Consider the following 115,343-nt stretch of genomic DNA (forward strand, 5'->3'; position numbering starts at 1 on the left):
CTTAATATGTGCCCTTTTTGCCGCAAGGATCTTTTCTTTTATGCCGCCAACCGGCAGAACTTTACCACGCAAGGTAATTTCACCCGTCATTGCAATATTCTCTTTTACTTTTTTCTGGGTGTAAAGCGAAACAAGTGAGGTAAGCATTGTAATTCCGGCACTTGGGCCATCTTTTGGTGTAGCACCTTCGGGTACGTGAATATGCACATTGTATTTTTCGATCATATCGGGATCAATTCCCAAACTCTCAGCATTTCCTTTAATATATTCAAGAGCAATCGTCCCCGATTCTTTCATTACTTTTCCAAGGTTTCCGGTAATGTTTAAATTCCCTTTTCCTTTAGAAAGAATAGACTCTATGAAAAGAATATCACCGCCAACCTGTGTCCAGGCAAGACCAGTTACCACACCGGCAACTTCATTGTCTTCATATTTTTCTCTTTGAAGTTTTGGACTACCTAAAACCTCAAGAATATCGGCATCTTTAACCTTAATATTATATTCCTGCTCCATGGCGATGTTTTTGGCAGCGTATCTCACCATTTTCGCCAACTGTTTCTCCAGGCTTCTCACTCCAGATTCCCTCGTATAACCTTCCACGATCTTCTCAAGCTGTTTCTTGCCAATTTTCAGGTTTTCTTTGGTAAGTCCGTGCTCTTTTAACTGCTTTGGAAGCAAATGCTGCTTGGCTATTTCAACTTTTTCTTCAATGGTGTAACCAGTCACATTGATCATCTCCATACGGTCCCTTAACGGCGCCTGAATGGTAGAAAGATTATTTGCTGTTGCAATGAACATCACTTTAGAAAGATCAAATCCCATTTCAAGGAAATTGTCATGGAATTCACTGTTCTGCTCCGGGTCTAATACTTCTAAAAGTGCCGAAGAGGGATCTCCGCTGTGCCCAACGCTTAATTTATCGATCTCATCAAGCACAAATACCGGGTTACTTGTACCGGCCTTTTTAAGACTCTGAATAATTCTTCCCGGCATGGCTCCAATATAAGTTTTCCTATGCCCTCTTATTTCAGCTTCATCTCTTAAACCTCCCAGAGAGATACGTACATATTCGCGCCCCAATGCTTCGGCTACAGATTTACCTAAACTGGTTTTACCCACTCCCGGAGGCCCGTAAAGACATAGAATGGGCGACTTCATATCATTCCTGATCTTAAGTACCGCCAGATATTCGATGATGCGTTTCTTGACATCTTCCAGTCCATAATGATCCCGATCAAGAATGCGTTGTGCCCTTTTTAGGTCAAATTTATCTTTACTAAATTCATTCCACGGAAGATCAAGAAAAAGGTCAAGATAATTCCTTTGAATAGAATACTCAGAGACCTGCGGATTCATTCGCTGCAACTTTGAAAGTTCTTTGTCAAAATGCTTTTTGGTATCCTCATCCCATTTTTTCTTCCTCGCGCGGGCTTTCATTTCCTCTGCTTCGCCTTCATGCGAAACCCCGCCAAGTTCTTCCTGGATGGTTTTCATTTGCTGGTGTAAGTAATACTCCCGCTGCTGCTGGCTCATATCACTCTGCACCTTGGACTGGATATCATTCTTAAGCTCCAGTTTATGAAATTCCATATTCATGAATTTCAAAGTAGCCAGGGCTCGCTCTTTAAGATCATTGGTCTCCAGAAGTTTCTGCTTGTCTTCTACAGAAAGATTCATGTTGGAAGACACAAAATTGATAAGAAACGACGGACTTTCAATATTCTGAATTGCAAAAGAAGCTTCTGAAGGAATATTAGGACTGTTCTTGATGATATCAAGAGAAAGCTCCTTTATAGATTCTATAATGGCTGCAAATTCTTCATTATCCTTTGCAGGACGAGCTTCGGGTACTTCGGTGATGCTCGCTTTCAAATAAGGTTTTTCCGAAATTACTTCGGCAACCTTGAATCTTTTCTTTCCCTGAATAATAACAGTCGTATTTCCATCGGGCATTTTTAACACCCGAAGAATTCTCGCGACCACTCCCGTTTTGTTAATGTCGTTTACCCCGGGGTTCTCAACTTTTTCATCCTTTTGAGAAACTACACCTATAACTTTACTGTCATTATTAGCCTCGTTGATGAGCTTGATAGAGGCATCTCTTCCCGCAGTAATAGGAATTACCACTCCCGGGAACAGCACGGTGTTTCTCAATGGAAGTATTGGTAGTACATCCGGTAGGTTTTCCTTATTTATTTCCTCCTCATCTTCTGGAGTCATCAAAGGAATTAATTCTGCATCTTCATCTATTCCCTGTAATGACATACTGTCAAAACTTGTGAATTTTGTTTTAGCCATATCTTTATTTAAGTCAAACTGTCATTGCAGTTTATTGTAAATCATTTTCTGCCGACCTCTAAATCATCATATCTCTCACAAAATGCATGATTACAGTAGGCTTGCACAGCATTTCTTCAATTGTTATGCCAACACAAACCAAAAAAAGAAAAAGAAATTTCCTTAAAACTGTAACAATCTTGATTCTCATCTATCTTTATAGTAAAGCAGGGATAAATTGACACTAACCACCACAAATATCGACGAGCTTTTGGAACAGTGCCATTTGGGAGACCAAAGAGCGCAAATGAGGATGTATAACAAGTACTATAAAGCCATGTATAACACGGCTTTTCGAATAGTAAAAGATTCTGCGGAAGCAGAAGACATTATGCAGGAATCCTTTTTAAAAGCTTTTTCAAAGCTGGATTCTTTTAAAGGCACCTCTACCTTTGGCGCATGGCTCAAGAAAATAGTGATAAACCGAAGCATTAATGCCTTTAATAAAAAATCCAGGCACCAGGAGGTTTCGTATAATGATCAATTGAACAATGCTGCAGAAGAAGATTCTTATGGTTTTTCCGGTGAAGAAGAATCAAATCCAAAAGTGCAGCAGATTTTAAAAGCCATGGATTCATTAAAGGAAAATTACCGTCTCATTCTTACCCTTCATTTAATAGAAGGCTACGATTATGAGGAAATTTGTGAAATCATGCAACTTACAAATGCCAATTGCAGAACAACCATTTCAAGAGCTAAGGAAGCTCTTCGGAAAAAATTACTGAGCTATGAAAAATGACAATATAGAAGAACTTTTCAGTTCCCTGGACTTCGATGTTGCTGAGCCTTCTCAAGGTCATGAAAAGAGGTTTGAGGAAAAGCTTCAGCAGCGCTCCAGAAAGAAAATTAGAACTTCGGGAGTGATTTCTTTATGGGGTCCGGCACTCTCAATTGCAGCCAGCCTTCTAATAGCATTCCTTGTTTTTCAAAAACTATATAGCAATCAGCTGAACCGCGAAGATGGCCTCGCGAGTGTTTCAACTGAAATGAAGACAACTCAAGATTTTTATTCTTCGGTAATATCCAAAGAATTGTATAACCTTCAGCAGGAAAAAACACCAGAGACGGCTGCTGTTATAGAAGATGCGCTAAAACAGCTGCAAATACTTGAAAAAGACTATGAAAAATTAAAGACAGATCTTTCGAACAGTGGCCAGGATAAAAGAGTTATCTCTGCCATGATTACCAATTTCCAAAGAAGAATTGACCTGTTGAACAACGTTTTAGAAAAAGTGAATAATATAAACAAACTTAAAAACACACACCATGAGAACAATATACTTTAAGATGCTTTTTGTGCTCTTTCTTGTCCCCTTCGTAGGTTTGGCAGGAAATGATTTTAACGGAAGGTACACTAAGGAAAAGAAAATCACAAAGCAGTACAATGTTTCTCCCAATGCCCTGTTACGGGTAAGCAACAGCTATGGCAACGTAGATGTGACCACCTGGAACCAAAACCGTATTGAGATTGAGGTAGTGATCAAAACCAATGGCAATGATGAGGAAAAAGTGATTCAAAAGTTACGAGAGATTGATGTAGAATTCAATGCTTCTTCTTCCCAGGTGAGCGCTAAAACTCATTTTGAAAGACAGGACAGGTCCTGGTGGAGTGAACTTTTTGGAGGCAGCAGCAATGTAAGTATGGAAATTAATTATACCATTAAAGCTCCGGTTAAAAACAGCGTAGATCTCTCCAATGACTACGGAAATATAAGATTGGACAGGCTGGAAGGTAATGCTAGCATCAACTGTGACTATGGGAGAATCATTATTGGTGAGCTCATGGGAGAAAACAATTCTTTAAATTTTGATTATACCAGGAATAGCACCATCAATTACATGAAACGCGGAAAAATAAATGCCGATTATTCCGAATATACAATTGACGAGGCAGGCACTTTGGAACTTAGTGCAGATTACACGGACAGCCGGATAGGAAAAGTAGAAAATATCCGCTTTAACTGTGATTATGGTGGTGTGTATATTGAAAAACTTCGTAATTTAAAAGGACAGGGGGATTATGTAGGCATCAAGATAGGATCGGTCTATAATACACTCGGCCTTGAAATGGATTATGGGTCACTTACAATTGAACAGCTTATGAATGGAGTTCAACAAGTGGATATCGAAACAGATTATACTTCGGTAAAAATTGGCTATGACAGAAACACCGCTTTCAACTTCCAAATAAAAACTTCCTACGGCGGAGTAAAAGGAATTGAAGGAAATGAGAAATTCCAGGTGAATAAAAGAAGACAATCTGGCTCAGATAATTTTTATGAAGGCTATCATTTATCAGGCACTTCAGGAGGATCTGTCAAAATAAACTCCAGTTATGGAAGTGTAACTTTTACAAATTAAGACAATCATCAATTAAAAACGAAACCAATGAAAAAACTAATTTTTACAATAGCCATTCTCATGTTATCTTTTCAGGCTGCCAATGCACAATGGTGGAGGAACAGTAAAAAGGTGGAAGGAAACGGCAATATGACCACGCAAAATAGAAATGTGTCAAATTATGATGAAGTAGCCTTGCAGGGTTCAATGGACGTAAGACTAGTAGCAGGAAAAGAAGGGGAAATCGATGTAGAAGCCGAAAGTAATTTACTAGAGCACATCGTCACAGAAGTTACCGGAGACCGCCTAAAAATTTCGGTTGAAGAAGGAATTAGTTTAAGGCCCTCCAGAAATCATGATGTTACTATTACTGTTCCTTTTGAAACGCTCAACAAAGTATCCCTCACAGGTTCTGGAGACATTAACAGTACAGACAGGATAAAATCCCGTAATTTTGATGTTCGTGTAACAGGAAGCGGTGATATAAGTCTGGATCTTTTTTCGGAAACTGTGGAAGGCGGAATTACAGGATCTGGCGACATTACTCTCAAAGGAAAAACCACGAATTTTAAATGCTCCGTAACCGGTTCTGGTGATTTTATGGCTTATGGCTTGAATGCAGAAAACGTTCGGGCACAAGTATCAGGTTCTGGTGATATTGAACTGAGTGCCTCGAATGAACTAAAAGCAACAGTGACCGGCTCTGGAGACATTACTTATAATGGCAATCCCAAAAAGCAGGATTTCAAAACTTCCGGCTCCGGTTCAGTGTCAAAAAGGTAATTTTCAAAGCCTTTCTAAAAACCTCTGCCGCTCTTCGTTAGAGGTTTTTTGTTTTTATATTTCTGCCGGGTACCCGTAATAAAAGAATAAGACCAACAAGAAAAAACAAACCCAGGAACATGATCGAATACCTAACACTCCCCGTTGCCTGCCCAATCGATGCATACAAAGACATACCTATCACAATTCCAATTTTCTCTGCAACGTCATAAAAGCTAAAATAACTGGCGGTATCAATGGCATTTTCGGGCAACATTTTAGAGTAAGTAGATCTTGAAAGTGCCTGGATACCTCCCATAACCAGCCCTACAAAACCTGCAGTTATATAAAACTGAACAGGCGTGGTCACAAAATAAGCGAAAATACAAATGGCGATCCAAATGGCATTTATAAGCACCAGCGTATTTATATTTCCCAGTTTAGCTGAAATGCGGGAAGTCAAAATCGCCCCTGCAACCGCCACGAGCTGAATGAGAAGAATACTTATAATAAGGCCCATGGTCGCATCTTGCCCGCTCCAGTCAATTTCTTCAATTCCGAAATAGGTGGCGATCAGCATGACTGTCTGCACCGCCATACTGTATACGAAAAAGGCGCCTAAATATCTTTTTAACTGCAAATTGTGCTTGAGAGAAATCCATATTTTCTTAAGTTCCCTGAAACCGTTAAAAAGAACATCATTGGTTAGTCGTTGCTTCCTGTTCCCCTTCGGAAGATAATGGTAAGTGATCTGGCTGAAACCTATCCACCAGACTCCGGTAAGGACAAAAGAAAAACGAGTGGGAAAATCGGCATTTTCAAAGCCAAACCATTCGTGTTTTATGATCATTATTAAACAAATGAGCAGCAGGATCACGCTTCCAATATATCCAAGAGAAAAACCTTTCGCACTGACTTTATCCTGTTGCTCCGGAAAAGCGATATCCGGAAGATATGAATTATAAAAAACCAGACTCGCCCAAAAACCTATGAGCGCCAGGAAATAACAGAGCAGTCCGAACCAAAGGTTTTCGAGATTAAACCAATACAACCCAATGCAGGAGACAGCTCCAAGATAACAGAAAAACTTCAGGAAATTCTTTTTATTCCCTACATAATCTGCTATTCCCGAGAGAAAGGGAGAAATAATAGAAACCACTAAAAAAGCACCGGCAGTCACGTAACTTATGAGCGAGTCGTTATTGAAATCAAAGCCAAGAAACCGCACCGTATCATCAATTGTGTTGCCTGATTCATCTTTTAAGATCGTTAAGGCGCCGTAGAAAATGGGAAATACGGCTGAAGCGATCACAAGGCTGTAAACAGAATTTGCCCAATCATAAAAGGCCCAGGCATTCAGTATTTTTTTGCTTCCTTTCGGGAGTTGTTTCATATTTGGAAATTAAAAGAGCTGCCCAAGAGGGCAGCTCTAAAATATGACTTTTCGGTTAACTACAAATTAAACTAATCTCTTCTAAAGGAGGTCACTCCAAATTTTTGAGCTTCGGCTCTTGCCTGTGGCGCCCATTCTTCAATATTATCTATTCTTGTCTGGGGATTAGGGTGCGTACTTAAAAATTCTGGCGGAGCCTGTCCACCGGTTTCCTGTTGCATCCTTCTCCAAAGGTTAGCCGCTTCTTCGGGTTCATAACCGGCCATTGCCATAAGTGTGAGACCAATGCGATCTGCTTCAGATTCGTGACTTCGGCTAAATGGAAGCATCACTCCATATTGACTACCTAAACCATAGGCTTGTCCAATAATTTGCTGGGTACTCTCACTTCGTCCACCAACTGCTGCACCAAGCACCGCACCACCTACCTGCTGTAACTGTGCAGCACTCATACGTTGAGCACCATGATCTGCAAGGGCATGCGCCACCTCGTGAGCCATAATTGCTGCTACACCAGTTTCAGTTTGCGCAATAGGCATGATCCCTGTATAAAATGCTATTTTTCCTCCAGGCATAGCCCATGCGTTGACCTGGTCATCGTCTTTTATTAAAGAATATTCCCATGCGTATTCATTGAGGTAACCCTGGTAGCCGTTGGCATTAAGATATCGCTCGGCTGCTGTGGCTATTTTTTGCCCTACCCGGTCAATCATACGTGCTTCCGGAGTATTGGTAATTACCTGGTTTTGTGCCAGCACCTCTTCATACTGTTGAAAGGATGCAGGAAATATTTGAGAATTAGAAACAAAGTTCAAGTTCTTCTCCCCGGTAAATGGATTGGTTTTACAAGCCATTACGAGTACAAGAAAACTTAGTATAAGGGATACTCTTTTAAGCTTCATATCGATGTCTATTTTTTGTTAAAGTTACTAATTAGTCTTTGCTCCCCACGGAGGTTTAAAGTAGCTTTAACAAAAATGCAGCCAAATTTGTTAAAAGCCTATAGTCACTCTTCAATAACAGTCACTATTTACTTATCTTGGCACTTTATTCCATTTTTACTTCACATGACCAAAGAAAAGAAAGACAACACGCCCGTGCAACGGTTGCTTGTCCCCTCCTACATATTATATACGGGAAAAATTCTTACCGCTATTTCCCCATTTTTAGCCAGTCGTTTTGCGGCCAAACTTTTTTTAACGCCATTTCGTTACAAACTTCCGAAGCGAGAAAAAGAGATGGATGAAGAGAGCAGGCAGGAAAAAATGATGGTCCCCTCCATTAATCGGGAAATTGTAATATATCATTACGGGAACTCTCCTAAAAAAGTTTTACTTGTACATGGCTGGAGTGGCCGTGGCACACAACTGGCTATGATAGCTAAAGAACTGCTTAAAAACGGTTATAGCGTTGTAAGTTTTGATGCGCCTGCACATGGAAAAGCTTCTGGTAAGATGAGTATGATGCCTTTCTTTATAGAATCTATTCATTTTCTTGATAAAAAATATGGCCCATTTGAAGCTGCCATTGCCCATTCCCTCGGTGGCATGGCTTCCTTAAAAGCTGTAAAAGATGGCTTTGATATTAACAAACTGGTGATCATAGGTACAGCAAACAGCATCACTCACATAACGCACGAGTTCGCCCATAATATGAAACTGAATGATGAGGTGGCACGGCAAATGAAAAAATATTTTGACACGAAATTTGGAGAGGATATGGATAACTTATCCGGTGCCGTATCTGCTGAAGGTGTCCACATCCCCACTCTCGTTGTACACGATAAAAATGATGTGGACGTGAAAGTAAATTGCGCATACGAAATAAACGAACACCTGGAAAAAGGAGAACTTTTCATAACAGAAAAGTTGGGCCATCGCCGCATTTTAGGAGATTCTAAAGTTATTAACAAGATCATTGATTTTCTTATGGTATAGTATTTGCTCCACAATAGAAAAATTGGAGATGAAAAAGATTACCTTGATATTAGTGGCCATCATGACCTTTAGCTGCAATACGAATGCACAGCAGAAAAAAGCAGAAAAAGTAAAATTTCCCGTCCATAAATCTGAAGCAGAATGGAAAAAGGATTTAAGTAGTGCCGAATTCCAGGTGCTGCGAAAAAGTGGTACCGAAAGGGCATTTTCGAGTGAACTTAACTATGTGAGTGAACCTGGTACTTTTGTTTGTGCAGCCTGCGGAAACGAACTTTATAAAACAAAAAATAAGTTTGACAGCGGCACGGGATGGCCCAGTTTTGACCGCCCTGTAGCCGAAGAAAACGTAGCTTACCGCCCCGATCGAACCGGTGGTTTTCCCGCAACAGAAGTAATTTGCGCTGAATGCGGCGGACACCTGGGGCATGTTTTTAATGATGGTCCTCGTGAAACCACAGGTAAAAGACATTGTATTAATGGAGTGGCAATGAATTTTATTGCTGAGAATAAGGAGTAATCACCATTTTACAAATTGTTTAAGAGAAAATCTGTAGCCAATTTGCTACTTTAAAAACAAAAATTATCTATGCAAAAGAAATATCCCATAGAATATTCCGAAGCCGAGTGGCGGGAGAAATTAAGTGATGACCAGTACAGGATCCTGCGTAAAAAAGGAACTGAAGCTCCGCATACCGGAAAATACAATCTGCATTTTGAAGACGGGGAATATAAATGTGCAGCCTGTGGCAACAAATTGTTTGAAGACAATCAAAAATTTGAAAGTAATTGTGGCTGGCCAAGCTTTGACGACGCCATAGAAGGCAGCATTGAATACGTCCAGGATAAGAGTTTTGGAATGATTCGCACAGAAATTCTTTGCGCAAACTGCGGTAGCCATTTGGGCCACGTATTTGACGACGGGCCAACAGAAACCGGACAACGCTACTGCGTAAATTCGGCAAGTATAGATTTTGAACCTAAAAATGATAAATAATGAAAAAATTCTTACCACTTTTCGCAATAGCAATATTTACCTTCACCTCCTGTTCAAATGACGGGGAAAGAGGACCTCAGGGACCTGCAGGGCCTCCGGGTGATGACGGACTTATAGGAGTTGTCTTTGATGTTGCTGCAGATGATTTTACAGAAGGAAACGGCTATGGTTTTGAAGTAGAATATTCAGATTACACTTCCGAAGAGGTATTTGAAACCGACGTTGTCCTTGTCTATATGAAGACAGGCGAAGACGGACAGGTGGATGGTCAACCCGTAGAAATCTGGAGTTTGTTACCACAGGTATATTATGTTGATGGCGGCGGAAGTATGCAATATAACTATGATTATACATTTTTCAGCACCTATATTTATTTGGATGGAGATGTTGACCTGTCTACTTTGGACAGTTCTTATACAGATGATCAAGTTTTTCGAATTGCAATTATTCCTGCCGGTATTGCCAACGATGCGAGCGTTGATTTTTCCAGCTATGAAGAAGTAATGTCTGCCATGAAAGTAAAAGATATAAATATTCCGGCGGTAGAATAGACAAAAAGTTCCGGAAGAATCCGGTTATAAAACACCATTTTTGAAAGGGAAAATCGTATGATTTTCCCTTTTCTTTTTAAAGTCAGCTTCTAAGCCTCTTTCGGGCTTTCTGTTTATGGTTTAATTCCTTAAATTCGCTGTTCAATTCAGTTACAAATATTCAACTATGAGTAAATACGATATCATTGTTTTAGGAAGTGGCCCGGGAGGCTACGTGACAGCCATTAGAGCTTCACAACTGGGTTTCAAAACCGCAGTAATAGAAAAAGAAAATCTCGGCGGAGTATGCCTTAACTGGGGATGTATTCCTACAAAAGCACTTCTAAAAAGCGCCCAGGTTTTTGATTATCTTAATCATGCTGAAGATTATGGCCTGAAGCTGGAAAATGCAGATAAGGATTTTAGCGCGGTAATTAAACGTAGCCGTGGAGTGGCAGACGGAATGAGCAAAGGGGTTCAATTCCTTATGAAAAAGAACAAGATCGATGTGATTGAAGGTTTTGGAAAACTAAAATCCGGTAAAAAGATCGACGTTACAGATAAGAACGATAAAACAACCGAATACCAGGCAGATAATATCATTATTGCCACCGGAGCTCGCTCGCGTGAACTTGCCAATCTTCCGCAGGATGGTAAGAAAGTAATTGGTTACCGTGAAGCAATGAGCCTTAAAGAACAGCCTAAGAAGATGATCGTAGTAGGATCTGGAGCCATAGGCGTTGAATTTGCACACTTCTATAATGCAATGGGAACCGAAGTTACTATCGTTGAATTTTTGCCACACCTTGTACCCCTTGAAGATCAAGACATTTCAAAGCAATTTGAACGCAGCTTCAAAAAAGCGGGAATTAAGGTGATGACAAATTCTTCTGTTGAGAGTGTAGACACTGCGGGAAAAACAGTAAAAGCCAAGGTGAAAACCAAGAAAGGTGAAGAGACTCTGGAGGCAGATGTCGTTCTTTCTGCGGTTGGAATCAAATCGAACCTTGAAAATATAGGTCTTGAAGACTTAGGCATTAAGACAGACCGTGATAAAATTATCGTAAACGATTATTATCAAACAAATGTACCAGGCATATATGCTATTGGAGATGTAGTGCCTGGGCCTGCTTTAGCGCACGTTGCTTCTGCGGAAGGAATTACCTGTGTAGAAAAAATAGCCGGAATGAATGTTGAACCCATTGACTACGGAAACATCCCCGGTTGTACTTATGCGACTCCTGAAATTGCATCTGTTGGAATGACCGAAGCGCAGGCGAAAGAAGCCGGATATGAATTGAAAGTCGGGAAATTCCCATTTTCAGCTTCCGGAAAAGCCAAAGCCGCAGGAACTCCAGATGGATTTGTAAAAGTAATCTTTGATGCAAAATATGGAGAATGGCTGGGCTGCCACATGATTGGTGCGGGAGTGACAGATATGATCGCTGAAGCCGTTCTTGGAAGAAAATTAGAAACTACAGGGCACGAAGTATTAAAAGCAATCCATCCGCACCCAACTATGAGTGAAGCGGTGATGGAAGCTGTGGCTGATGCTTACGGCGAAGTAATTCACCTATAAAAAAGGTTGAACCTTTTATTAATTAGCACTGATTAAGGAAGCCCGGTAAAAAATTACCGGGCTTCTTTATATAATAAGGCTCCAAAAATAGGAGCTTAGAAATTATTCTACTCTATTCCAAATTTCGGAACTATTTTACAGCTAACAAATCACAATACCAGAACTTGTTGTCCCAGGCCTCCTGCTTATTGGAAAAGCAATTATTATCGCTGTCTTTTGACACAGGCTTATAAGATCTTTCCACCAAATCCCCTTTTTGGAACTTTACAGGTTCTTTAAAAATGGGACCATCGAAAACGAAGGTATGAAATTCCCCGTTTTCACCACATGGATCTACGCCGGCTGGTAAATTACTTAAAAAAGCTTCATCTACAACCCTTCCGCAAAAAGATTTATCAAGAACCTTCGCATTTACGCATACGGTAATCGCCTTAAAACCGGCTGTTAGGAAATCCTGCATTAATTTCGTCGTGTCCAGCTTCCAAAGTGGAAAAACCGGTTTAAGCCCAGTGTTCTTTAACTGGTTTTTCCTGTACTCCCGAAGGTCCTCAAGAAAAATGTCTCCAAAAATGCTATTTTTGAATCCCTCCTGTACAAGCTTTTCAGTTTCTCTTTTCATCACCTCATTATAGCGGCTCATGGAAACGTTCCCCGAAAGCGGAATAATATGTAACGATATTCCGATACTTTTTGCCTGTTGATACAGCAACTCCTTCCGAAGACCATGCATGGATATTCTATCCAGGTCTGAATTTACTGTGGTAACCAACTTTTCAACAGACAATTTCTTTTCCTGTTGCACCTGGAAAAGAGCAAAAGCAGCATCCTTTCCACTACTCCAGTTCAGGAAAGATTGAGTCATTTTAGAAAACTTTGTATTGCAAGGGAATATCCCTGGAGGCCAAAACCTACAATGATTCCTTTTGCATTTGGCGCAATAAAAGATTTATGTCTAAAATCCTCACGGGCGTGAATATTCGATATATGCACCTCTACTACCGGCGTTACAATTGCTTTTACGGCATCTCCTATTCCTACAGAAGTGTGCGTATAGGCAGCCGCATTTAGAATAATACCATCAAAGTCATTATCAGATTCCTGCAGTTTATTGATAATTTCGCCTTCAACATTAGATTGAAAGTAAGATAATTCCACATCTGAATATATTGCCTGAAGATTCTCAAAAAACTCTTCAAAATTACCTTTTCCGTAAATATCCGGCTCCCTGCTCCCAAGAAGGTTTAAATTGGGTCCGTTGATGATGATCAATTTCATAAAGTAAAAGTAGAACAAATATAACAAATTGAGAAAGTCTGCAGAATAGTTATCCCCAAAGCAACTAAGCTTTTTCCATTTCATCAAGTTTACGATTTAATAAGCGTGACAAAAGAATGAATGGATCACTCGCTTCATTACAAAATCTGAACAACGGAAATTAGAAATGTCTTTCAATTTCCTTCGTTTATCAACAAATTGCTTCACATTGGCTAGAACAGGAGCGAGCAGTCATAAAAAAAGCAGGACGAATCCTGCTATTATTTTAAAAGCTAAACTATTTTCATAAGCCAAACTCCACACCCAGGTTTACTGAGGATATTGATCCTCCATCTACACTAATTCCAGAGTAAGAAGCAAAAAGATCTAAAGGACCAAAACCAAAGCCCACTTTTGGACGATAATAAACTCCGCCATCCATACCATCTTCAAGAGCCATAGCATATCCAAGATCAAGGCCTACTACCAGGAGCGCTAAATTGATCCTTCCTGAAGCAGCAATTGGAACGAATTTGAGATCTTCAAGATCCTCTTCTCCAAAGAAATGAGAATAACCTACCATTGGCCCTACTTCAGCAACATCTACAATGTTAAAAAGATATGCAGCATCTACCCCCACCTGCAGATTGGAATAATCGGATATGTCTCCTGTAGGTAACCCCACATTAAATCCCAATTTTAAATCCCCCTGGGCATAAGTTGAACCAAATCCAAGAAAAACGAGCGTAAGAACAAGAAATAAATTTTTCATTTTATACGATTTTGATTGGTTAATATACTTAAAGATACGTAAATATTTGATACATGGCACATTACAGGAAACAACCCCATGAAGTAAGACAAAAAAAAGGGTGAAGTACATATTCACCCTTTCATTTCAAAATTGGTTTTATGTTAGAACATAATTCCTACACCTAATTGAAATCCATTGTTGTTCACAGCATCTTCATCCCAGTTGTCGCTATCAAAAGCATCGGTAAATCCTCTTGTATACCTGGCGCTGGCAAAGAATTGATCTGTAAAGTTGAAGGACACACCAACAGCGCCCCCAAATTCAAACGTACTACCAAAATCTGTGTCAGTAGAACTTTCCCCTAAGTCAGAATCAACGGAGATCTCTTCTTCCACCAAAAAGTTGAAAGATGGCCCAGCTTCAATAGAGAGTCCTTCAAATACATACAATTTTGTCAGGACCGGCACCTGGATGTAATCTAGGTTATACTCACCCGTATAATTGTCACCCATGAAATTACTTTCCGCTTCTGTTCCCTGTGTGGAGTATAAAACTTCAGGCTGAATGGCAAAACGTTCGCTCAAAGGCACTTCTGCCAGTAGACCCAGGTGAAAACCAGTACGGCTGTTATTCTCTTCAAATCCATCGGAAGTCATATTAGTGAAGTTCACTCCACCTTTCGCTCCAAATCTTACAAACTCCTGTGCTGATACAATGCTTGTACTAAATACTATCATTGCTAAAAATAAAATCGACTTTTTCATCTTTTTATGTTTTAAAGTTCAGGTACAAATGTAGAGGTCGAGTTGTTAAGAAAAACTAAGTTCTTACTAAAGTATTACTAATGTAATCTAGTATAAATTCTATCTTTACTCCATGAACTGGCAGAACGCGCTTAAAGATTATGGGCATTATTTAAGGCTGGAACGCGGACTTTCAGACAATTCCATTACCAGCTACAGCATGGATGTGAAAAAGTTAATGCTATTCCTGAAATCTCAAAAAATGAAAGTATCCCCTCTAAATATTTCTGCAGAAGAAATCCAGCAATTTATATATGAAACAGCAAAAGACATCAATGAACGATCTCAGTCAAGATTAATTTCCGGCCTACGAAGCTTCTTTAATTTTCTTGTTTTTGAAGATTACCGGAATACTAACCCGCTTGATTTGATTGAGTCTCCAAAAATAGGAAGAAAACTCCCGGATACTCTTTCCACAGAAGAGATCGACAGGCTTATTACCGCAATTGATTTATCCACACCCGAAGGAGAACGAAACCGGGCTATTCTTGAAACTCTTTATGGTTGCGGTCTTCGAGTTTCAGAACTTACCTCCCTTCGATTATCAGATCTTTTTTTTCAGGAAGGATTCATTAAGGTAACCGGTAAAGGCGACAAAGAAAGGTTTGTACCAATAGCACCGGCTACACAAAAATATATAGAGCTTTATTCCACTCATGTTAGACCCGTTATTCCCGTAAAGAAGGAATTTGAAGACACTTTATTTCTCAACAGGCGTGGCCGGCAGCTCACCCGCGCCATGATCTTTACCATTATTAAAACCCTTGCTTCCAAAGCCGGAATTACCAAAAAAGTAAGTCCGCATACTTTCAGGCATTCTTTTGCAACCCATCTCCTGGAGAATGGGGCAGATTTACGGGCAATTCAGCAAATGCTAGGACATGAAAGCATCACGACAACAGAGATTTATATGCATGTAGACCGCACCCATTTAAGGCAGGTGATGGAAAAGTATCATCCCCGGCGCAAAGAAACAAACAGGTATTAAAGTTGTGCTAAAGCATCCGTTTTGTTTTCGGCTCCGGCTATTCCTCAGTAAATTCACTCCTCGAACTAAAATGATAAATGATGACAATAAAATTTAGAAATGGAGACGAGATGCCGGCAATTGGCCTCGGAACCTGGAAATCTGAAAAAGGAAAAGTAGGAAATGCAATAGAAATCGCTCTCAACAATGGCTACAAACATATAGATTGCGCAGCCACTTATGGAAATGAGGATGAAATTGGAGAAGCATTTAATAAAGTTTTTTCCAAAGGACAAATTAAACGAGAAGATGTTTGGGTGACTTCAAAGCTGTGGAATGATTCTCACAAAAAGGAAGATGTTATTCCTGCTTTGAAAAAAACCTTAAGAGACCTACAACTGGATTACCTGGATCTTTACTTGATACATTGGCCGGTAGCTTTAAAAAAAGGTGTTGGCTTTCCCGAATCTGACGATGATTATCTTTCCCTGGAGGAAGTACCAATTATTGAGACCTGGAAAGAAATGATTAAAGCAAAAGAACAGGGACTGGTAAAGCATATAGGAGTATCCAATTTCAGTGAGAAAAAACTAAACAATCTCATGGCAGAGACTACAGATACCCCTGAAGTTAACCAGGTAGAGCTCCACCCTTTTCTACAACAACCTCAATTACTTGATTTTTGCCAAAGCAACGATATAAGACTTACCGCCTTTTCTCCTTTGGGAAGCGGCGATCGTTCACAGCAAATGAAAGCCGAAGATGAACCTTCTTTGCTTGAAAATAAAACAATTAGGGAAATAGCCGAGAAACATGATGTTTCCCCTGCGCAGGTGCTTATAAAATGGAATCTTAAACGTGGCACAGCCGTTATCCCAAAATCCACCAGTGAAAACCACCTCATCGATAATTTAAAAAGTGATGAACTTGATCTGGATGAAGAGGATATGCAGAAAATTACCAAGCTTGACCGGCATTTTCGCTATGTCAATGGTGAATTTTTTGTAACCAACGGGAATCCATACAGCAACATTTACGATGAGTAAAAAGCTGGCAGTAAAAGCAGGAAACCTGTTTTTGGGTTTCCTGCTACTTTTTCTATCTTCCTGCGGAGAAGACAGCCAGAGTCTGGAAAAGGGTGCGTTCCCAAAATGATTCTTTGACAAAAAAACTGGAACAACAAACCGCTATTATTGATTCTCTGCGAAATAATCTTGAAAATGATAAAGAGCAGCAACTTTTCATCATCTACTTCGGAAAAGAATTTGAAGAAATTGAAAATCCTGAAGAATTTATTGTTTCGGAATTAAGAAATCGTCCTGAGGTAATCCCTTTAGACCCCGTGCTTGGAGGCACGATGAAATTCAGAAGAGTCATGCTACTTTCCAACGAGTGGATCTATGCAGAGTATGATGATGGCCATGTTCAAGGTATGGCTTTGTACTCCTACAGCTTAAATCAAGAAGGTGACCTGGATTTTGAATTGGTCACTTCCCATCACGCGGGTCAATAATTCACCTCCGAAAAAAAGACCTGCAAACACCCTTTTTAGAACGTTATATTTATACTAAAACCAAGGCCAATTCGGCTCTTTTTGGTATATTTTGAGAAGTCAATAAAATTAAAAACAGCATACTATGAAGACACAAATTCAATTTGTAAATACCGATACTCAAGCCTCTGCAGAACAGCTTGTTCAGCGAAAATTAGACAAACTCGAAAATAAATACGACTTTGTTATAAGTGCAGACGTTCAATTCAAAGAAGAAAACGATAATACAGGTAAAGGAAAAGTTTGTGCTATAAGATTAAGTCTTCCGGGGCCATTAATTCATGCCTCTTCTAACGATGAAAGCTTTGAAGCAGCTGCTGCTCAAACTGTGAGCGATATTGATAAGCAATTAAAAAGAAGAAAAGAGGAAATGAAAAGCCATTAATTCATATCACCATTTAACCTAAACAAGAAAGGCTGCTAAAATTTAGCAGCCTTTTTTATATCTATCCAAAAATGGCATTTTATGCCACTCTTGTTATTTTTGCTCCCAATGCTTTCAATCTTCCATCGATGTCTTCATATCCACGGTCAATTTGTTCAATATTGTGAATTACAGACGTCCCTTTAGCCGAAAGCGCAGCGATTAACAAGGAAATTCCGGCTCTAATATCGGGCGATGTCATGGTGGTCGCTCTTAAATTTGATTTAAAATCATGTCCTATTACAGTGGCCCGGTGAGGATCGCAAAGAATAATCTTAGCACCCATATCTATAAGTTTATCCACGAAAAATAAACGGCTTTCAAACATCTTCTGATGAATTAAAACACTACCTCGCGCTTGGGTGGCAACTACCAGCATGATACTCAAAAGATCTGGTGTAAAGCCGGGCCATGGTGCATCACTAATGTTCATTATAGACCCATCAATGAAATTCTGCACTTCATAACCATCTTTATGTGCCGGGATGTAAATATCATCCCCTTTTCTTTCAATGGTGATTCCAAGTTTCCTGAAAGTTGCAGGAATAAGGCCCAAATGATTCCAGGATACATTTTTAATGGTGATCTCACTTTTAGTCATGGCCGCGAGACCAATCCATGAACCAATTTCCACCATATCTGGAAGGACGCGATGGGTACAACCACTAAGAGCGTCTACTCCTTCTATTTCAAGCAGGTTTGACCCCACCCCCTTTATAGACGCACCCATACTGTTTAACATGGTGCACAGCTGCTGTAAATAAGGTTCGCAAGCGGCGTTGTATATGGTAGTTTTACCCCGGGTCAGGACAGCTGCCATTACTATATTAGCCGTACCGGTTACAGATGCTTCTTCCAGCAACATGTAAGTTCCCTGTAAACCACCTTTTGGAGCCTCTACTCCGTAAAATCTTTCTTCGCGGTTATAGCGAAATTCGGCTCCCAGTTTTATAAAACCTTCAAAATGCGTATCCAGCCTTCTTCGGCCAATTTTGTCACCTCCCGGCCTTGGAATATATCCTTTGCCAAACCTTGCGAGTAACGGGCCAACCAGCATAATAGATCCTCTCAACCCACTACCTTCCTGCTTAAACTTCTCACTTTCCAGATAGTCAAGATCGAGTTCATCGCTTTGAAAGGTATAGCTTCCTTTTGCAATTTTTTCAATTTTCACCCCCAGACTTTCCAGGATATTAATAAGCTTATTAACATCCAGAATATCTGGAATATTATGAATAGTGACTTTTTCTGGAGTGAGTAAAACAGCGCAAACAATTTGTAATGCTTCGTTTTTTGCACCCTGCGGATTTATTTCACCGCGTAGGGCGTGACCTCCTTCAATTTGAAAAGTTCCCATGTAAGATATTAAATTTTAATAGCGTTTGCGACCTCTGGGGCGATGTGATTTCTTAGCCGGCTTTTTAGTATATTTCTTATTATTTCCACGCAGCAAATCCGAAGCCTCACTAAGATCTTCCTCGGTTGCTTTAACATCAATCCTACCGCCGCTTAATTCACGTAGATGGTCAAAAATAACTTTATCATCTACAGTATCCTTATTCCAGCTTAGGTAAGATTTTTTCATGTGATTTGCAATGGTGAAAATAAGCCCCTCCTTTTCGTCTCCATCTTCCCAACTATTTGCAACATCAATCATTCGCTTGATGTTATTCCCGTAGAACCTGTACTTTGGAAAATTCTGCGGATAGTCCATCCTGTCCGGCCTTTCCTCCAGCAATTCTTTTACTGGTTTTGGAAAAGGGCTCTCCACGTCCAGCTTAAAATCGCTGATGATAAATAACTGGTCCCATAGTTTGTGTTGAAAATCGGGTACATCTCTCAAATGAGGATTAAGATTTCCCATAACCGCAATGATAGCTTTGGCTACTCGGTTTCTCTCTTCATCGTCTTCCAGTTCAACGGCGTGTTCTACCATTTTTTGAATATGCCTACCATATTCAGGAATGATCAATTTACTCCTTTCAGAGTTATATTCTAATTCGTTTGTCAAAATTGAAAATTATAAGGTGATAATATACTGTAGAAGTTTATCGCCCGCAAAATACTAATAATTCTTCAGGAAACGATGACTGCGGTTATTATTTTCAGATTCTACTACTACAAAAGTTACTTTTTAAAGGGAAATAACCCCTTCCACTTTTTCAGCCACTTCTTTGTATTTATCTATCACCGCATCTGGATTCTTCATCTTTACATTTACAGAAACACTGGTGTAGTTACCTTTTCTGGATTTTTTGGTGGTGATCACCGCTCCCATGTTATCAAAAATCTGTTCAATATCCTTGATTTTCTCGTTACTGGAAGGCACAATAAATTTATAAAGATATTCTGAAGGCCACAACGAAGTATCGTATAACTGGCTTTTTAATTTAGCGTAAAATTCTTCCGGATCTTTTTTTTCACTCATAATATTCTTGCTTCATTTATCCTGCAAAGATACCAACTTAAGAACTATTTTTTAAATCAAATACAAATGACGAAATTTGCGGGGTGAAAACCAGGAAAATTGTTATTACCGGCGGCCCCGGTACCGGAAAAACCTCTCTCATTAAAGCGCTCGAAGAGCATGGATATCCCTGCCTTCATGAAATTTCAAGACAAATTACACTAGATGCTCAAAAAAGAGGAATTGATCAGTTATTTTTGACAGAGCCATTGTTGTTCAGCAATATGCTGCTGGAGGGAAGGATCAAGCAACACGAAGAAGCAGATGCTCTAAACCATAAGATCGTTTTTATTGACCGCGGCGTGCCCGATGTGGTAGCTTATATGGATTACTTCGGAAATGAATATCCGCCAATGTTTGGGGAGGCGTGCAAGGAATATCCTTATGATATGGTTTTTCTTCTCCCGCCATGGGAAGAGATCTATGTGAGCGATAATGAACGTTACGAATCATACGAACAGGCCGTTGTCATACACGATCATTTGGAGGAAAGCTACAAAAGGAGTGGATATAAGCCCGTGGAAGTACCTAAAGGAACGGTTGAAGAACGCTTTACTTTTATATTAAATCAGTTGTCCTGAAATAGATGCAGGAGCCGCAAAAAATACTTGAAAAATATTGGGGCCACTCCTCTTTTAGACCGCTTCAGGAAGACATCATCCAGGCGGCCGCAGAAAGACGTGACGTGGTTGCCCTGCTGCCCACCGGTGGAGGGAAGTCTATATGCTTCCAGGTACCTGCATTACTCAAAAAAGGCATTTGTATTGTAGTTTCTCCGTTGATCGCGTTGATGGAAGACCAGGTAAATGCGCTTAAGGAAAAAGGAATTAAGGCACTGGCAATAACCGGCGGAATTCCCTATGCCGAACTTGACACCCTGCTGGACAACTGCATCTACGGAAATTATAAGTTTCTCTACCTTTCTCCTGAAAGGCTGCAACAGGATCTTGTGCAGGAGCGTATGAAACAAATGGATGTGAACCTCATCGCCATAGATGAAGCACATTGTATTTCGCAATGGGGACATGATTTTAGACCGGCTTACAGAAATATTCTAAAACTTCGGGAAATTAAACCGCTTGTGAATATCATAGCCCTTACCGCTACCGCTACCAAACCGGTGGTGAAGGATATTATAGATCAATTGCAGCTTAAAAACGCTGCCCTTTTTCAGAAGTCTTTTGCACGAAAGAATATTTCATATACAGTTCAAAGTGCACAGGATAAAAATTATTATCTGGAAAAGCTTCTCGCAGAACACGATGAAGCGGTGATCATTTATGTACGCAGCCGAAAAGCTACGGTAGAAATTTCGGGATATCTCCAAAAAAAAGGCCACACTGCCGCTGCTTTTAACGGCGGACTTCCAAAAAAAGATAAATCCAAGCGCCTTTCACAATGGCTTAAAGGAGAAAAAAGGATCATGGTTGCCACCAGTGCTTTCGGAATGGGAATAGACAAAGCCAATGTGCGCACTGTCGTTCATATGAACCTGCCCGAAAGCCTTGAAAGCTACTTCCAAGAGGCAGGAAGGGCCGGTAGAGATGAAAAACCGGCAAAAGCGGTCATCCTGACTAATGAAAGTGACGTCCCACTGCTCAAAAATCAGTTTTTAAGCACCCTTCCCAATGTGGCTTTTGTAAAGATGGTTTACAGGAAACTTATGACCTATTTTAGAATTGCATATGGCGAAGGGGAAGGCTCCAAAAATGACTTTAATTTTTCCCATTTTTGCCACACCTATGAACTTAATCCTCTTAAAGCTTACAACACCTTACAGCTTTTGGACCGGGCAAGCGTGCTTCAATTAAGTGAACAATTTCAGAAAAAAACAAGACTTCAGTTTTTGATCACGCACCAGCAGCTTTCATATTTTATCGACCGGCATCCACATTTTGAAGCAGTGGTAAAAGCCATCCTTAGAACTTACGGCGGACTTTTCGAAAATAAGATTGACATCAATCTTCAAATCATATGTTCCAAAGCCGGGACCATTCCTTCGGAAGCTATTAAAATCCTCAACCACCTCCACAAGGAAAAAGTAGCCGATTTTGAACATGAGCAGCACGATGCTTCGGTAACTTTTTTGGTGCCACGTGAAGATGAAACCACTATTAATCCGCTGTCACCTTATATTAAACTCCAGGAGAAGACAAAGCAGGAAAAAATTAAAGCCGTACTTGATTATGTGCGGAACAAGGAAAAATGCAGAAGTGAACAGTTGCTTTATTACTTTGAGGAAACCAAGACATCGCCCTGCGGAATTTGTTCGGTATGTAAAGCCAGTATTGAACCTCTTGACAATAAAAAAATAAAAGAAATATATTATGCCATTATTGAATTGTTAGAAGGAGGCTCCTTTTCTTCTCGCGAGCTAGTGGCAAAACTTCCTTTTGAAGAACAACATGTTGTAAAGGTTTTGCAAATGCTTCTTGAAAGAGATGCGCTGGCATTAACACCTGCAAAATGTTATAAATTAAAACATTTATGAGAGATCTTAGAATAGTTTTCCTGGGTACACCAGATTTTGCCGTGGAAACTTTAAAAGCCATTGTTGAAGCAAAATATAACGTGGTGGGCGTCATCACCGCTCCTGACAGACCCGCGGGTCGCGGAAGAAAGCTACAGGAATCTGCAGTAAAGAAATACGCTCTAGAGAATGGCCTGAAGGTATTACAACCAACCAACCTCAAATCAGAAGACTTTCTTCAGGAGCTGAAGGCGCTTGATCCAAACCTACAGGTGGTGGTAGCTTTTAGGATGCTGCCCACGGTGGTTTGGAAACTTCCGGAGTATGGCACCTTTAATTTACACGCTTCCCTGCTTCCGCAGTACAGGGGCGCTGCACCAATTAACTGGGCTCTTATAAATGGAGAGTCAAAAACGGGGGTTTCAACCTTCTTTATTGATGAAAAAATTGATACCGGCGAAATGATCCTTCAGGAAGAAGTAAACATCTCAAAAGAAGAAAATGCCGGATTGCTTCACGATAAACTAATGCAAACCGGTGCACGCCTTGTTGTAAAAACCTTAAGAGTGATTGAAGAGGGGGAAGTGAAGACCATTCCGCAGACAGAAACCGGCACGTTGAAGAGCGCCAATAAACTTAGCAGAGAAAATACTAAAATAAATTGGAGTGATTCCCTAGAAAATATTTACAACCACATTCGGGGACTGAGTCCCTACCCCGCCGCCTGGACGAATCTTATTAATGGAAACAACGAACTCATGATGAAGATTTACGCGGCAGAAAAAGAACTACAGGAGCACGAGTACGAGATTGGACAGGTTTTAAAACAAGAAAAAGAAGTGAAAGTTGCCGTAACAAAGGGGTTATTAATTTTAAAGGAGATTCAACTTCCCGGAAAACGAAAAATGAAGGTAAAGGAGCTTTTAAACGGCTATGATTTTTTTCCAAACGCAAAAGTTCTCTAAACCCTTATCATTACTGATTTCGTTAAATTCTGACAAAAACAAGCTTAGGTTATCAACAATTTACCGAAGTTATTAACAATGAACTTCATTTCCCTTGATATTACTTGCGTGGCTTAGATTTCCATATAAATTTGTAGAGCAAATTAATAAAAAGTTTAACCAACAACTATCTAAATTTCAAATTATGAACAAAACAGATCTAATCGATGCAATGGCAGAAAACGCCGGGATTTCCAAAGCAGCAGCAAAAAAAGCTTTAGAGTCATTTTTAGAAAACGTAGAAGGATCTCTTAAAAAAGGAGACCGCGTATCACTGGTAGGTTTCGGATCATGGTCGGTTTCTAAGAGAGCCGCCAGAGAAGGAAGAAACCCACAAACCGGAAAAACTATTAAAATTGCTGCTAAAAACGTAGTAAAGTTTAAAGCCGGAGCTGATTTACAGAAAGCTGTAAATTAAGAAGAGCAAACGCTAACAAAATATTAAACTCTCCCTTTCGGGAGAGTTTTTTTGTTAAATTATGTTACATGAGATTTGAATCTGATTATTATTTTTTTAGATTTAACTGAAAGAATCCGAATATGCTAACACTAAAACCATCCAAAGGTCATCTTCTAGTTGCAGAACCTTCTATTATTGGGGACATTAGCTTCAATAGATCTGTTGTTTTGTTGGCAGACCACACTGAAAGCGGTTCAATAGGTTTCATACTTAATAAAGTACTGGATTTTACCCTTCAGGATCTGGTACCCGATATTAAAGGAAATTTTAAAGTTTATAATGGTGGACCTGTGGAACAGGATAATCTTTATTTTATTCACAAAGTACCCGATCTTATTCCTGATAGCATAGAAATTGCCTGCGGAATCTATTGGGGTGGTAATTTTGAAGCCGTAAAACAACTTATAGATCAGGAATTGATCACAGATGAAGAAATTAAATTCTTTCTTGGCTACTCAGGCTGGGATTACGAACAGCTAAACGAGGAACTAAATGCACATTCCTGGATCGTTATCGAAAACAACGACAACAGGGAAATCATCAACCGGCAACCACGCACCTTCTGGAAAGATAAAATGCTTCAACTTGGAGGAAATTACGTTATCTGGTCCAACGCCCCCGAAAATCCCAGCTACAATTAGAAATTAGCTTAACCTTGCCTTCACGTTTAGTTTGGAAAGTAATTCCTGACTTACTGCAGTCTTGAATTCTTTTTTCCGATACTTGTGAACCGGCTGAATTCCAATTATTACATTTGTTATAAAAATTTCATCAGCTTTCTGAAGTTCAAAAGGCGAAATAGATTCTTCAGCCAGGGAAAAATCGGGAAGCGATTTAATTATTTCAATCATCTTGCCCCTTAATATTCCTTTTAAGCAGCCATCTGTAAGAGGAGGTGTTTTAATGATGTTGTCTTTAACGAGAAATATATTCCCATTTAGAGCCTCCACCACGCTTTTATTTTCGTTAAGGATCAAACAGTTCGCATAACCGTTTTCTTTCGCATAGATGCTTCCTAGTACATTAACAGCCTTGTTGTTGGTTTTAAGAGTAGATAAGAGTCCGCTGTTCAGGTAATGATCTTTAAAAAGTTCTATTTCATAAAATTCATCCTGGAGAAGGTAAAAAGGAGAAGAAAGCTCTTCAGCAGTAATCACATACCCAATTTCATAAGTCACCGGGGAATAGAATCCTCCTTCTTTTCTAAATACTGAAAAACGAATACGGGCAGGCAAATTTTCGAGATCATTCTTCTTTAGAAGATTCACTATCTCTTCTTCAAGAAACTCTGGAGAAAAATTCTGAGGAATCTCCATTCTCATGATCCTCATGGAAGCCATTAACCGAAAGTAGTGATCTTCCCAAAACATTATTTTGGAATTTACCACCCGAATAGTTTCAAAAACCGCATCTCCATAAGCAAAACCTCTGTTAAAAACCGATAGTTTCGCATCTTTGGAAGCCAGCACTTCCCCGTTTAAATTTATCATAAAAAAACCCGTTTTTCAACGGGCAAAGGTAGTATTTATAAAAGAATTTTTAAGCCGATCCCAGGACCTGTTTTAAATCTGAAATCATATTTTCCCAAAGCATTTTCCCTTCGTTAATCTCATCTTCTTCAGCAAAATCTGTTATCATGATGGAAACATCTTTAGTGATATCATCCACCTGGATCCTAATCTCGAAATAATAAGGTGTATCATCATCAGAAACCCAACGAAACTTAACTCTTTCCCCACTTTTCTTACTAATCAGTTTTGCGTTCTCTTCACTTCCTTCCCAAATAAAGGTGAACATCTCGCCCCTTGAATTTACATTGTCTGCATACCACTCACTTAAACCCGAGGGTGTTGCTATATAATTGTATAATAATGATGGGGAAGCCTGGATAGGAAATTCCAGTTCATACTTTACTTTTTCTTCCATTCTTTGGGATTGTTTTGTTTTGAGGCAATATAAATATTAATTATAAACTCTAAAAGGAATCAAATTAAATATTTTAGAAAAGAATGTTTGCCACAAGAGAAAATGTTTTTATATTTGCACCCGCTAAAAGAAACCATTATAGTCCGTGAGGCAAGTGTTTTTAAGGCATATGGCGAGGTAGCTCAGTTGGTTAGAGCGTCGGATTCATAACCCGGAGGTCACGAGTTCAAATCTCGTTCTCGCTACCAGTAAAATTAAGGCTTTCGAGAAATCGAGAGCCTTTTTTATTTTGCTCTAGTACAGAATAAGTACAGAAATTCAAAATTTTCAATATTTACATTTCAATTGTTCTTTTTTGATCTCTTTTCTAGGCAAATTTTACATTGAAGATTTAACTAATTTTGAAAAATCATATGTTTCGGACTTCACAATGAATCAGAGAAACACCTGGTTTGCCACCTTTTGTATAAATAAGTAGTTTAGAAATTGGGCGACTCAGACTTCTATGAACACTGAAGATGTGAGAAAAGCCCCAATTAAAGTCGATTGTTCACTAAATCTTAAATCACAAAATTCTTTAAAGTTACTATCACAAACCGAAGGACCTTTCACCTAAACATTCATACTAAATTATTTAACAGGTCGTGTATTAAACAGAAAGTTAAATTGCGCTAAAAAAGTCATAAAAACATGATAACTAATGTTTTACCTTAAAAATCGCAGATATTTTACACCATAAAACCGTAATTTCGGAATAAACTTAAAAAAATATAACGATGAGAAATGAAGAATTAGTTAAAGGGATGTCGAACTGTGTGAATCACTGCAACTGGTGCGCTGACGCTTGTTTAAATGAAGAAAACCTAAAGGATATGGTTGAGTGCATAAGACTAGACAAAGCTTGTGCAGCAGTATGCAGGGCATTAAATGACATTCTTGTTACAGAATACAAAGATATTCAAAAATTGGTGGATTACTGTATTGAAATGTGCGAAAAATGTGCGGAAGAGTGCGAAAAATTTGATTCCAAGCACTGTAAAGACTGCGCAGAAGTCTGCAGGGAATGTGCTAAAAATCTCCGAAATTTCACAGCTTAATGCTTGTAAACTCAGACTATTGAAAGGCTGCTAAAAAAAGTAGCCTTTCTCCTCTACCATTGTTTCTGCTACAGAAACTTTTTTTGAACTGGATTACTTCGACAATTTGAAATCCTTGTTTGATCCCGGTACACAGCTACAATTCAATTTAGGATACTCAGTCCCAGCCTTAGGATTCAAAAATTTAGCTTTCACCACTTTTTTATGTATCGCAATGTTGTCTTCCTTCCGACAACTATTCCCGAAACTCCGATTCTGTGTATCCCACCTCTTGAATGTTTTTACATTCTATTTATAACTATAAAAAAAATTAACAAATAATATTCTTTTTTCCTAAAACATTCATAAAACCATAAAATCTAATGAATTATACATAAAATGAAAGCCTTCCTAACTGTATATTATGTTAATTTTAATTTGGAAGTTGATCTAATTGCTAGGTTCATAGCAGCCAATTTGATATAAAAGTAAGATAAAAACAGTACTAAATTAGATTGTGTGTTAACTTAAGAGTTCCATTTAGCCGGGTCAAAAAGGGAAAATAGAAGTCTGGTTGAATGTCTTTTTTAGGTCTCGGCAAATGGCCTCAAGTTATAAAGAGTAAAAGTGATTAAATAAAAAGATTCATAAACAAAACCGACACATTAAGAAGCATGAGCTTCAGTGGAATCAAATATCAACCAGAAATTTCCTTTGAAATGAAAAATTTATACTTCTTATACTCCTACTATTTCTTTATTTTTTTTACGGTTATCTCGTGTAAAGATGCTGAAAAAACCCGGGGAGACGAAGACAACGCTACTCCTGAAGAGGTTGTAAACCAACCTTCGCAGCGAGTAATAAACGTAGCAGACATTGTTGTCCCTGATGGCTTCACTATAGAAGCTGTCAATACCGGCCTCTCTTACCCTGTAGATGTCACGTTTGACGAGGAAGGAAATTATTATATAGCTGAAGCCGGCGGCCATACCTATGGCACTAAACCATCTCGAGCACCGGAGGCACGTATTCTGAAAGTATCTCCCGGTGGAAAGGTAGAGGTACTTTACGATAGGGTGGTTCCTATGACTGAAATAAAGGAATCAGCCTCTTCCGAGGATATGGAAGAAGGGCTAATTCCTCCTGTGACAGGAGTAACTTATTACAAAGGCAACCTCTATATCTCCCACCGCAGCCGGTATTCTGTTTACAATCTGGAAACGAAAGAGTTTGAAACCATCATCAACGGCCTTCCTTCCTGGGGGGAATTCTTAAACGCTAAACCGATTTTTAAGGACGACAAAATGTATTGGTTCCTTTCCACTCAGGGGAACAGTGGTATTATTGAAGAACATTGGGCCATGGTAATTGATGAATTTAATAAGCCCGAAGCCCGGGAAATTCCCGGGGAAGATGTTACCCTTACCGGACAAAATTTTTGGGTTCCAACTTCAAAAATTACTATGACAGAAGCAGACTCTGTCAAAACAGGGGCCTATGCCGCTTTAGGGGAGACCACTACTGCAGGGCAGGTAATTCCTGGGGAAAAGATTGCAAACGGAGCCTTTTATGTAAGTGATTTAGACGGCTCCAATATTAATAGGATTGCCTGGGGATTCCGAAGTAGCTTTGGCTATCGCTTTAGTCCCGACGGAAGACTTATAACTACAATGAACAGTGCAAATCCAATGCCGCCCCGCGGATTAATGTTTGACTGGGAACCTATTTACGAAGTGATAGAAGGGGAATGGTATGGTTGGCCTGATTTCTATAGTGGGCTTCCGATTACAGAAGAACGTTTTGGGGTCAAAAAAGAAGAACGGAATTTTGTCCTTACTCCTGAAACTCACCGCAAACTTTTAAAAGGTAAAAATAGACCTATACAACCTCTTGCAAAATTGTCGTCTCATGCAGCAACTCAGGGTATGGTATTCGGTCGTGGAACAATGGATGTGCCCGAAAATGAAATTTTGGTCGCTGAATTTGGAGCTATTGTACCGGTTTTTAAAGGAGAGAAATATCATCCCCACCGCCCGCCTGGTGTGCCGCCGGAATCTGAAGCTCCCGAAGGTGTAAAGTATAATTGGCCGGGATTTAAGGTACAGCAGGTAAATTTGACTTCAGGAAAAGCTACAGATTTCATTTACAACAAATCCGGACTTCCAGCCTCGGCTGATCAGGGGGGGTGGTTTGGAGCGCCCTATTCAGTTAGAGTGGGACTCCCAGGGAAATTTGTATATCGTGGATTTTGGAGTAGTCGAATTTGACGATACGGGAATGAACGCCCACCCTTTTACAGGTGTAATCTGGAAAATAAGCAAACAATAAAAAATACCAGGAATGGAAATTACAGCTACAGTATTACTTTTTGCAGGAGCGGTTTTAGGTTTTATGGCCTTTACCCACTTAAGCATGAATATGTCGGTGCCTAAAATGATCTGGTTAAGCCACGTTGTTCTGGTAGCATTAGGTCTATTAGCTTTAATCATTAATGCTTTTACAACTGACAGTATGGAAAAACATTATAATTTGATGGTGATTTTCGCAATTGCACTTATTCCCGCACTAACGATGTTTGCAAAAAAAGACATCACCACCAGGAAAGCACTGGCCATTGTTTATGGTCTGACTGGATTTTTTGGTCTTTTCTGGTTAATTACTTATGTATTACCTTAAATAAAAATTATGAAGTGGACATATCCAATAGTGGCTTTTATTGTATTCTTTGTTCTTGGTTTTGGTCTTGTAAACCTTTTAAAAGAAGACCTTGAAGTAGCCCCCTGGGCCGGATCAACTGCTGAAGAAGGTCGCCTTATATCTCATACAAAAAACGTTACCCGACTGGTGAATGCAGGACCTGCAGATCTACATTCTTATTTAAAGACTGCCATTCCGTATGAAGAAGCACAAACTACAAATATGGCTCCTTCAGAAGAAAACTGGCAAGACTTTTTTATGACTTCCCTGAAAGTCAATCCTGAAGCCAGGCACGTTATCATTTTGCCCGGAGGTGACAAAAAGGCTTTAGCCTGGTCTTTACCTGGACTCTACTACGCCTACTTTTATGGTTCTCCGGTGATTTTTTATAACAACGGGGAACTTACAGGTAGGGAAAATGTCACCAGTGCAATGCAAGCCTATGTACTGGGAACAGAACAGATGATTCCTGACGAAATTTTGAGTGACTTTAAGGATGTAGAAAGAATTTCCGCAAAATCACCCCAGCAACTGGCTTTGAAACTTGCTGAATACAGGGACGAAGAGACCGAATTTGGATGGGGTCGTGAAGTGGATCGGGACAATGGATATTTTCATTATGTACTTACTACACCAGCCGATGTGCTTTTAGGTTTAGCTGCCCTACCCTACGCCAAAAGTAATAACGCCACCTTGTTGTATGCAGAAGAGGATGGAGGAATTTCAGGGGAATTGGATCGATATGCTTTTGCACAACGCTCAGACTGGTTTGTAACTCCTTCAGAAGGTCCTTTCAGGCATTTCTGGGTCGTGAGTAACAGGATAAGCTATGCAGCCCAGGCGCGCCTCGATTTTGCCTTGGAAAAAGCAGAGTACGCCAGTATGGGACCTATTGCTTTGGGGGATATGGAAGCCTTAATGTCCATTTTCCTGATTTGGGGAATTGCTTCCGCCCTGTTCGTGTGGATCCATTCTCTTTATTTCCTGCCCATGGTAAAGATGCCCATAAAAATCGGCTGGACGCTGGCTTCGCTCTTGCTGCCGGTACTGGGACCTGTGCTGTATATAAATTCCTATAGAAGGCCTGCAAAAGAAGTTGACGATGGTGACTGGAGATGGATACGCTCCCATAACCAGCAAAGTGCTACCGCTACAATTATGGGCTTTGGATATGGTGCTCCTCTAATGATAGTGGTTGGTTTTATTTTAGTCTGGTTCGGATTTCCCATTTTCTTTGGGGAAGGAATGGAAGGGCCTTTCTTTTGGCTGGGAGCGGGTATGCCTATTATGATGATTGCCATGTATATTTTGGCAGTGCTCATTGCCTGGTCCATGGTCCAATATCCTATGAAAAAATCAATGATGCCGGGAATGTCTGATAAAAAGATTTCTAAAATGGCATTTATAACCACAGCATTAAGTATGCTGGCAGTAAGTCTTGGAATGATGTCGGTTTCCTGGTATATGCTTATGGACAAGATTCCTATGATGCCCAAGGAGGACGATATTTTATGGTTTGCGAGTATGTGGCTGGCTTCCTTTATAGGTTTTTTGGTCGCCTGGCCTTTAAACTGGATTTTCATCCGTAAACATTTAAAACCCGGAAACGTATGATTAGATATTTTTATACTATAGCATTAGGTTTACTTCTTTCCGCTTGCGGCAAAACTGAAGGAGGGCCAGGAGGAGGAAGTCATCCCCTTCAACAGGAGGCTTTGGCTACAGCTTACACTGTGAGGCTGCCTGGAAGAAACCCTGAAGAACAGGCAATCCTCTTAACCCAGACAGTTTATCCCGCCACAAGGGAGGATAATGCAGTTGGCGCTATCATTCTTGTTCCACAGGATGAGAAGATTGCTTTTACTGCTATGAATCGCATCACACATATGCCGGTAAACGCACCCTTACTTTACCTGACAAGAGACAACAAGATTTCTGAACAAACCCTTCGGGAAATGAAACGGCTTCGACCAGATGGGGTGCTACAGGATAAACGAACAGAGGTTTATGCAGTAAATGTTCCAAAGGACCAGGTAAACAAAATTCGGGAGGTGTTGGGATATCGTGTTCGAACTTTTTACGAAGAAGATCCGGTAAAATTAGCCTCGGTGCTGGATATGTGGCAAGCGGCTATGAAAGCAGATCATCCCGATGAAGTTATCATCTCGGCAGTAGATCATCCTGATGGCATAAAACACGGTATAGGTCCTATGGGGTGGAACGCACATATGGGCAAAGGATTCGCCTGGGTTTATCAGGATTCCATTCCCCAGGCGACCCGGGATATTCTCAAAAGGAGATATGGAGATCATGGCTCATTTATGTACCTCACCGGTGGGCCAGATGTAATCTCAAATAAAGTTGCACAGGAACTAGGACAGTATGGGCTGGTCCGAAGAATTTATGGACCAAACGTTTTCGCTACTAACACAGTTAACGCCGGATATAAAGATTTTGGCAGAAACTGGGGATGGTGGTGGGACTGGGAACCCAGATCTTTTGGCTGGGGAATTGCACAGGCAGGCCACAACTATATAATTGGAAATCCGGACGATATGTTATCAATGATCCCGGCAGCAGTTTTGGGCCATATGGGAAAACACGGCCCTATTTTACTGGTCAAACCAGATAGTGTTCCTAAGGCCACTGCAGATTACCTAAAAATGGTTAAACCATTTAAAACAGGCCCCCAGGAAACCATCTTAAACTTCGCCTGGATCATTGGGGATACCACCTCTGTGAGCCTGGCGACCCAGCAAAAGTTGGATCGATTGTTATCACCTTTTGACATTCCGGCCGATACTTCGGCTTATTTAACTGAGGCGCCAACATTACAGGAAAAAAAAGATTAAAATGGAAAAACAAAACGAGAAGCAGAAAATGAAAAAACCAGAACCTGATCTAATGCTGGAGAGGACAAACAGAGATCCACATGGACAGCTCTTTTATCATCCATCGATTCTCTCCATGGCAATTACAGGCGCTATTATAGGTGGTATTTTACTTGGATTCATTGCCTGGATGGTGGCCGATGGTGCATGGTCTGTGGTAGGTTTAGGGCAAATGTCGGCAGGAAATCGAGGACCGGGAGCTTTTTTCGGCTTTGTGGTAGGAAGCGGGATTGGAGGCTTATTTGGTGGTCTTTTGGGCATACATTCTATTCTTCGGGAAAACAGAAGAGTATCAGAAGAAAAGAGTAGAAAGTGATCCTATCTACACAAAGATAACTGAAGCAGGAATATTTTAAATTAATAATTTAAATCACAGAGTCATGGAAACAGAAAGAGAACAAAAAAGAAAGAATATGTGGTATTGGATCATAGGAATTTTAATAGTCATTGCACTTATCTGGTGGTGGGCAGAAGCTGCCTAAATTGCAATACAATTTTATAATTCAGGGGCTGCAGACTTGGAACAAAATATATTAGATTATGATAATTACAGTAACAAATTGGCCGGCAGTTCATTAATGATTTTCCAGGATCCTCCCCTATAACAATTGGATGAGAAACTGCCCCCACTATAGTTAAAATTAAAAAGATGAAGGTGAAATATAGAATTATAATTCTCTTTGCTATTCTGGTGGGATTCCAAAGTTGCTATCGTATAATGCCTTCCAAAGGTGGCGGCCAGCTAGCTGATGTTCCTGAAAAGCGAAATATAGAACCCACTGATGTGCTTTTACCTGATGGATATAAAATAGAAGTCGTCACAGAAGGATTAACTTTTCCCACCGCCGTTACCTTTGATGAGGAAGGCAATATATATATTATAGAAGCAGGTTACTCCTATGGAGAAGTTTTTTTAGCTCCAAAATTGCTCAAAATACAGCCGAATGGTTCCACAACTACTCTATACACGGGTCAAAAAAATGGACCATGGAATGGTATTACCTATAGCAACGGTTACTTTTACATAGCTGAAGGAGGGCAACTCGAGGGAGGAAAAATATTCAAAGTGAGTAAAGGAGGTACTTCACAGGTATTGGTAGAGGGATTACCAAGTCTTGGGGACCACCATACAAATGGCCCGCTCATAAAAGACGGATATCTGTATTTTGGACAAGGCACAGCAACCAATTCCGGAATAGTGGGTAATGATAATGCCTCTTTTGGCTGGCTTTACCGCTTTCCCGATTTTCACGACATTCCATGTAACGATATTACTATAAACGCAATAAACAGTGAGACAAAAAATGTCCTGAGCGAAAATTCCGATGATAAAGCCGTTACAGGCCCCTTCCTTCCTTATAATCAAAAAGCCGAACCAAATGAGATGATAAAGGGAGCAATTCCTTGTACGGGTGCTGTAATGCGGGTGCCAATCAATGGTGGCGATCTTGAGGTGGTAGCCTGGGGGTTCAGAAATCCTTACGGCCTCGCATTAGCCCCAAATGGACAGATCTACGTTACCAATAACTCTTATGATGTTCGGGGCAGCCGTCCCGTTTGGGGAACAGGAGATTTGCTTTTTAAACTAGAGCAGGATGCGTGGTATGGATGGCCAGACTACAATGGAAGTATGTCCATAACCCACCTGGAGGTGCCTGGAGAAGAAGACCCAAAAAAAATACTGGTGAATGATCCCGGTACGCCGCCACAGCCCGTGGCAAGTTTGGGGGTTCACTCCTCCTCCAACGGAATAAGTTTTTCCACAAATGAAGATTTTGGCTTTGAAGGCCAGGCTTTCATTGCCCAGTTTGGCGATATGGCACCGGGAGTAGGTAAAGTACTTTCCCCTGTGGGTTACCGCGTGGTTCGCGTAGATGTAGAAACAGGGATCGTGGAGGATTTTGCCACTAATAAAGCGAAAAAGAACGGACCGGCATCCTGGTTGGAAACAGGAGGTTTGGAAAGACCGGTGTCAGTGCAGTTCAGTCCCGATGGTACTGCATTGTATATTACAGATTTTGGAATCCTTGCGACCAGCAAGCAAGGTGCTAACCCTGTTAAAAACTCTGGCGTGGTATGGAAAGTTACAAGACAAGAGTAGAAGGAAGAAATTGCTGGTTTATAGCTATAACTTTTTTAACAGGCATTGCAATTTTTAGCTGCTCTGCGCCAAAAACCAAACCTTACGCTGAAGTTGTCATCATGCCTACAGAAGATCTTCAAAAAGGGAGAATACTTTTTGACAATTATTGTGCCTCATGTCACCCTGAAGCCATGTCCGGTGTTGGGCTGGCTATAATTAATAAACCTCTGCCAAAGGCGCTTATTAAATTTCAGATAAGAAACGGAATCGGACTTATGCCTGCCTTTAATGAAGAACAACTTTCAGATGAGCAGGTGGATAATATTGCGGATTACCTGAAGTACCTTCGGGAAAACAAAGACAAAGATTAAATACCTTAAAAGTGAAGATTACCAATATTTTTTTTGTGTTAGTATTTCTTTTATCTGCCATTCTTCAATTAAATGATCCTGATCCCTTCTTGTGGTTTTCTATTTATTTATTTGGGGCCATTCTTTGTGTCTTACCGCTTTTTAAAAAGAGCATTTCCCAATTTTTCTGGATAGCTACTGTCTTTTATCTGGGGGCTGCTGTTTTCCTGTTATTGATTCCCGATGGTGCGATTAGCTGGTACAGAGATCATGATGCCGAGAATATCGTCCAGGCTATGAAAGCCGATAAACCCTGGATTGAAAATACACGGGAATTCTTCGGATTGATCATTTTAAGTATTGCCATGCTCCTCAATCTCAGGTTTCCTTCAAAAACAAATGGTTCTAATTTCAAAAAAAGCTCCTACTAAAATGAAGCAAAAAATAACCCTTAATCTGTTCCTATTCTTCGTGCTATTCTTCTTGATAAGTCTTTCTGTCTTTGCACAAACAACTGCCACTCTTGAAGGAGTTGTCTTGGACGAAAATTCACAACCTGTCGCAAATGCACGGGTGCATCTTTTCAATACTTCTTTTACTGAAAAGACCAATGATACCGGCCGATTTTCCTTTCAGGAGGTAGCTTTCGGAAATTACGTCCTAAGCGTACAAAAGCCAGGTTTTGCCTTTACCTCACAAAATATTTCAGTTAACAATGGTACCAAAATATTAGAAATCATACTTCAGGATAAACAAAACCGGCTGGATGAAGTAACAGTAACAGCACAAAAAAGGGAAGAAATAGTTCAGGAAATCCCTCTAAGCATAACCAGTCTTTCTTACCAGGCTGTCAAGGACAGCCAGATTCAGAATGCTAATGACCTGACAGCGGTTTCTCCCAATCTTTTTGCCAGCGATCCCGGTGACCGCAGGACCGTGACCTCCATTAGGGGAATCGTCACTACTTCTTATGATCCTGCAATTGCAACTTATATTGATGGTGTAAACCAATTCAATCTTGACACTTACATTACGCAGCTTTTTGACATTGAGAGAATTGAAGTACTGCGCGGTCCGCAGGGAACACTCTACGGAAGAAATGCCATGGGCGGGGTCATTAATATTCTTACCAAAAAACCTGAGCAGGGAACTTCCATCTTCGCCGAGGCTACAGCAGGAAATTACAGCAGGCAGCGCTATTTAGCCGGAATAAGAACTTCACTGGGAGAAAAGTTTTATTTTGGAATTGCAGGACTTTACGAAGAAAGAGAAGGGTTTTACACGAATGAATTCACCGGTTCCAGCTATGATGATCAACAAAACTTCTCCGGCAACCTGTACCTGCAGTACGTCTTCAGCCCAGCCTGGGATGCCACACTGAATTTTAAACATTTTTCAGCAGAAAACGACGGCGCTTTTCCCCTGAACATGGGAATCAAAGCAACTTTTGAAAACCCTTACACGCTCAATCAGAACAAAATTTCCACAATGAAGGATAACACCTTCAATACTTCTTTGGTCATTGACCATAAAGGTAGGAATGTCAATTTTTATTCCCAGACTGCATACCAGCAGAATTACCGCTACTATGAAGATCCCATTGATGCAGATTTTTCACCAATAGATGGCATTTCGATCATCAATAACTACGGGAAGGATTGGAATCAGGTAAAGGTGGCAACGCAGGAGTTCAGGTTTTCTTCTCCTTCGGGTTCCGGGCACGACCTTAATTGGACGGCAGGCACCTATATGTTTTATCAGGAAAGTCCCGTGAAGCAGGCGACGCATTTTGGGAAGGATGCAGCTTTGGTGGGATCTGAAGAAACAAATTTTTCACTCATAAATACCAGTGAAGGAATAGGCAAGGGAATTGCCTTTTTTGGACAGCTAAACTATCAGCTTTTTGAGAAATTTGGAGTCATTGCAGGCTTGAGGTACGACCATGAATACAAGAAACAATCGGTTTTGGGAGAGTATCAACCGGATACGGCGGCTCAACCTGTTTTTGAATTTCAGCCGGATACTACTGCCACCGCAACATTCTCTGCGTTTTCCCCAAAAGCCGGAATCACCTACGATTTTTCAGAAGAAAACCTGCTGTTTTTCACCTACAGCCGCGGGTTTAGGGCCGGGGGCTTGACTCCGCTTACTTCAGATCCTTCCCAGCCACCTTTATTTGAATTTCAACCAGAGTTTAGTAACAATTATGAATTAGGTACAAAAAATTCATTTTTGGAGAATAAGCTACTTGTGAATGCAACTCTGTTTTATACGGAAGTGACAGACGTCCAGGTGCCCACATTGGTATTGCCAGATGCAGTCATTGTTACTCGAAACACCGGAAGTCTTACCAGCAAAGGTCTTGAAGTAGAACTTCGTGCTTTGCTTACCCGTGGTCTTGAATTGAGTTATAACCTTGGTTTTACTGATGCGAGTTATGAATCGCTTCTTATAGCACAGGATGGAAATGAGGTAAATCTGCAGGAAAATAAACAAATCTACACCCCCGAAATAACTTCTATGTTCGCCCTCCAGTATAATTCAGATCTCGGATTTGGTAGTAACTGGAATTTCAGCGCCCGTGCAGAATGGAAATACCTTGGAGAACAATATTTTGATCTTGCTAATAATCTAAGGCAGGAGCCATATAATTTATACAATGGAAACTTGGGACTCTCATATAAAGATGTTGATCTAATGATATGGGGACGTAACATTTTTGACACCCGATTCATCAGTTATGGGTATAATTTTGGTGCAGTTCACTTGGGCAACCCTGCTACATACGGCATAACTTTATCATTGAAATTATGATCTCTAAAAACAAGAAACCACCCCAAAAATGGGTGGTTTATTTAAATGTTTTAAACAACCTTTGAAATTTTAATTTCCTGAAACCATTTTAAAGACTTTACCGGTAGTACCTACAGGTCCTTCTTCATCGGTAGTAAGAACGAACATTTCTCCTTCCTTGTTTTGACCGAAAGACAATAAATAATGGCCGATTGAAGTAGAGTTGGTCTGAGCAATTTTCACCTCTTGAAAATCCCACATGCCGGTTTCTTTTGGAGTTGAAACAAACACTGCACCTGCAGGTTTTCCATGATGCTGCGTCCATGTACCAAATATGTATTTCCCGGCCATATTTTTAAGGTCTTTACCCCTATAAACGTAGCCTCCTATTACAACCAGACCTTTTCCGCCGTCATCGACTCCGCCTTGTTTAAATTCAATTACCGGATCAATTAATGGATTATCCATTTTATCTTCCTTTGGACAATCTTCTCTTTCCTTATCATTATTGTAGGCATTAAAACAATGCGTTCCTTCCTTTACATTCCAGCCATAGTTCCCGCCTTTTGTAATCACACTTACTTCTTCCCAAAGCACCTGTCCCGCATCTCCCGCGAGGAGATCATTGTTCCCCTTTATGTCAAAGGAAAACCGGTATGGATTTCTAAGCCCATAGGCATAGATCTCGTCCATTCCCTCTTTATCTACAAAAGGATTGTCATCAGGAATTCCATAAGGAGCTTCTCCATCCACATCAATTCTCAGGATACTACCCAGCAGGTTCTGCTCCACATCCTGTCCATTTCCACCGGCATTTTCCCCATACCAATCGGGTACATGACCCATATCGATATCGTTTGCTCCTCCTCCATCACCAAGGGCAATGTAGAGGTAATTATCGGGGCCGAAGGCCAAAGTCCCTGCATTGTGATTATCCTGTGGCTGATTGACCTTCAGAATGATCTTTTCTGAAGCTTTGTCAGCCATATTGGAGTTATCCGGAGAGACCCTGAATTCTGAGATGTGGCTGGAATGATCCCAGTTCTCGGGACCATCTTGACCAAGGGGTGCACTATAATAGACAAAGAACCTGCCATTTTCCATGTAATCGGGGTGAAAAGCAAGTCCTAACAAACCTCGTTCTTCATGGGCATCTTTTAATTCAACTATCTCATTTTTCAGATTCAAAAATGGTTCTTCCAAAAGCCCTTTTTGGGGAGTATGAATTCGGATCACCCCTACCTGGTCAACGATGAAATATCTTCCAGATTCATCCGGAGATTCTACAATAGCTACAGGAGAAACTAAATCCTCTGCAAGCAATTCCATTTTCACTTCAAATTGGTGGGGATTCGATTCCTGGCTATGCAAAATCTCGAAAAAAAGAGACAGCATTAGAGATAAAAATAAATATTTGAATTTCATATTATTTTATTTTAAAAAAATCATCTAACTGTGTAAAATTCAAGTAATGCCAAGTTGAATTTAAAAAACCCGGAGATATCTAATTGACAAGAATTTAAATACCGGTAAACTCCTCCTGCTTTGGCAAGATCTCTTGTAACTCCCTATCCGTTAAATTTTCCCAGCTATTTATATATTCTTTCCCGTCAACTACCAGATTTACATTTAAAGCAGGTTCTAAAAGTTCAAAAGTAGCCATTAGAATAGAAAAGGGTCTATAGCCTGTTATTTGTACAGTTCTTCCTCTATAGGTAATTAATATAGTGGGAAATCTTGATATTCCTTTTATCTTAACCAATTCCAGATCTTCGCGAAAGAGATGGGAGGAGTCATCAGAAAAAAGGGAGTCTCGAAAACTTTTTTTGTTTAGCAGACTTTTTTCTTCAAGTTCCCCTGCAATGTCCATAATCACATCAATGTTACCTATATTCTTCTTATAGATCATTACTGCTTCCCTTAGTTTCCGGAGCATGGCTTCCCCGGCTATCAAAGATTGTTGTTCGGCTGCTTTTACTGCCATACAAGAAAGATAAGAAGTATCCACAGGATTTTTCACCCACATATGTTCATCAATAGGTTGACCCGAAAGATGTTTGGCTTCAACCCAGAGTGGGCCCATTTGAGAAGGTTTGCTAATGTTATTCAAGTGGTCAGAGAAATGTTCCCAATCCCTCAGGAGCCCTCCCATAACATACCTTATTTTTAAGCGATCCTTAAGCAGGTAACGCAGTTTTCGCATTTGTGGTTCCAATCCCCAACTCCAACAACACAACGGATCTGTATAATACTCAAGATAAAATTTGTCCATATATTTTCTAGCCAAAACGGGAATGAATCCCTGCTTTTCATTTTTTGGTTTTTAGTACTTGCTCCACTGCATTTCTCCCTTGTCCGGTAAAGCTTTTTCAATTTCCTTTACCTTCTTTTTACTTAGTTCTTTATTTTTTTTATCTACCTCTTTTTGGGTTCTGGAAGAGGTCTGTTCCCCGTCTACCATCCCCTTGGTCCTCTTTACATGTTCAATAGGGTCAGAAATATATTCCCAGGTTTCTCCCAGTTCCGGACTTTTTCCTTCGTTCCATGGTCCACGAACATCTTCTCCATTTGAAAGGTTAAAATATTTGTTACTGTAACGTGGATCACTTTGCAGAACTCCCGGAGGGAAGTTTGGCTCTATGGTTTCCAAAGCCGCCTGGAACATTTGGAAATGTGCCACTTCCCTGGTCATTAGAAATCTTAAAGTTTCTTTTACATGAGGATCATTGGTGTGCTGTAAAAGGTATTCATATACTATTTTTGCACGGGATTCTGCCGCTATATTGGACCGAAGATCTACAGATAGATCTCCGTTGGCAGTTACGTAAGCCGAAGTCCAGGGATTTCCATTACTATCAGTTAAAGTTGGTCCACCTCCGGAAAGATTAAAAAACTGTGGATTCACCATTGCCTGGTGGATAAACTCCTCTTTTGAAGCCGTCCCCTGCATTAGAGGCATAATTTCCGATTCGTCTGCTGCATCTTTGAGACTTCCATGTACCCCTTTTAAAAGCATTTGAATAGTTGCTCCTACAATTTCCAGATGGCTAAATTCCTCTGTAGCAATATCCATTAGAAGATCATACTTGTCCGGATGTACCTTCTTAGCGGCAAAGGCCTGAGTAAAGTATTGAAGAGCAGCTTTTAATTCTCCGTTAGCACCCCCGAACTGTTCTAGAAGAAGAGTGGCAAAGGCAGGATCTGGTTTTGAAACTCTGGCGTTAAATTGTAATTCCTTCACGTGATAAAACATAATAAATTGGTCTTAATGGGTTAATAAATTTAATAACTAGGGGGATGATAACTAAGGACGGGTCAGTATTCAAGATAAAAAGAGCAAAGAAAAATGTCCGTTAATTAAACACTAAAGTAATGTTATCCTTTTCACAACCTCTATGAATGATTTCTGATGCTCCACCAAAAGATCCTAATTTTTCCCTATTACACCATTCTCACCACCAGCCTTCCACATCTGTAGAAATTATATTCTTTCTCTCAGTTCTTTTCCTGATAACCGGAACCTTCTCTAAGGTTTACTGTGCGGTTAAAAATTAAATTATCCGTCCTACTTTCTTTGTCTGGAACAAAATAGCCAGTACGCAGGAACTGTAAATGCTCTCCTGATTGTACTTCTCTTACGGCTGGTTCAACAAAGGCATTTATTACTCGGAGGGATTCAAAATTAATGGAAGTAGTGAAATCTTTATCTGTATTAGGTGAAGCGGAAGTAAATAGATGTTCATACAACCTAACTTCTGCCGGAACTGCATGTTTTACTGAAACCCAATGTAAAGTACCCTTTACCTTGCGTTTTGATTCAGGTGTGCCACTGCCACTCCGGCTTAAAGGGTCGTACGTACAGTATACTTCCAAAATTTTATCCTGACTAACTTTAACTACTCCTTCTGCCCTTATAATATATCCTCCTTTTAATCTCACCTCACGGCCCGGGGCTAAACCATAAAACTTACGGGAAGGATTTTCCTGAAAATCCTTTTCTTCAATATAAATTTCCCTTGAAAAAGGTGTTGTTCCTCTGAGAAAAGGAACTCCCGTATCTGAACCTGAATGGATTTGAAGATCCTCCTCCTTTCCTACTAAATAGTTTGTAATAACTAACTTTACCGGATTTAATACAGCCATAACCCTGGGGGCTATTTTGTTTAAATCTTCTCTAACAAAAAACTCAAGTAAAGAAATTTCCGCGACTCCTTCCCGTTTTGTAACACCGGTTTCCTTTATAAAGTTTTTAATGGCAGCAGGAGTATAACCCCGCCTCCGCATTCCACTAAGGGTTGGCATCCGTGGATCGTCCCAGGATGCCACTACTCCATTTTCTATGAGTTGCGCTAGTTTTCTTTTACTCAATACAGTATGACTTAAATTTAGCCGGGGGAATTCCCGTTGCTTCGGCTTCCTCACTCCTTCTATCCCTGGAATTTTGTCCAAAAACCAATTGTACAATTCTCTATGAGGGTTGAATTCCAGAGTGGCAAAAGAGTGACTTATTTTTTCTATGAAATCACACTGACCGTGCGCCCAATCATACATTGGATAAATTTTCCATGTAGAACCTGTACGGTGGTGGTCCTTCTTTAACATCCGGTACATTACCGGGTCCCTCATTAGCATATTTTCAGCAGCCATATCAATTTTCGCTCTTAAGACATGACTTCCCTCTAATACTTCCCCATTTTTCATTTTACAGAATAGTTCAAGGTTTTCCTGAACAGTTCTTGTTCTGAATGGACTATTTATTCCTGGTGATGTTGGAGTTCCTTTTTGTTCTGCCATAATAGCAGAAGGTTGACTATCTACATAAGCATAGCCATTCTTTATCAATTCTACCGCCCAGTCATAAAGCTGCTGGAAGTAATCAGATGCAAAAGTTTCTTTTGACCAATGAAATCCGAGCCATTTAATATCTTTTTCAATGGAAAGGACGAATTCTTTTTCTTCACGTAATGGATTGGTATCATCAAAACGTAAAAAAACTGGAGCATTATACTTCCTTCCAAGGCTGAAGTTTATAAATATGGATTTAGCATGTCCTATATGCAGATATCCGTTTGGTTCCGGCGGAAACCTGAATTTTAGCTCTCCAATTTGATATCCCTCCGTTAAATCTTCTTCAACTATTTTGGCTATAAAATTTTCTGGTTCTTTTTTCATGTTTGCAAAAAATTTATGGAATAGGAGGCCGAAGAACTGCTAAAAGTAAAAGAAAAGCAGCTTGAAAATATATTTCTACCTCTATTCCTCAACAATCACATTGTTCCAGCTAAAGCCTTCACTTTTCAGTAAGCTTTTTAATATCCTTCTCCTCTCATTCAACTTTTTAGAATCAAATTCATTCAAATAAGATGGTACATCCTGCTCATTTAACTGCTTTCCGATGTTTGGCAGACTCCGGGAAAAATTTTTATCCAGGTTTTGAAGAAAATTGGAAATAGCGGCGCGAAGCAAACCAATCTCCTCCTGTAAATTTTCTCCTTTATTTGAATTGATTATTATAGACAAGGCTTCATCTAACCTCGAAATATTAATAGAAAAACAATCTTTTTCTTCAGAGCGACTATAGTAATGAACAACGGGATAAGCCTGATGGCTCACAGAATGTTGATCCACTAATTCCTGAAGCGTATGAACTTGCTGATAGCTATAGGAAGAGTCTAAGGAGAGTAATTTATTTGCAATAATTTCGGGTTGGTTTCCAAGATTATTTATACTTTTTGCCAAAGTTCTTTTTCTTACTACAGCAGATGAAACAGAAAGGAAGTAAGTCATTGAGCTGGTGAAAAAAATAAACCCAAAGAAAGAAAAACAACTAGTAACTACTTCAAAAAAAGGTGAAACAGGCTTAAAATTTCCCATTCCCAGAGTAGAAAGTACATACCCGGTAAAATAGAGCCGTTCCCAGTTATACGCAGCTCTCCCGCTACTGTTGGTTATAGCCTCGGGGTTTGAAGAATAAACCAAAAAAAGGCCTAGCCAAATAAGGAGAAGCCACACAAAGAGTATCATAAGATTAACAAATAGGCCATGATAATCATAAGCCTTCCTCCCGAAAGTCGAGGCACCAAACTGAATTATTCTATCAGATAAGATTGCCACATTTTCAGAAATAAAACCACCTCCGCTAGCGGAAAGGGTGGTGTAAAAGAAATCATGTATAGCTAATAATAGTATAATGAATCCAAGGATTAGTAAGGTTTCTGACATTTTACTTGATTATAATAATTTAATTAAAACTTAAGGTTTTGCCTTTTGATATAATCCATTGATAAAAAACAAAATTTATCTTGAAAGCCTACAAAAAAAAGAATTATTTGGTGTGACTTCCTTCGCTCCTCTGGAATTAATGTGAACTTTAGGATCGCAGAAGACTTCTTCTGCGATCCACCACCCCAATTCCACAATAACCAAAGAAATAAGAATTAAAAACCATATTCGTCTATTTGTTGTTCTCTCTCTTTTCGATTTCATAGTTCTTACTGAGATTCTTCAATGGGTTATTTAAAGAAGAAATTTTCTTGCTATTCATTTTTTTTAATTTTAATAGCAGTTATTCTTTATCATTACTTAAACTCCTGTAATTACCTAAAGCTTTACAGCTCTCAAACGAAGGGCGTTTGCTATCACTGATACAGAACTCAGGCTCATAGCCAAAGCGGCAATCATAGGTGAAAGCAGGATTCCAAAAAATGGGTACAGCAGTCCTGCTGCAATTGGAATACCCAGGGTATTGTATATCAGCGCGAAAAAAAGATTTTGCTTAATATTCTTCATAACCTTTTGACTCAAAATTTTAGCCTTGGCAATGCCTTTTAAATCCCCTTTCACTAGAGTAATTCCTGCACTTTCAATAGCAACATCTGTCCCGGTACCCATCGCTATTCCAATATCAGCCTGAGCTAAAGCAGGAGCATCATTTATTCCGTCGCCTGCCATAGCGACTTTTTTACCTTCCATCTGTAAGCGCTCTACTTCTTTCAATTTGTCCTCCGGAAGCATTTGTGCTTTAAAACCGTCCAGATTTAAAGTTTCACTAACAGCTTTGGCTGTATCTTCATTGTCTCCGGTTAACATAAAAACTTCCATCCCCAGATCATGAAGCTCTTTGATCGCCTCTTTACTTGAAGCTTTGATCTTATCTGATATGACTACAAATCCGATAATGCCGTTTTCTTCTGCTATATAAGAAACGGTTTTTCCTAATTGTTGTTCTGCTTTTACCTGTTCACGAAGTTCTTCAGAAATTTGAGCGTTTTCCTGCTCCATTAATCTATCATTTCCTAAAGCTATTTTCTTCCCGTTTAATTCTGCGGTAACCCCTTTTCCTGTAACCGCATTAAAATTAGAAACTGATTTTATTTCTATTTCCTTTTCTTCACCGTAACGCACAGTTGCCTCAGCCAAAGGATGTTCGCTACTGCTATTAACCGAGGCTATCTTCTGAAGGATATCTTTTTCGGAAAATTTGGATGATGCAGAAATTACCTTTTCTACCGAAGGTTTTCCTTCAGTGACAGTTCCTGTCTTATCTATTATTACCACATCAACCTTATTGAACCTTTCGAGTGATTCGGCATTTTTAATAAGAACCCCCGATTGTGCACCTTTCCCCACTCCTACCATGATAGACATTGGTGTAGCCAGGCCTAGGGCACAGGGACAGGCAATGATCAATACTGCAATGGCATTAACCAGCGCAAAAACGTATGAAGGTTCAGGACCAAAAATTGCCCAGATAATAAAGGTTAAAACAGACACTGCCACTACCACCGGTACAAAATAACCTGAAATCCTGTCAGCGAGTTTTTGAATTGGTGCCCGGGACCTGCTCGCAGCATTTACCATTTCAATAATTTGAGAAAGGAGGGTTTCTGATCCTACTTTTTCAGCCACCATAATGAAGGTTTTGTTTCCATTTATAGTTCCAGAGCTTACTTTATCACCTACCTCCTTGTCCACCGGAATAGGTTCCCCTGTTATCATGGATTCGTCAATATTGCTTTCCCCTTCCTTGATACTTCCGTCTACAGGAATTTTCTCTCCCGGTTTTACCCGAAGCAGATCTCCCTTATTGATATCGTCTATCATCACCACCTGCTCTTTTCCATCGACTATACGGGTGGCTTTGTTAGGCGCGAGTTTTAAAAGTTCTTTAATAGCTGAATTTGTCTTTCCATGAGCTCGTGCTTCCAGCAATTGCCCCAGCAGAACGAGGGTGAGGATGATAGTCGCCACTTCATAATAGACAAAGACAGTACCCTGTTCTGTTTTAAATTGAGCAGGAAGAACATCGGGAAATAACATAGCTGCCACACTAAAAAGCCAGGCTACCCCTGCACCTATCCCTATTAGCGTAAACATATTCAAGTTCCATGTTTTTATAGATCTATAAGCTCGTTCAAAAAACATCCAGGTGGAATAAAAAACAACAGGAACAGATAGCCCTAACTGAACCCAGTTCCAGTACTCCCAATCCATTAGCTTCAATAGTGGGTTACCTGAAATTATTTCTTCAGACATCGCTATTAATAGAATAGGAATGGTGAAGGCAGTAGCAATCCAGAACTTCTGCAGCAGTTTCTTATAGGTCTTGTCATCTTCATCCACACCTCCTTCCATAGGCACAAGGTCCATTCCGCAGATTGGGCACGAACCCATTTCGTCCTCTACTATTTCAGGATGCATGGGGCAGGTAAACCGCTGAGGCATCTTTTGCGAGGACGGTGCTTCAACAAGATCCATCCCGCACACCGGGCAATCCCCGGGTTTGTTGTAGGTTTTTTCCCCCTCACAGTGCATAGGACAATAAAAGGTTCCAGATCCTCCCGTCGTTTTTTCTGTACTTTTTTTAGACGGTTTTTTAGGTTTCTCTCCCGGCATAGTGATAGAATAAGTTCCACCATCATCCTCCAGTTTTTTCTGAAAAGTTTTAAGTGGAATATGTTTGTCCATCTCTATCACCGCCTCTTCCTTTTCCAGGTTTACCGATACATTAGTGACCCCTTCTACATCGCTCAAAGTTTTTTCCACATGATTTCTGCAACCGCTGCAGGTCATTCCATGAACGGCATAAGTGTGCTTCATCTTTTTTTCACTGCTATGTCCTTCTGAAGGTTGGAAAATTCTGTAATTCGAATCTTTTAAAGCCTCCTGAAATTTAGCAATTTCAATATGGTGTTCCATTTCTACAGTAGCTTCAGCTTTTTCAAGGTTTACCGAAGCCTTTGTGACTCCTTCTACTTCATTTAAGGTTTTTTCGACGTGGCTACGGCAACCATTACAGGTCATCCCGTGAACAGTATAGGTATGCGTCATATTTATGTGTGAACCACCTTCTTCCTCGTTAAGTAGAGCAATTGAATAGCTTCCTTTCGTTTTTTCCAGTGCCTGTTGTAGTTTTGCCACGGGCACATGCTGCTTCATCTCAATTACTGCCTGTTCATCCTTAAGGTTTACTTCAACATTAGAGACACCTTCAACTCCCTGCAAAGCTTTCTCCACCGTACTTCGGCAACCATTGCAGGTCATTCCTGATATTGTATAAGAATGCTTCATCTTTTTTTCCAGCCCAGGCTCCCCTGGCGCCGCCGGGGCAATAGTATATTTTGATCCTTTCAAAGCCTCCTGAAATTCACCAATTTCAATATGGTGTTCCATTTCTATAGTAGCTTCAGCTTTTTGTAGATTTACCGAAACTTTTGTGACTCCCTCTACTTCATTTAAGTTTTTTTCTACATGACTTCGGCAGCCGTTGCAGGTCATTCCTGTTATTTTATATTTATGAGTCATTGAATAGCGTATTTAATTAAAATAATTTACCCTACCATACTGTTAAAGTAGAATTTGTATTTACTCATGAGAATGTATATCAGCTTCCCCTTCATCAAACTTGTTTTTCAGAAAAAAAAATTCAGCAATAAAAATTAGAATAATAGAAGGAACCGCGACATAAACTATGAATACGTCAGTTTGAGATTTTACGACCAAGAAGGCAAGAAGAACAACAACATCAAGAATAATTGCTGTAATCAAAATGGCTGATTTTGCTTTTACTTCCTTTCTCAAGTATCTAAAAACCCCTACATGAACAATAATATCCATGACTAGGTAAAAAATAGCACCCAAAGAAGCAATTCGGCTTAGGTCAAAGAATATAGTCAAGATAATTGAAGTTACTACTATATATACCAACATATGCCTTTGGATAGTTCCAGACATTCCAAGATGACTATGGGGGATTAAATGCATATTAGTGAGCATTCCTGTCATTCGGGAAACTGCAAAAATACTTGCTATCACCCCGGAAACCGTTGCTATAATAGCAATTCCAACGGTAAAGATCAAACCAAAATCCCCGAACAGGGGCCGGGCAGCTTCCGCAAGAGAATAATCTTTTGCATCTATTATTTGAGGAATAGAAAGATTCGATCCTACAGCCAGAGCTACTAAAAAATAGATTACCACACAAATTGATAAAGAAATTACTATAGCCCTACTAACGTTCTTGTGAGGCTTTTCAATTTCACTCCCGCTATTGGTTATAGTAGTAAAACCTTTATATGCCAAAATAGATAAGGCAAGTGCAGCAACATAATCAACAATGCTGTTCTTGTGATCTTCCGAAGGAACAGCCGCATCAAGATCCACCCCCGAAGCCCAAAGAGCTCCAGCTGCAAAAATAATTAAACCTCCAATTTTTAAAGCTGCCATGTAAAGGGAGATTTTTCCAATCGCTTTATTACCAAGAATATTTACAACAAAGGCTATTATAAGTAATCCTACCCCTAAAGCTGGAACCCAGAAGCTTCTTTCACCCGCATCAAATAGCTGCAAGGTGTAACTTCCAAAGGTCCTGGCGACCAGACTTTCATTAATAATCATAGAAAAGGCCATTAGCAAAGATGCCGCAGCTGTAATAGTTCCTTTGCCATAAGCCTTTTGCAAGTACATAGCTATCCCTCCTGCTGAAGGATAAGCGTTGGACATTTTGATATAAGAGTAGGCACTAAAACCAGAAATAATTCCTCCCAGGATAAAAGCATAGGCAAAATATTCTCCGGAGAGTTCAGCTACCTGCCCAAGGAGCGCAAAAATCCCTGCACCAATCATTACACCTGTACCCATTGCCACCGCACCGGTAAGGGAAAGGCTGTTCTTTTTATATTCAGACATATAATTTTTTAGAAAAAATTATCAATTAAACTATCAGTGTTAATTTCAAAAAGCAGAAAATTCCCGGCTTTCATTTATTAGCTGAATTCCATTCTAAGCTGTACCTGAACTTCCTCAATCTTCATCAGAACCGAAAAAAGTGGTTTCATTGAAATCCTGCTGGTTGTAAAAATTCCCTTGCGTATAACTGGTTGCTTCCTTTTGTTTTGAGGAAAAAATTAGAAGAGTCTCCTTTTCATCTTCAATAGCGAGACTTTTTACGTTTTTATAAGTGGGTAATGTTTTTAGTTTTTCAAAACTTACTTGTTCCTGAACAACAATTTTTTGTTCCTGTTGATTTAGTTCTGCTCTTCCTATGGGAATTAAAACATCCTTATCCTCTTTTACATTTATCTCTAAACCCACAACGAGGTATCTTATTCTTTTCTGAGTCTTGTCGAACAAAAAATCCTTCATCTTTCCCACTCTTGCTCCAGTAGTATCAACTACCTGCCATCCATAAATATGGGAAAAATGATCATCAATTTTGTAGTTACTGTTCTTAAGCTCTTCCAAATGCTCAAGTGGTGCAGAAATTTCATTAGGATCTCTTGAGGTACTTCTTTTTATATCCTCACCAACCTCATCATACTTCCACTTCTGTATCATTATTCTGTGTCTCGTCATAATTTCAATTTATTTTAGTTTAACTGGCACCCCTATACTACCCGCGACAGAGCATCGGTTTTTTCTTTATTAAGGGAAGAGTTAAAACATTAATTACATTCCGTTGCACAGTCGACAAGAATTTTAAGAAGATTCTTGTTGGTCTTTCCTGTTTCCAATAAATTAAGGTTCAATGCTTCTCTCCTAAATTAGCCATAAGAGAAAATAAATACCATAAAAATTATAGGAAAAACATTCAATTTTAATGAATTATGAAAATTTTAGCTTTTTAAATTCCAATCATTACATCTGTTCCCATTGCCACCGCACCGGTAAGGGAAAGGCAATTCTTTTCATATTCAGACATTAATTATTCAGAAAAAATTTTGAATAAACTTATCAGTATAAACTACAAAAAGCCCGGAATGCCGGACTTTTTATTTTTTACAGCATTACTTTGATTAAGCCGCAAACTCTCTACAGGCTTCTGCACACTTCTGGCAGATTTTCATGCACGGCAGGCATTCCTGCTCATGATTTGTATGATTTCCACATACCTCTGCACATTCATCACAAATGTCGGCACATGCTTTAGCAAGATGTTTGGCGTGAGATGAATTCGACGCTACAAAACTGACTGTCGCATAACAAATTTTAGCGCAATCCCGACATAATCTCACAACACGTGCAAGAGCATCGGTTTTTTCATTGTCGAGTGTAGCGTCAAAACAGGTATCACATTCTGTTGCACATTCGGCAAGAATTTGAAGTAAATCCTTATTTGTTTTTCCGGTTTCCATAATATTTATGTTTAATGATTTACTTCTAAAGTAGCCATAAGAGCAGATATATTCCATAAAAATTATGGGAAAAACGTTCATTTTTAATGATTTATAAAAATTTTAGCATTTTATATAGTATCCAAGTCTACATCCCTTTTGTGTTTTTGAAGTCTGTAATCGGTAGGACTTAAACCGGTTATTTTTTTAAACTGGGTAGACAAATAAGTTGCACTGCTGTAACCCGTTTCCCTGGCAATTTCTGAAATATTTAGTTCATTATATTCAAGCAACTCTTTTGCACGTTCTATTTTTATTTGATTCTGAAAGTCTTGTATAGTCTTACCTTCTATAGCTGTAAAAATCCGGGTAAGATGGCTATAATCACACAATAAAGTGTCCCGTAAAACTTTGGATAATTTTCCGCTGCCATAGTTTTCCTCTTTATAAATACGTGCTATAATAATTGATTTTGTCCTGTTCACCAGCCGCTCATTTTTATCGAAAAGAACCTCAAAACCAACTCTAAGGAATTCTTTCTGAATGGCAGACAATTCCTTTAAATTAAGAGGTCTTTCCAATACCGCCTGCCCTAAGGATACTTCCTGATACGGAATTTTTAATCCTTCCAATATTTCCCTGACACTACTCTTGCACCGTTGACAAACCACGTTTTTTATATAAAGTACTTTTTCTTCCATATTTGTAATTTCTATTACTATTGAACTTAATTCCACTCCATACTACAGGAACGGTTTTAGGGTAAAGTTGCCATTGTTAAAACAAAAGCTTCATACCTGTTTTAAGCTCTTACTCAATTAAAACTCTGAATGGAATGGTAATTTTGGCATTTTCCCAGGATAAAGATATAGTTCCTTGATCCTCACCTTCTTTTTTCACATCATACTCTAGTGCTTCCTGTGTTTCCGCCAATTCTTCAGGTGTGACATCCATACTAAGTACGTTCTCGCTCTCATCATATTCATCCTTTCCATGCTGATCCCAGCGGGAATTGAACATGACTTTCCAATTTTCTTTTCCGGGAACTGTAAAAAAAGCATACTTTCCGGCAGGCAATATTTTATCACCAATTACCAAATCCTTATTGGTTTCTATCCACGTGGCTTTGTGAGCTCCGGCCTGCCAAACAGTGTTGAAGCCTACTAGTCCACCAAAAATTACCCTGTCACGCACGCGTGGTGAAGAATAATCTATATGAATATGAGCCCCATCAATTATGGCCATCGTACTGGTATGCGGACTTAATACCTCTTTGTTTTGTGTTGTCACCTTTTCGGCCTGGTGGTTTTCATGTTGCGCCTGCATTCCACTTGTGGATAATAACACGAGTAGCACGTAAAAAATGTATTCTGTGGTTTTCATGGAAAATTGTGTGTTTAATTAATTGTTTTTATTAATGCTTACGCTAACATTTTCAGTTTGGATATCAGAGAAAAATTCTAGCTTTCCTGCTTCATATAGGGAGTCCAAATCACGTAACGGTGTGGAAAGGTCGTCGGTTTTGTAGTTTTGGTAATCTAGAAACCTTATTCCTTCTACTAATCTTGGATTTACAGCTTTCCTGAACCTTATCCCCCCGTCATTGGTGAAAAACCTGTAGGCTAAATAATCTACCGTGAAATTTTCCTTGTGGATCCAGTATAAGAATTCATCCTCAAAATCTGTCCCTCCACCTTCCTTTCGAAAGGTGACTTTAACTTCGTAATAGGTATCCCCTTCCACCTCATCTTCCCCCAACAGTTCTTTGTTGGCCGCAGGAGAATTAAGCACAAAAGGCACCTGGACAAAATAGTGGACCGAGTTTACCCCATCACTTATCCGGGTAACCATGGAATCTGGAACAGTGACAGCTTTACTGTTTACAAAACGTTTCAGACCCTCATTATCCAGAACATCATGTGTGGTATTACCGGTGGAATCCTTTACAATACGCTCTAACCGGAAGATGTCCCCATTGCGTTTGCTCTTATATCTCCTGTTCCTAAAAGTGAAATCGATTTCAGCACTTTCATAGTTCCTGCCTCCCGAGGCCTCTATACTTTTCTCTATAACTTTCTCGCCTTCTGATTTCTCTTCGGAAGTGCCACAAGAGAGCGATAGTACTGAAACCAGTATTGCAGTTATGACTTTATTTTTGTGACACAAGGTCTTCATTTTAATTTCTCCCATTTTAAAGTATTTAAGTTGGATCCTAATAAATATCACTAGATAACGATGGGCTTTTCTTAATTTTAGCGCTGTTTTTTTTGAGCAATAATTATAATTTTTATTTGTTGCTGAAAACTCTTTATAAAAACCCTGCACCTGAAATATCAACTAACCAATTAAACAAACAATTTTCCAGGCACAGGGCTGAGGGGTAATTTTCTTTCACCTTACTTCCTTGGCCAAAGAATCCATCCAGGCTATGAATTTTTTCTTCTCCTTATCCGAAAGTTTCGCATCCCAATGGACCAGGGTATAGGAAGAAAGTGGCATTTCTCCATCTTCCACCTGGCTGCTTATAGAACGTAATTTGCTGCTTTGCCGCCGGGAAGAATACTCCCCGAATTCACTAAAATTCAATTCTGCCTTACCTTCCTCTATATGATCGTTCAGATACCAGGTAAACGGCTGGATCTTATTATACCACGGATAATTGGTATTATTGCTATGGCAGTCATAACAAGAGGTTTGCAGGATGGTATTGATGTTTTCCGGCACCTCGTAAATTACCGTAAAATCTGATTTAGGTATATAATCATCCTGATTGAGTTTAGTGGGAATAAACTGTATTCCCACAAACGCAACCAATAAAGCCAGGCCGATGATCTTCAGAAATTTCATTTAATTAAATTTCTTTCTGGACCTTTCCACAGGTAAGCATACTTTGCCCAAAATAAGGGTTTCTTATTTCTTCACTGGTACTCAACCAGATTGCCCCTTTGTTGTCATTATACATGGGACAAAACTGTTGGTAAAGTGTCCCGGAAGAACCTGTTATTTCTAATAAATCTACCAGGTCTACGCTCAAAATGTCAAAATGCTCCCTTTGATGAGCCATATCGCTCATTGTAATATGTTCGGCATGTTCTTTGGCATCTTCAATAATTTCGGTCAGTTCCTGCTGCTCTTCGGCTTCATAACTGCTCATATCAAAGTTTTCAAAAGATGCTACAAGGTTTTTACCAGCTTGCGCAGCCCCTTCCGAATTATCGTCTACCAGGGCATCTTTTAATTCCATATAATCATTAACAATGATTCCGGCTTGTGCATCTTGATTTTCACTGCCAGACATATCTTCTGAAGTTTGTGATCTTTCTTCCATCATATCTGAACTCCCGTTCATAATATCATGGTTCATTTCTGAATGATCTACATTATCTTCTTCATTCTGATTTTTACAGGATACTGCTGTAAAACTTGCAAATACTAACATTGCGATTCCTAAGTTTACTTTTAGATTCTTCATTTTTAATTGTTTTTAATTGTTTTTGAATTACTATTGATTATTTATTAAAATCTTATGCTAAGTCCACCCCCGGCACCAAACCGGTTGTCATAGCTTCCCATGATTGAAAAGTTTTTTGCCAGGAAATATTCGGCTCCCACGGTGAAGACTTCTTCTTTTTCAAAGTTTTCCCCTTCGGAAAGTTCATTTACCCAGCCAAAATCTGCCTGGAATTCATATTCTCCAAAGACTGCAATCCTTCGGAAAAGCAGAATTTCCCTGCTCAGGCTTATTTGTGGGCGCAGCTTATTGTCCAGGCGCACATCCAAATTGAACATATAAGGTGTGAAATACCTAATTCCTGCTATAGCGGTAGTAGCAATTTGATCCAGGCTATTGGCACCTTCATTTTCCACATTTACCCCACCAAAAACCCTAAACCAGTCGTTTAAATAGCGCTCATAAGTAAATTCTGCCTCCAAATTTTGATTCCAGCCATATTCCCCGGTTAGGGTGAACTGGTTCCTGATGTTGGTGGAAACGATGTTCAATTCCGTCATATGGGAAGCGACATCCACCAATCCCCAGGTAAAAAAGTGATTGCTCGTATTGGTGAGGATCTTGAGGGGATGATCCTCCAGGCGTTCATCCCTGGGGGTATGGTAACTAAAAATACGTGCCATACCAGAATCCAAATGGTACAGAATATGACAATGAAAGAACCAGTCTCCATATTCATTGGCATCAAATTCAATCACTACTTTTTGCATAGGTGCCACATTCACCGTATGTTTTAACGGGGAATATTCCCCGTGTTCATTTATGACCCTGAAAAAATGCCCATGTAAATGCATGGGATGGTGCATCATTGTTAGGTTGTTCAGGGTTATACGGGTTACCTCCCCCTGCTTTATTTTTATTTTATCACCTTCAGATAAAGGGACACCGTTTAAACTCCATATATAACGCTGCATATTACCTGTTAAATTCAGGAGGATCTCCTTAACGGGTTTATCTTCTAGAAAATCTGTTTCTTCAGGAGCTTTTAGGTAATCATAGTTATATTCTGAAAACATGCCGCCTTGCATGTTCATTTCCTGATCCATATCCATTTTCCCATCATCGCCCATATCATGATCCATTTCTTTTTCAGCATCCTTATCCATCTTCATGTTTTCCATCTCCTCCTTAACCATTTTTCCATGGTCCATCATCATTGTGTCGTTGGATTTTTTCATTTCATCCATCTCCATTTTACCGTGTTCCATACCTTCCATTCCGTTCATCTGCATACCGTATTTTTCTGCCGTTTCGTACGGTGTTTCTTTATCCGGATTGAATTTCATTGCAGGCGCTCCCATTCTCATATCCATGGCTGCCATTTGTTTCATCATCTCAATTAGATTTGGTTTGGGCACACTGGGTGCAGTTAAAACTTGCCCCTGACCAAGAAATGCCGAGGTTTGGCCGGTACCGTCCTGTGCACTAGCCATAACTTCCAGTTTTCCGCTCTCGGGAATGGTAACAATAAAGTCATAGGTTTCAGCTACGGCAATAAACGTGTTGTTTTTTTGTACTGGCACCACATCAAGCCCGTCTGCAGCAACAAGTATAGGATCGTCTTCTCCACCAAAAGTCAGCCAAAACTGAGTGGAGGCAGCTGCATTAATGAATCTTAATCTTACTCTTTCCCCCGGTTTAAATTCAGGATATTCCCGGCTCTCGGCTCCGTTAGTAATGAAAGCAGGATAATACACATCTGAAACATCCATTCCTTCCATTCGCTGTTTCCAAAAATTCAGCTGAGCCCCCAAAGCTCCCCGTGCGATCACCCTGTTAAGAGGAGTAACAGTATTTTTCTTTATCCCATACCACTCATTGCCTCGTTTTAGAGTTTTTAAAACATTTTTTGGTTTTTCGAAAGTCCAGTCTGCCAGGACCAGGACCAGGTCTGAGTCGTAATCAAGATCCTCCTCAGGGTCTTCAATTACAATTGAACCATATACTCCATTTTGTTCCTGTAGTGCGGTGTGGGAATGGTACCAGTAAGTTCCTGCTTGCTTTAAAGAAAATTCATACGTAAAAGTTTCTCCCGGTTCTATAGGAGGAGTTGTGAGATAGGGAACACCGTCAAAAAAATTGGGAAGTAACAGGCCGTGCCAATGCACTGAGGTTTCTACATCCATTTCATTTTTAACGTGAATTACAGCATACTCCCCTTGTGTAAACCTTAAGGTAGGGCCGGGAATACTGCCGTTAATGGTCATCCCCATTTTCTCCTTTCCCCCTATTTTCACTTCCTCCTGATCTATGGTAATGTTGTATTCCCTTACCGGTAGATTATTAACATTTCCTTCAACAGATTGTTGTTGTTGCTGCTGGGGATACATTCCCCATGTAATTCCTATAAATCCAATTAAAACATAAAAATTCTTCATAGCTTTCGTTTTTTCTAAAATACTACTTTTAATCTTTGTCATTAACCCTTTCCACCTGTTTACAAATTTTTTTAAGCTAGTTGACCACTATGCTAGTGCAAGCCATAAAGAGATAAATACTGCTGCCAGAAAAAGACCTGAAATAATGAGAAAAGCATATAACTTATCTTTTTTAGTTACTTTGGAACCTTCAGATTTTCTTTTTTTCTTTTGTTCCCTCCTGAACTTCCTATCCCCTTTCATAAATTTTTCAATTTTTGAGCTAATCTATTGTTGTTTTGTGCCTGCCAACGGGTTGGAGAATTTGTAGGGAGCTCCAACCCATTCCTGCAGGACTTTAGTTAACTATTTTTTATCAAATTACCACATCATAATCTTTCATTACCCAGGTAGTAAAGGAGTATTCTTTTAGATTTTTAAACAATAGCTATCTGGTATTACTTTCATTTAAAATGTTTACTATTAATTTATTGTTTTACTAACTTCTCCACATCGCAGCATTGAGGCACCGTAATACGGGTTTTCAACTTCAGAAGATTGGCTCAGCCAATCGGCTCCCCTGTCATTATTTGCCATTGGGCAATGCAACACATACATCGTTTCATTTGAAATCTGAAATGTTTTGACCAATCCTATAATGGTTTCAGATAGATCGATAAACGCGTTACGCATTTTAGAGATATCTTCCCCGGAAGAAATGTTCCTTGCGGCTATACCAAGTTCTTTTCTGTAACTATCCCACACAGTTTTAGCATCTTTGTCTAAAGTGGAGGTTTGGACATTTTTGATAACTTCTTCCAAAGCAGTGGCATTTACTTTCGCCAACTGGGAATCATCTTTTACCAAAGCCTCTTTCAAACTTAAATACGCATTTGTAACCTTAGTAAGCTCCTTCTCTGCCTCTTCCTGAATAGTAACCGTAAGGGTATTGGGACTATTTTCTTCTTCCAAAGAAGGGTTCATCATACTTGGCCTGCCCGACAATTGAACTGCTGCATCAACCGTAAAGGCTCCATTGGAGACAATTTCTTCTCCCGGCTCCAACCCTTTTTCTACTATAAAGGAATTTCCCAGGGAAGGGCCTAAAGTGATTTCACGAAGTTGGAAGTTTGCTCCTCCATTTTCTACATCTTTTGCTTTTACATAAACAATAGATCTTTTCCCGGTCCATAACACTGCCGATTTTGGTATTACCAGTTCCTGGATATCTGGTCTTCCAAAAGAAGTGTTTGTTACTATTCCCGATGCGAACATTCCGGGTTTAAGCCTGCCCTCTTCATTATTAACTTCAACACGGGCAGTAGCTACGCGGGTTTGGGAATTAAGCAGGGGATCTACAAAACTAATGGTACCTTCAAATGTTTCCCCGGGAAAGGAATTGATGGTAAACTCTATCTCATCTCCTTCTTTTACTCCCGCAAGCTGTCCTTCATAAAGATCAAATAACACCCACACTTTAGACAAATCTGAAATCTCGTAAATTGGCATTCCCCGCTCTACATAATCTCCCAGGTCCACCATTTTTTCAGTCACAATTCCATTTACATCGGCTCTTATGGAGAAACGGTCCAGTGCATTACCACCACTCAGGATCTGCTCAATTTGTGCTTCCCCTATTTTCCAGTTTCTCAGTTTTTGTTTGGCGGCTTCAAATAATTCCGGCTGACTCTCCCTTATGCTTGCTGCCTGCAAAAGTTCTTCCTGCGCAGTAACAAGTTCAGGTGAATAAACAGTTGCCAGCGTTTGTCCCCGGTTTACACTTTCTCCTGTAAAGTTGATGGAAAGTTGCTCAATCCTGCCTGGAATATGGGTAGATTGGGAATAAGAATTTCTTTCGTCTACCTGTACTTTTCCATTTAGTCTTATTTCGCGGGACGCATCTCCCTGTCCTACAACCATCGTCTGGACATTGGCGAGTTTCATGGCATTTTCGCTCATTTGGTAGCTCCCCGAATCATCGCCTGCTCCGGTTGTTTCCAGCGGAATAAGATCCATACCGCAAATAGGACAATCCCCCGGTTCATTTTGGCGAATTTGAGGGTGCATGGAGCAAGTCCATATCTGGTTGTCCCCAGCTTCGGAATGGGCGTGCTCATCATCAACTAATCGGGCTGCATTATCGCCACCAAAAACCAGCCAACCTATAAGGAATCCGAGAATAAGAATTCCTCCAATTTTTATTATGTTTTTATATTTTGAGTTCATTTTATTCTGTTTTAGAGGATAAATATTCCATTCTTGCTTGTGCCGTCACTCCATTTCTTATTGCCTTGAGGCGCTGGGTCTTGAGCATAATTATATCTTGATTCATTCTCAGGACTTCATCAAAATTCCCGGTAGCAGTACTGAAGGCGGAAATAAGAAGATTGCTTGCTTGTTTAGAATTTTCAATTTGTCTATTGTAAAGGTCAATTAACATCCCACTTCTCTTGATTTCAAACTTGGTCATCTCATACTGTGACCTCAGTTCGTTTTTCTGCATTTGCTGTTCCTGCTCCATCGCCGTGGCCATAAATTCGGCTTCTTTTCCCATAGCTTTATATTTTTTTCTAAAAATGGGCAAGCTCACTGAAACCATGGGCATTAGCATATCCTGGCCGTTCATGCCTGGCATTGCCATAGGGCTTTTTGACAAGATGGTATAATCCAGGCCCACGCCCAGCATGGGCAAGCCTTCTTTTTTTGCCACTTCTTCCTGGGTTTCATAGGACTCCTGTTGTTTTTCAAATTGCTGCACAGTGGGATGGTCATCAAAAAAGATTTCCTCATCCACCAAAGCTTCATTTTCAGCAAAAATCAAGGTATCCTGAATTTCAACAATTTCTTCAGGCTCCCGGTTGAGCATCGCATTAAACTCAGCTTTGAGAGGACTTAATTGATCTTTGAGCAATTCAATTTCGGTAGATGCCCCATCACGTTCAATATCAATCTTTACCACGTTGACCATTGCTGAATTTCCACTTCGAAAAGCACTAAGCGTCAATTCCCGGTAAGAATTAAGGATTTCCAGATTTTCTTCCTGAAGTTCAATGGTTTTACCGACTTCGTACAATTCAGCGTACATCGATTTCACCCTGAACAGCACATCATTCCTGGCATCCAAATACTGCTGAAATTTGGCCTCTGCCATTAAATTGGCGGCATCTTCCTTTTTGCTCAATGTCCCGACCCAGGGAAACATTTGCATCAGCTGTAAATTTGCTGTTTCAGTGCCCATAAGTGTTTCCATTCCCCCAAAGGCACCCGCCGTTAAAGTGGGGTCCGGCAAGCTCGAGACCTGCGGCGCCCTTTGCATGGCAGCTTCAAATTCGGCATAAGCCGCCTTTACCTTTGGATTGTTTTCCAAAGCTACTTGTAAATAATCATCCAGTGTTTGTGCCTTTACCTGAGGGATGTAAATTCCGCAGAAAAGCGTCAGTAAAAAGACGATCTTATATTTTTTTATTTTTTCCATTTCTAATATTCGTTAATTTCATCCGGCACCCGGGAATCAGGATAATTCTTCACCACAGATTCCCTCCAATATGCCTGTAGCACAGGTACCACGAAAATTGTCATAATTTGAATGATCATTCCGCCTACAATTGGAATTGCCATAGGTACCATTATATCGGCCCCTTTACCTGTAGATGTAAGGACCGGGAATAGCGCAATTATAGTAACCGCTGTGGTCATCATTGCCGGTCGAACCCTTTTTAACCCGGCTTCCATCACTGCACTACGCACGGCAGGAACTGTTTGCGGATTTCGTTTTTCAAATACCTGGTGAATATAGGTCCCCATTAACACTCCGTCATCTGTCGCTATCCCGAAGAGAGCTATAAAACCTACCCATACCGCAACACTTAAATTAATGGTGCCCATTTGGAACAGGTCCCGCATATTCACTCCGGAAACAGCAAAATCCATAAACCACGGCTGCCCATAAAGCCAAATCATAATAAATCCACCTGCAAAGGCCACAAAAACTCCGGAGAAATGAATGGTTGACGCAATAATGGTTTTAAACTGAAAGTACAAAAGCAGGAATATGATGATCAAACTTATAGGAATTACAATTGCCAAACGTTTCACTGCCCGCACCTGATTTTCATAATTCCCTGAAAATTTATAGCTCACTCCTGCAGGTACTGTCAATTCCCCTGAATCTATCTTATCCTGAATAAATGCCTGGGCATCGTTTACAACGTTTACCTCGGCAAAATCGGTACGTTTATCAAACAGCACGTATCCTACTAAAAAGGTTTCTTCACTTTTTATCATTTGGGGGCCGCGAGTGTATTTCAGTTCGGCAAGTTGTCCCAGTGGGATTTGTGCTCCGGCCGGAGTGGGCACCAGGATCCTTTCAATACTGGAAGGATCATCCCGAAGTTCCCTTGGATAACGCACACGTACAGGATAACGTTCCCTTCCTTCAACAGTAGTGGTAATTTCCATCCCGCCTATTGCCGTTTCAAGTGTTTGCTGAACATCTTCAATGCTAAGGCCATATCGGGCAATAGCATTACGGTCAATATCTATTTCTAAATAAGGTTTTCCCACTGTCCTGTCTGCAAAAACAGCTTCAGATTTAACCGATGGCACCTGCTTTAAAAGCTCTTCCAGTTCAATTCCAAAATCCTGAATTGTTTGCAGGTCAGGGCCATAAACTTTTATGCCCATAGGAGCACGCATCCCTGTTTGAAGCATCACCAGCCGTGTTTCAATGGGCTGTAATTTAGGAGCTGAAGTTACCCCGGGAAGATCCGACCTGCTTATGATCTCATTCCAGATGTCATCAGGGTTTTTGATATGTTCCCGCCAGTTACGATAATATTCCCCATCCTCATCTGCAATAAGGTCTTCTTTTAAAACTCCTCTATTAATTGCATCTTCATTGGACAAAGTATCTCCTGATCTCAGGATAAAGCGATTATCTTCGTCAACTTTAAAAGCCATTAGATCTCCATCTTCTGAAAGCAGGTACTCCGGTTTGTAATTGATTATGTTCTCATACATAGAAATAGGGGCCGGGTCCAAGGCACTTTCTATTCTTCCGAGTTTACCTACTGCAACATCTACCTCCGGAATGGCTGTAATGGCAATGTCCAGTCTTTGCAACGTCTCCTTAGAGGCTTCTACTCCTGCGTGAGGCATGGAAGTGGGCATCAGTAAAAAACTTCCTTCATTTAATGAAGGCATGAACTCCTTTCCAACCCCCGGAAAAGTATGCGCCATTGCATTCCATCCTGAAGTGGTGCGAATATTCCAGCCTATTCTATCAAACCCATTAGCTACCGGACTAAAGATTTTAGGAAATCCAAGCCATATCATAATCCCGATAAAAATGGTAATTACCGGAACCAAAAGAAAAGCCCCTTTGTTCCCCAAACACCAGCTTAAAATTGGCCGGTAAAATTTGACAATTCCCATAAGCACCAGCAGGGTAAAAGCCAGTAAAATAATCACGAAGAGATAGTTAGAAAACAAAGAATTTTGATGCCCCAGCGGAACCCATTCTTCCGTTAGGAAAAATAAAGTAACAGCCAGGATTATAAATAAAGTTATCTGGGTTGAATATTTTCCTAAAAATTGTGGATTTTTATCTTCCAGAAGCCGTAAAAGGCCGATAACCACCAATGCAAGGGGCAACCAGAAACTAAAGTAAAATGCGAGAAACAATCCTGCAACTATCAGGATAATGTTCCAAATTCTTACCATTCGCGCCTTTTGCAATCGTATATTAAAAGCAAAGTATGAAAGCATCGGGAGGATCATTATCCCTACAAGAAATGCTGCTGCAAGGGCAAATGTTTTGGTAAAAGCCAGCGGCCTGAACAATTTCCCTTCAGCATTTTCCATGAAAAAAACGGGAAGAAAACTTACAACAGTGGTTGCCAAAGCAGTAGTTACCGCAGGAGCAACCTCAACGGTTGCTTTATAAATAGTTGCGAGTAATTTTTCGTCTTTAATACCGGCATTCTTTTTCATTTCCAGATGCCGGATATTATTTTCAACAAATACAATCCCTACATCTACCATTACTCCAATTGCAATGGCGATTCCCGATAGCGCCACCACATTGGCATCTACCCCAAAATACCGCATGGCAATAAAGGTGATCAATACGCCTATGGGCAACAAGCTCGAAATAATAAGAGAAGCCCGTAAATTAAGAACCAGTACTATAATTACGATTATACTAATCAGGATTTCGTCGGAAAGTGCACTTTCAAGGGTGCCCAATGTCTCATTAATAAGCTCTGTCCTGTCGTAAAATGGTACAATGGTAAGTTTACTTACAGTTCCATCTGCCAGGGTTTTTTGTGGGAGTCCGGGGGAGATCTCCCTTATTTTTTCCTTGGTGTTTTCTATTACCTGTAAAGGATTGGAGCCATATCGGGCTACTACAACCCCACCTACAACTTCGGCACCGCCTTTATCCTGAATCCCACGACGTTCGGCAGGTCCCAGAGTAACCACCCCAAGATCTTTTATTAGAACTGGTGTATTGTCAACCGCTGTTACTACAGAATTTTCTATGTCTTCTATAGATTCAATATAACCCAGACCGCGGACCAGGTATTCCACCTTGTTAATTTCCAGGGTTTTTGCACCAATATCACGGTTGGAATTCTGCACCGCCATCATCACCTGGTCTATCCCAATATTGTAAGCTTTTAGAGCATCTGGATCAACATCTATTTGGTATTCCTGGACAAAACCACCTACTGAAGCTACTTCCGAAACACCGGCAGTTCCGCTTAAACCCAGTTTTACATAATAATCCTGAATAGATCGAAGTTCATTCAGGTCCCAGCCACCTGTAACATTGCCTTCAGGATCTCGACCTTCAAGTGTATACCAGTAAACCTGTCCTAATCCTGTGGCATCAGGCCCCAGGGTAGGTTGCACTCCCTGCGGAAGCAGATCGGAAGGAAGGGAATTTAATTTTTCCAGTACCCGTGTGCGGGACCAGTAGAATTCTACGTCTTCTTCAAATATTATATAGACAATGGAAAATCCGAACATGGAAGTACTCCGGATGGATTTTACCCCGGGAATTCCAAGTAAAGTAGAGGTCATAGGATATGTGATTTGATCCTCAATATCCTGTGGAGAGCGACCCGGCCAATCGGTGAACACGATTTGTTGATTTTCCCCAATATCGGGGATAGCATCTACCGGAACAGGATCATTAGGCAGAAAGCCCAGATCCCAATTAAACGGAGCTGTCACAAGCCCCCAGCCTATCATGAAGATAAGCAGCAGGATAGTAACCAGCCGGTTGTAAAGAAAATATTTTATGAATTTATTGAACATTCTCAAATGTTATTTAATGATTTTTGTATAAATAATTGATGTACATAGATCTGCAAGGATCACATCAAAGACAGAATATCATTAGGTTAAAATCCTAATGATCCTAAAATCATTAAATAATCAAATAAGGAAAACCTGGTCCAACACCTGTATATCGGTGACCAGTAAGGGTGGGGTGTAATCTTTATTAGGAACTGCCTGTAAGGGAAGGACTTCAAAAAGATTAATATAAGAATAGGTAAAAGTGGCAAGAAAAAGCTGTTGGTCAAAATCAAGCGAATTACGAGAAGCTTTTAATTCATCTTGTCCTTCAATCGCTATTTTTTGATTTTCGCAGCAAAATTCCTGCTCTACAGAATCCTCAGTTGTATCGGAATGCTCGTGCATTTCCATTCCGCAACTTTCGGCCTCAGAAAATATAGCCATATCCACTAACATACTTCCACAAAAATGTTTGTCCACTGTAAAAGAAGAGGTAGAGAACAACACTAAAAGTGCCATAGCAACGGAAGTAATATTATGAAAAGCTTTTTTCATGAAGCACAAAGGTAAGGCTTTTTACTATTTAATATGAACTAGTTTCTTTCACTTTCGTGGAAAAAACATTCGAATTTTTGTACAACAAAAACTTAAGTGGAACTTTTTAGAAATTTTGGCAAGAATGAATGTGAACAAAAAATTCCACCACTTTAATTGTAAAATCTACTGGAACTTGGAATTTTAAATAGCGTCTTTTAAAACAAGGTTGTGTTAAATCAACTTCTGAGATAATTAAAATATTTACCTCAAAAAACTAAAATTTGACATGAAAATGATTTTTCCAATTTTAAGAGATTTTACAACATGAATTTGATGCCTGAATTGGCGGACAAGCAACAGAGCCGTAACTGCAAAATACACAGCAGTCGCCCTCAAATGGTTTTATAACAGCTTCACAGCTGGAGCATTTATAAAAGAATTGACAAGCATCTGTGGGCATAATTTCTTCCCTGGCATTCTTGCAATTAGGACATGTAAGGATTGATTTTAGAATAGGCTCCATATCTGGTTTTATAACATTGATGTGATATCCGAACCCATTGTCGGATATGCATAAATCATTTTCTTTAAGTCTCGTACTGGTATCGCTTTGTACATCGCAAGTGAGAAGAAGTTAATTGTTTCTTCTACCCCTGGACCAATGAGATGAGCTCCCACCAAAGTACCTTTATCAGTGTCTATTATAGTTTTATAAGCATATTCCTGGACATTGAGACGTTTAGCATTGAACCATTCTGGGACCGCTCTACTGTTCACTTTAATATTTAATCCAGCTTTCTCCGCTTCCACTTGAGTTAACCCTACCGAAGCCATAGGTGGTAGGGTAAAGACAACTGAAGGCATAGGTGGATATTCTGGTTTCTTATTATTACCCTTTAATATGTTGGAAGCAATGACATGACCTTCATAAACAGCTACCGGGGTTAATGGAAGCCCATCGGTATCGGCAGCGTCACCAGCAGCATATACGGATGGAATCGAGGTACTTTGTAAGTATTTATTGACCTCAACTCCTTTTTTGTTATAATTTACAGATGCCTTCTTCAAGTTCAAGTCATTAATATGGGGTACTCTTCCCGCACTGTTGAAAACAGCTTCAGCTGTAAACTCTGTTTCGGCTTCATTTGTTTCACCAATTACCGTATACCCTTTTGTGTTCTGTTTGATTCCAGTGACGTTTGTTTCAAGCACCAATCTTACTCCAAGTTTTCTGGTGGCCTCCGACAAATGGTGAACTATATCCTTATCAAAATTCTCCAAAGGGCGAGGTCCCCGATGTATGATTGTGACTTCTGCTCCACATCTTTTAGCTATATGTGCAAACTCAAAGGCGATGTATCCACCACCTATGAAGATTAAAGATTTCGGCAGCTCCTTCAGGTTTAAAAAATCTGTACTGGTCAATGCATAATTGCCACCGTCAAATTTCAACTGGCGTGGCCTTGCTCCAGTGGCAATAACAATCTTACCTCCCTTTAAAATTTCCGAATCAATTTCGACTGAATCATTGTCGATGAAGCGAGCGGCACCGTGATAGGTGTCGATACCATTGTGTTTGTATCCTTTCTCAATTTTTTCAGGCATTGCATCTACAAATTCCTGTTTAAAGGCCATAACGTCCTTCCATTCTACTTCAGGAACCGTATTAATACCCTTTCCTGCCAGACGTTGAGCGAAGTCTCTCACTTCGGTAGCACCAATGATTATCTTTTTTGGGTCACAACCACGAAGAACACAAGTTCCACCATAAGGTAGCTCATCTGTTAAGGCAACTTTTAAACCTTTGGATGCACACTTATTCGCAACGGTCATACCTGACATTCCTGAACCTATTACTATAACATCATATTGTTTCATAGTTCTTGATTTTTTGTGACTTTATATCCTGTTCGTTCAATAGCCGTCTTTACTTCTTCAATATTTGTGCGGGTAGTATCAAATTCGACTACCGTATTACCATCTTCGTAAGATACTTTGCAGGAAACAATACCGTCTAGCTTGTTAACTTCAGATTTTACAAGACCCTCACATCCTGCGCAGGTCATACCGCTCACTAAAAATTCCGTGGTCTGAATGTTTTTCTCCTGCACGAAAACAACCTCCTTTTCATTGGAAGGATAAAAAGCTTCTGCATAGTAAGGGAATGCCAGACTCAGACCAACAAAAACAGTTACTCCACCTAAAAAGGTTCTTGATTGGAAGAATGATGTTCGGTATTCTGTGTCGCAACCACAGTCCTCCTCCTTGACAGGTTTAATCTTAAGATACCAGGCAACAGCCAAAGCAATAAGGGAACTCACAACAAGTTGCCACCTTAAAGGCTCCAACCATTCAAAGGCACCTGCCATACTACCTGTTCCCGCTACTATAGCAAGTAAGGGAGTTATGCAACAAAGGGAACTGGCAATACCAGTTAAAATCCCAACTCCCAGTAAACTGTTTTTAGCTTTCATATGGCTTCAGGTTGATGGTTCAATAAATAAAAAAAGGGAGCAAGAAGTTCCCGATGGTCATCCCGTAGCGAGTAAAAGATTGTCTGACCCTCCTTTTCCGATTTTACAAAATCCCTGTCTTTCAACTTTCGTAAGTGTTGCGAAACTGCTGGTATGGTCATGTTCAGAATATCACTTAAATCACAAACACATAACCTTTCTTCTGTCTTAAGAACATACAGCATCTTTAATCTTACGCTGTTACTTACCAAAGAGAGCTTATCGGCTAAAGCCCCCACTACCTCTTCAACTTCTGATATTTGTTCTTTACACCGCCTGATTTGATTTAAATCGGCCTCTTTCCGTATGCAGCTAATGTCTTTCATAAAACAAAAATAAAAAATTATTTAAGCAAGTACTTAATTACATGCAATTTTTTGTCCGGCTAATTATTTACGACATCCAAGAGTGTAAGACTATTTTTTATTTTTCAAGTGGCATCATTTTTTAAGGCAACTAATCAGTTATCTGTAGGAAAGAAAATAAAGAAAATCGCTGAATCATTTTTGTCGCTGATAATTTTAGGATAAAAAAGTAGGATAGGATGAAGAATTATTTCCCATGGAAATAGAAAGTTCTTCTTGGATGGCTGACATCTATACCCCATTGTTTTCCATTCTATTTCAAAATAAAACTTCTCCATCCCGTAATCATCATTTTAAGCACAGAATAATATGTACACGCCTGCCACTGTTTTGAAACATAGGTTAAGTAGGTTTTTATTAGCTCCTCCTATTAATTGCACTTCCTGTGCATTCATATTTTAATACCTTTGCAATGTGAAATTTTTCGCAGTCATATTATCTGTTTATTTCCTGGGGCTAAACTTTATACCCTGTGATGACACAGCTGTGTCTGAAAGTCAGGAAACCGTGTCCGTTAGTTTGGAAGTAGATCAGGATCAGCAAGGGGAGCAGCATGGAACTTCTGATGACTGTCCGCCTTTTTGCCAATGTCACTGCTGCCATGTGCATGTGGTGAGATTCGAAACAAGTAGCTTTGAAGTATTTGAGCCAAAAATACCCTTTTTGACACCTCTATTTGGCGAGAGTGCAGGCAAGGAAATTGCCTTTTCTCACTTCCAGCCTCCCCGTATTTAATTCAGTTTTAGGATAGCTATATCCTGTTGTCAATGGCCTCGGCCAGAGAATTTTATCACAAACTGAATTAAATTATCATGTATGATTAATAAGATCATTGATTTTTCGATCAATAATAAATTTATTATTGATCTACTCACAGTGGTGTTAATTGGAGCAGGGATCTGGAGCGTTTTTCAGGTTCCCGTAGATGCCCAACCAGACATCACGAATAATCAGGTGCAGGTGATTACCCAGGCACCAAATTTAGGAACTGAAGACATCGAGCAATTCGTCACATACCCTGTGGAGATTGCCATGAGTAACCTGCCCGGCGTTACAGAGATTCGGTCAGTATCCAGGTTCGGACTTTCCGTAGTAACTATTGTCTTTGAAGATGACATGGGTACTTACCTCCCCAGGCAGTTGGTAGGTGAAAAACTGAATGCCGTAAAAGATGAAATTCCCGAAGGTTTTGGAGAACCTTCCATGGGGCCTATTTCTACGGGACTTGGTGAAATTTACCAATATACCCTCGAAGTAGAAGAAGAATTCAAGGATAACTACTCCCCTACTGAACTGAGAACGATTCAGGATTGGATTGTTCGCCGACAAATGGCAATGGTGCCAGGAGTTGTAGAAGTGAACGGTGTTGGCGGAATGATCAAGCAATATGAAGTTGCTGTAGATCCGGACGAACTAAAAGCCATTGGACTTTCCATTTCTGATGTTTTTACCGCCCTCGAAAACAACAATCAGAATACCGGCGGGGCTTACATTGAAAAAAACCATCAGGCAAACTTCATTCGGGGCGAGGGCCTTGCCAGAAGTGTGGAGGACCTGGAAAAAATTGTCGTCACCACTTCCGGCGGAGTACCTATAACAGTTGCAGACGTTGCTGATGTCCGCATAGGAAGTGCCGTGCGTTATGGAGCGCTGACAAAAAATGGACAGGGAGAAGCCGTTGGTGGAATGGTCATGATGCTGAAAGGAGCCAATTCCAATGAGGTAATTGACAATGTAAAAGACAGGATTACGCAGATTCAGAAATCCCTTCCGGAAGGTGTTTCTATAAAACCATTTTTGGATAGAAGTGAACTTATTAGTGACACTACTTCCACAGTTACAAAAAACCTGCTCGAAGGGGGGCTAATTGTAATTTTTGTCTTGGTTCTGCTTCTTGGAAATTGGCGGGGAGGTTTAATAGTTGCCTCCACGATTCCGCTCTCCCTCCTGTTTGCTTTCATTCTGATGAACCTTTTTGACGTCTGGGCAAACCTGATGAGTCTGGGGGCAATAGATTTTGGGATCATAGTAGACGGAGCCGTAATTATTGTGGAAAGTACCGTTTTTACTATTCATCAACGCATGAAGAAACGAGGTGAATTAAACAAGACTGAGAGAAATAACATAGCCTCCTCTTCGGCTAAAAAGATGATGAATTCTGCCTTTTTCGGACAGCTTATTATTCTCATCGTTTTTCTTCCCATCCTTGCCCTGGAAGGGGTTGAAGGCAAGATGTTCAAACCAATGGCACTGACCTTTATTTTTGCCATGTTGGGTGCGATGATCTTGTGTTTGACCTATGTTCCAATGATCTCAGCTCTCTTTCTGAAGGAAAGTAAAAAGCGAAAGAAATCCTATGGTGACAAATTTGTTGGTTGGGTTCAGGACAAATATGAGCCTCTGTTAGACAGATCCCTAAAAAGAGGAAAAATTGTGCTGGGCACCGCTATAGCATTATTTGCTTTAGCTGCCTTCATGTTCACCAAAATGGGAGGGGAATTTATTCCGCAGCTTGACGAAGGGGACATAGCTTTTCATATTATCCTGAAACCGGGAAGTTCGCTTGACGAGGGAATTGCAACTTCCACAAGAATAGAACAGCTTCTCCTGGACGAGTATCCGGAAATAGAACAGATCGTCACCCGTTTTGGAGTTTCTGATGTCCCAACAGATCCTATGCCTATGGACATTGGAGACAGCTTTATTATTTTAAAGGATAAAGATGAATGGACTTCTGCCGATTCTAAGGATGAACTTATTGCGAAGATCAAAGAAACCATCGGTATTATTCCCGGAGTTAGCTATGAATTTACCCAGCCAGTAGAAATGCGGTTCAACGAACTTCTTACAGGTGTTCGAGAAGATGTTGCAGTCAAGCTTTATGGTGAAGATCTGGAGGTTCTGGCAAGCAAGGCGCAGGAGATGGGCAACATCATTTCTACTGTAGAAGGGGTTGCCGATATGAAAGTAGAGGCCACAGCAGGATTACCGCAAATCACGGTCAACTATAACAGGAATAAAACTGCGCAATACGGTTTACAGATCAAGGAGCTGAATTCCCTAATCCAATCGGCTTTTGCGGGCGGAGATGCAGGAGTTATTTTTGAAGGAGAAAGACGGTTTGACCTGGTGGTGCGATTACAGGAAGAAGAAAGAACGAGTATTAAGAATATCAGGAATTTGTATGTAACCTTACCTTCAGGTAGCCAGATCCCGCTGAAAGAAGTGGCTGAAATAAGTTATCAGCCCGGCCCTATGCAGATCAGTAGAGATAACACCAACCGCCGAACCTATGTGGGAGTAAACATCAGGAATCGTGACGTAAAATCTGTGGTGGAAGATATTCAGACCAAACTGGATGCTGAGTTTGAACTACCACCCGGCTATTACATTCGCTACGGTGGAGCCTTTGAGAACTTCGAAAGAGCAAGTAAGAGACTGCAAATTGTAGTCCCTATTGCCCTGCTCCTCATATTCATCCTGATCTACTTTGCTCTCAAGTCGTTTAAACAAACCACCATGATCTACATAGCTATTCCACTTGCAGCTATTGGAGGAATATTTTCTTTATGGCTGCGGGATATGCCCTTTAGCATTTCTGCCGGGGTTGGATTTATTGTATTATTTGGAGTGGCAGTTTTAAATGGGCTTGTACTCATTAGCAGTTTCAATGAATTAAAAGAAGAAGGTGTGAAAAATTTAAATAAAAGGATCAGTCTTGGAACAAGAAGCAGAATACGGCCTATTTTGCTTACGGCTCTTACCGATGTGCTTGGTTTCCTGCCTATGGCGATTTCAACCTCTGCCGGAGCAGAAGTGCAACGGCCGCTGGCAACCGTAGTTATAGGGGGCTTGATCACTTCTACCCTGCTCACATTGTTCATTCTACCTATTCTCTATAAATGGGTCGAATCAAGGTCGGGCAGGATGAAATTTAAACCCGCAACAGTTGGTTCTTTTGCGGTGATTCTTGTCGTATTCCTTTTACCTGCCGGTTTAAATGCTCAGACAGCTGAATTATCTCCGCAGGTAAATCAGGAGGAAGCCGTTGCCCTGGCTCTTCAGAATTACCCACTTCTGAAAAATGAAAAATTGAGGATTGACCAGGAGCAGGCAATGAAAAGATCTGCATGGGATCTTGGGGAAACCGAAGTATTTACGGGTGGAGAAGAGCTTGGAGATGCCGGGGGAATATACACCACAATAGGCGTTCAACAGAAAGGGGTTGATTTATTGGGGATTCCTTCTAAAAGTAAACTTTACAATAAAAAGATTGCCCTTGCCGAAGAAGCCTATGATCTGTCTCAACTTCAGGTGGCACAGGAGGTAAAAATAGCCTGGAGCCGGGCCTTTACAGCAAAACAACAGTATTTGTTATTTCAGAAACTGGATTCCCTGTACCAAAATTTAGAGCAGGCAGTTAGCCTTCGGTACGATGTAGAGGCCATTTCGAGATTAGAAATGCTGACAGCCAAAAATAAGATCAACCAAATTTCGATTGATTTACAACAGGCCGAGATGGACTACCTAACAGCCGTCCAAAAACTGAATCTTTGGTTGGGAGATGAAGAAGTCTATGATGTTTCGGATGATTTTCAAAGTATTCGGGAGGATGAGATTTTCCTTACCGGAGATCCACCTAAAGATCATCCTCTTCTGGAGGTTTCTGAAAAAAAGGTTGCAGTTGCAGAAGCTGCTTATGCTGCAGAAAAGGCTAATTTTCTACCAGATTTTAATGTTCAATACGGGCTTCAAAAAGTAAATGGTGCAACGGGCTTTTACAGTTACCAGGCCGGTATATCTATTCCAATCCTCTCCGGGGCTGCCCACGGCGAAGTTAAAGCGGCAAAAATAGAAAAGGAAATTGTACAAAGAGCTGCCGACTTTCAGAAAGACCAGGTAAGAACAGATTTTGAAATTGCCTTGAGCAACTATAAACGATGGAAATCTTCCTGGCTATTTTACAAGGACGAAGTTTTGCCGTTACTGGAAGAACAACGGGAGGGATCATTACTTGCCTTTAATGAAGGTGCCATTGAATATGTGGCCTTTATTCAGAACTTAGACAATGCAATGGAGTCAGAAATCAAAGCGCTCGAGGCTTTTGAAAATTACCAGATAGCCCTTGCAGAATTACAATTTTACCTAACTGGAAAAAACTAAAAAATGAAATTTCAAACAATTTATATACTCCCGTTTCTCCTCCTATTGTCTTGCGGGGAAAATGCTGAAAAAGAGGAGAATCAGAAAGAAGAAGCCGGTGAACCTGCTAAAACAGAAGCCGTCAAGGAAGCTATGCTTTCACAGCAGCAGTTCGATGTCCTTGATATGAAAATTGACAGCCTTACAACCAGGTTAATGAGCGGCTATGTACAGGCAAATGGAGAGCTGGAAGTCCCGCCTCAAAGTGAAGCCACAGTTACTCCTGTGATTGGAGGCAATGTATCGTCAATAACAGTGATTGAAGGAGATGAAGTTAAGCGTGGAGATATTTTGGCATATATCGAACACCCGGAGATCATCGAAGTACAAACGCAATATATGAATGCCCTCAATAGCCTGAATTATCAGGAAAAAGAATTCCAAAGACAAAAGAAATTGTACGAAGCTGGAGTCGGTTCAGGGCAAATTTTTCAGCGTGCAGAGGCAGAACTGCAAAGCCTGGAAGGACAGGTTGCAGGACTTAAAGCTCAACTGCAACAACTAAATATCAATCCTGAAACTATTCAAAACGGAAATATCCAACAGAGGATTCCCGTTAGAAGCCCTATAGATGGAGCTGTTCAATCGGTCAACATCAAAACTGGCCAGTTTGTTCAGGCGCAGTCTGAAATGTTCCATATCATCAATACCAAACATGTTCATGTAGACCTTATGGTCTTTGAAAAAGATGTTGCCAAAGTAGAAAAAGGACAGAAAGTGTTCTTCACTATTGAATCACTGCCCGATAGTGAATTAACTGCGGAAATAATTTCTGTAAGCAAGAACTTTGAACAGGATCCTAAAGCCGTTCATGTACATGCGGAAATTATCGACAGGCCCGAAAATCTTGTGCCGGGAATGTATGTAAGAGGACGAATTGCGGTTGACAATCAACAAACAACTGCACTACCAGAAGCAGCTTTAGTGAGAGAAGGGGGTAAATTTTATGCTTTTACTGCAGAAGAGGAAGGAGATGCCTGGAGTTTTAAACCTGTAGAAGTTATAACGGGAAGCAGCAGTAATGATTGGGTTGAAATAAAGCTGTTAAAAGATTTGCCAGAAGGAACCAGATTTGCATATAATAATGCTTATTATTTAATGGCAGAAATGCAAAAAGGAGAAGGCGGTCACGCGCATTAATTATGAAAGCAATAGAAAATTTTTTAGAGGAAAAGCAGGTGAGGCCTACAGCAATGCGGATGCTCATTTTTAAATTTTTAGCTCAAAAGCAAATGGCTGTAACTTTGGCTGACATCGAGACGGCTTTTGAAAAAAGTGAAAGAACAACTATATATCGTACCATTAAAACTTTTGAGGATAGTGGAATCGTCCACCTGATTGAAGACGGGAGTGGAGTAGCCAAGTATGCTCTTTGTGAGGCGGGCTGTAATTGTGAGCTCGATAGCGATCTTCATCTCCATTTTCACTGTGAAACCTGTAAAGAAACCCAATGCTTAACTGAAACTAAGATTCCGCATATCAATCTACCGCCGGGCTTTACAGCAACTAACGCCAGTTTGGTAGTCAAAGGAACCTGTGATAAATGCAATAAGGAATAATCTTTTTCAAACTTTGCGATTCTAAACCACAGCCATCAGGAAACAATGCACTTCCGTTGCAGGACTATATAGATTAATTTCGTTCCTGTAATTAATAAAGACATTATTAGATAGGAAAATACCGGTTTTATTGTATTGGCTTATTCTCTCTAATAACCTTTAATAAAAAGTTATGGCGAAAGACAAGGATTATAAAGACACAGAATTACAAGATCCAAAAATTACTTCTCCCAGAACGGCTGAAGAACCCGGACCAAAACCTAAAAAAGGAGAAGATAGTTGTTGTACACCCCAGCAAGAGGGAGCAGGTAAAGATGAGGAAGAAAAGTCTTCCTTTATTCCGACTATAGTAAGCCTGATACTTTTACTGCTTGGTATTGCCCTGGATTTTTTTGATGTGGAATGGTTTAAAGGATACCTACGCTTAATTGTTTTTGGTGTTGCTTATGTTTTGGTTGGCGGCAAAGTGGTAAAACATGCCGTGACCAACATAGCAAAAGGAAATATCTTCAATGAATTTTTCCTTATGACCATTGCCACGGCAGGGGCATTTTATATAGGAGAATATGCAGAAGGAGTTGCTGTGATGTTGTTTTATGTTATTGGAGAGCATTTTCAGGAGGCAGCGGTTGCCCGTTCCCGTCGCTCAATAAAAGCTCTTATTGATAATCGTCCCGAGGAAGTTACACTGATCAAGAATGGACAGGTTTCGACGGTTAATCCGAAGAATGTGAAGATTGGGCAAGTCATTCAGATCAAACCGGGTGAGAAAGTTGCACTTGACGGGGAAATGCTTAGCGAAAGCTCCTCCTTCAATACTGCCGCCCTTACAGGGGAATCAAAGCCTGATACCAGGAAAAAAGGGGAGACAGTGCTTGCCGGGATGATAAACCTGGATAAGTTGGTTGAGCTAAAAGTAACTTCCGGGTATGAAGACAGTGCTTTATCAAAAATTCTCAAACTCGTTGAAGAAGCAAGTGGGAGGAAAGCAAGAACCCAAAAATTCATCACCCGCTTCGCGAAAATCTATACCCCTATAGTGGTCTTTTTTGCAATAGGTCTGGCGCTGCTCCCCTATTTCTTTGTCGACACCTATGTTTTTGAGGAATGGCTATATAGGGCCTTGGTCTTTTTGGTGATCTCCTGTCCCTGTGCGCTTGTAATCTCTATTCCGCTTGGATATTTTGGTGGTATAGGTGCCGCTTCAAAAAACGGTCTTCTTTTTAAAGGGTCCAATTTTCTCGACCTCATTACAAAGGTAGATACAGTGGTAATGGACAAAACCGGAACCCTCACAGAGGGAGTGTTTAAAGTGCAGGAGGTAAAAGTCCAAAGTCTGGAAAAGGACCGGTTTTTAACTCTAACAGCGGCACTTGAGAGTAAATCCACTCATCCTATTGCTTCGGCAGTTGTAGAACATTCCGGCAAGGCTTATAAACAGCTGAAAGTGCAGGATGTCGAAGAAATTGCCGGACACGGTTTAAAAGGAACGGTAGACGGCCAGGAACTTTTAATTGGTAATGCGAAATTGTTGCAGAAGTTCAACATCCCCTATGCCCAGGAGATAGAGGAAATAGTGGAAACGATTGTCGTGGTAGCAATAGATGGCAAATATGAAGGTTACATAACCATTGCCGATAAAATTAAGGAAGATGCGGTTGTAGCTATAAAGCAACTTGGGGATTTAGGAATTGACACAATTGTTATGCTCTCGGGTGATAAGGATTCTATAGTTCAAAAAGTAGCGGGGCAGTTGAAAATCGACAAAGCTTACGGTGGATTTCTGCCTCAGGACAAGGTGGCTAAGGTCGAGGAACTAAAGAAACAGGGGAAAAAGGTAGCATTCGTAGGAGACGGTATAAATGATGCTCCGGTAATTACCTTAGCCGATGTAGGAATGGCCATGGGAGCCTTAGGCTCTGACGCTGCAATAGAGACCGCAGATGTGGTGATACAAACAGATCAGCCTGTCAAAATCGCCACGGCCATCAAGATCGGCAAAAAGACCCGACAGATCGTATGGCAGAATATTGGCCTCGCCTTTGGAGTAAAGGCACTGGTGCTAATTTTTGGCGCATTTGGGGTAGCATCTTTATGGGAAGCAGTTTTTGCTGACGTAGGAGTGGCATTCTTAGCCATTTTGAATGCAGTGAGACTGCAGAGAATAAAATTCTGAAGCGCCGTCTGTATCTCCTGAAGGAGATTAGATATAACATTATTTTTGGATCGATCTGGATGTAAATAGATAAATTAGAGTAGCACACTCTTTTTTAACGCAAATCAGCATTTTTCAGATGTTTTATTATTTCACTGAGAAGCCAAAAGAGAATATCTTATGAGTATCTGGTTATGGGCATTAGTATTACTTGCTGCTGTTTGGGCAGCTCATTGGGGCGCTGAACATTTAGCAAAACCTTTAAAGAAGCTACGAAAACAATGGGGTTTTTCGGTAGCTGCGGGTGGCGCCTTGATTGGCTTGGCTGCTGCCAGTCCAGAGATAGGCATTAATATTACCAGTGCTATGACCGAGGTTGGTGATATAGGCTTGGGGACGATGTTTGGATCTAATGTCATTGCCATTCCCTTCATGGTTATAACAGCTTACTTTGCAACAAGACATTTAAAAAAGAAGAACAAAGATAAAGGGCACCAGCAACACAAAGAGGAACATTTGCTGAAAGTAGATCCTACAGCGGTAACTGTGCAGGCACTTCCTTATTTGGTAATTATTGCGGTAGTAGCTGTACTCACTGTTCCTTCAGCCTGGAGAGGTCTACAGCCAATGGATGGTTGGATCATGTTGGGGATGTATGTTGCTTTTCTAACTCAGGCCCTGTTGAGAGGAAAAAAAGAGAAAGAAAAAGTAGAGTGGAAGAAAAAGGAGATCTTGCTGGCGGTAGCGGGTCTCGTGGCTTTAGGTTTAGGTGCTTTTTTTACGGTTCGTGCTACAGAAAACATTGTTTCCTCGCTTGGATTATCACAAATAGTTGGTGGTTTATTTATTACAGCGCCTATGGCAGCACTTCCAGAAATTTTTGCTACCTGGAGCGTTGCCAAAAGTGGACAAATAACTTCCGGAGTCACAAGCGTAATAGGAGACCATGCCGTTACGCTCACAGTAGCGTTTTTCCCTCTGGCATTAGTTGGTCTGCCGGTAAGTAACTTCCCCTTATTCGTGACGGTCTTGAGCTTCGTCGGCCTGGTAGGTATTCTTTATGCTGCTTTCATTCATATGGGCAGCAAGAAAAGCGGACATGGTTTTAAGCGATGGCAGGTTGCTACACTTGGAGGTGTTCTGCTCGTTTATGTGGCGGTTGTTCTTTTTTGGGTGCTGAACATTTTTTAACAGTGGGCAAAGTAATATCTAAATCTGTGAACCAATAGTTCCTGTTAACTGTTTGTTTTATAGAGATATGCTCGCTTGCATAGCCTTGATCGCCTTTCCTGACGATACATAGATCCAATGCTGGTGTCCTCTATCCGCAGCCGACTGAATTATAAGATGATAAAACAAAAAAATGGATGATTGGATTAAAAGATTTATGATTCTCATCAGGTTCCAACAATAAATTGATTTCCTTCAACGGAAGCTATTTTTGACATTAAGATTTCCTTTTAAAGGCCATCTTCTTTACTCATTTTCTGTTGCAGATTAAGCATCAGTTCCTCTAAGAATTTTGTTTTACTTCCTTTCCTAGCCTTTATTTCTGAGTAGGTCTTGTAGACGTTATCCAGCTTAACATTAAAAAAATCCTCAAAGGAGGTAGTAATGGTATTAAGATCTGCAGCACCATGATTTAATGCGCCATCTGAGTACAAGGCATAAATCAACTCAGTCAAAGCTGTTTTCGAAGAAGTCCAAAATAAAACCGGATGCTTTCTTTCCTGAGAAATGAAACTTCGACCCGGGCGCAGTTCTCCCAAACATTTTCTTATATAATGCAGAAATCGATGCATGGCTTTAATCTTAGACCACAACATGTCATGAGAGGTTGAGAATTCGGGAAACTGGTAGTAGTTAACCAGTGGAGTAAAAGGGAAATTGTTCTGGTAGTTGCGGGTGAATAGCTGGTGATCCAAATAATTGTGACCCAATTCCATGTAGTGAGAAAAATCAATATTCCTGTAAAAAAATTTATTAACCTTTTTTATTTCTTTCTCAAAAAACCTGACCTGGAAATTAACCCCTGCTTTTGGTTTTCTTATTTCACAGGAACGAACTTCTGTGAAATAAATTAAATAGCTCATAACAGAAGGCTTAACTTCTTTGAAAAAGTGGATCTCTTCTTCTACCGATTCTAAATCCTCCTTTTCAATAAGATCTTTTAATTCGGTAAGAACCCTATTGCAGAGATCGATACCCTTATTTGTCACCCTGATTTGCTGTTCTGGAGAATCTAAAATGACAGCTATTTTCTGTTCAAATGATTCCATTATTCCATGAAATCTCTTCATATCAATTTGATGGATTGAAAAACTGGAAGGGGGGAGCTCACGTATGCCAATTAAGTTATCTACTATTCTGCATCGTTTCTAGAAGTTCTAATGAGAAGTTATCCTTCGCCTGAACATAACAAACCTTTGGTATTATTTCTGCCCCCAATTTGCGTTTCTCAAAGGCAGCGGTTAAACCAAAATCGATCTTTTTATAACCTAAATTTTTCGCTCTTGTAATTGTGCGATAAAGTAGTTGCCTATAAACATTAAATTCTCGGGCGTATTGATAATCCATTCCAATGAACTCTGGAACATAAGTCATCTCCAAATTTTTATAGCAAAACATCACCCCTACGAGTTCCATAGAATTATTTTCAGTCCACTCCTTCTTTAGATATAATAAGAGGAACTCCCAATTTGGGTGCTCATTCATGCTACGGAAAAGCTTCTCGGGAAAAGAAAAGGTGTTTAAACCCGGATTATTCTGCCTCACGTTTTCATAAAGCACCTGCAACTTTGGAAGTATATCCTGCTGAACATTTGGACAAACCGTCAATTCAAACTTATCTTCAAAAGCAGCTATGTCTTTTCCAAAGTGTCTTCTGGATCGTCGTGAAAGTGTGGACTGGAAATCTTCAGGTGTGTCCCAATTGAAATTTTTATATACACTGGATTCGGGCATATTCACCTTTACAAAGCCGTGATCATGAAAAATTCCATTGTAGGGAGTATCCGATGGAAAATCCCGAAGTACTATCATAGAACTATTGTAGTTCTCGTGATCTACGTTTTCCAGGATGTCAATAAAAACCTTCCAAACTTTTAAAAGATTCGGATGTGATTCGTTAATATAAATGTGATCGCCTTCAGTAAAAATGGAACCGGTACTTAGAACCTGAGATGTCAGAAAATAAGCTCCCATAGTTTTTCTCTGTTCTTCAACTTTGAGAGAAGTAGAAGCAGGTGCCAACAAATCGTCTTTCCAAAGTGCATGGCTTAAGCTGCTGGCCAAAATTGGCTCATCATGCTCATCTTTGATTATTAAATACTTAAAATCCCAGTTGTGTTCTTTTTTACTGTTACCCCTAAAAACATTCTCCAAAAAGAGTTGTCCGTCCCAGTCGAGAATTCCTTTTCCTTTAAACATCCTGTTCCACTCCTCCTTTTCAATTTTTTCTATTGAATCTTCTATAAGAATTTTGTAGTCATGGGGTATTAACTGCTTTTCTTCTTCCTTTACTTTTTCTGTAGGCATTTTAAAAGCCTTTCTTACTTTAAGAAGTGAAGCACCCGTCTCTTCCAATGCTGCAGTATAATGATATTCCATCGCTTCAACCAGTCCTTTTATATCACTGGCCTTATTGTGACGAGAAATGGTAATTCTTACTCCGGTATTTTTTACGGGCACAGCAGGATAAATTCCTAGGTTTACATAAAAACCTTCCTTGAGTAAACGTTGGACAAAATTATATCCTGAAATGGGCATTCCTGTCCCGATGTAAAAAACAGGAGAATTATTCCTGTCTATAAGCGGTAATTCCGTTTGGCCCAGAAGATGATTAAAATAATTAATTCTTGCCTGCAGCTCGGCCTGAAGAGAGTAAATTTCAGTAGACAGATGAATATCAGCTGAAGTAATGGCAGCTCCCACAGATGCAGGTTCTAGTTGCGCAGAAAATGTAAGAGGTCCGCCAAAGGTCTTTATCTTATTATGTAATCTTTTGTCTGAACAAACGGCAACTGCCCCACTGGCACCAAAGGTTTTACTAAGCGTTCCCACCAGTAACACATTTTTGGGCAGCTCATTTAAGATGCTGGAAACATATCCCGTACCATTTTCTCCATTCCAGCTCATCCCGTGCACATCATCAAAATAAAAGTGTAACTGAGGATATTTGTTTGCCAATTGCATCAGTTGTTCAATCGGTGCAAAATCTCCGTACATAGAATAAACCCCATCAGCCATGTACCATATCTTACTGCATTTCCCAATTAGTGACTTTATCTTGTCTTCAAGCATATCTAGATTGTTATGTCTGATCATTTCTACAGGTACTCCCCTGATCTTAAGAAGTTGTGTAGCATTCTGCACACTCCAATGTACCTGATGATCCAGGATCACCCCATCTTCATCTCGGACTGCAGTTGGTATTACAGCTAAATGTCCAAGTGTACTATTTTTAGTAATAATAACTGGTTGTCCATACATTTGCCCAACTTTTTCTTCAAGGGTCGCGTAAAGGGGATGAGAAATATAACTTTTAGATAGAGGAAACTGCGTACCATACCTTCTGATAGCGTCAATAGCTGCCTCTTTTAACCGAGGGTCCTGTTCTAATCCCAGGTATCCAGTTGTTCCAAAATGATAATGCTGTTTGCCGTTGATCTGGATGGTCCTACCGGAGAATACATTACCATCTGAATGAAGGTGTAGCACGCCAGCTTTCTTTGCACTGGTAAAAACTTCATCAACCGTGTCTAGAAAATTATTCTGTTTGATCTTTGCCATTTTGGAGCTGTTTAAAATTATTTAGATGAAACTAAGTAATTTGAATTGAGCAAAGTACCTAATTCAGTTTTTAGCTATTAACAGAATCCTTTATAGGCAAGCACTTATACTTTATAGGCAAAATAAATTTAATCTTGCGGTGCCGAATTATTTTAATACTCTTAGAATAAATCAAACTCCCTCATTTACAACTACTTTCTAATTATCTCTATTAAATTTATTCATCAGGTTAGGTAAAAATGTTGAATGTCAATCAAGTGACATTATTTTTTCCTTAACTTCAATGTTGGCTAAACTAGATTAATTATGAATAAATCGCTTTCCAACGAATATGCGACCTTTTGGATTGATGATGGTGTACTCCACTTTATCTATCATCCAGAAGTTGTTGTAGATCTTTTGGCTGCAGAAAAGGTGGTGGCTGATCGATTAAAATGCCAGGAAGACAAGTATTATCCCGTTTTCTGTGATACCCGTGGAGTCAAAGATACAGACAAATCAGCAAGGGACTATTTAGCAAAGGAAGGTTCAATTCTTACTTCAGCTGTTGCTTTCCTTGTAAATCCCCCCATCTCTCAGGCCATAATTGATTTCTACGTTCGCACCAGTAAACCAATTACACCAACCCAAATTTTTACTGAAAAATACGATGCTCTCAAGTTTCTAAAAACCTATCGCTGAAATATATCTGGTAGATGTACACCAAAACAGATAAAGAGAAGATTGAGAAGATCTGTCAAATGATCTTAGAGGTTGCTAGTGGAAATTTTTCTTACCGCATTGAACGCTCCCGCCATAATGACCAACTGGAAACTATAATTGTTCTTCTAAATATGATGGCAGAAGAGATACGAGAGAGTTTTCATCATTTCGCCCTTATCAACCCTCACGAAACATATAAGCAGATAGCCCAAATGACTTTCATTCTGGATGATCAGTTCTACGTCCGTAACTTTAATTCCTCTGCCCAGCAGCTCCTGGGGCTATCATTCTCAGAACTAAACGGAGCTCCCTTTGAAAAATTTTTAACCATAGATTCTGCAGACCTATGGAAAAAGGAAATAGAAGAAATTAAAAAGTCCAATGAATCACCCTACTATCAAACACTACGGCTATTTTTCTCCTCTAGTAATTCATTAACAGTTCCAGCCCTTTGCTCCGTTTCGTCTCTTGCGTTAAAGAAAGAAGATCGAAAATTATTTCTGGTAACTGCACTTCAGACAATAATCCAATCTCAAGAAAAAGAGAAAAATATTCAACTGGCACTGCAAAATCTAAAATCCAAAGGTTTAAAGAGCAAAAAAAAGCAGCGGTATTCATTATATCGGGAAGCGGATAAGAAAAAGATCCAGAAAATTTATGATTACATCCTCAATAATCTCGAAAAACCTCTGCCCGCTTTAAGAGAGCTTGCTCTTAAACACGGCACCAATGAATTTAAATTAAAGATAGGTTTTAGACAACTCTATAACACTTCAGTATTTCGTTTTCAGAAAGATCAAAGACTTCAAAGGGCTCATAGTTTCATTGTAAATACAGATATTCCTTTAAGTCGAATTGCAGAAATTTGCGGCTTCAAAAGTTTTCCTCATTTTTCCAAAATATTCAAAACTAAATACGGTTACAATCCCAGTGACCTCAGAAATCAAAAGCTGGAATAAATACTCTACCAGCAAAAATCTATACCAGCCTGTTAGATATTCCTTCCGAATTTTATCATGTAACGAAAAAGAGTCATGAAAAAGTTTGAGATGAGAATTGAACAATGGAAAAAGAGGATAGTAGATGTTAGCTCTCTATTCTTCATTATCTTATTTACTTATGCAGCTACAAGTAAGCTTTTAATTTTTGAAACATTCCACTTACAACTTGAGCAGTCACCATTCATAGGAATGATCTCCCTTCCAGTGGCAATCATATTACCGGCAGTTCTATTAATAATTTCCTTCCTCCTAATTATTCCCAAATTCAGGCTAATCGCCTTTTACTTCTCTTTAGCGTTACTTATCATTTTTAATCTATATATAATAGGAGTTTTAAATTTTGCAGAATCTATCCCCTGTTCCTGTGGGGGATTTGTAAATACGCTCTCCTGGAATGAGCATTTAATCTTCAACATTGGATGTTCTTTATTGGCACTTTTAGGTATTGCCCTCTCTTACGACCTTAAGACAATTAATAGTAGATTTTCAACCAGTGTGGTTGAAGTAAAACCATAAAGATTTTTGTTGCAACAAAAGCAGGAGAAGCCGAAAACCTGAAAAATAGTAGGCATTATCTAAATTTTAATATTATGAAAAATAAATTTTTAATTCCGGCAATGGCAATGTTTCTTGCCATAGGTATGTCCTTTGCAACAGAAAAGGGACAGAGTGATCCTTCCCAGGACTACTATCAACAATCAAATGGTGTCTTTATGTCTTTAGGCCAGGAGATCAATTGTGGCTCTGGAAGTAAGACATGTAAAGTAAGACTGCCTAATGGACAAATTTATCAGGTCTATGATGCTCCAGATCCCACTACCTTGAAAAAAGGAGACGGAATAGTTCGGCAGCTATAAGGGTTGCTCTGACCAATAGCACACCGGTGAAGAACCGGTGTGCTTATGCTATTATTTTCCATACATAACGAATTCGTGAAAGTTCTCTTTTTTAAGGTACTTGTTCGCTACTTCAATTAGATCCTCCCTATCAACTTCGGATGTTAATTCCCTCATCTGTGGTAAACCCACCCAGGGATAATCAAATCTATAATGGTGGTAAAGCTCTTTAATTTTAGTTCCAAGGCGCATTGCTCTTTCAGAAAAATTGAATAAATCCACCAACTCAAGTGCCCTGGAAAGTTCTTCTTCAGAAATTTTGCCTGCCCTTATTTCAGAATAAATTTGTTTTATCTCTTCTTGCAGCCTCTGAAAATCCTGAGGCTGACAAAATAAGTAGGTCCTGACTTCATACCGTTGTAAGGGAAAGTTGTAAAGACCTCTAGCACTTACATCATACAAGCCATAGCCTTTTTTGAAACGTAGACCCCATAGCTTCTGCCTCACAACCTCTCCCAGTACTTCAATTTTTAACCGCTCCTTCCAATCATAAATATTTTCTGGTTTTATGATGAAGCTTGTCCCATAACTAATGTTTAGCATGTCAAGGTTTCCTGTATTAGGAAGCTCCTGAAAGGAAGGACCTTCAGGAAACATCAAGGATCCATTCTCTTGTCTCTCAATGCAAGGTTTTCCACCAGGTAAATTGCCTAAGTACTTTTGGACTAATGGCAATAATTCCTCTATCTCGAATGCTCCAGTAATCAGGAAAATAAAACCTTCTGCATCGCCAAAGAAACGTCGATAAATATCATGAGCCTTTTTATAATCAGTTCTTTCAAGGCTCATATAATTAAGTGTACCGTCCGGAAGAGTTTTCCTATTATGACTGCTTTGTAGGTTTCTATCTCCTGTGACAGTTCGTCGAGCGTTGTTAAAATCAGTTGCGTATACATCTCCGGAAGAGTCCAAATACCAATCTATCCTTTTTCTTTTCCAGTCTTCATAAGCTAGCTCATCCATATTTGGCTTTTTAAAGAACAAGTAGACCAACTGCAGCATCGTCTCCACATTCTCAAAATATGACCTACCGTAGATTCCATGTTCTGCATAATCGATATAAGGAACCACTGCTCCGGGTAAATGCCCGTGCTTTTTAAGAATATCATTAACTTCAAATTTATCTAATTCATTTACTCCAGAATTAGCAACTATTTCGGGAGCATTAAGGGCCGACCAATACTCATCTTCCGGTAAAAGTTCTGTGCCACCAATTCTGAATCCATGCAAATTAATTGAATTCTGACTTATTGTATCAGTTGATCGATCGGGGAGGAGGACTAGTTTTACGCCATTGTTTAGGACAAATTCTCTGGCACCAGATTCGTCAGTTCCACTGGTTAGAATTACTGCGGAATCTAAACCTTCAACTTCTTCTTCGCTTAAGAAATTTTTTACATTTGGTTCCTTAAACGGTTCTACAGGTTGATTTAAAGAATTCATGATCCATGATCTTACTTCCTCTTCCTGATACCCTAAAGCCTCATGTTCAGCGGGGGCTACAATTCCTATATCTTCAGGACCTTTTAACAATTGATCTTTAATAAAAGTATTCAAGTCACTCAACTTTGTTGCTTTCAGAGACTTCAACATTTCCTCCTTTTTATGTTCAGGTAACTCCTGTCCTCTCATGATGTGATCGTTCATTTCCTTCAACCAGTATTGTGGTTGGTCCTCCTTGAACCAATTGACATTTGAAACAAGTTTTTCCTTGACTTTATTGAACTCAGATTGTAAAACTCCATATGTCTGAAACTGGTGATAAACCTTCAATATTTTTTCAGTCGTTTTTTTTCCTGCTCCATCTTCAATAGAGAAAGTTATCTCCATTGCCGATGGCAGTTCCTGACTATAAAGGTCATAGAGCATGGGCTGATCCATCCCATATCCTTTAGTTTCCTGCCTCAGCCTCTCGCCCAAAACTTTGATCATCATCTTTAAGTAAAAATTTTGGGTTGCATCTCCCACAGTTTTAAACCGATGTCGAAATTTAGGAAAACGAAAAATTAGATGCATTTCTGCACTCTTATCTGCTATTAATTTATCACGATCAATTTCTCTTTGTACTACCACAAATTGAGGTGGACTTTTGAAGTATAAAGAATCGCAGTTAACCGGTTCTACTGAAGGATCATTTGACGGCAGCTTGGAAAACAAAGATTTGATTTGTCTCTCCAGATCAGCAGGATCATTTATATCGCCTACTATTACTAAAGACAAATATTTCGAATTATACCACGTATCATAAAATTTTCTAACCTCTTCCGGTATAAAATAATTATAATGTTCAAGAAGCCCCTCTTCGTCTGGTTCACAAGGAAAAATCCCGCTGTACATTTTGGAATTAGCTATGGATGAATTCAGTGTTGCACCTACTTTTCCCAAAAATTCTTCTCTCACCTCTCCTCTTACGCTTTCAATGTCTTTTTTGGAGAGCAACAGGTTTTGAGCAATTTCTCTAAACCATAGGAGCCCCAACCTAAATCCTTCTGTAGAGGTGTTTTGAATATCAAATTCATACGTAGTACTACGACGACCACTGGAAGCATTTAACTTAAAGATTTCAGAATCTGAGGTGTTGAATCTTTTACTATTTTCAAGGCCTAACGGAAAAACTTTTGTCGCTTTAAATGCCAGATGTTCAATAGCATGTGCAAAATCCCCCTCATTCTCTTTTTCATCATTTGAACCAACTTTATGTACCAATCTCATCTTAGTACCATCTTGTGCCCCCGGTAAAGCTTTGATGTAGTAGGTAAATCCGTTGTCAAGGCGCCCGTGTCTGATACTAGGATCCAAGGGAATCGAGTCATTGTTAACTACATTTGCTTGTGCCATAGTACTGTAAGTTGAAAAAATGCTTAAGTACATTATTACAAGTAAGAAAGTTTCCATGACTCCCCCCTGACTCCTCCTGTTTTTAATATCCTGCATTTTGAGTAAGATTTGGGTTTTTCTCTCTTTCAGATTCAGGTAGTGGATATAGTAAATCGGTTAGTTCCCAGGTGTCACTATCCCCCAAAATCTCTGTAGCCCGGCCTGTGCGTTTTAAATCCAGCCATCGGTGTCCCCATTCCGTGAACAATTCTTTCTTTCGTTCTTCAAAAATTAGGTGAAGGAGCTCTTCTTGTCCTGTGATACTGTCAGAAACTGAAGACAAATCCGCACGTTCCCTGATCACATTAAGGTCAGAAACTGCTCCAGACAAATTGCCTTGCCTTGCTCTGGCTTCTGCTCTTATTAAATATTGCTCTGCCAGGCGGAGCACCATAGAGTATTCTGTTGCATCTTCAATGCTATTTTGAATTTTGTATTTATGAGGAAAGTAATTTGCCGTACTTTCGTGGAAACCAATCCAATTTTCTAACCTTTTGTCTTCAGAAGAAAATGAATTTACAAAAGCGGGATCAAGTTTAAATTGAGCTAAAAAATAAAAGAGGGGATGAATAATAAAAACGCTACCTTCCTGGGTATTTGTTAAAGAGTATCCCCTTCCTTCTGGCGAAATCTGCCATATCGCTTCTCTGCTATTTGCTAAAAAAACAGAATCCAATTCCTCAAGTAGCTCATAGATTCCCGTTTGATCTAATACCTGGGTACTATACATTTCAGCATCCTCCCAATTCTCCAGATAAAGTTGAGTTCTGGCCATAAGTGCGAGCGCAGCGGCTTCATTCACCACAGTACGTTCACCGATAGAATAACCAGCATCTAAATTTTCTATTGCATTCTGAAGATCGTTGAGGACCTGTCCAAAGACTTCCTCTTCTGAGTTTCTTTCTGCTAGAGAATTGCTTCTGTAATCTGTTGTAAGAATTAAAGGCACCTCCCCATATAGACTGGTCAAATAAAAATAGGTGAAAGCCCGCACAAAATTTGCTTCGCCCTTTATTCGGCTACGAATATTACCTGAAATTTCCTGATTATTCTCAACTCCCTCCAGGAGTGCATTGGTCAAATAAATGATATTATAGGCACTTGACCAGAGACTTTCATTTCTAAAATTATTGGGCAATAACTCGTGTTGCTCAAATTCCATATACTCCAAATTATTAGGGTATATTGGGATGAGGATGTCTGCTGAAAGTGCTCCTAAAACAGTTACACTTGAGATTCCGCCACTACTAAAATTTACAGATGCTAATTGGTTATACAAACCTACTAAAGCACTTTGCGCAGTTTCATCATTCAGGAACACATTTGTACCTACAATTTTATTGTCTGGAGCCTCTATTTCCAGGTAATCTTCACAGGATGCAAATATTCCGAGAAGCAGAATAAATGCCGTCATTTTTGTTATTTTTGCTTTCATTTTTATCTTTTTTTTAAAATTGAACTTGAAGACCTCCCGTTATAGTTCTTAATCCACCAAAGTAGCGTCCGTTTTCTGGTAATTCAGGATCCATACCTTTATAACTTGTAAGGGTGTAAAGGTTTTGTCCGGCTAGAAATACTTTCCCATCCTTTAAGCCCATTGATTTCATTACTGAAGAAGGGAATTGAAAACCCAGGGACAGGGATTTTAAACGCAAATAAGAAGCATCTACTACTGGAAAGGTTGAAAAGAGTGCGTAGTAATAGGCATCTGAAGCCTCATAGGATTGGGAAATTCGCTGGTATTGCCCTCCCTCCTCTAGTGTCTCCAGGTCAACAGAGCCCTGGTTAGCTAAATAGCCGTATTCAAAAAGATCAAATATTCCTTTCTGTTTAGTGAACTCCCACAAAAACTGAAGAGAAAAATTGTTATAGTTGAAGTTATTATTAATTCCTCCATAAAATTTCCTTCCAAAATCCTGTATTGCAACCCTATCATTATAGTCAAGTCTGCCATCATTGTTAATGTCTGCAACTTTATAAAACCCTGTTTCAGGGTCAAGACCTTCGTACTTATATAGAAGCGAAATAGCTAAAGGTTGTCCCACTTTATAAACATTTGCATAAGAGGATTGTTCAATTCCGGGGTAACTTACCAGCTTGTTTTCAGGAATTGTAATATTGAAAAAAGTCTCCCAGGAAAAGTCCTTAGTTTGGAAATTGTAAGTAGAGAATTCTAATTCTACTCCCTGGTTCTGCACTGTGGCAGGAAGGTTAGCCTGCACTGAACCAAAACCGGTTATCGACGGAAGAGAATAACCTACAAGTTGATTAGAAGATCGGTTTCTATACCAACTCACACTTAAGTTTATTCGATCATTAAGAAAGCCTAAATCTACCGCAGCCTCCAGTTTTTTGTTTACTTCCCAGGAGTAATTAGGATTGAACAATTGTGTAGGGTATAACCCTCCCGGGCCCTGAGTGGCCTCATAAGCATCTAAATATTGGTAATCTCCTATTTGATCGCTGCCACTTGTCCCATAGCTCGCCCGCAGTTTTCCAAAACTTAAGATCTTATTTTCACCGTTTAATAATGGTTCCTCAGAAAAAACCCATGCCCCACCGACTGCCCAGAAATTTGCTAAACGTTTTCCCGGACCAAAACGTGAAGAACCATCGCGCCTTCCAGTAAGGTTAACCAGGTATTTCTTGTTCCAATTTAGCGCCAGCCTTCCAAAGGCTGCAGCATATCTATATTGCGCCTGATTATTTCTGCCGTATGAAATACTCTTAGCTGCTGAAATATTTCCAATTAAGGATTCTGCTACATATCCTTCTGTTGTAAAAGCTGTTTGAGAAGAATTCCTCTCCTGAATACTCCCCCCGAGGATTGTATTCAGACTAATTTTCCCAAAGCTTTTATCATAATTGATTTGGGGTTCAATAATCCATGAAGTGGTGTAGTTGGTAAGGTGTGAGGAAGAATGATCTCTTATATCCCAATATGCGGGATTAAAAGATCTCTTTGGTCTTTTTAGGAGTTCCTTACTTTGGAAATAACGGTACCCAAAGTTCGTCCTGAGACTAAGTCCAGGGGAAATGTCGTATGTAAGATTCAGAGTTGATACCAGATTATTGCTCTGAATATTATTGCTGTTGAAAAACCCGGAAATCGGGTTGTCTATACCAGCTTCCGACCATTCTACCCAGTGTAAGCTTCCATCTTCATTAAAAAGTTTTGGAGCATTTGGAGGCAAACTAAATAAGGCAGTGGCTATATCAAAATCTCCCACTGAAGAATTATCATCTAAACCGTAATTGAGAGAAAAATTAAGTCTCCACTTCTTGTTCTGCGAAAAATGATCCAGATTTATTCCTCCTGTGAACTTTTGATAGTCGTATTCCCATGGGTAGATTGTTCCCTGTTTGTGGTAAGAACCGCTCAACCTGTAAGTAGTATTCCCACTTCCACCATTAGAAGCAAGATTTATATCTTGTACCGTGGCAGTACCTCCAAGAAAGAAATCCTGCCAATCCGTATAACGATTTTGATCCCACAGCACAAGATCATACGCATCATATTCCGTAGGTTCAATTCCGTCATTTTCAAAAGCCTGCCTTCTTATTTCCAAATAAGGTCCTGTTTTAAGCATTTCGATACGGTTGGGGAGCGTAGATGTACCTGTATAAATTTGGGCTTCAAAACCGGCTCTTCCAAACCCTTTTTTTGTAGTAATTAATACAACTCCATTAGCCCCACGGGAACCGTAGATAGCGGTGGCATCTGCATCCTTTAGAACTTCTATGCTCTGAATGTTCGAAAGATTTAAAGTGTTGAAAGGATCTATTCCTGTGTTACCCAACAAAGAATTGCTTTCAATTGGGGTTGAATTGACAGGCACCCCATCTATAATATAAAGTGGAAGATTTCCCTCCTCCCGCAGACTGTTTCTTCCCCTAATTTTTATGGTAGCCGCCATTCCCGGTTGATCCCCACCAGGAATGATCTCCACCCCTGCCATTCTTCCCTGCAAAGCCTGCAACGGACTGATTACCGGCTGATGTTCTATCTCTTCTGCCGTAACACGAGAAATATTTCCTGTGCTTTCTCTCCTGGTGGTATTATAGTAACCGGCGTTGATCTGTACTTCATCAAGGGCAGTGATGTCTTCCACCAGCCGCACATTGATTTCCCGCCTCCCGTCTACTGGAACTTCTATTATTTTAAATCCTAAATAAGAAAATACCAGTATTCCCTGTGGTTCAACCGCTATTTTATATTCCCCATCTAAATTTGTGGATGTACCCCTATTTGTGCCTTTGACTGTAATAGTTACTCCGGGCAAGGGCATGCCTTGTTCGTCTGTCACCACTCCGGTGACTGTTTCCTGCAAAGTAGCAGGGAGTCCTGCAGCATATCCTTTAACCGTTAAGGCATACAGGAAGACGATAATGGTGATAAGCGCGATTATTACTAACCGGCTGTAATTATTTTTCATAATTTTGTAATGGTTAAATGAAACTTCGTTTTATTTAATGCAGGCCTTCCAGCTCCCTCGGCAAAAGTGACTGGGAGGCCTATTTTAATTTAACCCATTCCTGGAACAGGTGTAGGTAATGCAAACCTGCCGGGGGGCTGGCACATTTGCTTAATGTTTTTACTACTGTTTCATTGGCATTAATTTATATTATTTAAAAATGTTCATCCCTCAATTGAGGGCAAAATGTCACCCACCCACCCATCACCATTACAAGTTGTAGGATTTGTGTAATGGTTATCCCACGGGTACTAATGGCTAAACTAGACACCCTACAACGCTTTGCTCTTCAATATGAAGTACAGGCTAATAAAAACAGAGCAAAACAAAAAGTTCTTATGTATTGAGAAACCTCTAAAGAAGAAGCAGCGGCTTTGAAAAGAAGAGTATCGAGGGGCCACCCCAATGAGAGGAAACAAAAAGGCGTGGATACTCAACTTAACGAACAGAGGTACTGGCATACCATGCAACGAATAAGAGAGCCCACGCCCGGGTCGTGAGCATCTTGCTTATCATCTCGTTGCTAAAAATTACCAGTTTTCTGTTCGAGATTCAAAGCGAAATGCTTCTATACTATTTAAAGAAGATTCGCAAAGTTATAATTCTGGGACCAATATAAAAATAAAATTATTATTGCGGACATATGTCCGCGCTTTTTTTCTGTTAAATCTTTTGATTTGTTAAAATGCAGGATATCTATTCAAAAATAAACCGACGAATTTCTCAATGGATTTCTTGCGCCAGCTCAAATAGGGACTTTGCCCTAAGTCATAATATTGATGAAAAAACGGTCCGCCGGATTTTAACGGGGGAATACAAAATTTCAATTAGAACTCTTGAAAAAATCTGCGAAGCGCGCAATCTATCCTTATCTGAATTCTTCAAAAGAATAGAAAAGGATAAATAAAATGATATTCAGTTTTCCCCAGGAGAAAATCCTCTAGAATATTTGTCTAGCAGATCACCTTCAATGAAACTTCTTTTTCCAGTCACTTCGTTGCTCCAAAGATCATATTCTATCTCCACAAAAAATTTAAATACAGCATACAAGGCAAATCTCTTTGATTGCTCGATATGGTAATCTACGAAGTCGCCTTGGGTAAAAACCATATCATACTGCTCATGATCTGATTTTAACTTGAAGTCGTAAAGGGTCATAAATTGTTTTACTGCTGAAAAGACTGATCGAAATTAAAGCATAAATTTATAAAAGAATAATTTTTACCTTAAGTAAATGAAAAAGGTAATATTTCTTCTATTGCTATTTACCCTACCTGCCGGTGCGCAAGAATTAATATTTCAATCCCCTCTTACTCAAACGTCGCCGGAAGTATTTCCTTCCCAATTTGAAGAAATAGATCGAATTCTTTATTTCGACAGCCATTCCATTACTATTACAACGGTTACCTCAGAAGGTAAGGAATTCGAATCTTTTGATATTCAGGAAATATCTTCTCTGGAGCAAGGTCTTTTTTTCTTTTGCCTTACCGGGAATGAGGAGAAGATTACGATCATTATTCCCCACCAGGAAAAAATAGAAATTATTGATCTCTACCGTCGGTCACCAGAGACCGGAGAAGAACTGTGCGTGAGGTTTCATGTGGATTAGTTTCCCCCACTCATCAATTCATAAGTTATACGTTCCCCCCTAAATTTTATTATCTTTAAACCCTTTTGAAGGCATCCCGCTGATTTACCGTTTCGGTAAGAGCTAATTTAAAGAGAAATTTTTTTTCGGATATTCTATTAAATTATTGTGGAAAGAATAACCTGTCCACTACTGTACAGTAAATATTTCAAAAATCCTTCTATCCTATTTCCGGTGGCACCTATCAATACCTTTCGATATATAATTTTTCTTTCTAAAATATTTAGTTTCTTTGAAGACCAATAAAAATTGAAAGGGTGATAACAGCTACCTTTCTAATTCACCTTACAGATTCTATGCTGTTTAAAACACTTTAAATAATATTCGAATGCCTAAATTCAATACTACTTAAAATTACCTTTAATATTTTTTCACTTACCTAAAATATGGATGAAAGAAAAATTCGAAGTGAACTAGCTAAGATATTAGCGGACGAACCAAAAAACTACACGAAGATATTAGAGCTGTCCTCAAAACTAGCCAGTTTTGATCAAGATAATGTACGATTTAGCGTAGATGCTGGAGTAATTGACAGATTAGGAACCGAATTGGTGGCAAGGCAAGAAACTGCAGTATCTGAGTTAGTAAAGAACTCTTATGATGCTGATGCTAAAAAAGTAGTTTTAAAATTTGAAGATTCAGAATCCATTGGGGGAACTTTATTTATTGAAGATGATGGTTTAGGAATGACTAAAGATCAGCTTATCAATGGATTTATGAGGATATCTTCTACAGATAAATTACGGCACCCACTTTCTGAAAGGTATAATCGTAAAAGAGCCGGTCAAAAAGGGATCGGAAGATTTGCTGTTCAAAGATTAGGTAAAAAATTAACAATAATTACACAAACATTAAATGGTGATCACGCCTTAGTATTAACTATAGATTGGTCACATTATAAGGGTGATGTAGATCTAGGTAACATTACCAATAAAATAACAACCATCCCTAAAAGAAAAGATGAAGGAACAACCTTAAAAATTGAAGGATTAAAAGATAGATGGTCACAAGCTGCAATTAAACGTATTTATAGATATGTAAGTGCAATTATTCAACCCTTCCCATTATCGGAAGAAAAAGTCATAGAAGAAAAAAATGGCCAAGTTGAGATATTAGACCCTGGATTTAAAACTATTTTTAAAAAAATAGAAGGTGACAAGGCAATTGTGATTGCCGATGAATCTAAAATGATTTATAATCACGCATTAGCAGAAATTGATGGCTGGATCGATGATAATGGATTAGGTATTTATTCTATTGTAAGTAAAAAACTTGATATTGATAAATATGGTGAAATAGGTAGTGATCCTGATGATATGACTATACCTTTTACTCATCTTAAAAAGGTCCGTTTCAAGGCTTATTATTTTGTATATAATTCGGGGTTGATTCCACAAATGCATGAAACGAGTATAAAAAAAGCGGCAAGAACTTCTGGAGGAATAAGGTTGTATAGGAATGGCTTTAGAGTTTTACCCTATGGTGAACCAGGTAACGATTGGCTTAAATTAGATCAATCAGTTACAAGAAGATCTATTCTTCCGGTACATGGAAATAATAATTTTTTCGGTTTTGTAGAATTGACAGATGAAGAAGGAGAATTTAATGAAACTTCAAGTAGAGAGGGTCTAATGGAAAATGAGGCACTTATTCAATTACAGAATTTTGTTTATAGAACTTTGATGCAGAGTGTATTTATTACAGCAGAGGCTAGAAATATTAAAATTGTTTCTGGACAACAAAAGGATGGTAAACTTTATGAAAAAATTGAACTAAGAATAAAAGATATAGCACATACTCTTGAAGCGTTAGACTTGGAGTTGGAAAAGGAGGAAGGTAACATTCAGGTAAAAAATAGGAGAAAAAAAAGATTAAAGAAACTCAAGAAAGATATCAAAGAAGTTGCTGAATTACAAAAAGAAGAAACGAGTAAAATGCTCAAGGAAAAATCTATGCTCCGTGTCTTGAGTAGTGTTGGTATAACAATAGGACAATTCATACATGAAGTTAGGGACTATGTAATTAATATGGAATCTGATGTGAAATTTCTTCTGGAAAAACTCCGTTCAGACACTGTTCTAACTGAAAGACTATTAATTTTGGATAGAAACATTACAACTTTTAAGAGTTATACCTCATATTTCGACAATGTAATATCCCAGAATGTAATTAGAGAACTAAAGCCTATTGAAATCCAGAATAGAGTTGAATATTTCTGGAAATCAATCCATAATGATGCGTTAAAAAGCAACATTAAGTTCGAAATACCAGAACGAAATGGATCATACTTATATACTATCCCGATGCATCCATCGGAGTGGTCCTCTATCTTATTTAATTTTTACACCAATTCTAAAAAAGCAATTAAAAGAACTGAAAAAGCAGGTGAAATAAAAATTGAATGTGGTTTAGATAATAACAATATCTTCTTAGAATTTTCTGATACCGGAGATGGAATATCAGAAGAAAATGAAGAAAAAATATTTGATGAATTCTTTACTACTACTTCACCGAATTCTCTGAATGAAATCGATTCAAGTAATGAAATTACTGGTACAGGGTTAGGATTAAAAATAGTAAAAGATATTGTTTCTAGTTATAGAGGGAGTATACAAGTTGTATCCCCAAAAGAAGGTTTTAGCACCTGCATAAGGATAGATATACCTAAAGCAACAGATAAAGAATTAGAGGACTATGGCATATAAAATTTTATATATAGATGACTTGGAAACAGAAAGTCGCCTAAGTGACATTCGTAATTTGGGGTATGTGGCTGACCTTTTCAATCCGACTTCAGACTTAACTGACCTATTTGGTGCATTAGAAACAGATACAAGAGCTTGTGTATTAGATTACAGATTGACTAAAGGAATAAATAATGCTTGTTTTGATGCTCCTACTATTGCGCAAACACTGAGAACAAAGCATAAAAATGATTTAAAAGATTTTCCATTAATTTTAATGTCTAATGAAACAATCAAAGTACAAGAGTTTGATAAGGATCTAACAAGCCAGGATTTATTTGATTTTGTTTTGACAAAAGAAGAGTTTTCAAGAGATAAGCAAAGATTCAGAGAAAAATTAGATGCTTTTATTAATTCATATGAAACTATAGTTAAATATAAGTTTGACCTAAAAAAAATTATTGGCTTTGATGATAATTATATACTGCACTCTAGGATTAAATCTGATGCAGCTGCAATTAGCAAAAACCTATATACACTAAGCAGCTTCATTTATTATGATATAGTTAGACCTATAGGCATAATGATTGGCGAAGATGTCCTTTCTGCAAGACTTGGCGTTTCTAAAGAATCCGGAGATTGGAAAAAGTTATTGGAAATAATTGACTCCAGTATTTACGAAGGTGTTTTTTCGGAATATCTTACGCGTTGGTGGATGGATAAAATTATTAAATGGTGGAATGATGAAATAAGTCCTGGTGTTTCGTTAAGAAGCTTAAATGCTGAAGAAAGAGTAGAATTGTTGAAATCAAAAACAGGTTTGAAAGAATTAGTCCCATTAACTAAAACAAAACATTCCCTGAGTTCAAGTTTTTGGACAATTTGTAAACATTCGGGGCAACCCTTAGATCCATTTGATGGTATAGAATTATTAAAGACCTATCTACCATGGAAAGACAAAGAATATATATCTATTGATTCAGCCTTAGAAAAAATGGATGACTACAAACTGCTAATAAGCAAAATTGACAAAAAGGCCATTCGTGATATAGTTGAAAAAGAAAGGACCAATGGATAGTTGGAGTTTAAGAACCTTCCGAAATGACTTGTCTATCTTCATTCAGTTGATTGAAGATAACAATGTAACTGGTGACTTCTCAGGATTCACTACTTTACTAGATCACCTTGAGGATAAAAATCTAGTGGAATATAATCTCGAAAATCTTTCATTTTATATTAATGGCAGAATATCTGGAACACGTCCAGAGAACTTAAATTTTTGTCAAGTTTTATTGGATAATATGCTAATGGTAAAAAATGAATTATCTGAGAATGTCGACCCTTTGTATTGCTATTCTATGGATATTAATATTTCAGTTTATAAAAATAAAAGTTCTTCAAATAAAGCCTATACTAGTAGTTGGCACCTGGACAGGCATTTTAATACAGAAAATGTGAAGTATACTCATCCCACTTATCATTTTCAATATGGTGGTAAAAAATTAGAATTAATAGATGAAAATATGTCTGTTCTATCATGCCCGAGAATTCCTCATCCTCCAATGGATATATTTTTGGGGTTCCATTTTATAATATCCAATTACTTTAATAACAAACAATTTTCCTTTGTAAATGCATTACTAACGGATTCTGACTATCAACAGATTATTAAAAGAGCTCAAAAAAGGTTATGGACCCCATATTTTAAAGCTTTTGATTCAACCAATACACATGAAGATTTTACAATCAATAAAATTTTCCCTCTGTATTTGAGCTAATATGAATCAACATGTATTAAAATATTTACGTCAGTACTCTACTAACATTAGAGATATAAATAGACTTTTAGTTTCTTCATATCTGAAGGTTAATGATTTTCAGAATATTTCTAATGAACTAATTAAAGGCTATATCATAAATGAGGATGAAGAAATTGATGAATTAAACAAATTCTTAGCTCTCTTTAGAAATAAACTTTTCACTTTAGAAGAGTTGATCGAATTTTTTGAGTTTGTTATATCTCCAAGTGATAAAATAGTAAATGGCGCAGTTTATACCCCAAAATATATTCGAGATTATATAGTATCGGAGTCGATTGCAAATTATGAGAACTTAGAAGATTTAACCGCGTGCGATATTGCTTGTGGTTGTGGTGGATTTTTATTTCAATATGCACTAAAAATTCACCAAATAACTGGTAAAGAATTTATTCAGATAATTGAACAAAACCTTTACGGAATTGATATTACCGGCTATAGTATTGAGCGGACTAAAATTTTATTAATATTATTGGCTCTTTCACAAGGAGAAGATCAGGAAGAAATCCAGTTTAATTTATATATAGGAGATTCTCTGGAATTTAATTGGTTTGAAAATTCCCAAATTATCGCAGATAATGAAGGATTTGACTTTATCTTCAGCAACCCTCCCTATGTCGGGTCATCGAATTTAGAAGAGGAGACTAAAAATCTGATGAAGAATTGGTCTGTAGCCTCAACTGGTAAATTGGACTTGTATATACCATTTTTTGAAATTGGACTTAAATGGCTTAAAGAAAGTGGTGCTTTAGGATATATCACTGTAAATAACTTTTACAGAAGTTTAAATGGTAGAGCATTGCGCAATTACTTTTCCGAGAAATGCTTTCAGTTTGATTTAATTGATTTTGGTAGCGAACAAGTATTTAAATCAAGACAAACTTATACTTGTATTTGCCTAATTTCTAAACGAAGAGGTTATTTAAATTATACGAGTTCTAAGCCTGAAAATATTAATGAATTATCAGAACGTGATTTTATAAAGTTTGAGTACTCTGATTTGAATGATTTCATTGGATGGAAATTAGATGATGCTAAGACTAAACTGAATTTAGAGAGGCTAGAAAATTCTGGTAAAAAATTAGGTGATTTATTGAGTATTAGAAATGGCTTTGCAACGCTTCGCAATAAAATTTACTTATTCTCCCCTATTCGGGAAGATGATGACTGGTATTATTTTGAAAAAGATTCTACAGAATACAGGGTAGAAAAGGAGATTTGTAAAGATGCTATTAAGCCTAACATTTTGAAGAATGAAGTAGATTTGGAAACTTTCAATGAAAAAATTATTTTTCCCTACACCATAATTGACGAGAAGAATGTTGATTTATTTCAAAACTCGCAAAATCGTAAGGTGAAATTTATTCCGGAAAATTATTTCCAGGAGAATTTCCCTCAAGCTTATAAGTACCTGAGTAATTATAAAGAAGAATTATCAAAAAGAGACAAGGGAAAAAGAGAATACGAAATCTGGTATGCGTATGGACGTACTCAGGCTCTAAATATTAATGGTCTTAAATTACTTTTCCCTTATATTTCCAATGCTCCTTATTTCGTCTATACCAACAATCAGGATTTGCTATTTTATAATGGCTACGCTTTGGTTTCAGAAAACGAAGAAGAATTGTTATTTATTAAAAAACTACTTGAGACCGATGTTTTTTGGTATTACATAAAGTACACTAGTAAACCATATTCTAGTGGATATTTTGCATTAGCTAAGAACTATGTGAAGAATTTCAGCATTCCTGTATTCACGGATGAGGAGAAATGGAAGTTTATGAATTTAAATAAAAGATCTGCTATAAATAAATTTTTATTAAACAAGTATAATATTATTGATATGGAATTATAATCTAAATGATTTCTAAAAAATATTATTTAAAGGAGGAAAGCTAGGAAAATTGTGACCTTCACAAAAAATAAAACTACAGATTCTTCATTAAATGTTTTTCCATAATTTAAATCCTTTCTCTTTCTACACAATAACATCCTTCCTAAAGATTATCTCCTTCAAACTTTTTCCTAAATTGTCCTACTATAATAAATTACCTGAATTCTATGGACGGCACAAGCCAAACCCCTCACCAAGAAAAACTTGAGCAATTAAAAAAGATATTACCCGAAGCCTTTAGTGAAGGAAAAATAGATTGGGAAAAATTAAAAGCTACCCTGGGGGAAGATATCAACTTTAGCAATGAACGTTACGTGCTGAACTGGGCAGGGAAGAGCGATGCTTTTAAGGCGTTGCAAAGCCCCACTACGAAAACCTTAATTCCTGCCAAGGAAGAATCTGTCAATTTTGTTGAAACTGAGAATATCTTCATAGAAGGGGAAAACCTGGAGGTTCTAAAAATCCTTCAAAAAAGCTATTTCGGAAAGGTGAAGATGATTTACATTGACCCACCTTATAACACCGGGAACGACTCCTTTATCTATCCGGATAAGTTCTCAGAAACGAGACAAGAGTACCAAAAACGGGTTGGTGACATAGATGAGGAGGGCTACTTGACTCGGGAGGGTAATTATGCTAAAAACAGCAAGGAGAATGGCCAATATCACAGTAACTGGCTTAACATGATGTTCCCGCGGCTTTTCCTGGCGAAAAACCTTTTAAAGGAAAATGGGTTGATCTTCGTTTCTATAGATGACAACGAAGTGCATAATCTCCGTCTTCTATTGAATGAGATTTTTGGAGAAGAAAATTTCGTTGCTTCTTTTATATGGGAGAAAAGAACAAACCGAGAAAATAGAAAAGTTGTTTCCAATAGGCATGATTATATTCTTTGCTATTCGAAATTACAAATAGAAGGGGTTCGAGCTATTAATCAACTTCCAATGAACAAAAAAGCCTTGTCAAATTATAAAAACCCTGATAATGACACCAGAGGCTTATGGAAATCTGACCCCGCAACTGCACAAGCTGGACACGGAACTAAGGCACAATTTTATGATTTAATTGCACCAAACGGAAAAGTCCACAAACTTCAAAGTGGAAGATGTTGGTTATATACCAGTGATGTTATGAATGAAGCAATAGAAGATAATAGGATTTGGTTTGGAAAAGATGGCAATGGGGTTCCAAGAGTAAAAACATATTTAACAGCAAAAGAAAGAGGATTAACACCAGAAACTATATTATTCGCTAATGACGTTGGAACAACGGAATCTGCAAAAAATAAAATAAAAGATTTATTCGATGGGATTGCGGTATTTGAAACACCTAAATCAGTTAAGCTAGTAGAACGTTTAATTCAAATGGGAACGAAAGATGGAATTGTTCTAGATTTTTTTTCTGGTTCGGGAACTTTAAATCACGCTGTGTCAAATGTTAATGCAAAAGATGGTGGCAATAGAAAATCTATATCGGTTCAACTCCCCGAACAATGTGATGAAAAAAGCGAAGCTTATAAAGCAGGTTTTAAAACCATAGCTGATATTGCCAAAGAACGAATTCGTCGGGCGGGCAAGAAAATTGAAGAAGAAATAAAAGCTGAACAAGAAAAGAAAAAAGGAGAGTTAGGCTTTGAAGAAGAGAGCTCTTCTTCAAAGCCCGACCTAGGTTTTAAAGTTTTCAAACTTGCCGATAGTAACTTTAAACAATGGCAGCAAATTAAAAACAAAGATGCGGCCGCCCTGGAAGAACAAATGAAACTCTTTGTGGACCCGGTGAACAAAAAAGCCACTACGCAAAATATGGTTTATGAGCTTCTTCTTAAAAGTGGGAAGGATCTAAACAGCAGCATCCAAGACAAAAAAGGCTTCACCTCCATAAACCAGGGAGAACTTATTTTTGTATTAGAAGAAGTAAACCAGGACATTTTCACGTCCATACTAGAAGAAAGCCCTCAAAAAGTGATTGCGCTGGATAAATTATTCAAGGGCAATGACCAGCTAAAAACTAATACTGCCCTGCAAATGAAAGATGCGGGAATTGAATTTAAAACTATTTAAATATGGAGCAGGTAAGATGGAAGCAGCGATTCAATAATCTCGAAAAGGCTTTTCAGAAACTAAAACGTGGTTTGGATCTATTTGACTTTGAACTGTACCAGGAAAAAAGAGTTGATCTAAGGAAAAATCTGGACACTGAAAATGAACAATTCCTTATGGGAGAACTTGAACAGTTAGATCTGGAAAGGGAAGGCCTTATTCAGCGCTTTGAATATACTTTTGAACTATTTCTTCTCACCATGAAGGATTATATGAAATTCACAGGAGAAGCTCCCGAGGAAATTTCGGGCAACAGTGGTATCCTTAAAAAGGCTTTATCCCGTGGAATTATTGAAGATCACGATGGCTGGAGAAAAATGCTCAAATCCAGAAATCTCACCTCACATACTTACAACGAAGAAACTGCCGACGAAATTACCCGCGATATTATAGAGATTTTCTTTCCACTTATGCAAAAACTATATATTACCCTTGAGCAACAATACTTTAAATAATTACGGACTTTCTTCTGAGACTCTTAATCTACTCAACGATGTGTTTAGGAGTTTTCCGGAAATCGAAATGGTAAAAATATTTGGTTCTCGAGCTATGGGTAACTATCGTCCAGGCTCTGATATCGATCTCGTTATTATTTCTCGTTATTTATCTCATGAAGAACATCTCAAAATCTTAAATGCGCTGGAGGACCTGGAGCTTCTTTACGAAATAGATTGTTTAATCTACAGGTCAATTAAAGAACCTGCACTTAAAGAACATATCGATGATTATGGTAAAATCTTATATAAGGCATGAAGTTTAAATTTGAAGCAGATCTCGAATATCAAAAAGAAGCCTTTAATGCGATAACAGGTATTTTTGAAGGTCAACCCACAGAAGATTCCATAAGGGAGTTTGGGCTTCAGGAGGAATCCAGCCTTAATTTCATCAATGGGGTAAGCAATAAACTCGCCCTTTCTGAAGAACAGGTACTGCAAAACCTTCAGGAAATCCAGAAAAAAAATGATATTCTACCTTCGAAGGAATTGGATGGAATGAACTTTTCTGTAGAAATGGAAACCGGTACGGGAAAAACCTATGTCTACCTAAGGAGTGTTTACGAACTGTACGAGAAGTACGGCTTCAAAAAATATGTTATCGTAGTCCCTTCGGTCGCCATTAGGGAGGGTGTATTGAAAAACCTGCAAATTACCCACGACCATTTTCAAAACCTGTACGATAATATCCCGGTGAATTTCCAGGTGTACGATAGCTCAAAGGTATCTGTCCTTAGAGGGTTCGCTACCGGAAACACCATTGAAATCCTGGTAATCAACATCGACTCCTTTGCCAAGGATGAAAATATCATTAACCGTCCCAATGACAAACTAAGCGGCCAGAAACCTGTGGAGTTTATCCAGTCCACCAATCCTATTGTAATTGTGGATGAACCCCAGAACATGGAGACAGAAAAAAGGGCTGCTGCATTAGAAAATTTAAAGCCCCTCTGTACGCTCCGTTTTTCGGCCACGCACAGGAATAGGTATAATCTCATTTACAGCCTCAATCCAGTTAAAGCTTATGACCTGGGTCTTGTAAAGCAGATTGAGGTAGATTCCATTATGGAAGAAAATGCATATAACGATGCTTTTGTTGCTGTAGAATCTATCACTGCGACCAAGACCAAAGTCCTGGCAAAAATTTCCATTAATGTGAATGACAAAGGAGGGGTGAAAAAGAAAAAGGTTTCTGTAAAAGTTGGCGATGATCTTTACCGGCTTTCCAATCAAAGGGAAGTTTATTCCAACGGTTATATCATTGAGGAAATAGATGCGGCGAACAAATGCATTTCAATGTCCAATGGGAACCTCCTCTACCAGGGAAATAGCCAGGGTGGACTCGGTGACGAAGTAATGAAATTCCAGATAAGGAAAACAATAGAGGAACACCTCAAAAAGGAAAAACGCCTTCAACCAAAAGGAATCAAGGTCCTCTCCCTCTTCTTTATAGACAAAGTGGCCAACTACAGGGAATACAGTGAAACAGGGGTTGTCCTCCCCGGGAAATTCGCCCGGTGGTTTGAAGAAATTTATCAGGAATACGTTTCAAAACCTGCTTTCAAGGATTTAGACAATTTTCCTGTGGACAAGGTGCATAACGGATATTTTTCCACAGATAAAAAAGGAATACTAAAAGACACCTCGGGCATGACCAAGGCTGATGATGACACCTACAGCCTTATCATGAAAGACAAGGAGAAGTTATTGGACCTCGAAACCCCACTGCGGTTTATTTTCTCCCATTCGGCTTTGCGTGAAGGTTGGGACAACCCAAACGTCTTCCAGATCTGTACGCTCAACGAAACAAAATCTGACATAAAGAAACGCCAGGAAATTGGCCGCGGACTAAGACTGGCCGTTGACGGTGAAGGTAATAGAATTTATGACCAGAACATCAATCGGTTGACGGTCATAGCTAACGAAGCCTACGACGATTTTGCAAAGGCTCTACAGAAGGAGATAGAAGAAGAATGTGGGGTACAATTTAAAGGAAGGATCAAAAACCGAAAAGACCGGGAAGCTGTGAAATACCGCAAAGGTTTTGAAGCCGATCCTAAATTCCTTGAAATTTGGGAGAAGATCAAACAAAGGACGAAATATCGGGTTGATTATAAGACATCGGAATTGATCATTGCCGCTGCCAAAGCAGTCAAAGAACTCCCTTCAATAAAGGCCCCGTCCATAAGATCGACCAAAGTTTCTATTGGCATGGACGAAAAAGGAATTGAAACCAGGTACGCGGGTGACAAAGTGGAATCATTTGAAAACTATGGCTGGCAAATTCCAGATATCCTTGGCTATATCCAGAGCAAGACAGAATTGACACGATCTACGGTATATGAAATCCTTAGCGAATCGGGCCGTGTAAAGGATGTGTTAGTGAATCCTCAATTGTTTTTGGACCTCTCTTCCAATGCCATAAGCAGAAGCCTCTTCAATCTCATGATAGAAGGCATCAAGTATGAGGAGATAGGCGGCCGGGAATATGAAATGAAGCTGTTTGAAGCACAGGAACTGGAAATATACTTGAACAAATTCACTTTTAAGGTTAGTGATCCCTCAAAAACTATTTATGAAGATTTAATGCCCCTGGATTCGGGTGCTGAAAGCCAGTTTGCACAGGACTGTGAAAGCAGCCCTCAAATAAAATTCTATTTCAAGTTACCTTTTTGGTTCAAGATTCCAACCCCCATAGGCAGCTATAATCCGGACTGGGCTGTAGTATTTGAAGATGATTCGAAGATTTATTTTGTGGCCGAAACCAAAGATACCGGACCCGGTGAGGTGGACCTGGCAAAACTTAAGGTTGATGAACAACTAAAAATAAAATGTGGGAAAGCACATTTTAAACAACTGGACGAAGTGGAATACAGGGTGGTAAGCAAGGTGGGGCAGTTGGTGGAATAAGGTATTCAGAACAATAAAAATAAATTCAAATGAAAGCTTTTATCTCTTATAGTCATTTTGATGAAAATCATTTAAATCACTTACATAAACATTTAGCCCAATTGGAAAGGGATAAATCGCTCGATGCCTGGACTGATAATGAGATCCTGGCAGGAAGTAAAATTGATGAAAAAGTTGCTGCTGCGCTGCTGGACAGTGATTTGTTCCTGGCACTCCTAAGCCCTGATTATATCAATTCAAACTACTGTTACGAAAAGGAATTTCAAAAGGCCCTGGAGATGCAGGAGAGGGACGAATTGATTATTGTACCTATTATCGTAGAGCCGTGTGACTGGCTCAATACTCCCTTCAAGAAATTTAAGGCACTTCCTAAAGATGGGAAAGCCATTTCTGAATGGAGCAATACAAATACCGCTCTTTTAAACATTATTCAGAACCTCAGAATGTTAATTGTAGGCACAGATACAAATCATTCCCCCCAGCCTGGTCACAAAACATCCCCTACAAGAAATTATAAAATTCAGAGGGATTTTGATTCCATCCAGAAGATGGATTTTTTGGAAGAAACCTTCAGTAAAATGAAAGTTCACCTCAAGAAAAATATTGAGGAGTTGAATCTTTTAAATAACATCCAGGCGAAAATTGTAAAAGAGAATAAAAACACCTTCCAAGCTATTCTGGTCAACAGGAATAAGATAAATAGCGAATCTATGCTTAGCATAACTACAGATGAGAAAATGGCCATTCCAAGGATAAGTTTTGGGAACTCGAATTTTAATATTTCATATTCTACCGGCGAAAAAAGGCAGCAACATTTTAATAATACCTTTAGCCTTGCAAATGATGAATACGATATGTTTTGGGAAAATTCCTCTGTACATTCCTTCTCATACGGTCAAGAGAAGGAAAGGCTGACCGAAAGGGATATGGTGGACCAGATTTGGACCGAGTGGTTGAAAAGTGTGGGAATAGAATTCTAAAACAACCTGTCGCCATGGAAAAATTACTTCGAGAATTACTGGATAAAGTGAGTGAGATACAGGCAAATCAGGAGAAAATATTATCCCACTTAGATGATTCTATCCTCTACCCCAAACCAAGACAAGAATCTGACTCTGAAAAAAAGAAAAGTAAAAAAGAAAGAGAGGAAGAGGAAAGAGAAGAAATGATCGCTGTAATTATGCACGCACCCCGCATAAGAGAAAAATTCAATCTTGCAGTTACACCTCAAACACACCGAGTTATCGCCTATCTTAGAACTGGCAATGAGTCTGCTTTTGATGGTTTAAAGCGCAAGAATTAAGAAATTATACATAAATACACTCACCTAAAAGGAACATGAACAAATCCATCACCTATCAACGTAAACTCATAGATGTAGAAAAGAAATTGGGCTTTCTCTATGTTCCAGCAAAGGCACGGGAATTACTGCCCAATGAAAATGCCGAAATAAGACTACTGCTTCCGGGGGAGAAAACCCCCAGCATCAAAACTTACAACGCCGACCACAACCGCATTTTTGGTTTAACCCCTTTTTACAAAAAGCATAAGCTAAAAACCGGAGATATGGTTTCAGTAGAGATTTCAGAAGATTTGATCACCATAAGCCTTCAGCAACAGGAAAAAATAGAGGATTCCGAAGAAAAAGAAGAAGAAACTTTTATCGATATTTCTGGTCTCTCCTCGCAATCAAAAGGAAATATAGGGGAAGACAGGGTAAAGGAAATCATCTTGTTGTACAGTCAGGGCCTTCTTAATGTCTATAAACCTGTAATTGATGACCGAGGAATAGATCTTATAGTTCTAAAGGAAAAGATCTATAATCCTATTTATCTCCAGGTTAAAACCAGGTTTAATGTTCACAAACGAAATACCTTAATCTTAACTATCAACGGGAACACCTTTAAACCGCATCACTCCTACTTTATAGTTGGCTTATCTTTTAACCAGGAAAGAATGGAGATGGATGATGATATTCTGTTTATTCCCTCCGAGGAAATACCGGAATTGGCCAGCAAACTGAATGATGGCAATTGGAGAGTTACAGTTTCCATTACAAATGGGAAAACAACAGGCAAATACAAGAAGTATTTTGTCACCAAAGAGGAACTGGTGAATAAGCTGCTAGAGCGGATTGACCTGGTAAATGAAATTGTAAATTAATAAAATTATGACTTAATGTTACTCTATTAACCCTTTAAGGATATTCCTCCTTCTTCAAATCATGTGTGATTTCCGAAATATTTTGAAGTCTTGTTTTTGCTCTAGTATATAAATCGTTGTAATCTAATTTGTTCAGGTAATGCGGCCCTTCATTGGTATCAAAACAAATCAACCAAAACTCTAACGATAATCTTGCCGAAAGTTTAGAAAAGGTTCTCACCTTTTCTAACCAGTCTTCTGGTTTTAACCAGATAAATTGCTTGGTTGGAGAGAAATCAACAGTTGAATTTCATAGCCACATTTTCTTTATTCGGATAGAATTTATAGTATTTTTTCAGCCTTTCAAATATTGTTAAAAAAAAACCGTACTACGGTTGACATACCGAAAACTTGTTCTTACCAAATCGCAATGTATTTTCATGCTATTTGACAATACAAAAACAACCGAACAGACTTGAAATATGTCCAGATCCGATCAAATTTCAAGATGTTAAATTTTGACCGTACTACGGTCGTACTGGGGAATAATATCCAGTAAATCCTCCCAACTTTGTAGAACGAAAGTCAAACCTTGATAGGGACTATCAACTAAAAAGATTAATCATTTGATAGTCCCTTTCTTTAAAAACTGTTCTATTATGCCAACAAGTATTATTACCACCGACGATCTTCGGGAGTTCAAATTAGAATTGCTCGAGGAGATTAGAAATCTCATCATCAAACAATCATCAGGAACTTTGAAGAAATATCTAAAATCTTCAGATGTGATGGATCTGCTCCAGGTAAGTCCGGGAACTCTTCAAAATTTAAGAATTAACGGCACCCTACCCTACACCAAAGTTGGAGGAATTATTTACTATGATGCCGAGGAAATCCAAAATGTGATGACCGCCAATCGGGTGCATCACAATTTTGATTAGTTATCATGAATTACATAAAGAAACTGAATGCGGTTTTTGAAAAGTTCTTTTTTGATGACCGTTTGAATCCGACCCATATTAGCCTGTATATGGCCCTATTCCAGGAGTGGAACAGCAGCCGATTTGCAAGTGAGTTTTTCATTAACCGAAGGGAATTGATGCGTGTGGCCAAGATCGGCTCAAAATCTACTTATCACAGGTGCATGGTAGATCTTGATTCTTGGAACTACCTTACCTATTTCCCATCCAATAATCCATACAAAGGCAGTAAAATCAAGATGTTCGATTTTGAGACATCAGATAAATCGTTCACGGAAGATCAGGATCCTATATTGGAACAGCTCGCGGAACAGTACCATCCCAAAAATGAACCAGTAGTGTACCGACACTGTCCCAATGGTGGCCAAGCAGCGAACCCGCACCGTCCCATGAGTGGACAAGCATTGGTATCTAATATAAACAGTATTAAACATGAAAACATTAATCAACATCCAAAGGACAGGCAGCCTGTCTATTGTTTTTTTAAAGAAAAAGGTTTTTCTGCCGATGAAGGAAAAAAATTCTTTGAACATTATGACGCTAACGATTGGAAGACAAGGGATGGAAAAGCAATTCGTGATTGGCAGGCTTTAGCCGTGAACTGGATGAATCGAACCCGACTATTTGCTGTAGAAAACAAAACAAATAAAAAGGGAGCATCCCAAAATCGAGACAACCTTCGAACCACTAAAACCAAGGATTATGGACAACCCCTCTAAAATCATGGAAGGCGGCATAGAGTATTCGCTTGGCACGTTTGATGGAAAATCGGTGCTTTACGATTTTCCTAAAATCCTGGTTTACCTAAATGCGAAAGGAAAGCTATTGTTTGGCGAGAATTTCAAAATCTACAAGGAAGACAGGGATATTTTACTAAAGCTGTGCTCGTACTTTATCAAGGATAAAGTGAACTGCGATAAATTTGAAATCGATATCAAGAAAGGCCTTCTACTGTCTGGTCCAGTAGGATGTGGAAAAACCAGCTTAATGAAACTACTTCGCCACCTGGTTCCTCTGCGACGGCCATACGAAATGATTCCAAGCCGTAATGTAACCTTTAGTTTCAACCATCTTGGGTACAAGACGATTGAAGATTACGGAAATACAAAATTCTACTGCTTTGATGATTTAGGGGTGGAACCTCCCGGAAGGTTCTACGGAAAAGATTGTAATGTAATGGGGGAAGTTCTTTTATCGCGCCATGAACTTTTTCTACAAACAAAGCAGAAAATTAAAACCCATGCCACGACAAACCTGAACGCTGAAGAGCTGGAGGATCGTTACGGAAACCGCGTTCGCAGCCGAATGCGCGAGTTATTCAATCTTATAGCTTTTGATGAAAATGCAGGGGATAAAAGAAAATAAAAATGAAGTATCTAGAGTATAAGTTTGACCAACTATTCACACAGCATATCACCGGAAATATCCTATTTTTTGATTCCCGATAGATGCTTAAAAATCTCTAACACAAAAGCTTTTACAACATTCCCAATACTCCTAATTACCTTTAAAAATGCTTCTTTCATTATTCCGATTTTGAATGATTAATTATTCCTGATAAAATAGCCAATGCTATTGCTGTAATACCTGATGATCTCGAAAAATGCACTGCCTCAACCGGATTATTTAGAAAGCCCACTTCAATTAGAATAGCCGGACAAAACCTAATCATTTCCCTGAGAACCTGAAATTTGGCCAACTTCATACCTCTGTTTGCAATTTTTATATTAAGAGTAGACTCTCTTACAATCTCATTCCCAAGAGCGATTGAAGTTCTGGTATTATTGTCAACTATTGTAATTCCAGAATTGAAGGTGAAAATTTCCATTCCCCTGGCGACGCTATAAAAGGAATTGCAGTGCAAGGAAATAAATAGATCTCCCCTTAATGATTTTGCTAAGTTGATTCTTTCGGAAAGGGTTAAAAAACTATCATTATATCTTGTAAGATAAATATCATACTCATCTCCAAATATTGATTTATTGAGCCTGATCATTTCTTTTCCTATTGCCAGGACAACATCTTTTTCCTGGATTCCATTTATTCCGATGGCACCAGGGTCTTTGCCTCCATGACCAACATCGACAATAATTCTTTTTTGATATTCTTTTGCCTGCCCAAAAATGACACACATTTTCAGGAGCAAAACCAGAAAAATGACGTTTTTCAGCCTCATGAGCATTTAAGATTTTCAGGTTGTTAAAAATTTTCCTGGTGATTTCAATTCAATTTGACATCATTTAATATCAAACTAACCTATTGAAAATCAAATATTATTTTCTATTTATTATGCTGATTTTCAACGTATTATATTGAAATATATGTATTTTTTCTATAACAAAAACAATACAAAACTTAAAACTGTGCGTTATGAAAAAATCAATCTATCCAACACTTTTTTTGTCCCTGATTTCTTTCCCGCTTTTTGCACAAATCGGGGGAATTGAAAATTCGGTTAATGATATTGCCGATACTATCCGGACCATCTTCCCCATCCTCCTTGGAGTGATTTTTCTTGTTGGTTTCCTGTTTAACGCAGGCCATTTCTTTGGGGAAAATGCAGACCTTAAAAAGGGGATTACCCGGGTGCTCGTCTTTGTCCTTATCGCAGGAGCAGTAGTTGGCATCTTCACTTACTTGATTTCAATCGTGGTCTAATGAAACAATTTGAAGTCTATAGAAACATTAGGAAAGGGGCTGTCATTTTTGGGCTTCCCATCTCCTCCTTTGCTTTAATGATGATTTGCGTAGTAGCTTCATTACTGGTCATCATTTTCTCTTTTAGCTTCTGGATCATCATTGGTGCTTTGATCTTCAATTGTATCTTTTATTTAGTACTAATCAAAATAACCAGAACATCACAGCTCTTTCAGGTGTCGGTAAGATTTCCAGAAATCATCAGCAACAGAAGAAATTCAAATTTTAATTATGAACAAGATTAATCTTACGGACTTTACGCCCATAATCGATATTCAGGACAATATCATTTTTGCCAATAATGGTAACGTGATTCTTTGCTATGAGGGGATGTTACCTGAAATCTATTCTTTATCCGAAAAGGATTTAGAAGATATTCATGGAGTTTGGTTCCAGGCTCTAAAATCTTTGCCTACAGGCATTGTTGTACACAAACAGGATGTTTATTTAAAAAAATCTTATTCTGCGGAGTTATTGCCAAATACTACCTTTTTAGAAAAGGCAACACACGATCATTTTAAAGGCAGGGAATTTATGGAACATCGCTGCTATCTGTTTTTTATCCTCACCAAAAACAAAACATTAAATAACCCGAAGTATGTCAATCCATTTCGAAAGGTCTCTAAAGGAATGTGGCAAGAAATGGATGATAATCTAAATAGTTTCATCAGCTCTGTCAGCGATTCCATTTCCTTCATCAATAATAGCCGAAAGATGTCTTTTGTTCCCCTTGATGAAGTGGAAATTCAAGCTTTGACCAATAGCTTCTTTAATGGATTTCAGGAAGGTTTTGATACAGATATGCTACTGAAGAAATCCAATATTCAGGTTGGCGATAATTTTTTTGATGTCCTTGCTATCAACAGCGAACGCTGTTTTGGCGAAACTGTTCAGAGCAGTAAGGTCAACGAAAGGTTTACTTCGGATGACTTTGTATTCCACCAGGGTTTTATTGACGGCCTCGGCTTAACCCTTAATGAAAATCATATGGTGAACCAGATTCTCTACCTCGATGATAAACAAAAATGGCGGAAGCTTCTTGATAATAAAATTGAAGAACTTCATAAGAGTTCAAATTTCGGATCTCAGAACAAGGTGGTGCTGGGTAAAATTCAGCATATCCTTGACCAGATTAATGCGGATGATACCTCAAGGATTATCCGTGGCCACCTCAATGTCATCTATTGGGCTAAGGAAACCGGAGAGCTGGCCCAGATAGCTTCGAAGGTAAAGACTGAATTTAAGGAGCTGGATATTACGCCGTACTACCCGAGGGGAGAGGAACGAAAAAACTATGTCCTAAATAGCTACTGTTGTTTTTCTTCCAATTTTTCCAATGCAGATTTATATGTGACCGATTTAAAACATGCGCTTTGCCTGCTGATCAATAACACAAATTACAAATCTGATCCCACAGGAATCATCTTCAATGATCGTGAACACAACATCCCAGTGCTAAAGGATGTATGGGACGAAATAAAGAAGCGGATTAAAGCACGAAACTTTGCCATTTTTGCCCCTACAGGGGAAGGAAAATCTTTTCTGGCCAATAATATTCTGCGGCAGTACTTTGAGAGCGGAGTTCGCCTTGTAATTATTGATCTTGGTGGATCTTATACAAAGTTCGCAAAGTTATATCCGGAGAAATATATAGTGTTGAGATATGAGAGTGGAAAAAATCTAGGCATCAATCCGTTCTATATCAGTAATCCAAAGGATATCACGCCTGAACGTCTGGAAGATTTGTCAATGTTCCTGTTTGAACTGTTTGGTTCCGATTTGAAAGTAACCAAGGCCCAGTCTGTTTCAATCAAAAAAATATTGCGCTATTACTACTCCAACGTTCCCGAAAAACATTCCCTGGATAGTTTTTATAGGTTCATAGAAACCAATCAAAAAGATCTACTTCCAAAACTCAAGATCCATCCTGATTATTTCAACATAGTCAACTTTCTACACGTGATGTCCGAATATGTCAGGGACGGCCTGTACAGCTTTCTTTTTGAAATTAGCGAGGATCAGACCTATAAAATTGAAGACAAACGATTGATTGTATTTGAGCTTGATGAAGTAAAGGACAATAAGGAAGTTCTTTCGGTAATGCTTAAGCTTATCAAATCTGCTATCCAGCGGACCATTTGGAAAAACCCTGCGGAGAAAGGAATTATTCTATTTGATGAATTTGCCAAGCAATTAAAATTTGAAAACGTACTGGAGAGTGTAGAGTTCTACTATCAAGCAATTCGGAAACAGAACGGGGCAATCGGTATCATTTTACAATCTATTAACCAGTTGCCAAACAATTCCACCTCGGCAAGCATTCTGGAGAACACCCAGGTTATTTACAGCCTGCACAATGAAAAGGGATATAAGGAGCTGGCCACGCGGTTAAACCTTTCCAGTCATGACCTTAACCAGTTAAAATCTATCAGGAACAATCTTTCCGGAGAGCGCAAGTACACCGAAATGTTTATCAAGATTGGAAAGGAAAGCAATGTTTTTCGTCTGGAAGTGCCAAGGGAGGTATATGCAGCTTATTTAACTGATGGATTTGAAAATGAAGAAATAATGAGGCTCTACCGGGAACATCATGATATGGAAAAGGCCATTAGGCTATATACGACAGAAAATCGGCTAACTATAAAAATTTAAAAACATGAAAAATTTACTTTTAACCCTAAGTTTGATACTATTCATAAATGCCAGTTCCGCCGGTCAGGGAATGCCGGTGTACGATAACACGAACTTTATCAGCCTGGTGAAGTCACTAGTTGAATCTGCCAAGCAAACCGCTCAACTCTTAAAAACTGCGGAATTTCTAAAACAGCAGAAAGAAAATCTTGAAAAGGTGAATTCTGTGGTGAAGCAACTGAAGGCAGTTCATGAAATAGGCCGAAACAATCAACGTCTTATTGGGGTAATGCAAAACGATCTAAGAGAAATCCTGGACTCGCCCTATATCAGACCGGAAGAAGTTATACGGATATCGGAATCTTTTAATGCCATTGTAGATAATTCTTTGGAAACAATGGATTTCATAGATGAAATCTTGTCCAGTGATTATCTAAAAATGAGTGACGGGGAGCGTACAGAAATGCTTCAGGAAAAGGAAATTCAGTCCAGGGAAATGGTTATGGAGATCAATATGAAAACCAACCGCTATCGGAATATCATTTCTTTCAGAAAGATGCAGGATAAGATCAACAATCGTGAAACAAATTTTTAGAGATGAGTGTTATCATTCTTTTAGGAATTGGACTGGAATATGTAGATACTGTTTTCCAGACCATACAGAACAGTGAATTTTCACAGTACACCATAGTGGGAATGAAAACGCTGGCTGTGCTCTTTTTTCTTGTGAACATTCTTAAGAAATACAATGAAGGCATTGCCGATAAAGAAGGCTATACTTGGGGACTAAGCCCGGGGGAACTTGCAAAGAATTTTGCAGTTGTGCTACTGGTAATTTTCTCCACACAAATTTTAGGATTTTTTGATGAAATTTTAGTGGCCATTGAAGATCGCTATCGGGATACGGCTCCTGCCTTGCTACCCTTGCAAATGCAGGACATCCCCATTGAAGAAGATGTAAGCATAGTGGATGCTGCAAGAAAGGCCATGTCTTTGTTGTACGAATTTTTATTAACTCCCTTGTATGGCTTTAAAATGATAGCTTTTATTCTAAGTCTTCTACTATGGATTTTGGACCTGTTCATCTATCCATTGTTCCTGGCTGAACGTTATTTTTTATTAGGGTTAATGCAGGCTTTTTTCCCTCTGGTCATTAGCCTGGCCGTGTTCGAGAAGTTTCGTTCCCTGGCGTATAACTTCTTCAAGTTGTATGCCGCAGTCTATATGCTCGTTCCGGCATTTTTCCTGGTAAACGTTTTTATTAATGCCATATACACGGAAATTAATACCAATTTTTGGACGAACCTTTTCGGTACTGACGTGGGTAGTGATTTTTTTGCCCCGGTAGTTGAACTGGGATCCATCGGGTTTATCTTTTTCCTGAAGTTTAAACTTTACAGGCGGGCAACTTCTTTTACACTAAGACTTTTTACATCATGAAAACACCTTATCAAAATATATATTCCGTGTTAAAGTTAAACAGGTTTGTAGTTATTGCTGTAGTTATTTGCGCATTCTCTTCGAGCATCTTTTCGGGATGGATAGCATTTTCAATCAATAAAAAAGCACTAAATAGTGCCTTTGCGGTTAATACAAACGGAGAGGTAATCCCGTTAAAACTGGTTTCCCAAAAAGAAAACTTCAAGGTGGAAGCACTGGCACATTTGGCGTTATTTCACAATTACTTCTATAACATCGATGCCAGCAATTATGAGAAAAATCTTGAAAAAGCACTTTGGCTGGGAAATAGCTCTGTCGATAATCTATACCGTCAGAAGAAAGCTGATGGTGTTTACAACAGATTAATTCAATATTCACTGGTTCAAAAGGTACTTAGTGTTAACTCTGAACTGGAGGAACAAGAAGAAAAGTACAGCTTTAAAACCACAACAATTTTTGAGATCAACCGCGGATCTGTAATTGACACTTATGAGCTGGTTTCCACAGGAAACCTGATCACTGTAGATCGAAATTTCCCAAACAACCCACACGGGTTGCTTATCACAAACTACTTTGAAAACACTTTAAAGAAACTAGATAATGAAAATTAAGAAGAATAAAATAGTGTTTGGGACTGTAATCGCAGTAATATTCATATTTCTAATTTCCTATTCGCTTATGATTCTTGGCGATGACAAAAGTGAAAGCCAAAATTTGAAACAAACCTTGGTGCCTGAACTAGAACAGGAATCGAAGGAATACGATTCCAAACTAGATGCCATAAATGATTTGAGGGAAGTGCGGGAAACCAACGCTCCCAGTATCTACGATGAGAAGCTGATAGATTCCCTGGGTTTTTATGACACAGATTTAACCGAAAAGGAAAAGGAAAGGATTGTTGACAGTATCTATGAATCCGGACGTATAAAATATTCAGAAAGAATACACCAGGAATTCAGTCCAGAACAAAAATTAGATACCCCCACTCCTCGAGTGGCAAGTGAGGAGACAGAGCAAGAGCAGAAAATCGAGGCCAAAGAGATGGGATTGGAGCATCAACTGTTCTTTGCCTCCTCCCCTACTTCAGATAGTAAGCTTATTGCTGCGGATATCCCTTCGGTTGTATATGCTGTGGTGGATGGAAACCAGGTCGTAAAAGCCAATTCCAGACTCCGGATGCGCTTGACATCCACTGCAAAGATCAATG

Annotated in this window: 103 protein-coding genes, 1 tRNA gene and 1 pseudogene (2 of these 105 running past the window's edge); 61 read left to right on the top strand and 44 right to left on the bottom strand. The window is 39.2% G+C overall.

The window, feature by feature from the left end; translation table 11 throughout:
• Positions 1-2,298: the 5' portion of an endopeptidase La gene (gene lon / locus ACOV1Q_RS08905; protein ID WP_424494047.1), read on the bottom strand. It extends 153 nt beyond the left edge of the window; 2,298 of the gene's 2,451 nt are visible here — the first part of the coding sequence; the start codon lies at positions 2,296-2,298; the stop codon falls past the left edge of the window.
• A gap of 217 nt (positions 2,299-2,515) precedes the next feature.
• Here lon and ACOV1Q_RS08910 point away from each other — a divergent pair, with 217 nt between their 5' ends.
• From ACOV1Q_RS08910 to ACOV1Q_RS08925, 4 genes are read left to right on the top strand one after another with little or no spacing between them, the layout of a single operon-like run.
• Positions 2,516-3,076 carry an RNA polymerase sigma factor gene (locus ACOV1Q_RS08910; RefSeq protein ID WP_424494048.1) on the top strand — a complete coding sequence of 187 codons (561 nt, stop codon included), beginning with the start codon at positions 2,516-2,518 and terminating at the stop codon, positions 3,074-3,076.
• Positions 3,066-3,623, top strand: coding sequence for a DUF4179 domain-containing protein (locus ACOV1Q_RS08915; RefSeq protein WP_424494049.1), 558 nt, complete (start codon positions 3,066-3,068; stop codon positions 3,621-3,623). Before ACOV1Q_RS08910 ends, ACOV1Q_RS08915 begins: the two co-directional genes overlap by 11 nt.
• Entirely contained in the window at positions 3,604-4,698 is a 1,095-nt protein-coding gene (locus ACOV1Q_RS08920) for a hypothetical protein (RefSeq protein ID WP_424494050.1), read from the top strand. Before ACOV1Q_RS08915 ends, ACOV1Q_RS08920 begins: the two co-directional genes overlap by 20 nt.
• Before the next feature lie 27 nt (positions 4,699-4,725).
• Positions 4,726-5,460: a head GIN domain-containing protein gene (locus ACOV1Q_RS08925; protein WP_424494051.1), complete on the top strand. Its 735-nt coding sequence runs from the start codon at positions 4,726-4,728 to the stop codon at positions 5,458-5,460.
• Between the two features lie 37 nt (positions 5,461-5,497).
• Here the strand turns inward: ACOV1Q_RS08925 and ACOV1Q_RS08930 are convergent, their stop codons facing one another.
• Both ACOV1Q_RS08930 and ACOV1Q_RS08935 read right to left on the bottom strand, forming a co-directional pair.
• Positions 5,498-6,832 carry an MFS transporter gene (locus ACOV1Q_RS08930; protein ID WP_424494052.1) on the bottom strand — a complete coding sequence of 445 codons (1,335 nt, stop codon included), beginning with the start codon at positions 6,830-6,832 and terminating at the stop codon, positions 5,498-5,500.
• Positions 6,833-6,903: 71 nt separating this feature from the next.
• Positions 6,904-7,734: a M48 family metallopeptidase gene (locus ACOV1Q_RS08935; protein ID WP_424494053.1), complete on the bottom strand. Its 831-nt coding sequence runs from the start codon at positions 7,732-7,734 to the stop codon at positions 6,904-6,906.
• Positions 7,735-7,899: 165 nt separating this feature from the next.
• Here ACOV1Q_RS08935 and ACOV1Q_RS08940 point away from each other — a divergent pair, with 165 nt between their 5' ends.
• From ACOV1Q_RS08940 to lpdA, 5 genes are all read left to right on the top strand, one after another.
• On the top strand, positions 7,900-8,769 hold the full coding sequence (locus tag ACOV1Q_RS08940) for an alpha/beta hydrolase (RefSeq protein ID WP_424494054.1): 870 nt from the start codon (positions 7,900-7,902) through the stop codon (positions 8,767-8,769).
• Between the two features lie 28 nt (positions 8,770-8,797).
• Positions 8,798-9,286 carry a peptide-methionine (R)-S-oxide reductase MsrB gene (gene msrB / locus ACOV1Q_RS08945; RefSeq protein WP_424494055.1) on the top strand — a complete coding sequence of 163 codons (489 nt, stop codon included), beginning with the start codon at positions 8,798-8,800 and terminating at the stop codon, positions 9,284-9,286.
• Positions 9,287-9,355: 69 nt separating this feature from the next.
• Positions 9,356-9,763, top strand: a complete 408-nt coding sequence (msrB, locus tag ACOV1Q_RS08950) for a peptide-methionine (R)-S-oxide reductase MsrB (RefSeq protein ID WP_424494056.1) — start codon at positions 9,356-9,358, stop codon at positions 9,761-9,763.
• The gene (locus ACOV1Q_RS08955; protein WP_424494057.1) at positions 9,763-10,314 is read left to right on the top strand and encodes a collagen-like protein; all 552 of its coding nucleotides are present in this window, start codon (positions 9,763-9,765) and stop codon (positions 10,312-10,314) included. The genes msrB (ACOV1Q_RS08950) and ACOV1Q_RS08955 overlap by 1 nt, the downstream gene beginning before the upstream one ends.
• A 166-nt stretch (positions 10,315-10,480) precedes the next feature.
• Positions 10,481-11,872 (top strand): dihydrolipoyl dehydrogenase, encoded by a 1,392-nt coding sequence (gene lpdA, locus ACOV1Q_RS08960; RefSeq protein WP_424494058.1) that lies wholly within the window; start codon positions 10,481-10,483, stop codon positions 11,870-11,872.
• A 130-nt stretch (positions 11,873-12,002) separates the two neighbouring features.
• Here the strand turns inward: lpdA and ACOV1Q_RS08965 are convergent, their stop codons facing one another.
• The 4 genes from ACOV1Q_RS08965 to ACOV1Q_RS08980 all read right to left on the bottom strand — a co-directional run bounded on the left by ACOV1Q_RS08965 (position 12,003) and on the right by ACOV1Q_RS08980 (position 14,644).
• On the bottom strand, positions 12,003-12,734 hold the full coding sequence (locus ACOV1Q_RS08965) for a Dph6-related ATP pyrophosphatase (protein WP_424494059.1): 732 nt from the start codon (positions 12,732-12,734) through the stop codon (positions 12,003-12,005).
• Positions 12,731-13,147 (bottom strand): type II 3-dehydroquinate dehydratase, encoded by a 417-nt coding sequence (gene aroQ / locus ACOV1Q_RS08970; protein ID WP_424494317.1) that lies wholly within the window; start codon positions 13,145-13,147, stop codon positions 12,731-12,733. The genes ACOV1Q_RS08965 and aroQ overlap by 4 nt, the downstream gene beginning before the upstream one ends.
• A gap of 283 nt (positions 13,148-13,430) precedes the next feature.
• Positions 13,431-13,898 carry a hypothetical protein gene (locus tag ACOV1Q_RS08975; protein ID WP_424494060.1) on the bottom strand — a complete coding sequence of 156 codons (468 nt, stop codon included), beginning with the start codon at positions 13,896-13,898 and terminating at the stop codon, positions 13,431-13,433.
• A gap of 143 nt (positions 13,899-14,041) precedes the next feature.
• A complete protein-coding gene (locus ACOV1Q_RS08980) occupies positions 14,042-14,644 on the bottom strand; it encodes a porin family protein (RefSeq protein ID WP_424494061.1) in 603 nt (200 codons plus the stop codon).
• Between the two features lie 112 nt (positions 14,645-14,756).
• Here ACOV1Q_RS08980 and xerD point away from each other — a divergent pair, with 112 nt between their 5' ends.
• The 4 genes from xerD to ACOV1Q_RS09000 all read left to right on the top strand — a co-directional run bounded on the left by xerD (position 14,757) and on the right by ACOV1Q_RS09000 (position 17,587).
• Positions 14,757-15,671, top strand: coding sequence for a site-specific tyrosine recombinase XerD (xerD, locus tag ACOV1Q_RS08985; protein WP_424494062.1), 915 nt, complete (start codon positions 14,757-14,759; stop codon positions 15,669-15,671).
• Between the two features lie 77 nt (positions 15,672-15,748).
• The gene (locus ACOV1Q_RS08990) at positions 15,749-16,696 is read left to right on the top strand and encodes an aldo/keto reductase (protein ID WP_424494063.1); all 948 of its coding nucleotides are present in this window, start codon (positions 15,749-15,751) and stop codon (positions 16,694-16,696) included.
• Positions 16,697-16,809: 113 nt separating this feature from the next.
• Positions 16,810-17,163: a hypothetical protein gene (locus ACOV1Q_RS08995; RefSeq protein WP_424494064.1), complete on the top strand. Its 354-nt coding sequence runs from the start codon at positions 16,810-16,812 to the stop codon at positions 17,161-17,163.
• A 124-nt stretch (positions 17,164-17,287) separates the two neighbouring features.
• On the top strand, positions 17,288-17,587 hold the full coding sequence (locus tag ACOV1Q_RS09000) for an HPF/RaiA family ribosome-associated protein (RefSeq protein ID WP_424494065.1): 300 nt from the start codon (positions 17,288-17,290) through the stop codon (positions 17,585-17,587).
• Between the two features lie 79 nt (positions 17,588-17,666).
• On the opposite strand, the gene murA is transcribed toward ACOV1Q_RS09000, so the two are convergent.
• The 3 genes from murA to ACOV1Q_RS09015 all read right to left on the bottom strand — a co-directional run bounded on the left by murA (position 17,667) and on the right by ACOV1Q_RS09015 (position 20,054).
• Positions 17,667-18,983: a UDP-N-acetylglucosamine 1-carboxyvinyltransferase gene (murA, locus tag ACOV1Q_RS09005; RefSeq protein ID WP_424494066.1), complete on the bottom strand. Its 1,317-nt coding sequence runs from the start codon at positions 18,981-18,983 to the stop codon at positions 17,667-17,669.
• 15 nt (positions 18,984-18,998) lie between these two features.
• The gene (locus ACOV1Q_RS09010) at positions 18,999-19,637 is read right to left on the bottom strand and encodes a DUF4290 domain-containing protein (protein WP_424494067.1); all 639 of its coding nucleotides are present in this window, start codon (positions 19,635-19,637) and stop codon (positions 18,999-19,001) included.
• A gap of 123 nt (positions 19,638-19,760) precedes the next feature.
• Positions 19,761-20,054 (bottom strand): DUF493 family protein, encoded by a 294-nt coding sequence (locus ACOV1Q_RS09015; RefSeq protein WP_424494068.1) that lies wholly within the window; start codon positions 20,052-20,054, stop codon positions 19,761-19,763.
• 83 nt (positions 20,055-20,137) lie between these two features.
• Between ACOV1Q_RS09015 and ACOV1Q_RS09020 the strand changes: the two genes are divergently transcribed.
• The 5 genes from ACOV1Q_RS09020 (at position 20,138) to ACOV1Q_RS09040 (ending at position 24,668) form a co-directional block, all read left to right on the top strand.
• Positions 20,138-20,674 carry an AAA family ATPase gene (locus tag ACOV1Q_RS09020; protein WP_424494069.1) on the top strand — a complete coding sequence of 179 codons (537 nt, stop codon included), beginning with the start codon at positions 20,138-20,140 and terminating at the stop codon, positions 20,672-20,674.
• A gap of 5 nt (positions 20,675-20,679) precedes the next feature.
• Positions 20,680-22,584: a RecQ family ATP-dependent DNA helicase gene (locus ACOV1Q_RS09025; protein WP_424494070.1), complete on the top strand. Its 1,905-nt coding sequence runs from the start codon at positions 20,680-20,682 to the stop codon at positions 22,582-22,584.
• The gene (fmt, locus tag ACOV1Q_RS09030; protein ID WP_424494071.1) at positions 22,581-23,528 is read left to right on the top strand and encodes a methionyl-tRNA formyltransferase; all 948 of its coding nucleotides are present in this window, start codon (positions 22,581-22,583) and stop codon (positions 23,526-23,528) included. Before ACOV1Q_RS09025 ends, fmt begins: the two co-directional genes overlap by 4 nt.
• A 142-nt stretch (positions 23,529-23,670) precedes the next feature.
• A complete protein-coding gene (locus ACOV1Q_RS09035; RefSeq protein ID WP_424494318.1) occupies positions 23,671-23,985 on the top strand; it encodes an HU family DNA-binding protein in 315 nt (104 codons plus the stop codon).
• Between the two features lie 122 nt (positions 23,986-24,107).
• Positions 24,108-24,668 (top strand): YqgE/AlgH family protein, encoded by a 561-nt coding sequence (locus ACOV1Q_RS09040; protein ID WP_424494072.1) that lies wholly within the window; start codon positions 24,108-24,110, stop codon positions 24,666-24,668.
• 3 nt (positions 24,669-24,671) lie between these two features.
• On the opposite strand, the gene ACOV1Q_RS09045 is transcribed toward ACOV1Q_RS09040, so the two are convergent.
• Together ACOV1Q_RS09045 and ACOV1Q_RS09050 are read right to left on the bottom strand one after the other, a co-directional pair.
• Positions 24,672-25,517, bottom strand: coding sequence for an aminotransferase class IV (locus ACOV1Q_RS09045; protein ID WP_424494073.1), 846 nt, complete (start codon positions 25,515-25,517; stop codon positions 24,672-24,674).
• Between the two features lie 49 nt (positions 25,518-25,566).
• Positions 25,567-25,953, bottom strand: a complete 387-nt coding sequence (locus ACOV1Q_RS09050; RefSeq protein ID WP_424494074.1) for an START-like domain-containing protein — start codon at positions 25,951-25,953, stop codon at positions 25,567-25,569.
• A 171-nt stretch (positions 25,954-26,124) separates the two neighbouring features.
• On the opposite strand from ACOV1Q_RS09050, the gene ACOV1Q_RS09055 reads away from it, so the two are divergent.
• The 11 genes from ACOV1Q_RS09055 (at position 26,125) to ACOV1Q_RS09105 (ending at position 37,864) form a co-directional block, all read left to right on the top strand.
• Positions 26,125-26,201: transfer RNA gene (locus ACOV1Q_RS09055), tRNA-Met, on the top strand.
• A 528-nt stretch (positions 26,202-26,729) separates the two neighbouring features.
• The gene (locus ACOV1Q_RS09060) at positions 26,730-27,050 is read left to right on the top strand and encodes a four-helix bundle copper-binding protein (protein ID WP_168137762.1); all 321 of its coding nucleotides are present in this window, start codon (positions 26,730-26,732) and stop codon (positions 27,048-27,050) included.
• A gap of 698 nt (positions 27,051-27,748) precedes the next feature.
• Positions 27,749-29,296: a PQQ-dependent sugar dehydrogenase family protein gene (locus ACOV1Q_RS09065; RefSeq protein ID WP_424494075.1), complete on the top strand. Its 1,548-nt coding sequence runs from the start codon at positions 27,749-27,751 to the stop codon at positions 29,294-29,296.
• 73 nt (positions 29,297-29,369) lie between these two features.
• Positions 29,370-29,705 (top strand): hypothetical protein, encoded by a 336-nt coding sequence (locus tag ACOV1Q_RS09070; protein WP_424494076.1) that lies wholly within the window; start codon positions 29,370-29,372, stop codon positions 29,703-29,705.
• Between the two features lie 9 nt (positions 29,706-29,714).
• Positions 29,715-31,340, top strand: coding sequence for a DUF4396 domain-containing protein (locus tag ACOV1Q_RS09075; protein WP_424494077.1), 1,626 nt, complete (start codon positions 29,715-29,717; stop codon positions 31,338-31,340).
• Positions 31,337-32,578, top strand: a complete 1,242-nt coding sequence (locus ACOV1Q_RS09080) for a hypothetical protein (protein WP_424494078.1) — start codon at positions 31,337-31,339, stop codon at positions 32,576-32,578. Before ACOV1Q_RS09075 ends, ACOV1Q_RS09080 begins: the two co-directional genes overlap by 4 nt.
• Position 32,579: 1 nt before the next feature.
• Positions 32,580-32,933 carry a hypothetical protein gene (locus ACOV1Q_RS09085; protein ID WP_424494079.1) on the top strand — a complete coding sequence of 118 codons (354 nt, stop codon included), beginning with the start codon at positions 32,580-32,582 and terminating at the stop codon, positions 32,931-32,933.
• 333 nt (positions 32,934-33,266) lie between these two features.
• Entirely contained in the window at positions 33,267-34,718 is a 1,452-nt protein-coding gene (locus ACOV1Q_RS09090; protein ID WP_424494080.1) for a PQQ-dependent sugar dehydrogenase, read from the top strand.
• Positions 34,694-35,071 (top strand): c-type cytochrome, encoded by a 378-nt coding sequence (locus ACOV1Q_RS09095; RefSeq protein ID WP_424494081.1) that lies wholly within the window; start codon positions 34,694-34,696, stop codon positions 35,069-35,071. Before ACOV1Q_RS09090 ends, ACOV1Q_RS09095 begins: the two co-directional genes overlap by 25 nt.
• A gap of 35 nt (positions 35,072-35,106) precedes the next feature.
• Positions 35,107-35,481 carry a transmembrane 220 family protein gene (locus tag ACOV1Q_RS09100; RefSeq protein WP_424494082.1) on the top strand — a complete coding sequence of 125 codons (375 nt, stop codon included), beginning with the start codon at positions 35,107-35,109 and terminating at the stop codon, positions 35,479-35,481.
• A gap of 1 nt (position 35,482) precedes the next feature.
• Complete coding sequence (locus ACOV1Q_RS09105) at positions 35,483-37,864, top strand: TonB-dependent receptor (RefSeq protein WP_424494083.1); 2,382 nt, start codon at positions 35,483-35,485, stop codon at positions 37,862-37,864.
• A gap of 69 nt (positions 37,865-37,933) precedes the next feature.
• Here ACOV1Q_RS09105 and ACOV1Q_RS09110 read toward each other — a convergent pair whose 3' ends face one another.
• From ACOV1Q_RS09110 to ACOV1Q_RS09225, 24 genes and pseudogenes are all read right to left on the bottom strand, one after another.
• Positions 37,934-39,268, bottom strand: a complete 1,335-nt coding sequence (locus ACOV1Q_RS09110; protein WP_424494084.1) for a PQQ-dependent sugar dehydrogenase — start codon at positions 39,266-39,268, stop codon at positions 37,934-37,936.
• A gap of 94 nt (positions 39,269-39,362) precedes the next feature.
• Positions 39,363-40,115 carry a DsbA family protein gene (locus tag ACOV1Q_RS09115; protein WP_424494085.1) on the bottom strand — a complete coding sequence of 251 codons (753 nt, stop codon included), beginning with the start codon at positions 40,113-40,115 and terminating at the stop codon, positions 39,363-39,365.
• Between the two features lie 51 nt (positions 40,116-40,166).
• Positions 40,167-41,096, bottom strand: coding sequence for a manganese catalase family protein (locus ACOV1Q_RS09120; RefSeq protein ID WP_424494086.1), 930 nt, complete (start codon positions 41,094-41,096; stop codon positions 40,167-40,169).
• Positions 41,097-41,338: 242 nt separating this feature from the next.
• On the bottom strand, positions 41,339-43,015 hold the full coding sequence (locus ACOV1Q_RS09125; RefSeq protein ID WP_168137781.1) for a glutamine--tRNA ligase/YqeY domain fusion protein: 1,677 nt from the start codon (positions 43,013-43,015) through the stop codon (positions 41,339-41,341).
• A gap of 81 nt (positions 43,016-43,096) precedes the next feature.
• The gene (locus tag ACOV1Q_RS09130; protein ID WP_168137782.1) at positions 43,097-44,065 is read right to left on the bottom strand and encodes a hypothetical protein; all 969 of its coding nucleotides are present in this window, start codon (positions 44,063-44,065) and stop codon (positions 43,097-43,099) included.
• 378 nt (positions 44,066-44,443) lie between these two features.
• Positions 44,444-47,413, bottom strand: coding sequence for a heavy metal translocating P-type ATPase (locus ACOV1Q_RS09135; RefSeq protein WP_424494319.1), 2,970 nt, complete (start codon positions 47,411-47,413; stop codon positions 44,444-44,446).
• 105 nt (positions 47,414-47,518) lie between these two features.
• Positions 47,519-47,647, bottom strand: a pseudogene (locus ACOV1Q_RS09140) (heavy-metal-associated domain-containing protein); the annotation flags it as partial.
• A 60-nt stretch (positions 47,648-47,707) separates the two neighbouring features.
• Positions 47,708-49,030 carry an APC family permease gene (locus tag ACOV1Q_RS09145; RefSeq protein WP_424494087.1) on the bottom strand — a complete coding sequence of 441 codons (1,323 nt, stop codon included), beginning with the start codon at positions 49,028-49,030 and terminating at the stop codon, positions 47,708-47,710.
• Positions 49,031-49,144: 114 nt separating this feature from the next.
• Complete coding sequence (locus ACOV1Q_RS09150; RefSeq protein ID WP_424494088.1) at positions 49,145-49,696, bottom strand: PRC-barrel domain-containing protein; 552 nt, start codon at positions 49,694-49,696, stop codon at positions 49,145-49,147.
• Positions 49,697-50,136: 440 nt separating this feature from the next.
• Positions 50,137-50,475: a four-helix bundle copper-binding protein gene (locus tag ACOV1Q_RS09155; protein ID WP_424494089.1), complete on the bottom strand. Its 339-nt coding sequence runs from the start codon at positions 50,473-50,475 to the stop codon at positions 50,137-50,139.
• A gap of 110 nt (positions 50,476-50,585) precedes the next feature.
• Positions 50,586-51,155 carry a helix-turn-helix domain-containing protein gene (locus tag ACOV1Q_RS09160; protein WP_424494090.1) on the bottom strand — a complete coding sequence of 190 codons (570 nt, stop codon included), beginning with the start codon at positions 51,153-51,155 and terminating at the stop codon, positions 50,586-50,588.
• Positions 51,156-51,264: 109 nt separating this feature from the next.
• Positions 51,265-51,837 (bottom strand): DUF2911 domain-containing protein, encoded by a 573-nt coding sequence (locus ACOV1Q_RS09165; protein WP_168137788.1) that lies wholly within the window; start codon positions 51,835-51,837, stop codon positions 51,265-51,267.
• 18 nt (positions 51,838-51,855) lie between these two features.
• Positions 51,856-52,644 carry a DUF6503 family protein gene (locus ACOV1Q_RS09170; protein ID WP_424494091.1) on the bottom strand — a complete coding sequence of 263 codons (789 nt, stop codon included), beginning with the start codon at positions 52,642-52,644 and terminating at the stop codon, positions 51,856-51,858.
• Positions 52,645-52,845: 201 nt separating this feature from the next.
• A complete protein-coding gene (locus tag ACOV1Q_RS09175; protein ID WP_424494092.1) occupies positions 52,846-53,301 on the bottom strand; it encodes a heme-binding domain-containing protein in 456 nt (151 codons plus the stop codon).
• A gap of 4 nt (positions 53,302-53,305) precedes the next feature.
• The gene (locus ACOV1Q_RS09180; protein ID WP_424494093.1) at positions 53,306-53,926 is read right to left on the bottom strand and encodes a DUF3347 domain-containing protein; all 621 of its coding nucleotides are present in this window, start codon (positions 53,924-53,926) and stop codon (positions 53,306-53,308) included.
• 44 nt (positions 53,927-53,970) lie between these two features.
• Positions 53,971-56,343: a multicopper oxidase domain-containing protein gene (locus tag ACOV1Q_RS09185; protein ID WP_424494094.1), complete on the bottom strand. Its 2,373-nt coding sequence runs from the start codon at positions 56,341-56,343 to the stop codon at positions 53,971-53,973.
• A gap of 462 nt (positions 56,344-56,805) precedes the next feature.
• Entirely contained in the window at positions 56,806-58,548 is a 1,743-nt protein-coding gene (locus ACOV1Q_RS09190; RefSeq protein WP_424494095.1) for an efflux RND transporter periplasmic adaptor subunit, read from the bottom strand.
• Between the two features lies 1 nt (position 58,549).
• Entirely contained in the window at positions 58,550-59,797 is a 1,248-nt protein-coding gene (locus ACOV1Q_RS09195; protein WP_424494096.1) for a TolC family protein, read from the bottom strand.
• 2 nt (positions 59,798-59,799) lie between these two features.
• Positions 59,800-63,645 (bottom strand): efflux RND transporter permease subunit, encoded by a 3,846-nt coding sequence (locus ACOV1Q_RS09200; protein WP_424494097.1) that lies wholly within the window; start codon positions 63,643-63,645, stop codon positions 59,800-59,802.
• Between the two features lie 120 nt (positions 63,646-63,765).
• The gene (locus tag ACOV1Q_RS09205) at positions 63,766-64,182 is read right to left on the bottom strand and encodes an HYC_CC_PP family protein (RefSeq protein WP_424494098.1); all 417 of its coding nucleotides are present in this window, start codon (positions 64,180-64,182) and stop codon (positions 63,766-63,768) included.
• A 289-nt stretch (positions 64,183-64,471) separates the two neighbouring features.
• Positions 64,472-64,687: a GDCCVxC domain-containing (seleno)protein gene (locus ACOV1Q_RS09210; protein ID WP_168137796.1), complete on the bottom strand. Its 216-nt coding sequence runs from the start codon at positions 64,685-64,687 to the stop codon at positions 64,472-64,474.
• A gap of 8 nt (positions 64,688-64,695) precedes the next feature.
• A complete protein-coding gene (locus ACOV1Q_RS09215; protein ID WP_424494099.1) occupies positions 64,696-66,042 on the bottom strand; it encodes a dihydrolipoyl dehydrogenase family protein in 1,347 nt (448 codons plus the stop codon).
• Positions 66,039-66,638 (bottom strand): mercuric transport protein MerTP, encoded by a 600-nt coding sequence (merTP, locus tag ACOV1Q_RS09220; RefSeq protein ID WP_424494100.1) that lies wholly within the window; start codon positions 66,636-66,638, stop codon positions 66,039-66,041. Before merTP ends, ACOV1Q_RS09215 begins: the two co-directional genes overlap by 4 nt.
• Positions 66,635-67,003 (bottom strand): ArsR/SmtB family transcription factor, encoded by a 369-nt coding sequence (locus ACOV1Q_RS09225; protein WP_424494101.1) that lies wholly within the window; start codon positions 67,001-67,003, stop codon positions 66,635-66,637. Before ACOV1Q_RS09225 ends, merTP begins: the two co-directional genes overlap by 4 nt.
• A gap of 453 nt (positions 67,004-67,456) precedes the next feature.
• On the opposite strand from ACOV1Q_RS09225, the gene ACOV1Q_RS09230 reads away from it, so the two are divergent.
• The 6 genes from ACOV1Q_RS09230 to ACOV1Q_RS09255 all read left to right on the top strand — a co-directional run bounded on the left by ACOV1Q_RS09230 (position 67,457) and on the right by ACOV1Q_RS09255 (position 77,149).
• The gene (locus tag ACOV1Q_RS09230) at positions 67,457-67,777 is read left to right on the top strand and encodes a DUF6660 family protein (protein WP_168137800.1); all 321 of its coding nucleotides are present in this window, start codon (positions 67,457-67,459) and stop codon (positions 67,775-67,777) included.
• An 81-nt stretch (positions 67,778-67,858) separates the two neighbouring features.
• Positions 67,859-72,205 carry a CusA/CzcA family heavy metal efflux RND transporter gene (locus ACOV1Q_RS09235; protein ID WP_424494102.1) on the top strand — a complete coding sequence of 1,449 codons (4,347 nt, stop codon included), beginning with the start codon at positions 67,859-67,861 and terminating at the stop codon, positions 72,203-72,205.
• Between the two features lie 3 nt (positions 72,206-72,208).
• Positions 72,209-73,384, top strand: a complete 1,176-nt coding sequence (locus ACOV1Q_RS09240; protein WP_424494103.1) for an efflux RND transporter periplasmic adaptor subunit — start codon at positions 72,209-72,211, stop codon at positions 73,382-73,384.
• Between the two features lie 2 nt (positions 73,385-73,386).
• The gene (locus ACOV1Q_RS09245; protein ID WP_265164212.1) at positions 73,387-73,803 is read left to right on the top strand and encodes a Fur family transcriptional regulator; all 417 of its coding nucleotides are present in this window, start codon (positions 73,387-73,389) and stop codon (positions 73,801-73,803) included.
• A gap of 172 nt (positions 73,804-73,975) precedes the next feature.
• Entirely contained in the window at positions 73,976-75,979 is a 2,004-nt protein-coding gene (locus tag ACOV1Q_RS09250; RefSeq protein WP_424494104.1) for a heavy metal translocating P-type ATPase, read from the top strand.
• A 159-nt stretch (positions 75,980-76,138) separates the two neighbouring features.
• Positions 76,139-77,149 (top strand): sodium:calcium antiporter, encoded by a 1,011-nt coding sequence (locus ACOV1Q_RS09255; RefSeq protein ID WP_424494105.1) that lies wholly within the window; start codon positions 76,139-76,141, stop codon positions 77,147-77,149.
• 269 nt (positions 77,150-77,418) lie between these two features.
• Here the strand turns inward: ACOV1Q_RS09255 and ACOV1Q_RS09260 are convergent, their stop codons facing one another.
• Both ACOV1Q_RS09260 and ACOV1Q_RS09265 read right to left on the bottom strand, forming a co-directional pair.
• Positions 77,419-78,258, bottom strand: coding sequence for an RteC domain-containing protein (locus ACOV1Q_RS09260; protein WP_424494106.1), 840 nt, complete (start codon positions 78,256-78,258; stop codon positions 77,419-77,421).
• A gap of 55 nt (positions 78,259-78,313) precedes the next feature.
• The gene (locus ACOV1Q_RS09265; protein ID WP_424494107.1) at positions 78,314-80,749 is read right to left on the bottom strand and encodes an aminotransferase class I/II-fold pyridoxal phosphate-dependent enzyme; all 2,436 of its coding nucleotides are present in this window, start codon (positions 80,747-80,749) and stop codon (positions 78,314-78,316) included.
• A 306-nt stretch (positions 80,750-81,055) separates the two neighbouring features.
• Here ACOV1Q_RS09265 and ACOV1Q_RS09270 point away from each other — a divergent pair, with 306 nt between their 5' ends.
• The 4 genes from ACOV1Q_RS09270 (at position 81,056) to ACOV1Q_RS09285 (ending at position 83,309) form a co-directional block, all read left to right on the top strand.
• Complete coding sequence (locus ACOV1Q_RS09270) at positions 81,056-81,430, top strand: DUF7793 family protein (protein WP_424494108.1); 375 nt, start codon at positions 81,056-81,058, stop codon at positions 81,428-81,430.
• 14 nt (positions 81,431-81,444) lie between these two features.
• Positions 81,445-82,410, top strand: a complete 966-nt coding sequence (locus ACOV1Q_RS09275; RefSeq protein WP_424494109.1) for a helix-turn-helix domain-containing protein — start codon at positions 81,445-81,447, stop codon at positions 82,408-82,410.
• Between the two features lie 90 nt (positions 82,411-82,500).
• Positions 82,501-82,968, top strand: a complete 468-nt coding sequence (locus ACOV1Q_RS09280) for a MauE/DoxX family redox-associated membrane protein (protein WP_424494110.1) — start codon at positions 82,501-82,503, stop codon at positions 82,966-82,968.
• A gap of 74 nt (positions 82,969-83,042) precedes the next feature.
• Positions 83,043-83,309, top strand: a complete 267-nt coding sequence (locus ACOV1Q_RS09285; RefSeq protein ID WP_424494111.1) for a DUF6520 family protein — start codon at positions 83,043-83,045, stop codon at positions 83,307-83,309.
• A gap of 51 nt (positions 83,310-83,360) precedes the next feature.
• On the opposite strand, the gene ACOV1Q_RS09290 is transcribed toward ACOV1Q_RS09285, so the two are convergent.
• The 3 genes from ACOV1Q_RS09290 to ACOV1Q_RS09300 form a co-directional block, all read right to left on the bottom strand.
• Positions 83,361-86,186, bottom strand: a complete 2,826-nt coding sequence (locus ACOV1Q_RS09290; protein ID WP_424494112.1) for a M16 family metallopeptidase — start codon at positions 86,184-86,186, stop codon at positions 83,361-83,363.
• A gap of 82 nt (positions 86,187-86,268) precedes the next feature.
• Entirely contained in the window at positions 86,269-87,660 is a 1,392-nt protein-coding gene (locus ACOV1Q_RS09295) for a RagB/SusD family nutrient uptake outer membrane protein (protein ID WP_424494113.1), read from the bottom strand.
• 13 nt (positions 87,661-87,673) lie between these two features.
• Positions 87,674-90,661, bottom strand: coding sequence for a SusC/RagA family TonB-linked outer membrane protein (locus ACOV1Q_RS09300; protein ID WP_424494114.1), 2,988 nt, complete (start codon positions 90,659-90,661; stop codon positions 87,674-87,676).
• 724 nt (positions 90,662-91,385) lie between these two features.
• On the opposite strand from ACOV1Q_RS09300, the gene ACOV1Q_RS09305 reads away from it, so the two are divergent.
• Positions 91,386-91,607 carry a helix-turn-helix domain-containing protein gene (locus ACOV1Q_RS09305; RefSeq protein ID WP_424494115.1) on the top strand — a complete coding sequence of 74 codons (222 nt, stop codon included), beginning with the start codon at positions 91,386-91,388 and terminating at the stop codon, positions 91,605-91,607.
• Between the two features lie 8 nt (positions 91,608-91,615).
• Here the strand turns inward: ACOV1Q_RS09305 and ACOV1Q_RS09310 are convergent, their stop codons facing one another.
• Positions 91,616-91,858, bottom strand: a complete 243-nt coding sequence (locus ACOV1Q_RS09310) for a hypothetical protein (protein ID WP_424494116.1) — start codon at positions 91,856-91,858, stop codon at positions 91,616-91,618.
• Between the two features lie 76 nt (positions 91,859-91,934).
• On the opposite strand from ACOV1Q_RS09310, the gene ACOV1Q_RS09315 reads away from it, so the two are divergent.
• From ACOV1Q_RS09315 to ACOV1Q_RS09385, 15 genes are all read left to right on the top strand, one after another.
• Positions 91,935-92,309, top strand: coding sequence for a hypothetical protein (locus ACOV1Q_RS09315; protein WP_424494117.1), 375 nt, complete (start codon positions 91,935-91,937; stop codon positions 92,307-92,309).
• A gap of 425 nt (positions 92,310-92,734) precedes the next feature.
• A complete protein-coding gene (locus ACOV1Q_RS09320) occupies positions 92,735-95,053 on the top strand; it encodes a sensor histidine kinase (protein WP_424494118.1) in 2,319 nt (772 codons plus the stop codon).
• Positions 95,043-96,110, top strand: coding sequence for a hypothetical protein (locus ACOV1Q_RS09325; protein ID WP_266069634.1), 1,068 nt, complete (start codon positions 95,043-95,045; stop codon positions 96,108-96,110). Before ACOV1Q_RS09320 ends, ACOV1Q_RS09325 begins: the two co-directional genes overlap by 11 nt.
• A complete protein-coding gene (locus tag ACOV1Q_RS09330) occupies positions 96,103-96,810 on the top strand; it encodes a hypothetical protein (RefSeq protein ID WP_266069636.1) in 708 nt (235 codons plus the stop codon). The genes ACOV1Q_RS09325 and ACOV1Q_RS09330 overlap by 8 nt, the downstream gene beginning before the upstream one ends.
• Before the next feature lies 1 nt (position 96,811).
• Positions 96,812-98,704, top strand: coding sequence for an HsdM family class I SAM-dependent methyltransferase (locus tag ACOV1Q_RS09335; RefSeq protein ID WP_424494119.1), 1,893 nt, complete (start codon positions 96,812-96,814; stop codon positions 98,702-98,704).
• 533 nt (positions 98,705-99,237) lie between these two features.
• Entirely contained in the window at positions 99,238-100,803 is a 1,566-nt protein-coding gene (locus tag ACOV1Q_RS09340; RefSeq protein ID WP_424494120.1) for a site-specific DNA-methyltransferase, read from the top strand.
• A gap of 2 nt (positions 100,804-100,805) precedes the next feature.
• Positions 100,806-101,297, top strand: a complete 492-nt coding sequence (locus ACOV1Q_RS09345; protein WP_424494121.1) for a nucleotidyltransferase substrate binding protein — start codon at positions 100,806-100,808, stop codon at positions 101,295-101,297.
• Entirely contained in the window at positions 101,275-101,595 is a 321-nt protein-coding gene (locus ACOV1Q_RS09350; RefSeq protein WP_424494122.1) for a nucleotidyltransferase domain-containing protein, read from the top strand. The genes ACOV1Q_RS09345 and ACOV1Q_RS09350 overlap by 23 nt, the downstream gene beginning before the upstream one ends.
• Positions 101,592-104,246, top strand: coding sequence for a restriction endonuclease (locus ACOV1Q_RS09355; protein WP_424494123.1), 2,655 nt, complete (start codon positions 101,592-101,594; stop codon positions 104,244-104,246). The genes ACOV1Q_RS09350 and ACOV1Q_RS09355 overlap by 4 nt, the downstream gene beginning before the upstream one ends.
• A 29-nt stretch (positions 104,247-104,275) precedes the next feature.
• Positions 104,276-105,226, top strand: a complete 951-nt coding sequence (locus ACOV1Q_RS09360; protein ID WP_424494124.1) for a toll/interleukin-1 receptor domain-containing protein — start codon at positions 104,276-104,278, stop codon at positions 105,224-105,226.
• Between the two features lie 14 nt (positions 105,227-105,240).
• Positions 105,241-105,549, top strand: a complete 309-nt coding sequence (locus ACOV1Q_RS09365; RefSeq protein ID WP_424494125.1) for a hypothetical protein — start codon at positions 105,241-105,243, stop codon at positions 105,547-105,549.
• A gap of 35 nt (positions 105,550-105,584) precedes the next feature.
• A complete protein-coding gene (locus ACOV1Q_RS09370; protein ID WP_424494126.1) occupies positions 105,585-106,409 on the top strand; it encodes a hypothetical protein in 825 nt (274 codons plus the stop codon).
• Positions 106,410-107,047: 638 nt separating this feature from the next.
• Positions 107,048-107,329, top strand: coding sequence for a helix-turn-helix domain-containing protein (locus ACOV1Q_RS09375; protein WP_424494127.1), 282 nt, complete (start codon positions 107,048-107,050; stop codon positions 107,327-107,329).
• Positions 107,330-107,334: 5 nt separating this feature from the next.
• Positions 107,335-108,087, top strand: a complete 753-nt coding sequence (locus ACOV1Q_RS09380; RefSeq protein ID WP_424494128.1) for a hypothetical protein — start codon at positions 107,335-107,337, stop codon at positions 108,085-108,087.
• Positions 108,071-108,733, top strand: a complete 663-nt coding sequence (locus ACOV1Q_RS09385) for a P-loop NTPase family protein (RefSeq protein ID WP_424494129.1) — start codon at positions 108,071-108,073, stop codon at positions 108,731-108,733. Before ACOV1Q_RS09380 ends, ACOV1Q_RS09385 begins: the two co-directional genes overlap by 17 nt.
• 160 nt (positions 108,734-108,893) lie before the next feature.
• On the opposite strand, the gene ACOV1Q_RS09390 is transcribed toward ACOV1Q_RS09385, so the two are convergent.
• Positions 108,894-109,544, bottom strand: coding sequence for an N-acetylmuramoyl-L-alanine amidase family protein (locus tag ACOV1Q_RS09390; RefSeq protein WP_424494130.1), 651 nt, complete (start codon positions 109,542-109,544; stop codon positions 108,894-108,896).
• Between the two features lie 194 nt (positions 109,545-109,738).
• Here ACOV1Q_RS09390 and ACOV1Q_RS09395 point away from each other — a divergent pair, with 194 nt between their 5' ends.
• Positions 109,739-110,026, top strand: a complete 288-nt coding sequence (locus ACOV1Q_RS09395; protein ID WP_168137820.1) for a hypothetical protein — start codon at positions 109,739-109,741, stop codon at positions 110,024-110,026.
• 16 nt (positions 110,027-110,042) lie between these two features.
• Here ACOV1Q_RS09395 and ACOV1Q_RS09400 read toward each other — a convergent pair whose 3' ends face one another.
• Positions 110,043-110,186, bottom strand: coding sequence for a hypothetical protein (locus tag ACOV1Q_RS09400; protein WP_209309947.1), 144 nt, complete (start codon positions 110,184-110,186; stop codon positions 110,043-110,045).
• Positions 110,187-110,296: 110 nt separating this feature from the next.
• Here ACOV1Q_RS09400 and ACOV1Q_RS09405 point away from each other — a divergent pair, with 110 nt between their 5' ends.
• The 5 genes in view from ACOV1Q_RS09405 to traM are tightly spaced (at most 4 nt apart) and all read left to right on the top strand, a layout consistent with a single transcriptional unit that may run on beyond the window.
• Complete coding sequence (locus ACOV1Q_RS09405) at positions 110,297-112,717, top strand: TraG family conjugative transposon ATPase (RefSeq protein WP_424494131.1); 2,421 nt, start codon at positions 110,297-110,299, stop codon at positions 112,715-112,717.
• A 4-nt stretch (positions 112,718-112,721) separates the two neighbouring features.
• Positions 112,722-113,291, top strand: coding sequence for a conjugal transfer protein (locus ACOV1Q_RS09410; protein WP_424494132.1), 570 nt, complete (start codon positions 112,722-112,724; stop codon positions 113,289-113,291).
• Positions 113,292-113,293: 2 nt separating this feature from the next.
• Positions 113,294-114,136 carry a hypothetical protein gene (locus ACOV1Q_RS09415; RefSeq protein WP_265164247.1) on the top strand — a complete coding sequence of 281 codons (843 nt, stop codon included), beginning with the start codon at positions 113,294-113,296 and terminating at the stop codon, positions 114,134-114,136.
• A complete protein-coding gene (locus ACOV1Q_RS09420; protein WP_424494133.1) occupies positions 114,133-114,747 on the top strand; it encodes a conjugal transfer protein TraK in 615 nt (204 codons plus the stop codon). The genes ACOV1Q_RS09415 and ACOV1Q_RS09420 overlap by 4 nt, the downstream gene beginning before the upstream one ends.
• Positions 114,737-115,343, top strand: partial view of a conjugative transposon protein TraM gene (gene traM / locus ACOV1Q_RS09425; RefSeq protein ID WP_265164250.1) — the 5' portion only. It continues 323 nt past the right edge of the window; only the first 607 of its 930 coding nucleotides appear in the window; the start codon lies at positions 114,737-114,739; its stop codon lies beyond the right edge, outside the window. Before ACOV1Q_RS09420 ends, traM begins: the two co-directional genes overlap by 11 nt.

The organism is Salinimicrobium maris (assembly GCF_049680855.1).
Lineage (GTDB): Bacteria > Bacteroidota > Bacteroidia > Flavobacteriales > Flavobacteriaceae > Salinimicrobium.

Bases quoted from the DNA above. Each gene is read 5' to 3' on its own strand.
- ACOV1Q_RS08915 (WP_424494049.1), top strand. From the start codon at position 3,066: ATGAAAAATGACAATATAGAAGAACTTTTCAGTTCCCTGGACTTCGAT.
- ACOV1Q_RS08920 (WP_424494050.1), top strand. From the start codon at position 3,604: ATGAGAACAATATACTTTAAGATGCTTTTTGTGCTCTTTCTTGTCCCC.
- ACOV1Q_RS08925 (WP_424494051.1), top strand. From the start codon at position 4,726: ATGAAAAAACTAATTTTTACAATAGCCATTCTCATGTTATCTTTTCAG.
- ACOV1Q_RS08930 (WP_424494052.1), bottom strand. From the start codon at position 6,832: ATGAAACAACTCCCGAAAGGAAGCAAAAAAATACTGAATGCCTGGGCC.
- ACOV1Q_RS08935 (WP_424494053.1), bottom strand. From the start codon at position 7,734: ATGAAGCTTAAAAGAGTATCCCTTATACTAAGTTTTCTTGTACTCGTA.
- ACOV1Q_RS08940 (WP_424494054.1), top strand. From the start codon at position 7,900: ATGACCAAAGAAAAGAAAGACAACACGCCCGTGCAACGGTTGCTTGTC.
- msrB (WP_424494055.1), top strand. From the start codon at position 8,798: ATGAAAAAGATTACCTTGATATTAGTGGCCATCATGACCTTTAGCTGC.
- msrB (WP_424494056.1), top strand. From the start codon at position 9,356: ATGCAAAAGAAATATCCCATAGAATATTCCGAAGCCGAGTGGCGGGAG.
- ACOV1Q_RS08955 (WP_424494057.1), top strand. From the start codon at position 9,763: ATGAAAAAATTCTTACCACTTTTCGCAATAGCAATATTTACCTTCACC.
- lpdA (WP_424494058.1), top strand. From the start codon at position 10,481: ATGAGTAAATACGATATCATTGTTTTAGGAAGTGGCCCGGGAGGCTAC.
- ACOV1Q_RS08965 (WP_424494059.1), bottom strand. From the start codon at position 12,734: ATGACTCAATCTTTCCTGAACTGGAGTAGTGGAAAGGATGCTGCTTTT.
- aroQ (WP_424494317.1), bottom strand. From the start codon at position 13,147: ATGAAATTGATCATCATCAACGGACCCAATTTAAACCTTCTTGGGAGC.
- ACOV1Q_RS08975 (WP_424494060.1), bottom strand. From the start codon at position 13,898: ATGAAAAATTTATTTCTTGTTCTTACGCTCGTTTTTCTTGGATTTGGT.
- ACOV1Q_RS08980 (WP_424494061.1), bottom strand. From the start codon at position 14,644: ATGAAAAAGTCGATTTTATTTTTAGCAATGATAGTATTTAGTACAAGC.
- xerD (WP_424494062.1), top strand. From the start codon at position 14,757: ATGAACTGGCAGAACGCGCTTAAAGATTATGGGCATTATTTAAGGCTG.
- ACOV1Q_RS08990 (WP_424494063.1), top strand. From the start codon at position 15,749: ATGATGACAATAAAATTTAGAAATGGAGACGAGATGCCGGCAATTGGC.
- ACOV1Q_RS09000 (WP_424494065.1), top strand. From the start codon at position 17,288: ATGAAGACACAAATTCAATTTGTAAATACCGATACTCAAGCCTCTGCA.
- murA (WP_424494066.1), bottom strand. From the start codon at position 18,983: ATGGGAACTTTTCAAATTGAAGGAGGTCACGCCCTACGCGGTGAAATA.
- ACOV1Q_RS09015 (WP_424494068.1), bottom strand. From the start codon at position 20,054: ATGAGTGAAAAAAAAGATCCGGAAGAATTTTACGCTAAATTAAAAAGC.
- ACOV1Q_RS09025 (WP_424494070.1), top strand. From the start codon at position 20,680: ATGCAGGAGCCGCAAAAAATACTTGAAAAATATTGGGGCCACTCCTCT.
- fmt (WP_424494071.1), top strand. From the start codon at position 22,581: ATGAGAGATCTTAGAATAGTTTTCCTGGGTACACCAGATTTTGCCGTG.
- ACOV1Q_RS09040 (WP_424494072.1), top strand. From the start codon at position 24,108: ATGCTAACACTAAAACCATCCAAAGGTCATCTTCTAGTTGCAGAACCT.
- ACOV1Q_RS09045 (WP_424494073.1), bottom strand. From the start codon at position 25,517: ATGATAAATTTAAACGGGGAAGTGCTGGCTTCCAAAGATGCGAAACTA.
- ACOV1Q_RS09050 (WP_424494074.1), bottom strand. From the start codon at position 25,953: ATGGAAGAAAAAGTAAAGTATGAACTGGAATTTCCTATCCAGGCTTCC.
- ACOV1Q_RS09060 (WP_168137762.1), top strand. From the start codon at position 26,730: ATGAGAAATGAAGAATTAGTTAAAGGGATGTCGAACTGTGTGAATCAC.
- ACOV1Q_RS09065 (WP_424494075.1), top strand. From the start codon at position 27,749: ATGAAAAATTTATACTTCTTATACTCCTACTATTTCTTTATTTTTTTT.
- ACOV1Q_RS09070 (WP_424494076.1), top strand. From the start codon at position 29,370: ATGGAAATTACAGCTACAGTATTACTTTTTGCAGGAGCGGTTTTAGGT.
- ACOV1Q_RS09075 (WP_424494077.1), top strand. From the start codon at position 29,715: ATGAAGTGGACATATCCAATAGTGGCTTTTATTGTATTCTTTGTTCTT.
- ACOV1Q_RS09080 (WP_424494078.1), top strand. From the start codon at position 31,337: ATGATTAGATATTTTTATACTATAGCATTAGGTTTACTTCTTTCCGCT.
- ACOV1Q_RS09085 (WP_424494079.1), top strand. From the start codon at position 32,580: ATGGAAAAACAAAACGAGAAGCAGAAAATGAAAAAACCAGAACCTGAT.
- ACOV1Q_RS09090 (WP_424494080.1), top strand. From the start codon at position 33,267: ATGAAGGTGAAATATAGAATTATAATTCTCTTTGCTATTCTGGTGGGA.
- ACOV1Q_RS09095 (WP_424494081.1), top strand. From the start codon at position 34,694: ATGGAAAGTTACAAGACAAGAGTAGAAGGAAGAAATTGCTGGTTTATA.
- ACOV1Q_RS09105 (WP_424494083.1), top strand. From the start codon at position 35,483: ATGAAGCAAAAAATAACCCTTAATCTGTTCCTATTCTTCGTGCTATTC.
- ACOV1Q_RS09110 (WP_424494084.1), bottom strand. From the start codon at position 39,268: ATGAAATTCAAATATTTATTTTTATCTCTAATGCTGTCTCTTTTTTTC.
- ACOV1Q_RS09115 (WP_424494085.1), bottom strand. From the start codon at position 40,115: ATGGACAAATTTTATCTTGAGTATTATACAGATCCGTTGTGTTGTTGG.
- ACOV1Q_RS09120 (WP_424494086.1), bottom strand. From the start codon at position 41,096: ATGTTTTATCACGTGAAGGAATTACAATTTAACGCCAGAGTTTCAAAA.
- ACOV1Q_RS09125 (WP_168137781.1), bottom strand. From the start codon at position 43,015: ATGAAAAAAGAACCAGAAAATTTTATAGCCAAAATAGTTGAAGAAGAT.
- ACOV1Q_RS09130 (WP_168137782.1), bottom strand. From the start codon at position 44,065: ATGTCAGAAACCTTACTAATCCTTGGATTCATTATACTATTATTAGCT.
- ACOV1Q_RS09135 (WP_424494319.1), bottom strand. From the start codon at position 47,413: ATGAAGCATTCTTATACAATATCAGGAATGACCTGCAATGGTTGCCGA.
- ACOV1Q_RS09145 (WP_424494087.1), bottom strand. From the start codon at position 49,030: ATGTCTGAATATAAAAAGAACAGCCTTTCCCTTACCGGTGCGGTGGCA.
- ACOV1Q_RS09150 (WP_424494088.1), bottom strand. From the start codon at position 49,696: ATGACGAGACACAGAATAATGATACAGAAGTGGAAGTATGATGAGGTT.
- ACOV1Q_RS09155 (WP_424494089.1), bottom strand. From the start codon at position 50,475: ATGGAAACCGGAAAAACAAATAAGGATTTACTTCAAATTCTTGCCGAA.
- ACOV1Q_RS09160 (WP_424494090.1), bottom strand. From the start codon at position 51,155: ATGGAAGAAAAAGTACTTTATATAAAAAACGTGGTTTGTCAACGGTGC.
- ACOV1Q_RS09165 (WP_168137788.1), bottom strand. From the start codon at position 51,837: ATGAAAACCACAGAATACATTTTTTACGTGCTACTCGTGTTATTATCC.
- ACOV1Q_RS09170 (WP_424494091.1), bottom strand. From the start codon at position 52,644: ATGGGAGAAATTAAAATGAAGACCTTGTGTCACAAAAATAAAGTCATA.
- ACOV1Q_RS09175 (WP_424494092.1), bottom strand. From the start codon at position 53,301: ATGAAATTTCTGAAGATCATCGGCCTGGCTTTATTGGTTGCGTTTGTG.
- ACOV1Q_RS09180 (WP_424494093.1), bottom strand. From the start codon at position 53,926: ATGAAGAATCTAAAAGTAAACTTAGGAATCGCAATGTTAGTATTTGCA.
- ACOV1Q_RS09185 (WP_424494094.1), bottom strand. From the start codon at position 56,343: ATGAAGAATTTTTATGTTTTAATTGGATTTATAGGAATTACATGGGGA.
- ACOV1Q_RS09190 (WP_424494095.1), bottom strand. From the start codon at position 58,548: ATGAACTCAAAATATAAAAACATAATAAAAATTGGAGGAATTCTTATT.
- ACOV1Q_RS09195 (WP_424494096.1), bottom strand. From the start codon at position 59,797: ATGGAAAAAATAAAAAAATATAAGATCGTCTTTTTACTGACGCTTTTC.
- ACOV1Q_RS09200 (WP_424494097.1), bottom strand. From the start codon at position 63,645: ATGTTCAATAAATTCATAAAATATTTTCTTTACAACCGGCTGGTTACT.
- ACOV1Q_RS09205 (WP_424494098.1), bottom strand. From the start codon at position 64,182: ATGAAAAAAGCTTTTCATAATATTACTTCCGTTGCTATGGCACTTTTA.
- ACOV1Q_RS09210 (WP_168137796.1), bottom strand. From the start codon at position 64,687: ATGGAGCCTATTCTAAAATCAATCCTTACATGTCCTAATTGCAAGAAT.
- ACOV1Q_RS09215 (WP_424494099.1), bottom strand. From the start codon at position 66,042: ATGAAACAATATGATGTTATAGTAATAGGTTCAGGAATGTCAGGTATG.
- merTP (WP_424494100.1), bottom strand. From the start codon at position 66,638: ATGAAAGCTAAAAACAGTTTACTGGGAGTTGGGATTTTAACTGGTATT.
- ACOV1Q_RS09225 (WP_424494101.1), bottom strand. From the start codon at position 67,003: ATGAAAGACATTAGCTGCATACGGAAAGAGGCCGATTTAAATCAAATC.
- ACOV1Q_RS09235 (WP_424494102.1), top strand. From the start codon at position 67,859: ATGATTAATAAGATCATTGATTTTTCGATCAATAATAAATTTATTATT.
- ACOV1Q_RS09240 (WP_424494103.1), top strand. From the start codon at position 72,209: ATGAAATTTCAAACAATTTATATACTCCCGTTTCTCCTCCTATTGTCT.
- ACOV1Q_RS09245 (WP_265164212.1), top strand. From the start codon at position 73,387: ATGAAAGCAATAGAAAATTTTTTAGAGGAAAAGCAGGTGAGGCCTACA.
- ACOV1Q_RS09250 (WP_424494104.1), top strand. From the start codon at position 73,976: ATGGCGAAAGACAAGGATTATAAAGACACAGAATTACAAGATCCAAAA.
- ACOV1Q_RS09255 (WP_424494105.1), top strand. From the start codon at position 76,139: ATGAGTATCTGGTTATGGGCATTAGTATTACTTGCTGCTGTTTGGGCA.
- ACOV1Q_RS09260 (WP_424494106.1), bottom strand. From the start codon at position 78,258: ATGAAGAGATTTCATGGAATAATGGAATCATTTGAACAGAAAATAGCT.
- ACOV1Q_RS09265 (WP_424494107.1), bottom strand. From the start codon at position 80,749: ATGGCAAAGATCAAACAGAATAATTTTCTAGACACGGTTGATGAAGTT.
- ACOV1Q_RS09270 (WP_424494108.1), top strand. From the start codon at position 81,056: ATGAATAAATCGCTTTCCAACGAATATGCGACCTTTTGGATTGATGAT.
- ACOV1Q_RS09275 (WP_424494109.1), top strand. From the start codon at position 81,445: ATGTACACCAAAACAGATAAAGAGAAGATTGAGAAGATCTGTCAAATG.
- ACOV1Q_RS09280 (WP_424494110.1), top strand. From the start codon at position 82,501: ATGAGAATTGAACAATGGAAAAAGAGGATAGTAGATGTTAGCTCTCTA.
- ACOV1Q_RS09285 (WP_424494111.1), top strand. From the start codon at position 83,043: ATGAAAAATAAATTTTTAATTCCGGCAATGGCAATGTTTCTTGCCATA.
- ACOV1Q_RS09290 (WP_424494112.1), bottom strand. From the start codon at position 86,186: ATGGCACAAGCAAATGTAGTTAACAATGACTCGATTCCCTTGGATCCT.
- ACOV1Q_RS09295 (WP_424494113.1), bottom strand. From the start codon at position 87,660: ATGAAAGCAAAAATAACAAAAATGACGGCATTTATTCTGCTTCTCGGA.
- ACOV1Q_RS09300 (WP_424494114.1), bottom strand. From the start codon at position 90,661: ATGAAAAATAATTACAGCCGGTTAGTAATAATCGCGCTTATCACCATT.
- ACOV1Q_RS09305 (WP_424494115.1), top strand. From the start codon at position 91,386: ATGCAGGATATCTATTCAAAAATAAACCGACGAATTTCTCAATGGATT.
- ACOV1Q_RS09310 (WP_424494116.1), bottom strand. From the start codon at position 91,858: ATGACCCTTTACGACTTCAAGTTAAAATCAGATCATGAGCAGTATGAT.
- ACOV1Q_RS09315 (WP_424494117.1), top strand. From the start codon at position 91,935: ATGAAAAAGGTAATATTTCTTCTATTGCTATTTACCCTACCTGCCGGT.
- ACOV1Q_RS09320 (WP_424494118.1), top strand. From the start codon at position 92,735: ATGGATGAAAGAAAAATTCGAAGTGAACTAGCTAAGATATTAGCGGAC.
- ACOV1Q_RS09325 (WP_266069634.1), top strand. From the start codon at position 95,043: ATGGCATATAAAATTTTATATATAGATGACTTGGAAACAGAAAGTCGC.
- ACOV1Q_RS09330 (WP_266069636.1), top strand. From the start codon at position 96,103: ATGGATAGTTGGAGTTTAAGAACCTTCCGAAATGACTTGTCTATCTTC.
- ACOV1Q_RS09335 (WP_424494119.1), top strand. From the start codon at position 96,812: ATGAATCAACATGTATTAAAATATTTACGTCAGTACTCTACTAACATT.
- ACOV1Q_RS09340 (WP_424494120.1), top strand. From the start codon at position 99,238: ATGATTTACATTGACCCACCTTATAACACCGGGAACGACTCCTTTATC.
- ACOV1Q_RS09345 (WP_424494121.1), top strand. From the start codon at position 100,806: ATGGAGCAGGTAAGATGGAAGCAGCGATTCAATAATCTCGAAAAGGCT.
- ACOV1Q_RS09355 (WP_424494123.1), top strand. From the start codon at position 101,592: ATGAAGTTTAAATTTGAAGCAGATCTCGAATATCAAAAAGAAGCCTTT.
- ACOV1Q_RS09360 (WP_424494124.1), top strand. From the start codon at position 104,276: ATGAAAGCTTTTATCTCTTATAGTCATTTTGATGAAAATCATTTAAAT.
- ACOV1Q_RS09365 (WP_424494125.1), top strand. From the start codon at position 105,241: ATGGAAAAATTACTTCGAGAATTACTGGATAAAGTGAGTGAGATACAG.
- ACOV1Q_RS09370 (WP_424494126.1), top strand. From the start codon at position 105,585: ATGAACAAATCCATCACCTATCAACGTAAACTCATAGATGTAGAAAAG.
- ACOV1Q_RS09375 (WP_424494127.1), top strand. From the start codon at position 107,048: ATGCCAACAAGTATTATTACCACCGACGATCTTCGGGAGTTCAAATTA.
- ACOV1Q_RS09380 (WP_424494128.1), top strand. From the start codon at position 107,335: ATGAATTACATAAAGAAACTGAATGCGGTTTTTGAAAAGTTCTTTTTT.
- ACOV1Q_RS09385 (WP_424494129.1), top strand. From the start codon at position 108,071: ATGGACAACCCCTCTAAAATCATGGAAGGCGGCATAGAGTATTCGCTT.
- ACOV1Q_RS09390 (WP_424494130.1), bottom strand. From the start codon at position 109,544: ATGAGGCTGAAAAACGTCATTTTTCTGGTTTTGCTCCTGAAAATGTGT.
- ACOV1Q_RS09395 (WP_168137820.1), top strand. From the start codon at position 109,739: ATGAAAAAATCAATCTATCCAACACTTTTTTTGTCCCTGATTTCTTTC.
- ACOV1Q_RS09405 (WP_424494131.1), top strand. From the start codon at position 110,297: ATGAACAAGATTAATCTTACGGACTTTACGCCCATAATCGATATTCAG.
- ACOV1Q_RS09410 (WP_424494132.1), top strand. From the start codon at position 112,722: ATGAAAAATTTACTTTTAACCCTAAGTTTGATACTATTCATAAATGCC.
- ACOV1Q_RS09415 (WP_265164247.1), top strand. From the start codon at position 113,294: ATGAGTGTTATCATTCTTTTAGGAATTGGACTGGAATATGTAGATACT.
- ACOV1Q_RS09420 (WP_424494133.1), top strand. From the start codon at position 114,133: ATGAAAACACCTTATCAAAATATATATTCCGTGTTAAAGTTAAACAGG.